Below are 115,343 nucleotides of genomic sequence, written 5' to 3' on the forward strand. Positions count from 1 at the left end.
GGCTGCGTCGCCCCAGGCGAAGGTCTGTCCGACCCGGTGCGTGGCGGCGCCGGCGGCAACCAGCGCCTCCTCACCGATGCCGATCCGGGCGAGCAGCGCCAGCCCGCGTTGATCGACGGCGGGCAGCCGGTCGGCCAGCGCGGCGGGATCGGCGGGCGGCGCGATCAGAGACACCGCGGTGCGCGGCAGCGCGCGGCGAAACGCGATCGCCGCGCATAGGCCGGTGATCCCGCCGCCGACCACGACGATCCGGTCCAGACCCGCGCGTCGGTTCATGCTGCGCTGGCCAGATATGCCTTGTGATCGGGCATGGCCGCGGTCGCGGCGGCGATGCCGGTGCGCAGCCCCGCCAGCGCGCGATCGAGCGCCGCCGCCTCGGGCAGGTCGGCGCGCGGGTCCCAGCCGGTCGGAACGATGCCCTGGCCCAGGTAGACCGCGATCCAGCTGGGTTCGAGGAACAGCCCGTGGCTGTAGCGCGACACCTGTCCGGTCTGTCGCCACAGGGCGATCTTCTCGGCCAGCGTATCCGGGATCGTCATCGTCCGCACATGATCCCAGAACGGCGAATTGTCACGCGTCGTCGCATGATAGTGGAGGATCAGGAAGTCGCGGATGCGATCGTATTCGGCGTCGACCGTCGCGTTGAAACCGTCGCGGTCGGCGTCGGTGGCCTGCCGGTCGGGGAAATGCTCGATCAACTGCGTAATCGCCATCTGCGCCAGATAGATGCTGGTCGATTCGAGCGGTTCGAGGAAACCGGAAGCGAGGCCCACCGACACGACGTTGCCGACCCAGCTGCGCCGTCGCCGGCCCGCCGCGAAGCGGAGCAGCCGCGGTTCGGCGAGCGGCGGCGATTCGAGCGCGCCGACCAGCGCATCGGCGGCGGCGTCGTCCGACAGGTGCGCGCTGGAATAGACATAGCCGTTGCCGACCCGGTGGGTGAGGGGGATGCGCCAGCGCCAGCCGGCCGGCATGGCGGTGGCGCGCGTGAACGGTTCGATCGGACCCGGCGGCGAGGCGCAGGGTGCGGCGACGGCACGGTCGCACGGCAGCCAGTGGGACCAATCCTCCCAGGCCTCGTCCATCGTCCGGCCGATCAGCAGCGCGCGAAAGCCGGAGCAGTCGACGAACAGGTCGCCCTCGATCCGTGTCCCGTCGGCGAGCAGGACGGCGACCACGTCGCCGCTCCGGGCGTCGCGCTCGACGTCGACCACCATGCCCTCGGTCCGCATGGCCCCGCGCGCCTCGGCATGGGCGCGCATGAAGGGCGCGAAGCGGGTCGCGTCGAACTGGTAGGCATAGCCGAATCCGTCGCCGAGTTCGTCGGAGCCGGGGTTGGGCCGGGCGAAGCGCCGCGCCTCGGCGGCGGCGACGCCCATCGAATAGTCACCGATCGGCGCCGCCTCGCCCGCGGCGTGACGGCGCAGCCAGTAATGGTGGAATCCGACTCCGGCGAGTGACTGGCCGTACGTACCGAAGGGGTGAATGTAGCGGTCGCCGATCGCGCCGAAGTCGCGAAACTCGATGCCCAGTTTGAAGGTCGCATGGGTCTGCGCCATGAACGACGCCTCGTCGATGCCCAGCCGCGTGATGAACGCGCGCAGATGGGGCAGCGTCGCCTCGCCGACACCGACGATCCCGATTTCGGCGCTCTCGATCAGATGGATGCTGGCCGCGCGCGGGATGAGCGAGGCCAGCGACGCGGCGGTCATCCAGCCCGCCGTGCCGCCGCCGACCACGACGACCCTCGTCTTTCGCTCTGCGAGCACGGGCCTCTCCCCATTTAGGTTCGGCATGCCGACCTGTATCCGCGTCGGCCATACCTGTTGCTCAAATGCATACTGCCCCGATTATTTATATCAAGTTTCGATAATTCACTTGAAGCCGCTGTCATGCCTGTAATAACGACGCTCGTGCGGTGTGATCCACAACGGACGCGCCGTTGCCACCAGATCTTCCGGCCGGAACCGGAAGGCGGTTTGGGATGGGGACTGGAAGGGGAAACATGACCGTTCGTGCAAACAGGGTAACGGGCCGCGCCGCCCGGCGGCTCCGGCTGTCCGATCTCAGCATCGGCGTCTCCGTGCTGGCGGTGCTGTGCGCCGCCGCGCCGGCGTCGGCGCAGGACGGCGCCACGCCGACCAAGGGCGTCGCCGAGGGCTCGCAGGGCACCACGTCGGGCACGCCCGCCGTCGACGCCGGCACCGCGCCGACCGCGAACGATCAGGCCGCGGCCACGACCGGTACGTCCGGTGCGTCGCAGGACGCAGCGACGACGCCGCCTGACACCGGCCGCGACGAAATCGTCGTCACCGGCGTGCGCCAGAGCCTGGCGACCGCACAGAATATCAAGAAGAACAGCGACACCGTCGTCGACGCGATCACGGCGCAGGACATCGGCGCGCTGCCCGACCGTTCGGTCAACGAGGCGCTGCAGCGCGTGCCCGGCGTGGCGATCAGCCGCTTTGCCGCGCCCAATGATTCGCAGCACTTCTCGGTCGAGGGTTCGGGCGTGGTCATCCGCGGCCTCAGCTACGTGCGCGGCGAGTTCAACGGCCGCGACACCTTCGCCGTGTCCGGCGGTCGCGAGATCGGCTTCAACGACGTGCCCAGCGAGCTGATCGGCTCGGTCGAGGTGTTCAAGAACCTGACGGCCGACCTGATCGAGGGCGGCATTTCCGGCACGGTCAACATCAACACCCGCAAGCCGTTCGATCAGGACCAGCGCCTGGTCTATCTGTCAGGCAGCATGAACTGGGGCGACCTGGAGCAGCGCGGCGCGCCGTCGGTCGTCGGCCTCTACAGCCAGCAGTGGGACACCGCGGGCGGCAGCCGCTTCGGCATCCTCGCCAGCGCCAGCTATTCGCAGCAGTACAGCCGCTCGGACTCGGTCTTCCTCGCCTCGATGCTGCCGCGCTACAATGACGACCGCAACGGCAACGGCGTGCAGGACGCGGGCGAGGGGCGCACGATCAATGCGGGCACCAGCTATGCCTCGCCGCTGTTCGACACCTATCCGGTGCCCAATGGTGCCGGTCCGGTCTATACGCCGGTCGGCGGCGGTTCGCGCACGCAGAGCTTCGATCGCAAGCGCGTCGGCGTTTCGGCCGCGGCGCAGTTCGAGAATGCCGCAAAGACCTTCCTGCTGACCGCGCAATATCTGCGTACCGAAGGCACGCAGGACTGGCTCGAAAAGACGATCGAGCCGAACGTCTATTACGGCGACGTCACCACCACCTTCCCGCGCGCCGGCACGACCAACACCTATGATGCCAACGGCGTCTTCACCAGCGGATCGATCGTCAAGCGCACGGGCGCGGTGTTCGGCAACGGTCCGAACGGCGTTTACGGCCAGCTGAACCAGTTTGCGCCCAACGGCATCTTCACGACCTTCTCGAACCGTCGTTTCTATCAGAAGGCGACGACGCAGGACTTCTCGCTCAACGCGAAGATCGAGCCGGTCGCCAACCTCCACATCAATCTCGACGGTCAATATGTGAAGTCGAAGTCGGAAGGGCGCGACGACATCGTCGACATGGCGACCTATTCGGGCGTCGACATCGATCTGCGTGGCAAGACGCCGCAGATCACGCTGCGTCCGGACGGCCGCAACACCGCCGAATATTTCGGCAACAAGGCGTCGACCTATTTCCGCGACGCCTTCAACAACGTCCAGGATAACGACGGCGACGAATACGCTTTCCGCGGCGACGTCCAGTACGACGTCAGCGAGGACAGCTTCCTGCGCAAGGTGCGTGTCGGCGGACGTTATGCCAAGCGCGACCAGACGGTCCGCACCAACGATTACAACAACTGGGGCGCGGTGTCGGACACCTGGACCGGTGGCGGCCCCGTCGGCTTCAACGCGTTGCCGGCGGATCAGGCGTCGCTGTTCGCGTATAGCGACTTCTATCGCAACCAGGCGGTGCAGCCACCGAGCACCTATTACATCCCCGACAACATCATGCGCGATCACGACGCGCTGACCGCGCTGCTGCGCACCGTCACCAAGGCAGGCGGCGGCAATTACACGCCGCTCGAGGATCGCGGTGTGCTGCCCTCCTATCGCAACACCGAAACGACGTGGAGCGCCTATGCGCGCGCCGATTTCGGCGTCGAGGATTTCGGCAACGGCATGAGCCTGTCGGGCAATATCGGCGTCCGTTACGTCCGCACCAAGGACGAATCCTTCGGCCAGCTGACCTTCCCGTCGGTGAACAGCGTGTTCACGCCGGACACGCAGAACCCGCCGCGCTACACCAACCTCGCGACCTTCTGCGCCTTTCGCATCGCCAATCCGTCCGGCGGCACCATCCCGGTGCTTTGCACGCTGACCCCGGCGCAGCAGGCGGCGATTTCGGCGTTCTCGAACTTCGTACCGGGCGGGACTGCCGGCACTCGCGCCGACGTCGCGACGCAGAAGTTCGGCAACTGGCTGCCGAGCCTGAACGTGAAGCTGCAGGCGACCGACAAGCTGCTGTTCCGTTTCGCGGCATCGAAGGCGATCTCGCGGCCGAACTTCGGCGATCTCCGCAACTTCATCGGCGTGAACCCCTCGGGTTCGGCCACTGCAGGCAATTACACCTTCGAGGCATCGGCGCGTAACCCGTATCTGCGTCCGATCGAGGCGAAGCAGTTCGATCTGACCGCGGAATGGTATTTCGCCAAGGTGGGGTCGCTGACCGGTGCGGTCTTCTACAAGGACCTGACCAACATCATCATCGATAACTACGGTTATCAGCAGAACTTCACCAACAACGGCCAGACGTTCAACGTCACCGTCAACGGTCCGGCAAACGCACCGGGGCATGGCAAGGTCAAGGGTGCGGAACTGAGCTATCAGCAGACCTACGACTTCCTGCCGGGCATTCTGTCGGGTCTGGGAACGCAGGCGACGTTCACCTTCGTTCAGCCGAGCAAGATCCCGAACGGCGTGCCCGCCAACGCGGCAGGCGACGGTTCGCGTCCGCCGCTCGATGTCGGCGGGATCTACTCCAACCTGCCGCTCGCCGGCCTGTCGAAGTACAATTTCAACGTCGCCGCCTTCTACGACAGGGGCGGGATCTACACGCGCTTCGCCTATAGCTGGCGTTCGAAGTTCCTGCTGACCAACCGCGACTGCTGCTTCCCGTTCCTGCCGGTCTACGCCCTGTCGGCGGGGCAGCTCGACGGATCGGTGTTCCTGACGGTCAACAAGAACTTCAAGATCGGCATCGAGGCGCAGAACCTGCTCGATACCACCACGAAGACGGTGTTCCTGCTCGATTCGAAGGGGCTCACCGCGCCGCGCTCCTTCTTCAAGAGCGACCGCCAGTTCTCGATCACGACGCGTCTGACGTTCTGATCCCTGCGTGTCCTCCCCTGAAGGGTGGGTGGCCGTGTCGGGCCGCCCACCCTTCTTTGTATCGGCAATGCGGTGCATCCGGGCTAGGGTGCGCCATGCCATCGACCGCACGGAATTCGTCATGAACAGCGCCATCGCCACCGCGGCGCGCGTCGAGGAATGGCACGACGTCACGCCGGAGCGGTTCGCGGCGGAGGTCGTGCCCGCCTATCGCCCGGTGGTGCTGCGCGGCCTCGTCCGCCACTGGCCCGCGGTCGCGGCGGGGCTGGAGGGGGCCGCCGCGATGGCGGCCTATATCCGTCGTTTCGACGGGGGCCGGCCGGCCAATGTCATGGTCGCCGCGCCGGAGGAGCGCGGGCGGTTCTTCTACACCCCCGACCTGTCGGGGTTCAATTTCACCCGGGCGCAGATCATGCTGCCGATCCTGCTCGACCAGCTCGTTGCGCAGGCCGGCGATCCCGCGCCGCCCGCGCTCTATGCCGGCGCGGCGACCGCGCCCGACACCTTCCCCGGCTGGGTCGAGGCAAACCCGCTGCCGCTGGCCACGCCCGACGCCGTGCCGCGGCTGTGGATCGGCAACGCCAGCCGCGTGGCGACGCATTACGACGTGTCGAGCAACATCGCTGCGGTGGTCGCGGGGCGGCGACGCTTCGTGCTGTTCCCGCCCGATCAGGGGCCGAACCTGTACGTCGGGCCGCTCGATCACACGATCGCCGGCCAGCCGACCAGCATGGTCGATCTCGAGGCGCCGGACCTGACGCGCTATCCCCGCTTCGCCACCGCACAGGCGGCGATGCAGGTCGCCGAGCTGGAGCCGGGCGATGCGATCTTCGTGCCGTCGCTGTGGTGGCACGACGTGACCGCGCGCGGGCCGCTCAACCTGCTGGTCAATTATTGGTGGGGGCAGCAGGCGGCGGCGTCGCCGTTCGCCGCGCTGATCCATGCGCTGCTCGCGGTGCGCGACCTACCGCCGGGCGAGCGCGAGGCGGTGCGCGGCTGGTTCGACCATTATGTGTTCGGCCCGGATGCGGCGTCCGCGGCCGGTCACCTGCCGCCGGCGGTGCGGGGCGTGCTCGATACGCCCTCGCCGGGGCGCAGCGAGCGCATCCGCAACTACCTCATGCGGGCGCTCGGGCGCGCCTGACCGCGCGTCGCGTCGAGGAAGGCGGTGACCCAGACCAGCGGCGCGTTCCAGTTGATCGCGACCTCGTTCATCGTGAAGGCGCGCCAGTCGTCGCGCCAGCACGTCTGCCCGACGCACCGTCCCTTCAGCACGGGATCGTCGACGCCGGCGCTGCTGTTCGGTCCGCCGACGATGACGCCCGGCGGCGGCGCGGGATAGCGCGGATCGGCGGCATGCGCCCAGAACCGGTGATGCGGTTGGTGTACCGTCCGCGCCCCGAAGCCGGTGACATAGGATCGGTCGAGCGCGTTGCGGCCGAACACATAATCGGCGACGTCGACGACCGCATCGCGGAACGCCGGCCTGCGCGTGATCTGCCACGCCGCACCGAGCAGCATCGCGCGGTTGAGCAGCGTCGCGTTGGACCCCCACTCGAAACGGGACCCCGCATATGGCAATCGATAGCCGCTGCGCTGTCGTTCCGAAAGCAGGCGGTCGGCGGCGACGACGATCCGGGCCCGGGCACGCGCGGCAATGGGCGCGGCGCGGGGATCGTCCAGCATGGCGAGCGTCATGACCCCGGGCAGCGCGGTATCGCCCCAGCCGAAATCGACGCCGTTGCCGCGCAGGAAGGATGAGGCGGCGACGGTTTCGCCGAGCGACGGGTCGCCGGTCGTCGCGAACAGCGCGGCCGCCGCCCAGAAGCGTTCGTCCGCCGACTGCGCATCGCCATAGCCGCCGCTGCCGGTGAAATCGGAACTGGCGCGCAGATCGGGCACGCGCCGGGCTGCCGCCCAACCCCGCTGCGCCGCGGCGAGGGCGCGCGCGGCGAAGGCGGGATCGCGATGACGCCAGATGCGCGCCGCCTGGGCCGCGATCGCGACCATGTTGAGCGTCGCCGCGGTCGAGGGGGGATACAGGAAGCGCCGCATCCGATCGTCGGCGGGCGCGGTCGGGATGCCGGTCCACGCGACGTCGGCGACCTTGGTATGCACCAGCCCGCCGGCATCGATCGTACGGAAGTCGCCGGCCGGCCGGCCGGTGTCGGTGCGGAAGGCGACGGTCAGGCGCTGCCCGTCGGGCACCTGCATCGCCAGCAGGAACTCCACCTCGACCCGCGCCTCCGCCAGCAGCGTGTTGATCCCCGCGCCGGGGGCGACCCCTGGCACCCGTGCGTCCTCAAGCGTGGCGGCGCTTGCCCGGGATGCCAGCCGCTCGCCGATATCGAGCAGCGTCCATGTCGCGATACCGCCGTTGACGACATATTTGCCGTGGTCGCCCGCATCGTACCAGCCGCCGGTGACATCGAGGCGATAGTCGCACCCCGGCCAGCGGACGCCGCGCGGGTCGTGCCCGGCAAAGCAGGTCGCGACGTCGCGAGGATGACCGGCGGGACGCGCCAGATCGGGGCGGGAGACGAAGCGGGCCTCGATCGGCTGGCCGCTGCGCTGTTGATAGAAGAAGTTCAACGCCGCCGACGCGGCGGCGGCGAAGGGGCGGTCGGCGATGGCAAAGGGCGCGCTGCGCCGGGTGCCGATCGTCAGCCGATAGTCCGTGCCGCGGCGATGCACGCCGTCGAACGTGATCTGCTGCACCGTCTTGCCCGACGAGGGATCGAGACCGGCGGGAACGGTGTCGCCGCTGGCGACGACCGCGCCGGTGGCATCGATCAGCGTCCAGCGTTGCGGGGCGTCGTCGGCGGCAACGACGATCGCGTGCTTCGGACCGTCGGTTTCATAGCCGATCTGGTCGACCAAGATGCTGCTGGCCGGCGGTTCGTCGCCGGCCGCGACGAGCGCGGCGGCAGCGGCCATCGCCAGCCCGGCCCTGACGATCACCGTCGTCCGCTCTGGATCAGGATCGAATCGGAGGGAAGGACGTGATCGAGGAACGGCAGGATCGCGGCGCCGATCGCCGGGGCGTCCCGCGCCATCACCGCGGGCATGATCGCCGCGCGCGACGGCTGCGGCACCGCTTCCAGCGCCTCGCTTAACCCCGCCGCCAGTCGCTCGATCAACGCCATCGGCAGGCGTCCGCCGATCAGGATGGCATCGGGATCGAGCAGACAGTTGATGGCGACCAGCGGCGCGAAGAGCGAGCGGACGGCATCGGCGATCCACGCATCGATCACCGCTGCGAATGCCGGCGCCGGGCCGGCCAGTTCGTCGATGCCGGGGCGCGCGAACCCCGCCGCCTCGATCCGGGCGAGCAGCGCCGACAACGACACCGTATCCTGGATCGTCGCGCCCGGCGGGCCGGTCAGGTCGGGCATCAGGCCGATCTCGCCGCTGCGACCGTTGGCGCCGCGGTGATAGGAGCGGTCGATCACCGGTCCGCCGCCCAGACCGGCGCTGATGAGCAGATAGAAGAAGCTCGGATTGTCGAACGCCGTGCCATATTCCGCCTCTCCCAGCGCGGCGGCGGCGGCGTCGTTGTCGCAATGGATCGGCCACGGCAGCACCGACAGCATGTCGGTCAGGTCGACCTGGCTCCAGCGATCGTACGTCGCCGGACGGTTGGGCAGGGCGATGCGGCCGAGGTCGTCGGGGATCGCGACGCCGACGCCCAGCACCCGCGCCCGGTCGATCCCGCCCTCCGCGATCAACGGATCGATCGCCTCGACCACGAAGGCGACGACGTCGTCCGGCAGGGCATAGGCGACCTCGCGGGTGATGCGGCTGCGGACCTGGCCGGCGAGGTCGAGCGTCACCAGCGTCAGGTGATCGCGATCGATGTTCAGCCCGATGCCGAATGCGCCGTCGGGGTTGATCTGCAACCGCAGCGCGGGCTGGCCCCGCCCGCCCTGGATGCGGCCGGCGTTGCGGACCAGGTCCATCTCGATCAGCCGCCCGGTGATGTTCGCGATCGTCGGCGCGGTCAGCCCCGTCTGGTGGGCGATCGCGACCCGCGTCGTGTCGCCGCCCAGCCGGATCGCCTGGAGCACGGTGCGCAGGTTGTAATCGCCGGCGCGTTCCAGGTTGGTGCCCGACAGACTGCGCGACAGCCGGGCGTCCCGGCTTTCCGTCGTGGAAGGATCGATCCGTCGGCCGGACTTGCTGCCGAAAGTGATCTTCATCCGTCCTCCTCTTTTACGGGGCGACCCTAGCCCGCGTCGGTTGGATCGTCACCGGCCGAAGTGGAGAAATATTTCAATTTTCCTTAGTAAAGCCGGCTGACGGTATGCCGATCGCCACGGCGATCGGCTCTCATCAGGGCGAGGTGCGCAGGTCGCAGATCGCGCGGCGCAGACCCGCCTTCGCGACCGGGCCGTCCTGATCGAACGCCATATAGGCGCGGCCCTGCCGGTCGTAGGCGGGCCAGGTGACGAGGCCCGGCCCGTTCGGCGTCCCGAAGCGGACGAAATTGGTCCAATAGGCCTGGAGCGGCGGCTGCCCCGGCTGCGGCTCGTTGAACAGATACCCGACCTCGCTGGCGTGGCTCACGCTGCCGCCGGGCGGCGCATAGTCGAACTGATATTGCCACACCTTGCCGCCCAGCGCCGTCAGCGCGTTCGACACCGCGACCGTCGGGCAGCGGAACGTCAGGTCGTTGGCGAGTTGCATCGTCACGTCGCCCAGTCGCGGATCGGACACGGGCGTGCCGCCGGGCTGCAGGCCGTAGAGGCGAAGCGCGCGCTCGGCATTGGCACCGAATTCGCGGCGCAGTGTCGGCACCGCGGCGTCGGCGCCGCCGTGCAGCGTCAGCTCTTTGGCGTTGATGCCGATCACCAGCGGTGCCGGGTTGATCCGGCCGCTGGCCAGCAGACGCGCCGGCGTGTCGGTCAGGACGCGGCCGTCGACGATCGCCTGCAGCCAGATGAAGCCGTCGTCGTCCAGGCCGGGGACGGGCGCGTCCCTGTCGGCCGCCAGCACCTGCCGCCACGACAGCGCCCGCAGCTGCGCCGTCGTCGCGTCGCCCGACAGGCCGGCGCGACCGGCGATCAGCGTGCCCAGCCGCTCGTTCGTCGCCAGGCTGCGCGGCGGGGTGCCGAAGCCCGCCGTGCCACTCTCCGCGATCGCCTGCGCGAACAGCCCGCGCGAGCCTGGCAGGAGCATGTGCAGCCCGACGTCCATCGCGCCGGCCGACTCGCCGGCGATGGTGACGCGGGCGGGATCGCCGCCGAAGCGGGCGATGTTGCGCTTCACCCATTCGAGCGCCGCCTGCTGGTCCATCAGCCCGTAATTGCCGCTGTGCCCGCCCTGTTCGCGGCTGAGCGCGGGGTGCGAGAGGAAGCCGAGCGCGCCCAGCCGGTACTGGACGCTGACGACCACCAGCCCCTTGTCGGCGATCCGCGATTCCACCGTGCCGCCGCCACCGCCGGCGCGGTTGCTGCCGCCGTGGATCCAGAACAGCACGGGCAGCTTCGCCGTCGGGCGCAGATCGGGCGTGCGCACGTCGAGGAACAGGCAGTCCTCGTCGCTGGCATCCGCCGACGTCGCGTTCCAGCCGAACGACACCTGCGGGCAGGTGGCATGGTCGGCGACCGTCGCGCGCGGCGTCGTCCAGGGGCGGGGCCGCTGCGGCGGTTGCCAGCGCCGGGCGCCGACGGGCGGCGCTGCGAAGGGGATGCCGCGGAACACGCCGCCGGTGCCGGCTGCCTCGCCGCGGACCGGGCCGTCGGCGGTGCGCACGACCGGGCCGGCGGACGCGGCGGCGGTGGCAAGGGCGAGGGCGAACAGCGCGATCACTGCGCGATTCCCCGCGGGGCCGGCTTTGCCATCGCCGTGCGGATCGCCGTCTCCGCCACCGGCGCCATCACCGCATAGCCGGCCGCGTTGGGATGAACGCCGTCATAGGTCCAGGCGGCCTTCAGCGCCTGGCCGTCGTGCAGCGCGCTCCAGTAATCGGCATAGGTCGCGCCGGTGCGGGCGGCATAGCCCTTCATCCAGGCGTTGAGCGCGGCGATCTTCGTCGCGGTGTCGAGTCCCGGCCGCCAGGGGAAGTGATCGGCCGGCGGGATCGAGGCGAGGATCACGCGGATGCCGTGCGCCCGCGCCAGTTCGGCCATCGTCGTCAGGTTCGCCTCGGTCTGCTCCGGCGTCATCGGGCCGGTGTTGCCGGCGATGTCGTTGGTGCCGGCCATGATCTGGACGACCTTGGGGTGCAGGTCGATCACGTCCTGCCGGAAACGCAGCAGCATCTGCGGCGTGGTCTGGCCGCCGATCCCGCGGCCGTAGCGTCCCGGCGTGAAGAAGCCGGGCATCATGTCGAACCAGCCCTGGGTGATCGAATCGCCGATGAAGACGACCTGCACCGGCCCGGACACCTTGGCGTTGGCTTCCTGATAGCGGCCGAGCCACGGCCAGTCCTGATGCAGGCGCACCTCCGCCTCGCGTTCCCACTGCGCCTTTTGTTCGGCGGTCGGCTGGGTCTGGGCGAGCCCGACGGTGGAGAGCGAGGTGAGGATCAGGGCGAGCAGGCGCTTCATCGACTTGGGGCTCCGGTTAGCGGACGGGGGAGAGGATGGCCGCGGCCCCGCCGGCCGCGTGCAACGTCAGGGTGAGCGTGTCGGCCGCGGCGACGGTGCGGCTGGCGGTGACGAGATCGGTCGGCGCGGCGCCGTCGCCCCACGTCCGGGCGGCGTATCGGCCCTTGCCGAGGAAGGCGAGCGGGACGGTGACGCTGCGCGCCGCGTCGGTCATCGCGCCGACGTACCAGACGTCGCCCCTGCGCCGCGCGAGCACGATCGATTCGCCGATATTGCCGGCGATGAAGCGGGTTTCGTCCCAGCTTGCCGGCACCTCGGCCAGGAAATCGAGCCCCGGCTGGCCGCGATAGGCGTCGGGCGTATCGGCGACCGATTGCAGCGGGCTCTCGAACACCACGTATTTGGCGAGTTCCGCCGCCCGCGTCGTCTGCGTCTGCGGCCCGGTCGCGGCGATGGCGAAGCCGTCCGGGGTGCGGTTGCGATAGCCGCCGGGCGTATAGTCCATCGGCCCCGCCAGCATCCGCGTATAGGCGAGGGTGATGTTGTGCCGGGCGGTGATCCGCCGCGTCCACTTGTTGTATTCGGCGCCGAGCACGCCCTCCTGCGTCAGGACGTGCGGCCATGTGCGCGTCATGCCCCAGGGGTGGGTCGCGCCGTGCAGGTCGAGCAGCAGGTGGTGGCGCGCCGTCGCTTCGGCGAGGCGGTGGTAGAAGGCGATCATGTCCTGATCGTCGCGGTTCATGAAGTCGACCTTGATGCCCTTGGCGCCGACGCGCGCGACGGCGGACAGGATCGTGTCCATGTCGCGATCGAGCAAGGCCCAGTGGATCCACAGGATCAGCCCGACGCCGCGCGCGCGGCCATAGGCGACGAGGCCGGGCAGGTCGATGCCGGGCACCGGCTGCGTCGGGTCGGCGCCGGGATACAGCGTGCCGCCGCCGCCGCTGTTCACGTACCAGCCCTCGTCGACCATCATATAGGGCAGCTTGAGCGATGCGGCGAAATCGATGAATGCCCGCTCCGTCGCGGCGTTCGATCCGGCCTTCGTCACGCCGGCGAGCAGCGGTCCCGACCACCAGTCCCATGCGGTCTTGCCGGGCTTCACCCAGGCGAAATCGCCGCGCGGCGCGGGGTTGAGGCTGGTCAGCAGCGTATTCTCGATCAGCGCCCCGGCGGTGGGCGCGACCATGACGACGCGCCACGGCGAGACGACCCCGTTGCCGACGTCGAGCGTCAGCGCGACCGGGGGATCGTCCGGGCGGCGGGTCAGCTTCGCCGCGACGCCGGTGGCCCCGGTTTCGGTGCCGGTCAGGTACATCGCCGGCCACCGCTCGACCGCCGCTTCCGCGATCGCGATCGTCGGCCCGTCCGCGCCCGTCTGGCAGACCAGCGGCAGTTCGTAGAGATTGTGCGGCCGGATCAGCGAGGCGCGGACCGGATCGAATTCGCCCTCATGACTGCTGCCGAAGCTGCCGAGGTTCAGGCCGGTGCAGGCATAGTCGGCGGGAAAGGCGAACTGCGTCAGCTCGTCGACGAGGCGCAGCGTCGTCAGGCCGGGCTGTCGCGGGATCGCGTAGCGCAGCGCGATGCCGGTGTCGTAGGCGCGGATGACGAGGTCGAGGCGGCGGCGCTTGCCGTCCTTCTCCGTCATATGGACCACGATCTGATTGTAGCGCTCGTCCACCGCCGCGGTCTTGCCGGCGACGAGTGCGTAGCGGTCGCGGCCGCCGGTCGCCTGCGTCGAGGTCGTGCGCAGGCCGTCCGCCAATCTGGCGTAGCGCTCGAATTGCAGTCCGAGCGGTGACGGCCCGATCACCGGCTTCCCCGCGACGGCGAGCCTGTAGGTCGGCTGGTCGTCGGCGTTGGTGTCCAGCGTCACGATCAGCCGGCCGTCGGGCGACGCGACGCTCTGCGCTGCGGCGGGGGTGGCGGCGAGGGCCGCGACGGCGAGCAGCAGCCGCGTCATCGCAGCACCGCGGAGGCGGGGGCGACGTTCCAGCCACGGATGGCGATCTGCGCGTCGCGCGCGGCGGCGGCAGGGTAGCGGATCGTCACCGTCCGCGTGGCGCCGGGCAGCAGCGACACGTAATTGTCGCTGAAATAGGCGGGCAGCACCTGGCTGCCGTCGGCGTTCACGACGGTCAGCTTGGTTTCGATCGCCGGCGTCGCCGTCCTGTTCGCCAGATCCACGCGCACTTCGGTTTCGTCGCCCGCAGGCGTGGCGGTCGCCTGCGCCGTCAGCGCGACGGAGGCGAGCGTCGTGAGGCTGCGGTAGGCGGTGTCGTCCTTGCCTTGCCAGTAGACGTTGTTCGACAGTTCGGCGCCGTTCGCGTCCGTCGCCTTCAGGTCGACCAGCACCATGCCGTTGGCGGTGAGGCCCGGCAGGTCGAGCGCGAAGGCGTCGTTGGCCGCTTCCGCCTTCGCGGTGATCGTCGTCCGGCGCTCGGCCAGCGTCTTGCCGGCGAGATCGACCACCTTCGCCGTGACCGTCGCGCCGGGAATGGCGGCGAGCCGGTTGTTGACGAGCACCACCTTGCCGTCGGGCAGGTTCATCTGGACGTGGACGGGCTCCGACGCCTTCTTGACGCCATAGAAGCTGGCGTGGGTGTCATAGTCGGACGAGAAGATCTGCCACGCCGACGACGGCCAGGCCGGCTGCGTCATCCACAGCATGCGCCCGGAATTGACCGTCCACAGGCCGGCGTTCATCCCCTCGAAGATGGCGCGGTAACTTTCATACTGCATCATCTGCGCCTTGCGCTCGAAGTCGGGCAGGCTGGTGCCCTTGCCGAAGCGCGCGTCGAGCGCCTGTATGTACGACGTCACCGCGCCGTTCCCGGTCTGGTGCCAGTCGTGATAGGCCCAGGCGTCGCTGATCGGCCATTGGTCGGCGGCGGGGATCGCACGCTGCCACGCCTCCAGCGTCGGCAGCGACGGCGTGCCGCTCTCCACCGAAAAGCCGCGCGCGTGCTCGGTGAAATATTCGACCGGCGGGCGCCAGTTGTAGGGCCCCGAATTCTGCAGGTTCACGCGATTGGACGATCCCATGTACAGCCGGGTGCCGTCCTCCTTCGCGATCAGATCCTCCAGCCGCTCGTTGAGCAGCGGCTGGGGCACGCCCTCGTTGCGGCCGAACCACACGACGATCGACGGGTGGTTGCGATAGCGCTTCACGACGTCGGTGGCATTGGTCATGAACAGCGCCGGGTCCTGTGCCTCGATATTATAGTCCTGCGTCGATTCCCAGAAATCGCTCAGCACCATCAGCCCGTATTCGTCGGCCAGATCGAAGAAGGTGTCGCTGGTATCCTGGCCCACCCAGTTGCGGATGATGTTGAGGTGCGCGTCGCGGTGCAGGCGGAACATCGGTTCCAGCCGGGCGCGATCGATGCGCTTCATGAAATCGTCCATGCCGATGTTGCCGCCGCGCGCGGCGATCTTCACCCCGTTGACGCGGATGACGAGGTGCGGGGACAGGCCGGGATCGTCCTTCACCGGCGTGACCGCCGGGCTCTTCTCGGCACCGGGCACCAGGCTCGCCGCCCAGCCGTTCGCGACCTGGCGGATGCCGTCGTGGCTGCCGTCGACGATCCGCTGGCCCAGCGACCGCGCCTTGCTGAGGTCGATGGCGACGCGCTGCAGCACGCCGGCGCGGTCCATCAGCGAAATGTCGTAGGTCACCTGACGCATGCCGAAGCGCAGCCGCCGGGTGTCGCTCGGCCGGCCGTCGACGCTGGCGGTCAGCGTCAGATCGTGGAGTGCCGGGTCGCCATAGCCGTTGGGCCACCAGAGCTTCGGGTTGCGCACCGACAGCGCGGGAAAGTCGGCGGGGGCCATCACCACCGTCGCGGTTTCGCCGGGGGCGAGCCGCACCTGCTTCTCGACGGCGACGTCGTCGAACGCCGCCCGTACCCTCGCCGTCACCGGCTGCGCCGAGGTGTTGGCGACGGGCACCGCGATCTCGACATCCGCAACCAACCTGTTCGCCCTCGGCAACGTCGTAACAACCCGCGCATCGCCCAGCTCCGCCGCGCCGGTCGCGACGAGGCGAACGCCCTGCCACAGCCCGGTGTTGCGGTCGCGGACCGAGGGGATCCAGTCCCAGCCCTCGGTCGCCACGAAGGTGGGGCCGTCGAGCATCTGCATTCCGCCGTTCTCGCCGACGCCGGCGGTCAGCGATTCCTCATGTGCCAGCCCGGGATGGGGCGGTGGCGACACCCTGACCGCGACGGCGTTGCGCCCCGCGGCGAGCGTGACCGGGAAGCGCCCGCGCACGAACGCGCCCTTCATGCCGCCGACGGGCGCGCCATTCACCCACACCTCGGCGGCATAGTTCACGCCGTCGAACACCAGCGTCTGCCGCTTGCCGGCGGCCTCCGCCGGCACGTCGAATTCGGTGCGATACCAATAGTCCTGCCGCGCGAGGCTTTCGGGGATCACCGTATTGTTCAGGCCATAGGCGGGATCGGGATAGACGCCGCGATCGACCAGCGTCGTCAGCACGGTGCCGGGCACCGTCGCGGCATACCAGCTGCCGGCATCGAAGCCCGCGCGGCTGATCGCGGCGCCAGCCGCGGTCACCCCGGGCGCTTCCGCCAGGCGCCAGCCGTCGATCGTCCAGCTGCCGTCCGGCTGGCGCAACGGGCCGCGCACCACGGGCAGCGGCTTGGCGACGGGCGCGGGGATCGGGGCCTTGGACCGGGGGCGGGTCGATGCGTCCTGCGGCGCGACCTGGCCGTACATCTGGCGGACCTGTACCGGCCAGTGCGGGCTGCCCTGGATGAAGGCGACCAGCGTCGGATCGGGAGCCTTCTGCGCCCGCCGGCGGATGTCGTCCGCGGTCAGCGCCGTCGCCTCGAGCTGGAAACCGGCGACCCGACCCGCGAACACCGGCGCGTTGCCGGCCCGCGGGGCCAGCGTCGCCACCGGTGCGACCGCGGCGCTGGCCAGCGTCCGGGTCGCGACCGGACGTCCGTCGACGAACAGGCGAACCGTGCGCCCGTCGGCGGTCGCCGCGATATGGTGCCATCCACCGGCCGTCAGCCGCTGCGAACCCGCGATCGATCCGGCCTCGGTGACGAGCGCGGGTTTGCCGTCGGTCAGCGCGAGAAAGCGGTTTGCCGCGTCGTCGCCGAAGCCGGCGATGCGCGCCGTGCCGCGCGGCAAGTCGCGCGGTTCCACCCATGCCGACAGGGTCCAGCGCGGCGTCGTTATCGGTACCGCGGTATCGCCACCGAACGCCTGGCGGATCGCGGTGCCGCCTGCGGGCAGTTCGGCGTCGAGGGGGCCGAGTACCTGCGCGCCCGCCGCCGCCGACAGGCACGCCAGTATCACCGGCATCACCACCACGCCGCGTTTCGCCATCATCGCCATCCCCCCAGCCGACCCCTTTCCGTGGAGGTCATGTCGGATCGGAACGAAGCACAGTTAAACTAAAAAGCCAAATTGAAATAGGTATTGTTGCCGGCGGCGACTCATGGCACCCGGAGCGTCACGCGGCGCAGCGCATCTCTGGCGTAACGCGATCGGCGAGGAGGGGTAGATGGCTTTCACGTTTCACACCGCATGCGCGGCGGTAGCCTTGATGACGACCGCGGCATCGGCCGACGCGCAACAGGCCCAGCCACCCGCTTCGATCGCGCATCCCGATCAATGGCCGGTGCTGCCGATGGCGTTGAAGCTGGACCCGAAGGTCGAGGCGCGGGTCGCCGCGATCCTTTCCAGGATGTCGATCGAGGACAAGGTCGGCCAGTTGATCCAGGTCGACATCGCCAGCATCAGCCCCGGCGACCTCGAGACGTACAAGTTCGGCTCGATCCTCAACGGCGGCAATTCGGCACCCAACAACGACGAATTCGCACCCGCATCCGAATGGCTGAAGCTGTTCGACGCCTTCTATGACGCATCGGTCAAGCGGTCGGACGGACGCCCGGTGGTACCGGTGATCTGGGGCACGGACGCCGTCCACGGCGCCAACAACATCGTCGGTTCGACGCTGTTTCCGCACAACATCGGTCTCGGCGCGATGCGCGATCCCGCGCTCATTCGCAAGATCGGCGCGGCGACCGCGCTGGAAACCGCGGCGACCGGCATCGACTGGAGCTTCGCGCCGACCGTCGCGGTGGTGCAGGACGATCGCTGGGGCCGCACGTACGAAAGCTATTCGGAAGACCCCGCGATCGTCGCCAGCTATGCCGGCCAGATGGTCGAGGGCATACAGGGCACGATCGGCCGGGACTTCATGAAGCCGGGCCGCGTCATCTCGTCGGTCAAGCACTTCCTGGGCGACGGCGGCACGGGCGGGCATGACCAGGGCGACACGCGCGTGCCGGAACGCGTGCTGCGTGACGTCCATGCTGCCGGCTACATGACCGCATTGCCCGCCGGTGCGCTGACGGTGATGCCCAGCTTCTCGAGCTGGAACGGCGAGAAGATGACGGGCAACAAGAGTTTGCTGACCGGCGTGCTGAAGGATCGCTGGGGTTTTCAGGGGTTCACCATCGGCGACTGGAACGCGCACGGCCAGGTACCCGGCTGCACCAACGAGGATTGCGCCGCGGCGATCAACGCCGGGCTCGACATGTTCATGTATTCGGGACCGAAGTGGAAGGACCTGTACGCCAACACCCTGCGCGAGGCGAAGGCCGGCACGATCCCGGCGGCGCGGCTCGACGATGCCGTCCGCCGCATCCTGCGGGTGAAGGTGCTGGCCGGCACGTTTGAGGCGGGGCGTCCCTCGTCGCGGCCGATGTCGGGTAGGTTCGACCTGCTCGGCGCGCCCGGGCACCGCGCGATCGCGCGTCAGGCGGTGCGCGAATCGCTGGTCCTGCTCAAGAACAACGGCGGCATCCTGCCGGTGCGGCCCGGTGCCTCCATCCTCGTCGCCGGTCGCGGCGCCGACGACATCGGCCAGCAATCGGGCGGATGGTCGATTACCTGGCAGGGCACCGGCGTGTCGAACAGGAATTTCCCCAACGGCCAGTCGATCTGGTCGGGGATCGAGCAGGCGGCGCGGGCCGCCGGCGGCACCGCCCGCCTGTCGGTCGATGGCGGCTTCACGAAGAAGCCCGACGTCGCGATCGTCGTGTTCGGCGAGACGCCCTATGCCGAATTCACCGGCGACCGGCCGACGCTGGAATATAGCCCCGACGACAAGAGCGACCTGGCACTTTTGCGCAAGCTGAAGGCGGCGGGCGTGCCGACCGTCGCGGTCTTCCTGTCGGGCCGGCCGCTGTGGGTGAACCCCGAACTGAACGCCGCCGACGCCTTCGTCGCGGCGTTCCTGCCGGGCACGGAGGGCGGCGGCGTCGCCGACGTGATGATCGCGGGCAAGGGCGGCCGCCCGGTCGCGGATTTCCACGGCAAGCTGTCGTTCAGCTGGCCGAAGCGGGTCGACCAGTTCGTGCTCAACGCGCGCGATCCCGGCTACGACCCGCTGTTCCCGCTGGGCTATGGCCTGACCTATGCCGATCGCACCAGCGTCGGCCGCCTCGACGAAACGAAGCCGGCGGTGGCGGCGGGTGACCAGAATGCGCTGTTCGTGCGCGGCCGGATCGCCGGCGGTGCGCGGATCTCGCCCGATGGAGGCGCCACCGTCACGCGGACCGACCGCAGCGGGCAGGAAGACAGCCTGCGCATCGCGGTGAAGGGCGAGGGTGCGGTGGCGATCGAACAGGCGATGCCGATCGACATCACCCGCGAATCCAACGGTCAACTCAGCCTGATCGTCGACTATCGCGTCACCGCGGCGCCCACCGGCCAGGTCGCGCTGGGCGTGGCCGACGGGGCGAAGCTCGCGACGGTGCCGCTGACCGGCGCGATGAAGACCGGCGACTGGATGACGGCCGCCGTCCCGCTGCGCTGTTTCGCCGATCAGGGCGTGTCGATGGCCACGGTGACGCGGCCGTTCGTCCTGACGAGCAGCGGCACGCTCGGGGTGGACATCTCGGGCATCCGCATCGGCACCGCGCCCGCCGGCCCGGTCAGCTGCGGGGTACGCTGACCGGCGCGACCGGTCAGCGCATCGGGATCGTCAACGCCGCGCCGCGATAGGTGACGCGCGTCGCCGGCTCGTCGGCGAAGTCGAGCGGCTTGGGCATCGCGGGGGCATGGAAGCGGACCGAGATGGTACGCGTCGCCGTCATGCCGGGAAAGCTGCCCTGGCGTGTGCCGATCGTCAGGGCCCCGGCCTTCTCGTCCCAGCGGATCGGGATGCGGGCATATTGCCCCTTGGCATAGCCGGGCGAGACGCCGTCGTCCTCGTAGAGCGAAAAGCTGCCGTCGCGGCCGGTGAAGACGTGGAGGACGAGCGGCCCGTCCGGCTGCTGGCGCGCATATTGCACGGCCGGGCCGGTCGGCAGGATCGCGCCCGCCCGCGCGAACAGCGGCATGCGTTCGTACGGCGCCTCGGCGACGATCGTCCGGCCACCGCGGTGAAACGTGCCGGTCGCGACATCGTACCAGTCGGCACCCGCAGGCAGATAGACCTGGCGTGCGCGCGCCTTGAACACGGTGACGGGGGCGACCAGCAGATCGCGGCCGAACAGATATTCGTCGTCGATCCCCCATGTCCGGCGATCGGCGGCGTAATCCATCACCAGCCCACGCATGATGCTGCCTTCCCGGTGATAGGTGTCGGCGGCCACGGTGTAGATATAGGGCATCAGGCGATAGCGCAGCCGGTCGTACCAGATCATCGAGCGCATCATCGCCGGATCGTCCGCCCCCAGTTCGTAGATCTCGCGCTTGGGCTTCTCGCCATGGCTGCGGAACAGCGGGCTGAGCGCGCCGAACTGGAACCAGCGCAGGTTCAGCTCGCGCCATTCGGACTGGGCTGCAGGCTCGGCGTTGGTGTAGCGGTCCTCGACCGCGAAGCCGCCGATATCGTGCGTCCAGTTGGGGACGCCCGACATCGACAGGTTGACCCCCGCCGAGATCTGGTCGCGCAGGTCGTCCCACCGCGCGGCGACGTCGCCCGACCAGAGCGCCGCGCTGGCCCGCTGGATTCCGCCGAATCCCGACCGCGTCAGGATGAACGGGCGCCTGGCAGGCGTCGCCGTGCGCAGCCCTTCGGCGAACCCCTGCGCGTGGACCAGCGGAAAGCTGTTGAAGAAGGCGCCGCCCGGACCGAGCGCATTGGGGCCCATCGTCACCTTGCGTTCGTCGATCGACAGGTTGGAGTGAATGTCGGGCTCGGTCGCGTCCATCCACCACGCATCGATGCCCAGGGTGACCAGCCGGTCGCGCACCTGACGGAAATAGATCCTGCGCGCCTCGGGCGCATAGGGATCGTAATCGGTATTGAGGTAGCCCGGACCGACCCAGTCCTTGTTCCCCATGGTAAGGTTGCCCTGGTACAGGAAGCCCTTGGCAGCCAGCTCGCGCGCATTGTCGGTGTTCGGATAGAATTTCGGCCAGACCGAGATCATCAGCTGCGCGTTCAGCGTGTGGACCTCGTCCACCATCGCCTGCGGATCGGGAAAGCGCGCCGCGTCGAACCGGTGGCTGCCCCATTGATCCTGCGGCCAGTAGAACCAGTCCTCGACGATGTTGTCGAGCGGGATGCCCCGCCTGCGATATTCGCGCACGACGCCCAGCAACTGGTCCTGCGTCTCGTAGCGCTGGCGGCTCTGCCAGAAGCCATAGGCCCATTGCGGCATGATCGGCGCCTTGCCGGTCAGCCCGCGATAGCCGGCGACGACATCGTCCATCGATCGGCCAGCGACATAATAATAATCGATCGCCTTGCCCGCCTCCGACGAGAGCCAGAGCGAATGCCGGTCGGCGGGTGGCAGCGGGTCGTTGTGGAGGAACGCCATGTAGCCGGCGTTGGGTTCCCATTCGATACGGATGTCGACCGGTCGTCCCGCGACCATCGGCAGGTCGATGTTGTGATACCAGGGGTTCCAGTTCTGCCGCCAGCGATCGAGGACCAGCTTGCCGTCGGCATAGACCTTGAAATAGCTCGATCCGTAGACCCGGAACTTGTGTAGCCCCGTTTGGGTCGGGGCCAGCGTGCCGGTCCAGACCACGCGCTGCTTGCCGAGCACCTTGCCCGCGGTGTTCTGGCCGCTGTCCGCAGACGCGACCGTCGGCGCCTTCGCCTCCTTCGGCCAGCGCGCCAGGTCGCGGATATACTGATAGGCGATCGTCGCTTCCTGCCGGCTGACCGCCAGTCGGTCGCCGAGATAATAGTCCGCCTTCCATCCCGGCCTGCCGCCGCTCGTCACCGCCAGGTCGGTGCCGACCGGCGTCGGCGCCTTGGGATCGCCGAAGCGGGTGATCGAATTGTTGTCCCACAGAACGCCATAGTTGCGCGTCGACACGACGAAGGGGATCGCGATATCCATATTGTGCTGGGCGAGTTCGACGTCCTCGCCATTGTAGTTCATCTGCCGGTTCTGATGCTGGCCGAGGCCGTAGAAGCCTTCGTCGGTGCCGCGGTTGAACTGCTGGCCGACGGCGAGATAGCCGCGTTCGGCGACACTGGGCGCCATGGTGCCGCGCGCAGCCTCGTCCAGGGTCACCTTGCCCGATGGATCGAGGAAGCGGACGTGGCCATCGGCCAGGCGGATCTCTGCCGTCGCGCGCGGCAGCCGCAGCATCACCGTCTGGCCGCGCCGGACGATCGCCGGGTCGCCGTGCGGCCGGTCGACGACCATCAGGCTATCGGGCAGCGCCGGTGCTCCGGCCATCGTGGCGGTCACCCGGAACACGGCATCCCCATAGGCAACGACGCTCACCGTCGGGCCGCGATCGGGCACGACGACCACGCCGGAGTCCACGTGGCGCACGCTCGATGCCGACGCGGCGCTGGCGAGAGAGGCAAGCGCACCGACGCCGACGCCTGCGAGAAGACGGTTCATCGCTGATCCTATCGATAGCTGCCCAGCGTCACGCGCAGCAGCACGGGCCGGGTCAGGTTGAGGCCGTAATCGGTCTGGTCGCCGTTCCAGACCCGCGTCGACGTCCACCCGCCGGCGGCGTCGAAGCCGCCCTCCTCGACGCGGATCAGTTGCGCTGCTTCGCCCTTGCCGGGCCTGGCGAGGTCGAACGACACCCGCACGTCGGTGCCGACGACCAGAAACTGGTCGGGCGAGAGCAGCGCGACGGCGGTGCCGCCGACCGGCTGATCCTTCAGCGGGTTGGGATCGGCCTTCAGCCAGGGCGCGTCTTTTACCCCGAACTGCCACAGGCCGTATTGCGCCGTCACCTTCCACCGGCCGAGCGTGGCGCTGCGGTCGCTGCCGTCCGCGGGCTTGGCGCTGCCCCAGGTCTGCCGGTCGAAGGCGATCCGCGCCCAGGCGCGCGCGTTGGGCGCCATGGCGGCATAGGCGTCGCCGAACGCAGCGATGGTCGGCGCGTCGACGACCTTCGCGCCCAGCGGATAGTTGACGTAGTCGGTATCGTCGAAGCCGAACGGGGCGAAGCCGATGCCGCCGCGCCCCAGCACCGGCCACAGGAAGCGCGCATATTCGGCGGCGTTACCGGTTTCGGGCACCATCAGCGCATTGTCGGGGCGGGCGTAATGGTCGAGATAGGCCTCATAGGCACGCGCATCGCGATTGTAGATGTCGGGTGCAACGAGATCGAGGTGGGGGGCGGCGGCCTTCCAGACGTCGATCACCTGCCAGTTGGGCCCGCCGCTCGCGCCGCCGCCCTCCCCGGGGGCGGCGAAGGCATCGCCGAGAGCGGCGTTGGCATACATCGGCACGTCGAGCACCGCTTGGCCTGCGGCGGCGATTTCGTCGACGTAGCGGCCGACATACCAGCTGTTGAACGCGGCCTCGGCCAGCTTGCCGAACGCCGCCGTCCAGCTGCCGCGCCGGCCGGTCCGCGTCGCCAGCGCCGCCGGTATCTCCTGCCGGAACAATGCCTGTGCCGCGGGCGACAGGTCGCGGTTCTGGTCGTAGACGCCGGTCTCGTTCTCGACCTGCACCATAATCACGCGGTGGTCCGGATCGGCCTGCCGCAGGTGGCGCATCAGCGCGACGAAGGCGGCCTTGTCCGCCTCCAGCGTGGTGCGTGCGTGCGGGGTCAGCGCGTAATGCGCGGTGCCTTCGGCCTTCCGCATCCGTGGGAAGCGGGCGCCGTCGGTCTTGACCCACGCCGGAACATAGCCGGCGCTGGTGTTCTTCCAGGTGCCGAACCACAGCAGGACCAGACGGACGTCATGGTCCCGCGCGCCGCGAAGGAGGGCGTCCACATAGGAAAAGTCGAACCGCCCCTCGACCGGTTCGATCTGCTCCCATGCAACGGGGATCTCCAGCGTGTTCGCGTGGAGCCGCGCCACCATCGGCCACACCTTGGGCAGCATCGCTGGATAGTTGCTGCTGTTGTTCGCCTGGACGCCCAGCATCAGGAAGGGGGCGCCATCGACCATCAGTACGTGCCGCCCGTCGCGGGAGACGATCGTCGGCGGCGGGGAGGGCGACGCGGCGGTTGCGGCCGGTCCGGAAAGCGCGGCGGCCAAGGCGATCAATATCAATGCCGTCCCCATTCCCTAGTCAGACAAAAGACATGCTATGCCGGTTAACGGTTCGCGCTACCAGTGTCAGCGTGGCCGATCGTCGAGAGGTTGTGGCATGGGGTGGTCGAAAAACATGCAGGCCCTGATCGCGGGCGTTGCGGCGCTTGCGATTTGGCCGACAGCGAGCGTCGCACAGGGGACGCGCTGGCCCGGGGGCGCCCGGGCGGCGATCGTCCTGACCTATGACGATGCCCTGCCGTCGCAGCTCGATCGCGTCGTTCCGGCGCTGCGTCGCGCGCGGTTGAGGGGCACCTTCTTCCTTGCCGCGGTTCGCGAAGCCGATGTCGAGCGGTGGCGCGCGGCGGCGCGCGACGGCAACGAACTCGCCAACCACACCATCTTCCATCCCTGCGCCGCGGCCACCTATCCCAGCGACCCGCGCTACACCCTCGATCGCTACACGCCCGCCTCGCTGCTGCGTGAGATCGCACAGCAGAACGTGCTGCTGCGTGCGCTCGACGGCAAGGTCCGACACGGCTTCGCCACGCCCTGCGGGCAGACGATCGCGGGCGGCGCGGACTATCTGGAGCCGCTGCGCCAATCCGGGCTGGTCACCTATGTGCGCGGCGTGTCGTCCGGACCGGCCGACCTCGCCGCCGACGTCGCGACGGTCGACCCGATGCACGTTCCCTCGCAGGGCTTCGCCGAAGGCACGACGCTGGCGCAGCTGATCGCGCTGGCCGAACGGGCGGAAGCGGGTGGCGGCTGGGCCGTGTATCTGTTCCACGGCGTCGGCGGCGAGCAGCTGCGGGTTTCACCCGAGGTGCATCAGGCCTTCCTCGACTGGCTGGCGATGCACCGGTCGCGATTGTGGGTAACGACGCTGCAGGAGGCGCTCGACTGGGCGAAGGCGCATCCGGGCGGACGCGCCGCGCCGCGCCCGACATCGCGCGCCAGCCGGTAGCACTAGGTTCGGTCTATACTTCCGCTGTTGCGTGGCACCTCCGTGTTCGAAATGCCTCGTCGCAAGTGCTGTCCGGGTTTCTTCAGTCTAGGAAACCAGCCGGCGATTAAAAATCGGGCCTCGCAACTCTCCTCTTCCCTAAGAATTGTTCGTATTAAATTTCCTCATAATTTCATGATATCATCAAAATGATAACTTTCGTTTGCGGCATCATAGAATGATTGCGTTCTCCTGATCGCGGTTACTCCACATTGATATCCCCGTGGTTCTGATGGGGGGTGTTGATGTTTCATGCGACGCGACTGGGCAGGCTGTCTCGCTGCATCGTGATGCCGGTCCTGCTCGGCTCGGCCGGCAGCGTTCTGACGGCCGGTGCGGCTCTGGCTGCCGACCGGGCTGGCGATACCGCGGCGAAAACGGCCGGCAAGGATGCTGCGGCCGCCACGCCTGCGGACGACGAGGGCCAGCACGTCGAGGCGATCACCGTCACCGCGCGTCATCGCAGCGAGAACCTGCAGCGCGTGCCGATCGCGGTCACGGCGGTGACGGCGCGCGATCTTGCCGCCTCCGGCAATTTCAGCATCCGGCAGATCCAGCAACAGGTCCCCAGCCTGTCGATCCTCGGCTTCAACCCGCGCAACATCACGATCCAGATCCGCGGCCTCGGCACGACCGCGGGGACGGTCAACAGCGGGATCGAGCCGGGCGTCGGCGTCTATGTCAACGGCGTGTACAACGCGCGGCCGTCGATCGCGGTGTTCGATACGTTCGACGTCGCCAGCGTCAACGTGTTGCGCGGGCCGCAGGGGACGCTGTTCGGCAAGAACACGGTCGCCGGCGTGATCGAGGTAAACACGAGTCCGGCCTCCTATACGCCCGAGGCAAGCGGCGAGATCACCTACGGCAATTACGATTTCAGCCAGATCAAGATCGCGGTGTCCGCGCCGATCGACGACACCGGCTTTGCCGTGCGCCTCGCCGGGATCAAGTCCGATCGCGACGGCACGATCTACAACACCCGGTTCAAGGCGCCGTGGCAGGATTACCACAATCAGGCCGTCCGCGGCGAGATCGCCTATCGCAGCCCGGCCGAATCGTTCCACGCCCGGCTGATCGCCGACCTGAACAAGCAGCATCAATATCAGGGATTTCAGCTGATCCGTGGCGTTCTGCCGCGGCTGCGGGCGGATGGCAGCGTCGGCGTCGCGCGCGACTTCTACGCGCGTGCCGCCGACGCCGGATACACGCCGTTGCCGATCGATCCGGCCGCCCGCCGCACCGATCTCGACACGCCCTTCACGGTCGACATGAAGACCGGCGGGGCGTCGCTGCAACTCGACCAGACGGTCGCCGGCCATACGCTGACCTCGATCACCGGCTGGCGCTTCTGGGACTGGACGCCGTCGCTCGACGGCGATCGTCTGGGGGCTGCGATCAATACCGCGAGCAACCTGCCGACCTATCAGCGCCAGTTCAGCGAAGAGTTGCGGATCGCCTCGCCGAGCGGGCAGGCGCTCGAATATACCGCCGGCCTCTATTATTTCTGGCAGCGCAACCGCGAGATCCCGTACAACGCCTTCGGTCCCGACGCCGCCAAATATCTGCTGGGGGCCGCCTATCCCGCCGAGGCGCTGAACGGCGTCGGCCAGCGCGGCCTCTATCTGGCGACGACGCGGAGCTATTCGGGCTTCGTCAACGCGACCTGGCACGCGACCGCGCGGCTCGATATCAACGCGGGCGCGCGCTACACCTATGAAAAGCGCGTGGGCTATTACAACGCCTATCAGGTCGATGCGATACCGATCACCGACCCGGTGTTCGCCGCGCTGACCGCCGCCCAGCGGACCGCGATCGTCAACCAGCGCAACAGCAGCTTCCCGCTGTCCAACACCTATGACGCCGCGGCCGAGGGGGGGAAGGTGTCGGGGACGATCAACGCGCTGTACAAGGTGACGCGCGACGTCAACGTCTATGCGGGCTACTCGCGGGGATTCAAGTCGGCGGGCATCAACCTGGCCGCGCCCGTCCAGCTCGCCGACAGTCCCGCACCGCAGACCTTCGAGCCGGAAATCGTCGACGCCTTCGAAATCGGGCTGAAGACCGATCTGTTCGACAACCGGCTGACGTTCAATGCCGCGCTGTTCCTGTCGAACGACAAGGATTATCAGGCGAACCAGAGCATTATCGCCACGATCAACGGCGCCAGCGTGCTGCGCAGCTTCATCACCAACGTCGGCACGGTACGGACCCAGGGCGTCGAGGTCGATGTCCGCGCCACCCCGATCGACGGACTGCGGATCACCGCGGCGGCGACCTATAACGACGCGTATTTCCGCTCCTACGTCAATGCGGCGTGCCCGTATCGCGATCGCACCGCCGCCAATGCCGGCGTCTGCGACCTGAGCGGCAGGCCGGTCAGCGGCGTGTCGAGGTTCGTCTACAACGCCTCGGCGGAATATGGCTTCGCGACGGGCAAGGCCTGGGGGTTCGACACCGAAACCTATTTCGGTGGCGACTACAGCCATCGCAGCAGCGCCTATGGCGCGCTCAACGACGACCCCTACAGCCTGATTCCCGCTTACGGGCTGGTCAATGCCTATATCGGCATCCGCGATGCCAATGGCGTGTGGGACCTGAAGCTGTGGGGCCGCAACCTCGCCGACACGCTCTATTACACCAACGCCTCGGTCGATCAGGCGACGACCTATTCCTATGCCGGGGCGGTCGGCGATCCGCGCTTCTACGGCGCCACCCTGCGGCTCCAGTTCTGACCGGCGTCGCTTTCGAGGGCAATCCGATGACGGGTCCTGCGACCATCCTTCGATCCGACGTGCTGGTGATCGGCGGCGGCATGGCGGCCTGCGCGATTTCTGGCGGCTCGGCCCGCTGCTGGGCGAGGGCGCCGAGATCGCCGCGCGGCGCTATGCGGAGCGCATCGCGCAAGCCGGATAGCGCCGCGGTCGCCGGCAACGGACCGGGCCGGACGTCAGATCGCCCGGAATGCCTCGTCGATCGACCGGGGACGTCGGATCAGGCCGGCGCGGCGTAACGTGTCGAGCACGATCTGCTGGTCCGCCACGACCCGTGCATCGATCGGCACCGGCAGCCGCCGGTTCTTGTCGACCATGATCCGCGCGATGGCCGGCGGCAGTCCGGTTTCGGCGGCAAGCACGCGCGCGTAAGCGTCCGGATGGGCCGCAGCCCAGCGCAGGGCGTCGCCCTCGCGCCGCAGGAAGTCGACCAGCAGCGCGCGATTGGTGGCGATTGCGGTGTCGTTGGCGACATCGAAACCGTAGCCGACCGTCAGGTCGCGGCCATCGGCGATCACCCGTCCGCCCTCCTGAATCGCCGTCGTCAGATAGGGGACCCAGACCGCCCAGGCATCGACCGCCCCGGAGGAGAAGGCCGCCTTCGCATCCCCCGGAGAGAGAAAGACGAACCGCACGGAATCGGGCGGCAGTCCGGCGGTCTCGATCGCGCGCAGGGCAAGGTAATGACCGATCGACCCGCGGGTGGTCGCCACCTGCTTGCCGCGCAGGTCGGTCATGGTCCGCGCCGGGGAGGCGCCGGGAACGACGACGCCGATCGCCTCTCGCGGGCGCGGTTCGGCGCGCTGTGCCGACACCGCCCTGACCGGGCTGCCGCTCTGATAGGCGAACTGGAACGGCGCATCGCCAGCGAGCCCGACGTCGACCGCGCCGCTGCCGACCGCCTCCAGCAGATTCTGCGCCGCCGGAAATTCGGACCATTCGACATCATAGTCCGCCCCGTCCAGCGCGCCGGACGAGAGCATCAGTGCCTTGGTCCCGCCCTTCTGGCTGGCGACCTTCAGGATCGCGCGCCCGTCCCGCCCGCATGCCGCGAGCCCGGCCGACGCGGCGAGCAGGACCAGCGCGCGCCGGCGGGAGATCGACGTTCCGGTCATGCGACCTCGGGTAACGTGCGGGCGTCGCGCTGCGCGACGAGGTCGCGGACGAGCGGGATCAGGTCGCGACCATAAGCGATCGCGTCGCCGAGCGGCTCGAACCCCCGGATCAGGAAATGATCCACCCCCAGGTCGTAATAGTCGAGCAGCGCGTCGGCCACCTGTTCGGGCGTGCCGACCAGCCCGGTCGAATTGCCCGCCGCGCCGCCGAGCGCCGCGACGCCGGTCCACAGCCGCTTGTCGACGCGATAGCCCTGCGTCGCGGTCTGCAGCAGCCGCTGCGATCCGGCGTTCACCGGCGCATGGTCGCTGGTCTTCAGCCCCGCCGACGTGCGCAGGTCGCGGACCCGCTCGACGATCTCGTCCGCGCGCTTCCAGGCGGCCTCCTCGGTATCGGCGATCACCGGCCGCAGCGACAGCGAGAAGCCCGGGCGCCGGCCGTGCCGTGCGGCGGCGGCGCGGACCCGCGACACCACCTCGCGCACCTCCGCCAGCGCCTCGCCCCACAGCGCATAGACGTCCGCATGCTTGCCCGACACCTCGATCGCGATGTCGGACGACCCGCCGAAGAACACGGGCAGGTTGGTCGGCTTCACCGATGCCAGCCCCTGTTCCACCCGGTAGAAGCGGCCGTGGTGATCGAACGGCTGCTCCGCCGTCCATTCCCGGCGCAGGATGGTCAGATATTCGTCGGTGCGCTGGTAGCGTTCGTCCTTGGTGGTGAAGTCGCCGTCGCGCGCCATCTCGCTGTCGGCGCCGCCGGTGATGATATGCACCGCGACCCGGCCGCCCGACAGCGCATCGAGCGTGGCGAACTGGCGCGCGGCCAGCGTCGGCTGGGTGAAGCCGGGGCGGTGCGCGACCAGGAAGCCCAATCGGGTCGTGATCGCCGCGGCATGTGCCGCCACGATCTGGCTTTCGGGCGAGGTCGATCCGAACGGGATCAGCACCCGGTCGAAGCCGCCCGCCTCCTGCGCTTTGGCCGCCGCCTCGACATATTCGAGGTCGAGCGCGCGACCGCGCACCGCCTCGTGGATCTCGCTCTGGTCGTTGAAGCCGATATAGCCGATGAACTGGACGCCCATGATGGTCGCTCCCTTGCGTGGTTCAGATGACGAAAAACCCGTGGCTGCCGTCGCGCGCGAGCTGGGCGACGAGCCCGTATTCCCATTCCAGATAGGCGTTCATCGCCGCCGCCGGATTGTCGGTGCCCTCATAGGGGCGCTTGTAGCGGCCCTCGCGCGATCGCGGTGCAGGGCCGGGCGCGCCGGCGCCGGGTGCGAACAGGTCGACGCCGTCGAGGACATAGACCTCCCATCCCATCTGCGCGAGCCACGAGGCGGTCATCGCCGCGCGCACGCCGAGGTCGTCGGCCAGCACGATCCGCGCGCCGCGCACCGGCGCGAAATGGTCGGTCTCCTGTACCAATTGTCCCCCGGGGGCGTTGGCGAAGCCGGGGATATGCCGCCGCGCATAATCCTCGGGCGCGCCGACGTCGAAGCGGTACAGCGTCCGGGCGGACTCCCCCGCGAGCGCCGCCAGCCCCCTGGCATCGATCCATTTGACGCCGGCGTGATAGGCGACGTCGCGCGCCTTGCGCCGCGCCTCTCCGGCGATCGCGTCATCGATTTCGGGCGCACGGCGTTGCTGGCCGGTGTCCAGCGTCTGGCCGGCGAGCGTCCAGCCGATCGTGCCGTTGCGCAGCGCCGCCACCCGGTTGGGCAGGCCGGCGTTGACCAGCGACTGGGTGCCGATGATGCTGCGGGTCCGGCCGGCGCAATTGACGATCACCAGCGTATCGGGATCGGGCGCCACCGCACGCGCGCGCAGCACCAGTTCGGCGCCGGGGACGCTGGTGCCGGTCGGAATGCTCATCGTCGCATATTCGTCGAAGCGGCGCGCGTCGAGGATCGCGATGTCGGCCTTTTCCTCGATCAGCGCGTGGACGTCCTCGGCCGACAGCGACGGCGTATGCCGGCGATGTTCGACCAGTTCGCCGAACGCCTTGCTGTAGGAATTGACGTCCCGGAACAGCTCGAACCCCGCCGCGCGCCATCCCTGCAATCCGCCCTCGAGCCTGCGGACATCGGTATAGCCCAGCGCTCGAAAGGCGGCCTCGCCAGCGGCGACCAGGCCCTCGCCGTCGTCGTAGAGGACGATCGTCGTCGTCTTGCGCGGCAGGCGCGCACCGGCCTCGACGGCGATCCGGTCGACCGGCAGCTGTGCTGCGAACAGCGGATGATCCTGCGCGAAGACGTGCTCGCTGCGCAGGTCGACGATCGCGATTTCGGCGCGGGTCAGCAGCGCGTGGCGCACCGCCTGCGGGCTGATGCCGGTCATGCGGCCCGGCTTTCGGTCCAGATGTTCGGGAGCGCGGCATTGGCATAGCCCGAGACGAACGGCTTCGGCCGACCGGCGGCGTCGAACGTCGCGCGTTCGACCGCGCCGATATTGGCGCCATAGACGTGGATGCTGATCGAGACGCGATCGTCATGGGCATTGGCGACGCGGTGAATGTCGCCGATCCGGGGGCTGACCCGATCGACCCGACCGGCCGCGAGGATTTCGGGGGCGCCGATGTCGACCAGCGCCCCGTCCTGCCGCCGGAAGCTCTCGACCCGTTCCGCGCCGCGCAGCACGCCGACCAGTCCCCAGACGCGATGGTCGTGGATCGGCGTGGCCTGACCCGGCGCCCAGACGAAGCTCACCACCGAAAAGCGCGCGCGGCTGTCGCAATGGAGCAGATATTGCTGGTAGCGGGCCGGGTCCGGCACGGCATAGGCGTCCGGCAGCCAGTCGTCGCGGGCAACGAGCCGTTCGAGCAGCGCCGAGCCGGTCGCGAGGATCGCGGCCTCGTCGTCGGTCGACGCGAGCAGATCGCCGAAGCCGGTGACGAAGGCGCGCAATCCGGCGAGATCGGGCGACGCCTGTCCGATAGGGGCGGCGGTCATCGCGCCGGTCCGGTCGGGATCGCGACGACATCGGCATAGGAGCCCTCCGGCGCCTCGACCCCGAGATGGCGGAGCAGCCGTGAGCGGAGCGGCCGGATCGCGGCCGTGCGGCTGCCACGCTCGGCCGCGATCCGCTCCTCGGCGACGATGCGCCCCTTGTCGAGCACCAGCACCCGATCGGCCAGCGCCATCGCCTCGTCGACGTCGTGGGTGACCATCATCACCGCCGGCCGGTGCGCGCGCCACAGCGACAGCACGAGGCCGTGCATCTTCATCCGGGTCAGGGCATCGAGCGCGGCGAACGGCTCGTCGAGCAGCAGCAACTCGGGTTCGCGGACCAGCGCGCGGGCGAGGGCGGTACGCTGCGCCTCGCCACCCGACAGGGTCAGCGGCCAGGCATCGAGGCGGTGACCGAGCCCCACCTCGTGCAGCGCCGCTTCGGCCCGCGCGCGCATGTCGCCGCCGCGCAGGCCGAGCGCGACGTTGCGCCAGACCGGCTTCCACGGCATCAGCCGCGCATCCTGGAACACGACGGCGCGCGAACGCGGCACCACCACGTCCTGCCCGGCGACATCGTCGAGACCGGCGAGCGTGCGGAGCAACGTCGTCTTGCCGCTGCCGGACCGGCCGAGCAGCGCCACGAATTCCCCCTCGGCGATATCGAGGTCGAGCCCGTCGATGATCGTGTTGACCCCGAACCGCCGGGTAAATCCCCGCAGCCGCGCGGCAGACGGTGCGGTGTCTTCGGGCGGCACCGGGGGCGGGGCGAAAGCGACGTTCATACGATCGGCTCTCCGGAAGGCGCCCGCGCGGGATGGTTCGGCGAATGTCGGGGCGAGGTGTGAGCGCGCATTCGCGGGATTACAGCGCCTAAGTCCTACCGATGCAATGGAGTTTGGCAGTCGGACCTATTGGAGCCTCTCATATGTGGCCACGATCAGGGGATAAGCCATTGCTAAGCCGACAATATATCTCCTGTTTCTGGGGCGCCAAAAATCCTCTTTCAGCCGCTAAACCGAAAAGGATGAGGTTCAAACCCTATCCGCGCTATAGGATATTCGCGGGGGCGATGGACCATGACCTTTCGCGCAGGGCAGGACGAAACCGGGACGGTGCAGCACCGGTGCCGGGAGGCGAAAGGCATCCCGATCGGGGCGGTGTCGGCCTGTCCTGCTCCGCATCGAGCCCCCTGCCGAGCCATGCCTGCGCCGCGTCGTGCCGGGGTGGGTGATCTGATCCGAACCGTCCGTCTGCGGACCGGTTCTACGAACGGGTGAACATCAGGATGCCGATCAATCTTCCCACCACGCTGCTGCGGAGTTTCGTCGCGATCGTCGATACGGGATCGATGCTCAACGCGACCGAGCAGGTGTTCGTTACCCAGTCCGCGCTCAGCCTGCAGATCAAGCGGCTGGAGGATCTGGTCCAGCAGGTCCTGTTCTCGCGCGAGGGGCGGCGACTGGTGCTGACCCCCGCCGGCACCGTCCTGCTCGACTATTCGCGGCGTGTCCTGGCGCTGCACGACGAGGCGATCGTGGCGATCGGGGCCGGCAATTTCGCCGGCCCGGTCCGGGTCGGGATGGTGCAGGATTTTGCGGACACGCTGTTTTCGGGGCTGTTGCAGCGATTTGCCGAACTCCATCCGGATTCGCAGATCTATGCGCGGGTCGCGGGGACGGCGGAATTGCTGACGATGTTGCAACGCGGCCAGCTGGACATCGTCATCGGCTTCGCCGGCGCCGACGATCCCGCCGCGGTCCGGATCGCGCCGATGAAATGGTATGGCAGCCCTGCGCTGGCGGAGGGCGCGATCCTGCCGCTGGCCGTGCTCGAACAGCCGTGCCGGTTCCGCGAGGCGGCGATCGCGAGCCTCGATGCCGCCGGGCGTCCGTGGCGGATCGCGATCGAGACGCCGAACCTCAGCACCTTGCGGGCGGCGGTCGAGGCCGGGCTGGGCGTCACCTGCCGCACGCATCTGTTCATCGGCGATGGCGCGAGCCTGAGCGCGGACACGCTGCCGGCGCTGCCGCAGGTCGCGTGCATCGTCGGCAAGGCGAACGACCTCGGCATGGCCAATGCCCGCCTCGCCGAACTCGCCACGCAGGTGGTGCGCGACCTCTGACGGGGCCGCGCGCGCACCGGCGCGGTCAATGCCCCAGGATCGTTGGCCGCCAGACGAGCGCCCTGGTTTCGATCCGCCGCACCAGCGCGTCGCCCGCAAGCCCCAGCAGCGCGTAGACGATCACGCAGACGACGATCACGTCGGTCTGCATGAAGTCGCGCGCGCGGTTGATGAGCGCGCCGAGCCCGGCGGTCGCGTTGATCTGCTCGGCGACCACCAGCACCAGCACCGCCACGCCCAGCGCATAGCGCAGGCCGACCAGCAGCGCGGGCAGGGCGGCGGGCAGCACGACATGCGTGACGATCTCGCCGCGGCTCAGGCCCAGCGTGCGCGCCGCCTCGATCAGCCGCACGTCGACGCCGCGGATGCCGTTGAACAGGTTGAGATACACCGGGAACAGCGTCGCCAGCGCGATCAGCAAGATCTTGGGCTGCTCGCCGATCCCGAACCAGATGATGAACAGCGGCGTCAACGCCAATGTCGGGATCGTCCGTTTGATCTGGACCAGCGGATCGATCGCCGCCTCGGCCGCGCGCGACAGGCCGGCCGCGAGCGCCAGCGCCACGCCCAGGATCAGGCCGATCGCCAGACCGGCCAGCGCCCGGCCCAGCGACACCAGCAGATTGTACGGCAGTTCCCCGCTGACGATCATGCCCGCCATCGTCTCTGCCACGCTGCTCGGCGCGGCGAGGACGTTTGGCGGGATCAGGCCAAGCCGCGACCCCGCCTCCCACAGCAGCAGCCCCGCGATCGGCGACGCCCAGCGCTGGCGGGTGAAGGCGAAGCGCCGTCTGGGGGCGGCGGATGCGGGAATCGCCGCGGCGGACGGTAATGTGGCCAAGGATACCTCCATCAGGCTGCGGATTCGAACGGCAGGCGCGACATCAGCGCACCGCCGGTTCGCTGCCGCGGTTGAAGATCGGGTCGTAGCCGCCGCGGATGTCGGGCACCGCGGCGATCACGCCGGCGCGCCTGTATCGCTCGAATATCCGCACCTGTTCGGCGACCAGCCGGTCGTCGATCGGCACGGTCGATCCGAGGTTGCTGGTGATCGCGAACAGCGCGACCCGGAACGGCAGGCCCGTTTCCCTGGCAAGCACCGCGGCATAGTCGCGCGGATGCTGTTGCGCCCATGTCTTGGCGCGCGACAGGCGCTGCACGAAATCGGCCAGGATCGCGCGCTTGGCGGTGAGTGCGCCGTCGTTCGCGGCGAAGAAGCCGACGTCCTTGGACAGACCGGTTCCGTCGGCCAGCACCCGGTCGCCGTCCTCGAGCAGGGCGATGCCGACGCAGCTGCCCCAGGTCGACCAGGCGTCGATCGCGCCGGTGCCGAGCGCCGCCTTGGACTCGCCATTGGCGAGATAGACCCATTCGACGTCGGACGCCTTGAGCCCCGCCTGTTCCAGCAGGCGCAGCACGAGATTCTGCCCCGCCGAACCGCGGATCGTCGCGACCTTCTTGCCCTTGAGGTCCGCCACCGTGCGCAGCGGCGAATCGCGGCGTACGATCACCGCCGACGCCCGGCCGGCCCCGTCCGCCGCGCGATAGGCATAGACCGCCCTGATGTGCGCGCCGCTGGCATAGGCGAAGGCGAACGGCGCGCTGCCGACGCCGCCGACATCCACCGCGCCGGCGGACAGGGCCTCCAGCAGCGGCGCCGCCGCCGGAAACAGGGCCCAGTCGATCCGATAGGGCAGGTTGTCGAGCTCGCCGGCGGCCGCGAGCAGCGCCTGCGCCCCGCCGCGCTGGTCGCCGACCGTCAGCGTGTCGCCCGCCGCCGCCCGCGACGGCGATGCGTGACGAAGGAACAGGAGGCCGGTCGCGACGATCAGGATCACCACCACGACCGATGCCGCGACGGGCAACCGCGGGGACGTCCGGGAGGCACGCGGCTCGCTCATTCGAAATTCCCTGCTGCCGGAATGGTGCGTGTCGGGATAAAGCTACCCATGATCTTCGGACGCCCCTGCAAATCTATCGTGTCCGCAACGGAAGAAAAACTACGAACGCGCGCTCTACCTGCTCAATAGTGACGCGCAGCCATGGGCATATTGTATTCTGCCCGCGCCGTATGTTGAGCTTTTCCAATAGGAACGGCGACGGCGCCGACCCTCCGTGCGGAAAGGCGGCGCCTCGGCCGGTTCTACAGGTCGGCGTAGAGCGGTTCGTCGGCGATCAGGACGCGCTCGAGCAGTCGCGGGAAATCGCCATAGTTGCGCACCGCATAATGGACCGCCGCGCGATTGTCCCAGAAGGCGATCGACCCCGGCTTCCACGAGAAGCGGACCTGGAATTCGGGGCGCTTGTACTGGCGCAGGATCTCGTCGAGCAGCGCCTGGCTTTCGGCGAGTTCGACGCCCAGGATCTGCGGCTTCTGGGTGAAATTGGCCCAGAGGATCTTCTGCCCGGTTTCGCGGTGGGTGCGCACCAGCGGATGCGCGACGACCGGATAGTCGTGGCCGCCCGCGGTGAGCGCGGCACGGAAGTCATGCGTCGCGTGCAACCCGTCGAGCCGCTGTTTGAGCTCGTCCGACAGCCCTTCATAGGCCAGATGCGCGTCGACCCAGATCGTATCGCCGCCGACCTCCGGCAGCGTCACCGCGCGCAGGACCGCCCCCCAGGTCGGCACCAGCCGCCAGCTGGTGTCGGTATGATAGGCATCACCCGGCCGGACGTCGCGCGCGCGTTTCTTCTCGTATCTGGCGGCATCCTCCGCGGAGATCCGGTGGATCTGGGCGATGGTCGAATCGCGCGACGTGCTGGGGTGGGTGTACAGCGGCCCGAACTGCCGGGCGAAGGCGGCGTGCTGTTCGTCGGTCAGCGTCTGATCGCGGAAGAAGACGACCTTATATTGCAGGATCGCCGCCTTGATCGCGTCGCGTACGGCGGGCGACAGCGGCTGGCGAAGGTCGACGCCGCCGATCTCCGCACCGATCGTCGGCTGCAGGGGGCGAATGGCGATCTCGTTGTGATCCGCACGTTCCAGGATTGCGGCTGCAGCAGTTGACATGGCGATGCGTCTCCGTGGTTCTTCCAGTGGAATGACGACAATACCGTGCGATCGGGTTCGCGTATTATGAATATGGCCGGCATATCTATTGAATATTCAAACGTGTCCGTGGCGATCAGATATACTGATGGCTCCGTTCAATATTTATCATCGATATGGCTGTTTCATCCGGGCGGGCGATCCTTAAAGGCGTTGCCGTGAATGGGAGAAGAGACGATGGACCTTCATCTTGCTGGCAAACGTGCGATCGTGACCGGTGGCAGTCGCGGGATCGGTCGGGCGATCGCTCGGGCGCTGCTCGACGAGGGCGTACGCGTCGTGATCGCGGCGCGCGACGGTGCCGAGGTCGGGCGCACCGCCGTTGCGCTGGCCGGGGCGAGCGGTGGCGACGTGTACGGGCTTGGTGTCGATACCCGCGACGATGCGTCGGTCGATGCCTTCGTCGCCGCGGCGGTCGAGCGGCTCGGCGGGATCGACATCGTCGTCAACGCCGCCGCCCGCCCCGGTGCGATACCCGATGTTCCCGGCATCGCCGGCGTCGGCTCGGCCTATATTCTGGAGGAGATCGATACCAAGCTGGTCGGCTATCTGCGCGTCGCCCGCGCCGCCGCGCCGCATCTCGTCGCCAACGGCTGGGGCCGGATCATCAACATCAGTGGCCTCGCGGCGCGCACGACCGGCACGATCCCGGGGTCGGTGCGCAACGTCGCGGTCGCCGCGCTCACCAAGAGCCTCGCCGACGAACTCGGACCAAAGGGGATCAACGTCACCGTCGTTCATCCCGGCGCCACCCGCACCGAACGCACCGCCGCCATCGTCGCGGCCCGCGCGGCCGCGGATGGCCTGTCGATCGCGGCGGCGGAGACGGCGCTGTACGGCAATTCGCTGATCGGCCGTATCGTCGAGGCCGAGGAAGTGGCGGCGATCGTCGCCTTTCTGGCATCGCCCCGCAGCGTCGCGATCAACGGCGACGCGATCGCGGCGGGCGGCGGGCAGCCCCGGGCGATATATTATTGAGCGCCGGTCCCCGTTCCTCTCCGGGCATGCATGTGTCGTACGCCGTTGCGCACAAATAGAGGCGCGAATGTTCCGGTCATGCGATGGTGAATCCATGAATCCGCCGGCGACCGATCGCGAACAGCTTGTATATTATCAATAGGAGGGCGCGTCTTATTCATAATACCCCGGCGTAATCGTCTTGTAGGACAGTATTGTCCTGTCGGATCTGGCGATTCGGTTGCGGGGAATACATGCGGTCACGATCGGCATCGCGCGCTTCGCCGGTCCCGGCGCCCTCGATCCTCCGGACAGGATGCCATCGATCGTCACCAGACGACGGCCTGAACGGCAAAGATCTGCGAAACAGGGGGAAATCGTCCATGACCAGCGCATCTGCGACGTCGGGCGGGCGCCATGTCGCCCGCGTCATGCTTCATGCCGGCGCCGCCACGGCCCTGCTGGCCACGGTGGCGGTGCCGGCATCGGCGACCGGACGCGGCGCGGGGCAGGACGCCAGGACGCGGGCAACCGGGGAGGACGCCGATCCGGCGGGGGAGGGGCTGGGCGATATCGTCGTCACCGCCTCGCGCCGGACCGAGAGCATCCAGCGGACGCCGATCGCCGTCACCGCGATCGGCAGCGATGCGATCGACCAGCAAAAGATCGTCACCTTCCGCGACCTGTCGGGGCGCGTGCCGGGCCTGCTCGCTCCCAAACGGTCGACCGCCTATACGACCCAGACCTATTCGATCCGCGGCATCGGCGAGACGGACACCTATCCGGAGCCGTCGGTCGCGGTCTATGTCGACGACGTCTATCTCGCGCGTACCGTCGGGTCGCTCTACGACACGCCCGATCTCGAACGGGTCGAGGTGCTGCGCGGACCGCAGGGGACGCTCTACGGGCGCAATTCCAGCGCGGGCGCGATCCGCTTCATCACCCGGGAGCCGACCGCCGAGCGCCAGCTCTATGTCAGCGCGACCTATGGCAGCTACGACAATCGCGATCTCAAGGCGCGGATCGGCGGCGCCATCCTGTCGGACGACCGGCTCAACGGCTCCTTCTCGATCATCCGGCATACGCGCGATGGATGGCAGCATGACGTCCCGCTCGACATCGACGTCAACGACCTCGACCTGACGGTGCTGCGCACCAAGCTCAAGTCGCGCCTCGACGGGCGCCTGTCGGTGACGCTCGCCGCCGATGCGATGTTCGATCGCTCCAGCCAGAGCTATTACACCCCCGTCAACCAGCCCGACGGCCAGACCGGTACGGGGCGGCGGACCGATCCGGACCTGACCTGGGAACCGGTGCGGCCCTATAATTTCACCAACGCCTATGGCGGCTCGCTGACCGTCCGCTACGAGATCGACCGGCATCTGGTGCTGAAATCGGTCACTGCCTATCGCGGCATCGACGGACCGATCTATTACGGCAACTCCGGCGTCGCGGCGATCAAGTCGCCGAGCTACGCCGGGTTCCGCCAGTATCAAAAAACGCAGGAATTCAACCTCAACGGCGAATATGACCGGTTCAACTTCGTCGCCGGGCTATATTACTTCTCCGAATATTTCCACAATCATCGGCTCAGCCAGTCCGCGAGCGGCACCGTCGACAATGTCGGCACCGTCACGCATACCGACAACTGGCTGCGCACGACCAGCTATTCGGGGTTCGCGCAGGGCAATTACGCGGCGACCGATAAGCTGACCGTGACGCTGGGCGCGCGCTGGACGACCGATCGCCGCCGCTTCCGCAACATCGGCGAGCAGGGGACGCGCTGGGGACTGCATCAGCCGGAGGACTGGGGCTATGATCCCGACGCCTTCTTCCGGCTCTATCCCCGGGGCGTGTCCGCCGGCAGCACCTTCACCTCCTTCGACGTGACCGCCCGCCCGCGCAGCTTTTCCAGCTTCACGCCAAAGCTGGGGCTGAACTATCAGTGGACGCCCGACGTCTTCCAGTATGTGTCCTATGCCCGGGGCTTCAAGAGCGGCGGCTACGACCTGCGCACGAACACGGCGATCGGCAGCCAGACGCCGTATCTGCCGCAGATCCTGACGACCTACGAAGCCGGCCTCAAGACCCGTTTGTTCGCCGGTCGCCTGACCGCGAATGTCGCGATCTTCTACAACGACATCACCGATCTGCAGGTGCGCGCATCGAGCGCTGCGGCATTGGGACCAGTCACCAACCAACTCCTGAACGCCGGTAGCGCCACCTCCCAAGGCGCCGAACTGGAGGTCGGTGCCGCGCCCGTTCGCGGGTTGCAGGTATCGGCCAGCGCGGCGTATCTGCGCACGCGCTACGAGAGCTTCACGGCGACGCTGCCGGCGAACGTCCCCGGCCGGACGACGCTGCTGGGGCTGGACTTTCCGCTCTCGCCGCGATGGCAGGTCGGCGGGTCCGCCAGCTATCGCTTGCCGCTCGCCGGACCCGGCGCATGGCGGATCGGCGTCGACGTGCAATATGAATCGAAGCGCTATGGCGACATCTTCAATACCGAGCAGACCGCGACCCGGGCGCAGACCTTCGCCAACGGATCGATCGGCTATACCACCGAAGACCGGCAACTGACCGTCGGCGTGCGGGTCAACAACGTCTTCGACCTGCGACGCGCGCAGACGGCGACCTATGTGCCGGCCAATGCCGGCGTCTATCCGACCTATTACCGGGCGTACAACGAGCCGCGGATGGTGAACGTCTTCATCGACAAGAACTTCTGATTCCGGCGAGGGGCGGGCGCCGTCCGGCAGGCGGCCACCTCTCTAGATGGCGAAGCTCCGCCCGACGAACCAGAACATCCCCAGTCCGACGAGCAGGGACGCGCAGACATCGACCACGATCGGTCGCGGCAGGGTGAGGCTGTGGCGCTGCAACCCCCATATCGCGCCCGACAGTGCAAGGACGAGGCTCAACTGGCCGATCTCCACGCCCACATTGAAACCGACCAGCAGTTCGGCGAGGCGCGCCGGCGGAATCGGATCGCTAAGCAGGTCGGCGGCAAAGCCGAAGCCGTGGATCAGCCCGAACACCAACGTCACCATCAGCCGCAGGCGTCCGGCGTCGCGCACATGGCCTGAGATCATCAGGTAATTGGCCGAAAACAGCCCTGCGCCCAGCAGCAGTAGCGGCGGCAACAGTCCGACGCCCGCCAGCCGCAGCGCGAACATCGCCGCCAGCACGCCGCCGGTCCAGAGCGCCAGCAGCCCCGGCCGGCGGGTCGCGACGGCGATATTCTCGATCCCGATCAGCGCGATCGTCAGCGCCACCAGCGCATCGATGAACTCCGCATGCGGGCGGACGATGCCGGTCACCGCCAAGGCCAGCGTCAGGCTGTGGCCGAGCGTGAAACCGGTGACGACGAAGGCGAGATCGCGCAGCCGGCGCGAGATCAGCACCAGCCCCACCAGGAACGACATATGGTCGATGCCGGTGAAGATATGCGCGATCCCCATCCGCACGAAGGCGAGGAACCCTGCGCCCTCCAGCGCGCCGCCGCTGTCGATCGCGATGCTGCGGTGGTCGCGGTCGAACAGCTGTTCGGCGAAGCCCTCGGCGCCGGTCCGGATCTGGGCGATGGTCACATGCGTCGGCACCAGATCGAAAAAGGCGTCGCTATGGAGGACGATGCCTTCGGCAGACGGGCAGTGGAAGCTGAACGCGATGCGGCGGTAACCGGCCGCGGCGACCGTCGCGCGGGGCGGCGCGGCCGTCCGGCAGGGACGATCGCCCGCGGTCGCTTTCTCGTTGGCGGCCAGATAGCGGATGAGCGCGGCGTCGCTCGGGCGGGATGCGCTCGGGACGATGCGCTGCGCCTCGCCGTCGCTCATCGCGAAGCTGAGATGGACGCTGCGGCCGTCGATGCGCCAGGCGCCATGCGATTCGCTGCGCGTGTGGGCGTCCGCGCCGGCGCCGGCGATGAGCGCCGTCAGCATCGCCAGCACGATCGCGAGGCGCGTCATTCGAGGTCCGGCGCGATGCGGATATCCGCACGCTGGCGCAGAAAGCGGCCGTTGTTCCGCTCGAGCCCGGCGACCTTGTCCCGCACGACGTCGCTAAGCACGCGATCGCGGACGTCGCCGAACCGGACCGGGGCGGGGGGCCGATTGTGGCGTACGATCAGGATATGGGTCCGGCCGCCGCTGGCGACCGGCGGCGAGATGGCGCCATCGGCCAGTCGGACGGCCTGCGCGAACAGCGCGGGGCCGAGGTGCAGCCGGGCGGCGAAATAATATTCCTCGCCGTCGTTCATCACACCCGAACGGGTCAGCGACTGGCGTTGCGGCGCCGCGCCGGCACGCAATGCCGCAACGATCGCCGGCGCCCGCGCGTCCTGGCCGACCGGGACCAGCCAGTCGGCCAGTTCGATCGTCCCCTCGCCGGCATAAGCGTCCCGATGCGCGGCGAAATAGGCGCGCAACTCGCCATCGGTCGCGCCGGCGGTGGTCGCCTCGATCGCGGTCTGTCCCTCGGTGGCGGCCACCAGCGCCGCGCGCACGTCGATATCGTCGTTGGCGAGGCCGAGTTCGATGCCGCGCTGCACGTACAGTTCCTCGCGGATCATGTCGTCGATCACCTGCCGGCGTTGCGCCGGCGTCGCATGCGCAAGGTCGGTGTCGTGCAGCGCGCGCAGCTGCTGGATGACGTCGGTACGCAGGATCGGCACCTGGTTGACGATCGCGGCGTCTTCGGCGGGAAGGCCGGCGGTGCGTGTGCCCTGCGCGGTGAACAGGCCGTAGCCGGCGACGGCCAGCCCCAATACCGCCCCGATGGCGCACAGCGCCAGCGACCGGCGCGCGTCGGCGCCCGCTAGGTTCCACGCGCCGCTGGCGACGGCATCGTCGGGTATCGGGTCGGCGGTCATGGTGTCTCCGGCGGCGGCGCGGACAGCGATGCGACATAGGCCGAGACGGCCCGGATGGCGGCGGCGTCGAGCGCCTTGGCGAATGCGGGCGAGGTGCCGCCCCGTCCATAGGCGATCGAGCGGCGGATCGCGGGTGCGGTCCCGCCATACAGCCAGACCGGATCGGCGAGATCGGGCGCACCGACCGCGGGATCGCCCCGGGCGTCGACGCCGTGACAATCCCAGCAGCCTCCCGATCCGCCGTAGATGCGCCTGCCGCGCGCCGCGGCGGCATCGTCGGTGCTGCGGCGGGCCAGGCCGAGCAGGAATTGCGTGACGTCCTTCGTTCCCTGCGGGGTAAGCGGAGGGATCGGTTCAGCGGCATAGGGGCGGGCGCTGGCATAAGCGGGCATGGCGGCGAGGTTCCAGCCCTTCCGGTCGCCCGAGCGAATGCCGTGGCGGACGATCGATTCGATCTCCGCGACGCGCCCCTCGCCGTAGAGGTGTTCGCCGTCGCGCAGGGAGGGGATGCCCCGCGCCGCATCGGCCTCTCCGGCAATGCCGTGGCAGCGCGCGCAATGGCGGGCGAAGACGCTGCGGCCGAGCGGCAGCGCGACGGCTGCCAGCGCGGGGTCCGCCAGCACCGTGTCCGGATCGGCCCGCACCATCGCTGCGCGCGCCGTCGGCGGCAGGACGTGGCGGACGAGCAATACGGCGAGGAGGAGCAGGGTGGCGGCCGCCAGCCAGCGTGCCGACCTGCTGCGCGGAAGAAGATTCGCCATGTGCGCTAGGACGGTATGGTCCGGACCGGCGCTCCACGATCACCCCGGCGGCGCCGGGCGCGACAGGCCGGCGCGGCCTTCGCGGCCGGCCGGGAAGTGGCGTCCCGGAAGCGCAGGTTCGTCGCTGCGAGCATGGCAATGGACCCTGGAAGATGTCGTCACGGCAGTGCCGCGCGATCGGATCATTGGCCAACGAGCATTGCTGATATCCGGTCCAGTATTACTCATCGATCGGGGCGGCCGGATCTGGCGCCGGATCTGGCGGCGTGGCGATCAGATCAGCAGGACTTCTTCGACCTATGACATGTTCCAAAGACACAGGAGGCGATCGAGCCTGTATCGGTCGGTGGAATATTACCGATTGGGGGCGGTACGATGATGACGGCATCGCTGGTCGACTTTACGCATTGGCTGGGCGGCACATGGCTCGCCGCAACGGTGGCCGGTCACTTCTGGATCGTGCCGGCGCTGCAGGTCGTCCACATCCTCAGCGTGGCGGTGGTGCTTTCGGGCGTGCTGCTCATCAACCTGCGCGTCGTGGGCATCGTCGAGCGCAGCCAGCCGATCGCAGCGGTGCTCGATCGCTTCCTGCTGCCGACCGGGATCGCGATACTGGTGCTGGCGATCACCGGTGCGCTGTTGATCGCGGGTGAGCCGACGCGCGCCGTCTTCCGCACCATCTTCTGGGTCAAGATGGCGCTCATCCTTGCGGCCGGACTGCTGACCTGGTCGCACCGGTCCGCCCTGTCCGCGACGGATTTCGGCGTTCCCCGGGTGCGCGTCACGCGCAAGGCCATCGCGCTCGTGGCGCTGCTGCTGTGGCTCGGCGTGATCGTGGCGGGGCGCTGGATCGCCTATGTCGAAGCCTGGCCCGGCGCCCCGGCCTGATCCCTCTCACCTTTCACCGGGACGACCATCATGAACCTTGAGGATTTCGCGGACTGGCTGTCGCAGACGCCGCTGTCGATCGCGCTGACCGATTCCGAAACCGCCTTTCCCGCGATCGAATCGCTGCACGTGATCGCGATCACGCTCGTCGTCGGATCGATCGCCATCGTCGACCTGCGGCTGCTGGGGCTGGCCGCGCGGCGGCGGGACGCGTCGGAACTGATCGCGTCGATCCTGCCGATCACCTGGTCCGCCTTCGCACTCGGGGTGGTGACCGGCATCCTCCTCTTTGCGGCCAATCCGATCGGCTACAGCGCCAACGCCTATTTCCTCGGCAAGCTGATCCTTCTGGCGCTCGCCGGAGCGAACATGATCGCGTTCCACCTCTTCGCGCACCGCCATCTGGCGAAGGAGGGCGCGCTCGCTCCCAAATTGTCGGGCGGCGCATCGCTGACCTTGTGGGTGGCGATCGTGACATTCGGACGACTGATCGGATTTACGCTATGACGATAGACCGCGCTGCCGGGGGATATGTTTGGGGATATCCATCATTAGTGGCTCCGTAGATACAAAAGTCCGGGGGCAACCAGATGGATATTGGCAATTATTCCGAAAATATCGATGCTTGCGATATCGCCTGCCTGCCCACCCAGACCTGTGTCGATGGCCAGTTTGGCTGTACGACCGCCGGCAACGGCATGCCGGTCTACCAATTGCAACGATCCGCGTAGGCTATGGGTGACGGTCGCGTTCAAACGCTGGCCGGGCGAACGGGCGACTTTGGGTGCCGGCTCCGGCTTTCATCGGGTGCGCTATTGCTCCCCTTTTTTCTCGATATCGATCAGCCGCGCCTGCAGCACCTGACCGGTTTCGACCAGCGTCGCCTTGCGGAAACCACCCCCGCGTTGCCCGTCACGCAAGGGATTGATCTCGACCAGCACCTTGTCGCCCGGCTTGAGCGATTTGCGGGTCCAGCCAAGGCGCGTGAGATTGCCGGGGCTGGTCAGTTCCACCGCCCAGAGCTCCGGCGCGCCACCGGTGCCGCCGTCGGCCAGCACGAACAGCGAGACGTGCGGGTTCACCCAGCGAAACTCGCGCACCGTGCCCCTGAGCGTCCGCGCCTTCGACGGATCGAACATCGCGAAGCTGTGGTGCGCCTCGGCCGGCGGGCTGGTCGCCACGCCCAGCATGGTGAGCGCGGCGGCGGCGAGAACGAGGCGCGTCATAGCCGTTTCCCTCATTTTTCGTTCGGAGCGGGCAGGATATTGCCGTCCTGCTGATAGGCCGGCGCGAAGATCGCATTGCCCCGGGCGTCGGTCGCATCGCGGAAATCGCCCTGACGGCAGACCCCCTCGACGATCTCGTGGCTGCGCTGGCGTTTGCGGTGGTAGAGGCGGGTGGTCTTCCACGGGCGGGTTAGGACCCGGGGGGCGTCGATCTCCAGATCGAAGGCCAGCGTATCGGGATCGACCAGATGGATGCGCTCCTTGACGCGCATGTCGCCGTTGTTGGGAATGCCGACCGCCTCGCTGACCGCCAGATAGACCTGCGGCAGGATGCCTTTGGTGTCCACGACGAGCGTGCTGCCGTCCCAATGGCCGACCGAATAGCCGTGAAAGCTCGGATCGGGATCGGCGGGCATCGCCCGGCCATCGGTGTGGATGCGCCGCAGCCGATTGCCGTCGGATTCGCCGAGGATCGTCACCCGCCCCGGGCTGAACAGGATTTCGAGGGCATTGTGGGTGATGAGGATGAAGGTCGGCGTGCCGTGCGGCAGGCAGTCGATCAGCAGGCCCTTCGGCCGCCCGGCGGCCTCTTCTGCGGTCCAATGGTCGACCTGACGCTGGATATCCGGTTTCCACGGCGTCGGATTGGTCCGGATCTGCGCGTTCTGGTCGACGATGTCGGGGGACCAGGTGCCGCTCCAGTCGGGAAGCCGCGCGATCGCCTGCCAGTCGGCGGCGGTCGGCGCGGGATCGACCCGGTCGGACGCCCGCTGCGCGATCGCAGGGCAGGCGATCGCCAGCGCGAGCAGCGGGAGCAGACGGGAGGCGGGGCGCATGGGCATCCTCATTTCGGCGGCTGGGTGCCGGGGATGGTGCCGATGCCGAGCACCTTGCCGGTGGCGACGATCCTGGCCTTCTTGAACTGGCCGGCCCGGCGGCCGTCGCGCATCGGATTGATGTCGACGACGACCTTGTCGCCCGGTTTCAGCACGGTCCGCGACCAGCCCATCTTGCTGAGATTGCCCGGGCTGGTCGGCAGCTCGAGCGACCACAGCCCGGCGTCATAGCCCCCCACCGGACCCGCCTGCACCCACAGGATCGCATGCGGAGCGGTCCATTGCAGCGTCTTGACGGTCGCCTGGAAGGTCATCGGCCTGCCCGGATCGAACATCGCGAAACTGTGGTGCGCGGCAAGTGGCATCGCCGGTACGGCGAGCACCAGCGCCACGGCGAGGAGCCGCCGGAACCGGGGAGGCATGGGGGAGGGTTTCGTGGCGGACGTCATTTGGAACGGGCCTGATCGGGCGGCAGTCGGGCGCCGCCGTCGTCTTTCGGGACGGGGAGGTAGATCGCGTTGCCATGGGCATCGAGGTCGTCGAGGAAGTCGCCCTGACGGCAGGAGGATTCTACGAAATCGAACGTGCGCTCGCGGTGGCGGGTGAAGAGCCGCCGGGCATGCCAGGGGCGGGTCAGCACCCTTGGCGCGTGGACGACGATATCGACCTGGAGCGTGTCCGGCCCGGCCAATGCGATCCGTTCCTCGACGTGCATGTCGCCGTCGTTCGGCAGGCCGACGCCCTGGCTCATCGGAATGAACACCTGGGGAAGGAAGCCGATCGTATCGACGACGAGCGTATCCTTGTCCCAATGGCCGATCGAATCGCCGCTGAAGGTCGGATCGGGGTCGGCCGGATGCGGGCGTCCGTCGGTCCAGATCCGGCGCAGGCGGTTGCCGTCGAACTCGCCCAGTACGGTCACGCGGCCCGGCGTCACCAGAAACTCGACCGAATTGAGCGTTTGCGTCACCGAACTGGGCAGCCCTTCCGGCAGGCAGTTCACATAGATGTTCTGCGGTCTGCCCTGCTTTTCCAGCGCTTCGAGCGCCGCGATCTGCGCGGCCTGCCCGGGCTTCCACGGCGGCGCGGTCGTGCTGCCCGGCCCGAACCGGTCCATCGGCCCCGGCGACCAGACGCCGGACAGGTCGGGCAGCGTGGCGATCCGCGCCCAGTCCGCGGCGGTGGGCGCGCGGTTGACGGGGCCGCGATCGTCGTCGGCCCGGGCCGATCCGGTGACGGCAAGTCCGGCCGCGCATAAGGCGATCCAGTGACGGGAAAGGCGCATGGGTTGGTTCGGCCTCCTGCAATGCGATGGGCCCGACAGGCGACGCGACCGTCGGTCCGAGGGACCAGACCGGCGGCCGGCGTCGGCGTCAGGCGGCAGCCTTCACCTTCAGCGCCGTGATCGCATCGAGGATCTGCGGCGCCTCGGTGCGCACGAGCCAGTCCGGGCTGACGTCGACGAAGCGCACGATGCGGTCGGTATCGACGATCACCACGGCCGGTTGCGGAAACTCTGCGGTGCCGGTGCCCGTGAGTTCCCCGATCCACCCCGGCGTCGGCTGGCCGGCGGGCACGTCGCCGCGTGCGAAGGTGATGCCGAAGCGGCGGCCGAGCGCATTGTCCCGGTCCGAGGCGACCGGAAAGCCCAGTCCGTGGCGCGACCGGATGCCGTCCAGCCCCTGTTCGGGGAGGTGTGGGCTGATCGCGACCAGCGCGATGCCGGCGGCGGCGAGCGCGGGCCAGAGCTGGCGGTTATAATAGGGCAGCGCGAGATTGCACGCCGGGCATCCTGCCCAGCGGAAGAAGATCAGCACCGCCGGCCCGCGCGCGACCAGTTCGTCGAGCGTCACTGTCCCCCCCTGCGAGGTCGCCAGTTCGAAGGGCGCGACGGTGTCGCCGACCGTCACCACCGTCGCCGGGTCGAATGCCGCGACCAGCGCCCGACGTTGATCGACGTTCTTCGCGAGCTTGTCCGGTTCCCATGTGCGGACACGTTCCGCGTGCAGCGCCTCGAACTGCGGAGTCAGGCTTTCGGATACGGTATCGGTCATGACATTCTCCAGCGTGTCAGGGCGGTCGGAACCGGGTCAGCGCAGCGGGAAGCCGAGTCTGCCCAGCACGGTGCGCAGGCGGTCGCGGCCATGCAGCGCCGCGCCGTCGGCAAAGCGGGCGAGTACCGCCGCCTTCCATCCGGTGACGGGCAGCCCCTGCTGCTGCTGGAACATGCGGCTGACCGTATCGTAATCGGCAATCGCGTTGGCCTCGGCATCGGCCCGATACTGGTTGCGATGCAGGATCGCGGCCTGCGCGGGGCGAGGCTTGATCGACGCCGGGCGTTCGGGATCCGGCCAGCCGACGACGAGCCCGAACACCACCGCCGCGCGGGGCGGCAGGCCGACCACCGCCGCCACGTCGTCGGGGCGGTTGCGCAGCGCGCCGATATAGACCGTCCCCAGCCCGAGCGATTCGGCGGCGACGACCGCGTTCTGCGCGGCCAGCGCGGCGTCGAGCGCGGCGGTGACGAAGCTGTCGAGATAGTCCAGCCCCGCGGTCGTCGCGCCCTCGCGCACGCCGAGGGCATGGGGGCGGGCCAGATCGGCCACCCACAGCAGCAACAGCGGGGCCTCCTCGACATGGCGCTGATGGTTTGCGAGCACCGCAAGCTCCGCCTTCGTCGCCGGATCGGTGACCGCGACGACGCTCCACAGATGGAGGTTCGACGAGCTGGGGGCGGACTGCGCCGCGGCGACCAGCGTCTCGATCGTCCGCTCCTCCAGCGCGCGGGGAAGATAGGCGCGCACCGAGCGATGCGCGAGCAGTCCCGCGATCACGTCGTTCCACACGATCGCCGCCGGACGCGGCTGCGTTGCATAGCGCTGTTCCAGCGCCGTCAAATGTTTGGGATCGTCGAGTGCCATGCCGCGCTCCTTGCTGGACGGAACGGGGAGTACCGGTGAGGAAAAGGGGCGACAAACGAGATTGGCAACGGTCTACATCACGATGTCTTATAGGTGCGGCCTATGACCGTTGCTTATCATCCGGTCAGCCGAACTCGTTTGTCGGCGAATGCGCGCGCCCTATCCTGCCTGGCATTGCCATCGTCCGGCCACCGCGCGGACAGGAGACAAGCGATGACCAAGGCCCGCAAGCAAATGCATCTGGGCGCCATCCTCAGTGGCGTCGGCACGACGCAGAACGGCTGGCTCGACCCCGGTCTGCCCGGCGACGCGAGCGTCGATATCGACTGGTATATCGACAATGCGCGCAAGGCGGAGGCGGCGAGGTTCGATCTCGTCTTCATCGTCGATTCGCCGTTCATCACGCCCGATACGGCGCCGCATTTCCTCAACCGTCTGGAGCCGCTGACGCTGCTGTCCGCGGTGGCGGTCGCCACGTCGCGCATCGGCCTGGCGGGCACGCTGACGGCATCCTATTGGGAGCCGTTCAACGTCGCGCGGCAGTTTGCCTCGCTCGACCTCATCAGCAAGGGGCGTGCGGGCTGGAACGTGGTGACCACCGGGCTGGAAGGCGCGGCGCGGAACTACGGGCGCGACACGCATTTCGATCACGCGCTGCGCTATCGCCGCGCCGGCGAGTTCCTCGAGGTCGTCAAGGGACTGTGGGACAGCTACGAGGACGATGCCTTCCCGCGTGACAAGGCGGCGGGGGTGTTCCTCGACAAGGCGAAGCTGCACCGGCTGGACCATAAGGGCGAATTCTTCTCGGTTGCGGGGCCGCTCAACATCCAGCGTTCGCGACAGGGTCAGCCGGTCATCTTCCAGGCGGGTGAATCTGCCGAGGGGCGCGCCTTCGGTGCGGCGATCGCGGAAGGCATCTACAGCAATGCCGAGAGCTTCGAGCAGGCGCGCGAATTCTATGCGGACGTCAAGGGCCGGGCGGCGGCACTGGGCCGCGATCCCGATCACATCGTCATCCTGCCCGGCCTGGTGCCGATCATCGCCGACAGCGACGAGGAGGCGCAGAACGGCAAGCTCGATCTCGACAAGGCGCTGGTGCAGCTGGGGCGTCCGTTCAACTATCACGACTTCCGGCAATATGATCTCGATGCACCGTTCCCCGACGTCAGCGGGCTGACGCTCAACAGCTACAAGGGGCATGCCGAGCGCATCGTCCGGACCGCGCGGCAGGAAGGGCTGACGCTGCGGCAGACCGCCTGGCATTTTGCCGCGCGGGCCAATCCGTTCGTCGGCACCGCCGCGACCGTCGCCGACGAGATCGAACGCTGGTTCCTCGGCGGCGCGTCCGACGGGTTTAACCTCCGCGTCACCAGCCCCACCGATTTCGCCCGGTTCATCGACCAGGTCGTCCCGATCCTGCAGGCCCGCAACCTGTTCCGGCGGGACTATGCGCACGACACGCTGCGCGGCCATCTCGGCCTGCCCTTTCCCGAGAACCGCCATGCCCTGGCGCGGGAACAGCTGGCGGTGGCGGCGGAATGAACGCCGGCCCCGTGCGTCGGGATCGCGTGTCACGGCACCTCGAACAACGGATATGCTCCCATGACTGACCAACGTAAAATCGCGCTCGGCTTCATCCTTCACGGCGTCGGCCGGACGTGGAACGACTGGCGCCATCCCGATCGCGACGTGAACGCCAGCACCAGCTTTGCCTTCTACAAGGAACAGGCCCAGCTGGCCGAGCGGGGAAAATTCGATTTCCTCTTCGTCGCGGACAGCCTGTCGATCACCGAGAAATCGAGTCCCCACTATCTGAACCGCGTCGAGCCGATCACCATCCTGTCCGCGCTTTCGGCCGTCACCAGCCGGATCGGCCTGGTGGCGACGCTGACTGTGAGCTACTCCGAACCGTTCAACGTGGCGCGACAGTTCGCCTCGCTCGACCATATCAGCGGCGGTCGCGCAGGCTGGAACGTGGTCACCTCCTGGCTAGGCGACACGGCCGCCAATTTCAGCCGCGCCGAACATCCGGCGCACGATCTCCGCTACCGGATCGCCGCCGAATATGTCGACGTCGTACAGGGGCTTTGGGATAGCTGGGAGGAGGGCGCCCATGTCGGCGACAAGGACAGCGGCGTCTTCGTCGATCCGTCGCGCCTGCACCGGCTCGACCATCAGGGCGAATTCTTTCAGGTGCGCGGGCCGCTCAACATCAAGCGCACGCCGCAGGGCCAGCCGGTGATCTTTCAGGCGGGGGCGTCGAACGATGGCCGCAACTTTGCCGCGAGCCGCGCCGAGGCGATCTTCACCCATGCGCCGACGTTCGACGATGGCCAGGCCTATTATCGCGACGTCAAGGAAAGGGCGCGCGGATTCGGGCGCGACCCCGGGGACCTCAAGATCCTGCCGGGCATCTCCCCGATTATCGGCGATACGGATGCGGATGCCGAGGCGCGCTATCAGGAACTGGTCGCTCTGGAATCGCTGGAAACCGGGTTCGGCTTTCTGTCGCGCACGTTTAACGATCACGATTTCCGGCAGTATGATCTGGACGCACCGTTTCCCGATGTCGCGCATATCGGCCTCGACAGCCAGCAAAGCGGCACCTTGCGGATCCTGGCCGACGTGCGTGCGGGGAACCTGACGTTGCGGCAGGTCGTGCAGCGGCTCGCGACCCCGCGCGGCGCGTTCGTCGGCAGCGCCGAGACGGTGGCGAACGCCTTGCAGACCTGGTTCGAACACGAAGCGGCCGACGGTTTCGTGGTCATGGAACCGCTGCCGGGACAACTCGCGCTGTTCGTCGAACGGGTGGTGCCGATCCTGCAGGCGCGCGGCCTGTTCCGCGACGATTACGAGGGGACGACCTTCCGGGATCACCTCGGTCTCGGCGTACCGGCAAACCGGTACACGATCGCCCGCGACGCGCAGCGGGCGGCCTGACCTTTCTGCGACCGGCGGCGCTCGGCGCTGCCGGTAGCGGCGGCGGCGCGCTTACCCGTCGTGATCCGGCCCGAGCGTCCTGGCCAGTGCGGCGATCGTCCGACTGCGCGGCAGGACGTCACGGTTGACATGCGCGGCATAGACGAGGCCGATGTCGCGGGTGAAGTCGAAGCCGTCCAGCCGGACCCGGGCGATGCCCGGGTCCCGAAAGCTGTCGGGCATCACGGTGAGGCCGAGACCGGCGCGCACATAGCCGAGCGCCTTGTCGTCGCTGGTCGTGCGGGCGGGGAAGAAGGGCCGGATCCCCTGCGCGGTAAAGAAGCGGCTCGTTTCGGGCAGCAGTTCGCAGTGGCGGCGCACGATCATGGGATCGTTGGCGAGTTCCTCGATCCGCACGCTCTCGCGGGCGGCGAGCGGGTGGGAGGCGCCGAGAGCGAGCGAATATCCCTCGGTCAGAAGGTGGTGCCCCCCGCCGGCGGCGTCCCCGTCGCGCAGGATGGTCAGCGCCACGTCGATGCGACCCCGGGCAAGCCGGCTGCGCAGATCCTGCTCCTTGCCCTCGACGATCTCGATCCGGTCGCTACCGGAAGCGGCGCGCTGGACCGCCAGAAACGCCTCGATCCAGCGGCGCGGCGTCGTCGCCAGCACGCCCAGACGGACCGTGCTGAGCGATACCGATCCCACCACCTCGCGCTCCGCCGTCGCGAACCCGGTTTCGATCATCCTGGCGTGCGACACCAGCCGGCTGCCGGCCTCGGTCAGTTCCACGCGGCGGTTCGTGCGGTTGAACAGGGTCTTGCCGAGCGACGCCTCGAGCTTCGCGATGCCGACCGACAGGGTGGGCTGGGAGACGTTGCAGGCGGTCGCCGCGCGCGAGAAGTTGCCGCTGTCCACCACGGCCAGAAAATAGCGCAGATGATAGCGGTCGATCATAGACGATCTCTATGCCGTTCATCCGCTTATTTCAATTTTGCACCGGTCGCACGCTGATCTACGATCGCGTCAACGATAAGCGGAGAGAGATATGGCGGACCTGAATTTTGGTCTGGGCGAGATGGCGGATACCATCCGCGAATCCACGCGTCGGTTCGCGCTGGATCGGATCGCGCCGATCGCCGCCCGCGTTGACGCCGACGACCGCTTCCCGCGCGAACTCTGGCCGGAGATGGGCGCGCTCGGCCTGCACGGCATCACGGTGGAGGAGGCGGACGGCGGCCTCGGGCTCGGCTATCTCGAGCATCTGGTCGCGGTCGAGGAGGTCAGCCGCTGCTCGGCCTCGGTCGGGCTCAGCTATGGCGCGCATTCCAACCTGTGCGTCAACCAGATCCGGCGATGGGCATCGCCCGAACAGAAGGCCAGATACCTGCCCCGGCTGATCTCCGGCGAGCATGTCGGCAGCCTCGCGATGTCGGAAGCGGGCGCGGGCTCGGACGTCGTCTCGATGAAGCTGCGCGCGGACAGGGTCGATGGCGGCTATCGCCTCAACGGCACCAAATTCTGGATCACCAACGCGGCGTATGCCGACACGCTGGTGGTCTATGCCAAGACGATCCCCGATGGCGGGTCGAAGGGGATCACCGCCTTCCTGATCGAAAAGGACATGCCCGGTTTCTCGATCGGGCAGACGATCGACAAGGTCGGCATGCGCGGGTCGCCGACCGCGGAGCTGGTCTTCGACGATTGCTTCGTTGCCGACGAACAGGTCATGGGGCCGCTGAACGGCGGCGTGAGGGTGCTGATGTCGGGGCTCGACTATGAGCGGGTCGTGCTGTCGGGCATCCAGCTCGGTATCATGCAGGCGTGCCTCGACGTGGTTCTGCCCTATGTGCGGGAACGCCGGCAGTTCGGCCGCCCGATCGGCGACTTCCAGCTGATGCAGGCGAAGGTGGCCGACATGTACGTCGCGCTCAATGCATCGCGGGCCTATGTCTATGCGGTGGCGAGGGCCTGCGATGCCGGACAGACCACCCGTTTCGACGCCGCGGGCTGCATCCTGCTCGCGTCCGAGAATGCGGTGAGGGTCGCGGGCGAGGCGATCCAGGCGCTGGGTGGCGCGGGCTATACGAAGGATTGGCCGGTCGAACGCTATTGGCGCGACGCCAAGCTGCTCGATATCGGCGCCGGCACCAACGAGGTACGGCGCATGCTGATCGGCCGCGAGCTGATCGCCCACGACGCACCCCGCGCGCAGTAGGCCGGCATGACCACGCTACGCTCGCTGGCCGACACCGGGTCGGAGGCCTTCGCCGCCAACGCCGCGCACAATCGTGCGCTGGTCGAGACGCTGCGCGTCATGATCGCCCGGACCGCGCTCGGCGGTTCGGAGCAGCATCGCGCCCGCCATGTCGCGCGCGGCAAGCTGCTGCCACGCGACCGGGTCGACCGGCTGCTCGATCCGGGCTCGCCGTTCCTCGAGGTCGGGGCGCTGGCCGCGAACGGCATGTATGACGATGGCGCGCCGGGCGCGGGGATGATCTGCGGCATCGGGCGCGTTTCGGGCCGCGAGTGCATGATCGTCGCCAACGACCCGACGGTGAAGGGCGGCGCCTATTTCCCGATGACGGTGAAGAAGCATCTGCGCGCGCAGGAAATCGCGCAAGCGAACCGGCTACCGTGCATCTATCTGGTCGACAGCGGTGGCGCCAACCTGCCGCATCAGGCGGAGGTGTTTCCGGATCGCGATCACTTCGGCCGCATCTTCTTCAACCAGGCGCAGATGTCGGCGGAGGGCATTCCGCAGATCGCCTGCGTGATGGGCAGCTGCACTGCGGGTGGCGCCTATGTCCCCGCTATGTCGGACGAAAGCGTGATCGTGCGCGATCAGGGCACCATCTTCCTCGCCGGTCCGCCGCTGGTGAAGGCGGCGACGGGCGAGGTCATCTCGGCCGAGGAACTGGGCGGGGCCGAGACGCACGGGCGCCGGTCGGGCGTGGTCGATCACGTTGCGGAGAATGACGCGCATGCGCTGCTGATCGTCCGCGACATCGTCGCGACGCTCAATCGGCCGAAGGCGGTCGATATCGAGATCGCGACGCTGCGCCCGCCCACGCTCGACCCGCAGGAGCTGTACGGCATCGTGCCGCAGGACGTGCGCGCGCCATACGATGTCTGCGAAGTGATCGGACGTATCGTCGATGGCTCCGAGTTTCACGAATTCAAGGCGCTCTACGGTACGACCCTGGTCTGCGGCTTCGCGCGCATCTGGGGCATGCCGGTCGCGATCCTCGCCAACAATGGCGTGCTGTTCTCGGAATCCGCGTTGAAAGGCGCGCATTTCATCGAGCTGGCGTGCCAGCGGCGGGTGCCGCTGCTGTTCCTCCAGAACATCTCGGGCTTCATGGTCGGCGGCAAGTACGAGGCGGAGGGGATCGCCAAGCACGGCGCCAAGCTGGTGACCGCGGTCGCCACCGCGTCAGTGCCCAAGATCACGGTGCTGATCGGCGGCAGCTTCGGCGCGGGCAATTACGGCATGTGCGGCCGCGCCTATTCGCCGCGCTTCCTGTTCACCTGGCCCAACGCGCGGATCAGCGTCATGGGCGGCGAGCAGGCGGCGAGCGTGCTCGCGACCGTGCACCGCGACGCCGAGACGTGGACGCCGGAGCAGGCGGAGGCGTTCAAGGCGCCGGTCCGCCGGAAATACGAGGACGAGGGCAATCCCTATTACGCGACCGCCCGCCTGTGGGACGACGGCATCATCGATCCCGCGCAGACCCGCGACGTGCTGGGCCTCGCCTTTTCTGCCACGCTGAACGCGCCCATTCCCGAGCGCGCGCAGTTCGGCCTGTTCCGGATGTGACGGCGATGATCGAGAGCCTCCTCATTGCCAACCGCGGCGAGATCGCCCGCCGCATCATCCGCACGGCGAAGGCGCTCGGCGTCCGCACCATCGCGGTCCATTCCGACGTCGACGCGGACATGCCCTTCGTGCGCGAGGCCGACGCCGCCGTCTGCATCGGCACGGCGCCCGCCGGCGACAGCTATCTGCGGCAGGACCGGTTGCTCGCCGCCGCGCGCGATACCGGCGCGGCGGCGATCCACCCCGGCTACGGCTTCCTGTCGGAGAATGCCGAATTCGCCGAAGCGGTGATCGCCGCCGGCCTCGTCTGGGTCGGTGCGCCGCCCGCCAGCATCCGCGCGATGGGGCTGAAGGACGCCGCCAAGGAACGGATGATCGCGGCGGGCGTGCCGGTGACGCCCGGCTATCTCGGCGCGGACCAGAGCCCCGGGCGGCTGCGCGCGGAAGCGGATGCGATCGGCTATCCCGTCCTCATCAAGGCGGTGGCGGGCGGCGGCGGCAAGGGCATGCGCAAGGTCGATGCCGCCGGCGACTTCGCCGAGATGCTCGAGAGTTGCCGGCGTGAGGCCGCCGCCTCGTTCGGCAACACGCAGGTGCTGATCGAAAAGTATATCCTCTCGCCCCGCCACATCGAGGTGCAGGTGTTCGGCGACACGCACGGGCAGGTCGTCCACCTGTTCGAGCGCGACTGTTCGCTGCAGCGCCGCCACCAGAAGGTGATCGAGGAGGCACCCGCGCCCGGCATGGACGAGGGCACGCGTGCGGCGGTCTGTGATGCGGCCGTGCGCGCGGCGAAAGCGGTCGATTACGTCGGCGCCGGCACGATCGAATTCATCGCCGATGGATCGGAGGGCCTGCGTGCCGATCGGATCTGGTTCATGGAGATGAACACCCGGCTTCAGGTCGAGCATCCGGTGACCGAGGCGATCACCGGGCAGGATTTGGTCGAATGGCAGCTGCGCGTCGCCTCGGGCGAGCCGCTGCCGAAGCGTCAGGACGCATTGTCGATCACCGGCTGGGCGATGGAAGCACGCGTGTACGCCGAGAATCCGGGCAACGGCTTCCTGCCGTCGACCGGTCCGCTCGACCGGCTGCGCTTCCCGCCCGGCGTACGGATCGACAGCGGCGTCGAGGAGGGCGGGGCGGTCACGCCCTATTACGATCCGATGATCGCCAAGCTGATCGTCCACGGCGCGACGCGGCGCGATGCAGCGGCGAGGCTCGCGGCGGCGGCGCGGGGCACGCAGGTGTGGCCCGTGCGGACCAACGCCGCCTTTCTTGCAAAGGCGGCGGCGCATCCCGACTTCGTGGCGGGCCGGGTGGATACCGGTTTCATCGAACGCCATGCCGATCGGTTGATCCCGCCGGCGGAGCCGTCGCCCGCCGTGCTCGCTGCGGCGGCCATGGCGATCCTGCCGCCGCCGAGTGCCGATCCATGGGGCGGCCTGCGCGGGTTCCGCAGCAACGCCGCGCCCTCGCTGGCGGTCGAGGTGGAGGTCGCGGGCAAGCCCTATCTAATCACCCCCGGCGTCGAAGCCGCCGCCTCCACCGCCGACGGCGTCCTCTTTCTGGATGGCGAGGCGTGGCCGTTCGGCCCCCGTCGCGCCGATCACGTCGGCGGGGCGGGCGAGGGCGATGGCGCGGTGCTGTCGCCGATGCCGGGCCGCGTCATCGCCGTGTTGGTCGATGCCGGGCAGACCGTGGCAAGGGGCGAGCGGATGCTCGTCCTCGAGGCGATGAAGATGGAACAGGCGCTGCTGGCACCGTTCGACGGAATCGTCGCCGAGCTGCGGGTCGCGGAGGGCGCGCAGGTGCCCGAAGGCACGTTGCTGGTCCGCATCGACAAGGGGGAGGGGTGATGGCGGGACGCTTCTTCGACGCATGGACGGTCGGCGATCGGATCGTCCACGACATCCGGCGGACCGTGACCGAGACGGACAATCTGCTGTTCACGACGATGACGCACAATCCGCAGCCGCTGCACCTCGACGCCGAGGCGGCGAAGGCGAGCGAATTCGGCCGGATCATCGTCAACGGCACCTTCACCTTCGCGCTGATGGTCGGCCTGTCGGTCGGCGATACGACGCTGGGGACGCTGGTCGCTAATCTCGGCTATGACGAATTGGTCATGCCCAAGCCCGTCTTCCTCGGCGATACGCTGCGCGCCGAGACGGAGGTCGACGCGCTGAAGGACAGCAGATCGCGGCCGGATGCCGGCATCGTCACCTTCGCGCACCGGATGCTGAACCAGCGCGACGAGATCGTCTGCCGGTGCCTGCGCACCGCCTTGCTTAAGAGGTCGGGGGGATAGGGGCGCACGCTCGCGCCCGCGGACTTCACCTGCGGACATATCGTCGGACGCGCTTCGGACCGCTGCGGCGACCCGAATGTCAGGCAGTTGTGGCGCGCCGGCAACGGTGTGACCGCAAGGCCTGTATTGCTATTGTTTTGGTATCATCTCTGTGACAGCATCCGGCGGCCTGCGTCGGGGGATGGGGCAAGACCGGAATGTCGGTATCGCGCCGCGCGTGTCGTGACGGGGCGAACCGACCGGAAAGACGGCAGATCATGCCACGCCGATCCCTCCGACGCTTCAGGCGGGCTGAGGGGAGTAAGAGAATGCTGTTCAGGGGATTGTTGACCACCAGTTGCAGCGTGGCGGCGTTGTTCGCCTTGCCTGCCGCCGCGCAGACGTCCGCAGCTGCGGACACCGATGCGCAGGCGCAGGACGCACCCGCCGTCGCCGGCGATCCGGTCGCCGCGGCGAGGCTGTCCGCCTCCGCCGATCGGGCCGGCGGTACCGAAGGTGGCGACATCGTCGTGACCGGCACGCGCATCGTGCGCCCCAACAACCGGTCGGCGGCGCCGATCGTCACCACGACCTCCGCCGACATCGCCGCGCAGGGCGCGACGACGATCGAGGAGGTGCTCAACCGGCTGCCGCAGGTGCAGGTCAATTCGGAGCAGAACTTCAGCGATTCCGAAGGGCGCCAGCGCATCAAGCTGCGCAGCCTGGGATATGAGCGGACGCTGACCCTGATCGACGGCCTGCGCGTCGGCCTCGCCAACACCGTCGACGTCGGCATCATCCCCAACGCGCTGGTCGACCGGATCGACGTGCTGACCGGCGGCGCGTCGTCGGTCTATGGCTCCGATGCGGTGTCGGGCGTCGTCAACTTCGTCCTCAAGAAGAATTTCGAGGGCATCCGTCTGGATGGCAATTACAGCCTGTACAACCACGACAACGGCCGGAGCGCGGTCACCGACGCCGCCACGCGCGCCGGTTTCAACGCCGCGAACGGCCTGACCAACGATGGCGGACGCAGCGAGATCAGCCTCGCCGCGGGCGTCAACCTGTTCGACAATCGCGTCAATTTCACCAGCTTCATCAACTACCGGCATTCCGACCTGGTCCGGCTGGTCGACCGCTCGAATTCGGTGTGCGAGGTGGTGCAGCCCACCAACCAGTCGCCCCTCGCATGTTCGCGCGCCAGCTATACCCCGGCAGGGACGATCATACCGCAAGCGGGGGCGCGGGCTGGCCAGGTCCTCGTCAACAACCCGGCCGGCAACGGCACCTTCATCCCGATCAACAGCGGGCCGGCGGGCACCTCCGCCAATCCGTATGACGACTTCGCCTATCAGCGGCCGTTCGACCGGGTCAATGTCGGCGGCTTCCTCACCGCCGAGATCAGCGACGATATCGAGCTGTACAGCAACGCTCTGTTCTATCGGGACAAGTCGTACAATACGCTGCTCAACCGCGTCTATTCCTATACGGCATTCGGCAGCGACCCGTACCGGGTGAACTGCGACAATCCGTTCCTGTCGGCGTCGCAGGCGCAGACCCTGTGCGGCGCCAATGCGGGACGGGCGGGTCAGTTCGCTCCGCTTGACGTCCGGTATCGCTTCGACGGCTTGCCGCTGGTGCAGCAGCGCTTCACCAACGAGGGCTATCGCATCGTGACCGGGCTGCGCGGGCGCGGGTTCAACGACGTCTGGTCCTACGATGTCGCGGGCATGATCTCGCGGGCGCGGCTCGACACGATCGACGTGCCGTTCGCGCAATATGACAACGTTAACCGCTCGCTGGATGTGGTCAACGTCAATGGCACGCCGACCTGCCGCTCGGTGGTCAACGGCACCGATCCGCGGTGCGTGCCATTCAACGCGTTCACGCCCTTCAATCAGGACATCGCGCTGAACCGGTACCTCTACGGCTCGGCGTCGGGCGGGATCAGCACGCGCATTCCGCGCCTGCTCCAGTTCGTCGGCACGGTCAGCGGCGATCTCGGCAAGTACGGGATCGTCTCGCCCCTCGCGCAGCAGGGCGTCGCGATCGCGCTCGGCGCCGAATATCGCGACGAGATGGAACGCACCGACGTCAACGACATCTACATCCAGAACAACGGCGGCCAGAACCAGCGGTTCACGCAGAACATTCTGGAGGCCAATGCCGAGCTGCAGGTGCCGTTGGTGGAGGACCACTCCTGGACCAAATTGCTGCAGGTCAACACCGGCTATCGCGTGTCCAAGTACAACCGCCTGAACGGCAAGTTCGATACTTGGAAGGTCGAGGGGATCTGGTCCCCGATCGCGGACATCACGCTGCGCGGCTCGTACAACAAGTCGCAGGCGGCACCCGGCGTCGGAGCGGCGGCCGGCGCCGCCAACATCTTCTGGAACCAGGGCTTCTACGCCGATCCCTGCGCGCCGCAGATCAATTCGGCCAATCCGGGCGGCGCTCGCCTGGCACCGTCGGCGTCGCTCCAGCAATGCCGCAACACCGGTCTGCCGGACAATCTGTACGGCAGCGCATCGCTGATCTGTCCCGACGACCGGTGCACGGTGCGGGAGGGCGGGTTCAACCTCACGCCCGAAAGCGCCTATACCAAGACGTTCGGCGTCGTGCTGCGGCCGCGCTTCCTGCCGGGGCTGACGGTCTCGGTCGATCGCTACCTCATCGATCTGCGCGACCAGCTCGAATTCCTCAATCCGAACGACTGGCTCAACGGCTGCCTCACCACCGGCAACGATTATTTCTGCCGCGGCATCATCCGCAATCCGGGGACGGGCACGCTGTCCAGTTCGCCGGCGTCCAGCCCGGCGACCGGATGGGTCTCGCGCGGGTCAACCAACGGGTACAAATCGCAGTCGCATGGCTGGGATTTCCAGGGCCAGTATAATGTCGGGCTCGGTTCCGTCGGCAAGCTCGACGTCGGCTTCAACGGCACGCTGACGACGCGTGTCGGTTCGCAGGGGGCACCGACCATCACGCCGCGCGACTGCACCGGCTATTTCGGCAACCAGTGCGGCGAGAGCCTGCCCCGCTGGGCGCATCAGATGCGCACGACCTGGATCCTGCCGGAGCGGTGGGCCAGCGTCTCGCTGAACTGGCGCCATCGCGCGGGCATGCCGCTCGACGTCTACGCGCCGGCCGACACGGGCATTCCCGCGCAGCCGGACAGCGCCCGTCGCGATCAATATCCGGGCATCAAGGCCTATGACTGGTTCGATCTCGCCGTGACGTTCGACATCAACAAGCAGATGACGTTCCGGCTCGCCGCGAACAACATCTTCGATCGCGATCCCCCGATCGTCCCGGACAGCCGCGCCCGCATCGGGCTGCTGCGCGGCAACACGATCATGGGCTACGACCTCCTCGGTCGCCAGATCGTGGCGGGCGTGTCGCTCCGCATGTGACGCATGGCAGGGTTGCTCCCCGGGATACCCGTCCTGGCGGAGCGACCCTGCGCTTCTCTTCCGATTTCCCGCTGCACCGACACGGCGTCGGTCGCGTCGGCGTGACAGCGGCGGAGGATCTCCCGCAAGGATGGCGTACGCCGCACGACGCCGCTAACGGCGACACCATGTCGTCCGACCCGCTGCATATCCTCGTCGTCCTGCATGATTTCGCGCTCGGCGGTACGGAGCGGGTGGCGGTTCGCCTCGCCAGCGCCTGGGCGGAGGCGGGCGCGCATGTCACGATCTTTGCCGGATCGGATGCGGGGCCGTTGCGGTCGCTGGCGAATGCCGCGGTCGGGATTGCGGTGGCGCAGCCGCCGATACCGCGGCGGCGGGGCTCGCGCGCGCGGCTGGGGCGGGCGGCGCGCAGCTTTGCCGGGGGCGGCCGGTTCGATGCCGTCTTCGTGCCCGGCAATTACCATTGGCCGGTCGCCGCGGCATTCGGCGGGTCGGGCATCGCGGTCGTCGCGCAGGTGAGCGCCGCGCTCGACAAGCCGCAGCGCGGGCGGCTGCGGCAATGGGGATTCGACCGGCGAATGCGATGGCTGTTGCGCGATGTCGCCGCCGTCGCGACGCTGTCCGACGGTGCGCGGCGGCAGTCGGATCGCATCCTGCGCCGGCCGGTCGCGACGACGATCGCGCTGCCGGCGCTGGGCGATGCCGTTGCTCCGCCGGCGCCGGTCCCCGACGATGGCACGCCGATCGTCATGGCGGCGGGGCGCCTCGTGCCTGAGAAGGGCTTCGCCCGGCTGATCGCGGCCTTTGCCGCGCTGCCGGGACGCGATGCGCGGCTGGTGATCGTCGGCGACGGACCAGAGGCGCGGGCATTGCGGGATCTCGCGGGGCGCGAAGGCGTGGCGGACCGCGTGACCTTTCCGGGCTATGTCGCCGATATCCGCCCGTGGCTGGACGAGGCGCGGCTATTCGTGCTGCCGTCCGATTTCGAGGGGTTTCCGGCGGTACTGGTCGAGGCGCTGGCCGCCGGCCGCCCGGTCGTCGCCACCGATTGCACGCCCGCGACGCAGCTGTTGCGGGACACGCCCAGCGCCGGCGCCGTCGTGCCGATCGGCGCGGTCGACGCCCTGACGCAGGCGATCGCCGCGATGCTCGACCGCGCGCCGCCCGATCCGCGGGCGCTGGCGGCATCGGTCGCGCAGCACCGCATCGGGCCGGTGGCGCGCGCCTATCTCGACCTGTTCGCTACGGTGCGGCGATGACGGTGCGGGGCGTGCGCATCGCCTATGTCATCAACTCGGTCGAGGGGGGCGGGGCGGCCTCGCCGGTACCGGCGGTGCTCGGCGTGCTGCGCGATGGCGGCGCCGAGGTCGCGGTCTTCGCGCTGACCCCGCGCGACCGGCGCGGCGAGGCGGCGATGCGCGCGGCGGGGCTGGCGTTGCACGTGCGCGACGGTGGCGAGCGCGACCACGTCGCCGCGCTGCGCTGGCTCGACGACGCATTGCGCGCCTGGGCGCCGACGCACCTGTGGACGTCGCTGACGCGCGCGACCTTGCTCGGCCAACTGATCGGCTGGCGGCGCGGCTGGCCGGTCGTCAGCTGGCAGCATGCGGCATTCCTGAAGCCCGCCAACCGCATGCTGCTGCGGCTGATGCAGCGCGCGTCGCGCTTGTGGATCGGCGACAGTGCGGCGGTGACCCGGCTGACCGCGGAGCGCCTGCGCGTGCCGGCGGAGCGGCTGGTACAATGGTCGATCTTCCGCGCCGATCCCGCCGCGCGGCAGGCGGCGGCGTGGCGGCCGGGCGAGACGCTGCGGATCGGCACGCTCGGCCGGCTGCACCCGGTCAAGGGCTATGACGTGCTGATCGAGGCGCTCGCGCAGGTGACGACGGCGACCCCCTTCGAGGTCGCGATCGCCGGCGATGGCGCGGAGCGGGCGACGCTGGAGTCGCTGGCGGCGGCGCGGTCGGTCACCGGCGTCCGCTTCATCGGTTACGCCGCGGATCCGGCCGCATTCCTCGCCACCTGCCACCTCTACGTCCAGCCGTCGCGATCGGAAGGGCTGTGCGTCGGCGCGCATGAGGCGATGCAGGCGGGATTGCCCGTCGTCGCATCGCGCGTCGGCGAGCTGGCGGAGAGCGTCGTCGATGGCGTGACCGGCCGGCTGGTGCCGCCGGGCGATGCCGCGGCATTGGCGCGTGCGCTGACGGCGTGCCTCGCCGAGCCAGCAGCGCTGGCGGCCATGGGGCAGGCCGGGCGAACGCGCGTGCTCGAACGCTTCGGCCCGGACCGGTTCGCAGCGACAGGGCTCGCTATCCTCGACCGGCTCGCGGCGTTCGGACCCGGCGCGCGAGCTTCCTGACCTCGCGGATCGCCTCGATCGACAGGCCGTGCGGCGACAATTCGGTGCGCTTCATGTCGACCAGCGTCACCGGCCCGGCGGCGGCCAGCGTGTGCAGCCCCTCGACGTACGGCGCCGCGCCCGCCGGCGCGAGCAGCGCGGGGCCGGCGGTGGCGGCGAACCGGTCGGGGGTCAGCGTCGTCATCGTCAGCGGCCGGATCGCGCCGCCATAGGTCCGGCTGCAATCCTGCACCGGCAGCACGATCCGCCCGTCCACGACGATCGGCAGGCCACCCGGCCGCGCGCTGGCGACATCGACCCGCACCGGATTGCCGGGATGCGGCGTCCACGGTCCCGCCAGCCGGTCGGCGAAGGCGACGTGGAGCGCGCTCATCTTGTCGGGCTCGCGGCTCGCCGAGGTGTAGAACAGCCACCAGCGCCCGTCGTGGAACACCGGCGTCGCATCGACCGCGACATGGTCGAGCGCGATGACGTGCGCCGCCTCCCACCGGCGCGGAAAGTCGGTCGCGCGATACAGCGTCAGCCGGCCGGACCGATGCGCCTCGGGCAGCATCCAGGTCTCGCCCTCCGCCTCGAACACCAACGGGTAGGACAGGTGCCAGGGTTCGGCCAGCACCGGATGGCGTTCGATCAGGCGCAGCGCGGCATCGTAGACCAGCACCTCGATCGCGCCGACGCGGACGCGATAGTCATAGGTCTCGACGAACACGTACAGGCGATCCCCGCGCCACAGCCCGAACGGATCGGCGAGGAAGCGGAAGCTGCCCATCGGCGGCAGCCAGTGCAGCGGCAGCCCCTCGATCGATCCGCGGGCGACGATCTCCTTTGCCGTCGCCTGCACGATCGCCGGGCGCCAGATGTCCTTGCGTAAAGCCACGGTCGTGCATCAATCCCAAAACGGCCGCCCGGAGCGGGGTCGGCGACGATCGCTCCTGTCGCGCCCGTTCAGGCGACGCGCAATCCCTCATCGGCACGCGGCGCGGCGACCGGCCGGTGCAGCGGCGCGTTCGCCCCCGTATCGCCCAGCACGCTCATCACCGCGCGCGCGGCGCGGGTCGCGGAGCGTTCGTGGGTCAGTTCGAAGCTGCGCTGGAACAGGGCGCGCTGCACCGGGCGATAGCTCGCATGGCGCGCCACCGCGCGGTCGAGCGCGTCGCCGAGCCCGTCGGTGGTCGTCACCACCTCGCCCGCCTGCCAGTGCGCATAATTGGGATCGCCCGCCCAGGCGGTGGCATGCGCGTCGAGGAACAGGCAGGGCCGCGGCCGATGGAGGAATTCATAGACCTGGCTGCTGACGTCGCCGAGGTAGATGTCGGCGGCGGCGGTATAGGTCATGTCGGTCGACGCCGCGCTGCCGAGGTCGATGTGAATGTTGGGCGCGTCGCGCCACGCCTGCGCGATCGTGCCGGCGCGATCGATCCGGAACCGGTCGATGGTCACGACGAAGCGCCGGTGGAACAGCATGACGTGCGGCGCGAAAATCAGATTGTAGCGGTCGTCGCGCAGGAAATGGTCGAGCACGGCGCGCCCCTGCGCATACCAGGACGACAGATGCGGCGAGGGGTGGGGGTTGTAGAGCACGGTCGGCTTGCCGTTCGCCTGGAACGGCAGCCGCGGCGCGGGATCGGGCATCAGGTCGAACTTCGGATAGCCGATCAGGCTCATCCGCTCGGGCGCGACGCCGGCGTCGTAGATCAGCCGCTGGCGGATCTTGCTGCCCGACACCAGCACATGGTCGAACATCGCGCTGTGCCGGTTGAAGCCGATCGCGCGGTCGCCGGCGCCGTGCCGGGTGTGGATGATCTTGAGATCGTCGAGCCCGTAGCGCGTCTTGAGCAGCAGCGAGGTCTTCTCCGCCACCACCAGCGCGTCGAGCGAGCGGAAGAAATCGAGATTGTCGCGATAGATGCCGATCTTCGTGACCGGCAGGCCCCATTCCAGCGTCGCGGCAAGCGCCTTCGTCGTCGGACGGCGCAGCCGCAACTGCACCAGCGGCACGGTGACGCAGAGCCGCGCACACAGCCGCTCGACCTCGGCGGTGAGCCGGTCGTTGGTGGTGGCGACGACGATCTCGGCCTGCGGATAGTCCTGCGCCATGGCGAGCGCGGTCGGCAGGGCGTGCGCGACCTGATGGACCTGGTCGTGATTGAACAAGAAACCGATCTTCATGCCGGTGAGACGCCCACGCCGCCCGCGACCCTCATTAAATTTTTTGTCATCTGGCGCGGCGGAGGGAACTTTCCGGTCGTCGCCGTAACGCGGCTGTCTTATTGGCTGCGCGATGCGTCCTTCTCTCCGCAGGCTTGCCGATCGGCCCGATGCCCCGTCGCCCCCGAAGACCGGGGTATGGCTGGTGCTCGCCAATCTCGGCCATCTGCTCGGCGGCAAGGCGGCGGCGGGGGTGATGAGCCTCGTCTACCTCGTGCTGGTGACGCACCGGCTGGGGGCGGCCGATTACGGCGTGCTGGTGCTGGTCAACGCCTATGCGGTGCTGATCGGCAGCCTCCTGGCCTTTTCCGGCTTCCACGGCGTGGTCCGCTATGGCGGGATCGCGCTGGAGAGCGGCGATCCTGTGGGCTTCGCGCGGATCGTCCGCTTCATGGCGGTCGTCGAACTCGGCTGCGGCGCGGTCGCGATCCTGATCGCGGCGATCGTCGCGCCGCTGGTCGGCCCGCGCCTCGGCTGGTCGGCGGACACGATCCGGATCGCGACGGTCTACAGCCTCGCGGTGATCGCCACCGTCCGTGCCACCCCGCAGGGACTGTTGCAGATCGCCGGGCGGTTCGACCTGATCGGCCTGCATCAGGCGGTGTCGCCGCTGATCCGCCTGATCGGCGCGCTCGGCGTGTGGGTCGCGGGTGGCGGCCTGATCGGCTTCCTGACCGTGTGGCTGGTCGCGGCGGTGGCGGAGGGGCTGGCGATGTGGGGCTTCGGCCTCGTCGCCTGGCGGCGGCTGGCGCAGGGCGAGCGGCTGCGCGGGCCGTGGCGCGGTGCGGCGCGCCAGACCGAGGGGTTCACCCGCTTCATCCTCATCACCAATGTCGACATCACGGTGCGCGAACTCGCGCCCAATCTGGCGCCGCTGACCGTCGGCTGGCTGCTCGGCCCCGCCGCCGCCGGGCTGCTCGCGCTGACCCAGCGCGCGACCGCCTTGCTCGCGCAGCCGACGGTGCTGCTGAGCCAGGCGAGCTATGCCGTGCTCGCCGGGCAGGTCGCCCGCGGCGAGCTGGCGGCGTTGCGCCATACGGTGTGGCGCAGCGCCGGCCTCGCGCTGGCGGTGGCGGTGCCGATCATGCTGGTGCTGGCGCTGCTCGGCGACCGGCTGCTGATCGCGTTCGGCGGCAGCAGCTTCGGCGGGGGGACGATGCTGCTCGTGCTGGTCGCGGCGGCGCGGACCGCGGGCCTCGCCAGCGCGCCGCTAGCGGCGGGGCTGACCGCGCTCGGGCTGCCCGGGCGGTCGATGGCGGTCGGGCTGGTGACCAGCCTTGCGCTCTATCCCTTGTTGCCGGTGCTGCTGTGGGTCGGCGGGACCGATGGTGCCGGCTGGCATGCGCTGCTCCAGAACCTGATCGCGATCCTCGCGCTGGCGGCGATGTTCCTCCGTGACGCCCGCGCGCCGGCGGCGGCGGTCGCGGTGTGAACGGCGCCGGGCACGAAAGCGGGCTGCGCGCGGTGTTCCTCGCCGAACGGCCGGCGTTCCTGCGCATGCTGGTTGCGCGGCTGCGCAACGTCGACGAGGCGGAGGAGGTGCTGCAGGACCTGTGGTTGCGGCTCGACACCGCCGCCGGCGGCCCGATCGCGGATCCGGCCGCCTATCTGTACCGGATGGCCAATAACATGGCGATCGACCGCCGCCGCCGTGCGGCGCGGCGGCTGGACCGGGACGGAGCCTGGTCGCACAGCCGGCCCGGCGCCGCCGAGCACCCCGATGCCGAACGGATGATGATCGCGCGCGACCGGCTGGCGCAGGTCGAGGCGATCCTCGCGCGGCTGCCCGAACGCGTCGCCACCGCCTTTCGCCTGTACCGGTTCGAGGAGCTGCCGCAGAAGGCGATCGCGGAGCGGATGAACATCTCGGTCAGCGGCGTCGAGAAGCTGCTGTACCGCGCCTATGCGAAAATCCACCTGCGGCGGGACCCGGCGGGTGAGGATGACGGTCGGGCAGCGCGTCTTACCCGTGAGGAGGACCGCTGCGATGGCCGTTGAACGCGAGGACGAGGCGCATGCCGCTGCGATCGCATGGCATTTGCGGCTGCCGACGGCGACGGCGGTCGAGTGGCAGGCGTTCACCGACTGGCTGGAGGCGGACGACGACAATACGCGCGCCTATGACGCGCTGACGCTGGCGGATGCCGAACTCGACGCCGCGATCGTGCCGCCGGACTGGACGCCGGTCGCCCCCGCGCCTGCGCCGCAACCGAGCCGCTGGCGCAGCCGTTGGGCCTATACGGGGGCGGGCGGGCTGATCGCGGCTGGGATCGCCACGGCGGTGGTCATTCCGCAGCTGACCACGCCGGCGGCGGGCCGGATCGTCGAGACGCGCGCGGGCGAACGGCGTGCATTGACGCTGGCGGACGGCAGCCGGGTCGAGATGAACGGCGGCACCCGGCTGGCGATCGCCGATGCCGACGAACGGTCGGTGGTGCTCGAGCGCGGCGAGGCGGTGTTCGACGTCGTGCACGACGAGGCGCGTCCGTTCGTCGTCCGCTCGGGCGAGATGCGGATGCAGGATGTCGGCACCGTCTTCGACGTGGCGCGGGTCGGGCCGCATCTCAGCGTGCAGGTCGCCGAGGGCGCGGTGCTGTTCCAGCCGCAGGAGGCACGCATCATGCTGACCGCGGGTGCGGCGCTGTCGCATGTCGACGGCGGATCGGCGCGGATGGCGGGCGTGGCGATCGAGGATGTCGGCGGCTGGCGGCGACAGCGGCTGGTGTTCCGCGAGACGCCGGTGCGGCTGGTGGCGGCGGCGCTGGAGCGCAGCACCGGCGTCGCGGTGACGGTGATGCCGGCTCTGCAGGACGTGCCGTTCACCGGATCGATCCGCATCGCCGGCCCGGCGGAGCGGATGATGCCGCGCGTCGCCGCGCTGATCGGCGCGCGCGCGGTCCGTCACGGCGGGCGCTGGACGCTGGCGCAGCGGGAGACGCGCGTTCCCTAGCCGTCCGGTCATGGCGATCCTCGTGGCGGCATCGGCGCTCGGCGTGCCGGTGGCGGTGGCGGCGCGTGCCCCGGAGCGCCATGCGGTGAACGTGCCGGCGGGGCCGCTCGACCGCGCGATCGGCGCGTTGGCAGGGCAGACCGAGAGCGACATCGGCAGCGCCGAATCCGATCTGCGGCACATCGTCGTGCCGGGCGTTCGCGGGCGGATGACGGCGGCGGCGGCGCTCGACCGGCTGTTGCGCGGCACGCCGTTCACCGCACAGGATCTGGGGGCTGGCGTCTATCGGGTGATCCGTCGGCCGCGCGCGCGCGTCGTCAGGATCGCACCGCCGCCGGCACCGGCACCGGCACCGCCACCCGTCGACGCTGCCGAACCGCCGGCCGAGATCGTCGTCACCGCCTCGAAGCGGACGGTGTCGCTGCTGCGCTTTCCCGGCGCGATCACCGTGCTGCGCTCGGGCAACGACCTGCGGCTGGGTGACCAAGCCGGCGACACGATGGACCGCGCGCTGGCGGCGACGCCGATCCTGCAGGGGACGGCGCTGGGCGCGGGCCGCAACAAGCTGTTCATCCGCGGCGTCGCCGACAGCAGCTTCACGGGCCCCACGCAGGCGACGACCAACGTCTATTTCGGCGAGGTGCCGGTCGCCTATAACGGCCCCGACCCCGGGCTGAGCCTGTACGACATGGACCGGGTCGAGGTGCTCGAAGGACCGCAGGGCGCACTCTACGGCGCCGGCGCGATCGGGGGTATCATCCGGCTGGTGCCGCATCCGGTCGATCTCGATCGCGTCGCCGCGGCGATGTCCGGCGGGATCAGTGCGACGCGCGGCGGCGCGGCGGGCGGCGATATCGCGGGGATGGTCAACCTGCCGCTGGCGGACGGCGTCGCCGGGCTGCGCGCGGTCGCCTACCGGACGCGCGACGGCGGCTATATCGCCGACGTGCGCCGCGGCCTGCGCGACGTCAACTCCGTGACCGTTTCGGGCGGGCGCGCCGGGCTGCGCCTGGCGGTCGGGCCGGCATGGACGGTGGATGCCGGTATCGTGCTGCAATCGGTCGCCTCGGCGGACCTCCAATATGCCGAACGCGGTGCGCCGCCGCTGGCGCGCGCCTCGCTGCTCGCCCAGCCGTTCGACCAGCGCTATCTGCTCGGGCGGCTGGTCGTCGCCCGATCGTGGGCCGACGGATTGCGCCTCGTGTCGGCGACCGGCGTCGTCCATCGCGATGCGGAGGGCCGCTTCGATGCGACCCGGCGCGCCCGGCCGACGCAGCCGATCGCCTATGACACGACCGAGCGCAGCCGGCTGCTGTCGCACGAGACGCGCCTGTCGCGGACGCGCGACGACGGTGTCGGCTGGCTGGTCGGCGTGTCGCTGATCGAGGCGCGCGATGTATACGAGCGGACCTATGGCCCGCCCGACCGGCTGCGCGACATCGTCGGCGTCAACAACCGCACGATCGATGCGGCGGTGTTCGGGGAGGCGGGGCTGGCGCCGACGCCGCGGCTGACGGTCACGCTCGGCGGGCGGCTGACGCACCAGCGCACCGATGGCGAACCGATCGCCGGCCCGCGCGCCAACGCCTTCATCCGCGGGCGCAGCGTCACGCGGATCGACCCGACCGTCGCCGCCTCCTGGGCGTTGCGGCCCGACCTTGCCGCTTATGCGCGGGTCCAGTCGGGGTTCCGCACCGGCGGCATCACCGTCGCCCCCGGCGTCGGCCGCGTCGCCGACCTGCGCCCCGACACGATCCGCGTCGCCGAAATCGGCATCCGCACGGAGCGGCGCGGGCCGACCGGCGTCGCCGGCTCGGCCGGCGTCTCGATCGCCGACTGGCGCCATGTCCAGGCCGACCTCGTCGACCGCAGCGGCTTTCCTTTCACCACCAACCTCGGCAACGGCCGCATCCACGGGCTGGAGGCGATGGTGAACTGGATCCCCGTGCCGGGGCTGCGCGGCGATCTGGCGATGTTCCTCAACGACGCGCGGGCCGTGGAGTCCGATGCGGCGATCGGCCGCGTCGTGCGCGTGCGGCTGCCCAACACGCCGCCCTTCGCGATGGCGGCGAGCGTCGCCTATACCCGGCCGATCGCCGGCGACCGCAGCCTCGGCCTCGACCTGGGCTGGCATTATGTCGGGCAGTCGACGGTGGGCACGCAGGCGCCGTTCGACGTCGCGCAGGGCGGCTATGGCACCACGCGGCTGGGCGGGGAGTGGCGGGACGGCCGGGTCCGCCTGACCGTATCGATCGACAATCTGTTCGACGTCACCGGCGATCGCTTCGCCGGCGGCAATCCCTTCGCCCAGGCGATGCGCGACGAATATACCCCGCTGCGGCCGCGGACGATCCGCGTCGGCGGCACGATGCACTGGTAGCCGCGCACGATCTGGACAAGGCGGCGGCGATTGCGCACACCGCGGCCGTGCAGCGTGCGATGTCAACCGAAGAGCGCCTGCCGGTATCGCTCATGCTGCTCTACGGGCTCGCCGCGGCGGGCGGGGTGATCGGCTACGTGCCGCTGCTGACCCTGCTGCTGCCGATCCGGCTCGAGGGGTTCTCGGATGCCGTCCGCTATGGCGTGCTCGCCGCCTGCGGGGTTGCGGGGGCGGTCGCGGCGGGGCTGGCCAACATCGGCTTCGGCTGGCTCGGCGACCGGTCGGTCGCGCGGGGCAGGGGGCGGCGCGGCTGGCTGCTGGCGGGCGCGGTCGCGACGGTCCTGTCCTTCGGGATCTTCCTGACGGTGCGCGACGCGGCGGCGATCGTCGTCGCGATCGTGCTGTTCCAGATCGCGATCAACGCGATGCTGGCGCAAGTCGGTGCGCTGATCGCCGAGGAGATCCCGGCCGCGCAAAAGGGCACGGCCGCGGCGCTGCTGACGCTCGGCGCACCCTTTGCGGCAGGCGCATCGGCGATCGTCGTTGCCGCCGCGGCGACGGAAGGGTGGCGGCTCGCGATCGTCGCGACGCTGATGACGGCCTGCATCGTGCCGCTGCTGCTCGCCGGTACGCGCCGCATCGCGCCGGTCGCGGCGCCGGCGACGGCGCGCGTCGCGATGCGCCGCGATCTCGCGCTCGCCTGGGCGGCACGCCTGCTGATGCAGATCGCGGGCAGCGGCGTCGGCCTCTACCTCTTCTTCTATTTCGAGGGACTGTCCGGCGGGCAGGGCGACATGGCGGCCGCGGTCGCCCGCCTGCTCTTCGTCGCGACGCTCGTGCCCGTCCCCATCGCGCTCGTGCTCGGCCGCTGGTCCGACCGGATCGGGCGGCGCAAGCCGTTCCTCGCCGGCACCGCCTTGCTGGCGACATTGGGCCTTGCGGGGATGGTGATCGCGCCATCGTGGACGACGGGCGCGATCGCCTATGTCGCCTTCGCCAGCGGCGTCGCCGCCTTCGTCGCGCTCAACACCGGCCATGCCATGCTGCTGCTGCCCGATGGCGCGAAGCGGGGGCGGGACCTCGGCCTGCTCAATCTCGCCAACACGATTCCGCAGATCGTCGCGCCCGTTCTCGCCTGGGGGGCGGGGCCGGCGAACGGATTCGGGACCGCGCTGGCGATCATGGCGGTGGTCACGCTGCTGGCGGGTGGGCTGCCGCTGCTGGTCGGCGACGACGACCGCTGAGCCGCGCGATCGGGATCAGGGCAGCGAAGGCGGCATGCAGGTGGACCGGACGATCAGCTCGTAGGGCAGTTCGCGGCAGGTGTCGTCCGCGGCGGCGCGCGCCGGGTTCCGGCGGTCGATGAGCAGGTCGATCGCGGCGGCACCCATTTCGAAATTGGGCTGGCGGATCGTCGTCAGCTGCGGCCATGCCATGCGCGCGATCTCGACATCGTCGAAGCCGACGATCGAGACGGACCGCGGCACCGCGATCTGGTTGCGCATCGCCGCGACCAGCACGCCGAGCGCCATCTCGTCGTTGCTCGCGAACACCGCGGTCGGATGCGGATCGGCCCCGAACAGCACGTCGGCCGCCTCCAGCCCCGACCGGAACTTGAAATCGCCCTGGATCACCCGCCGCGAATCGGGGGTGAGGCCGGCGGCGGTCATCGCGTCCTGAAACCCGAGCCAGCGCCGCTCGGTCGCGCTATGCTGCGGATTGCCGAGGACGAAGGCGATGTCGCGATGGCCGAGCGACAGCAGATGCTCGGTCATCGTCCGCGCCGCGGCGCGATCGTCCATCCGCACCTGCGGTGTCCGGTCGAGCGCCGCGCCGGGGGCGATGCGGACGACCGGCACGTCATGCTGTTCGAACGTCTCGATCAGGTCGATGCGGTCGCAGATCGGCGAGGTCAGGATCGCGCCGTCCAGCCGCAGCCCCTGCACCGTATCCTCCAGCAGCCGCCGCCAGTCCGACCGGTCGAAGCTGACCGGCTCGATGACCAGATGGCGCCCGAGCGCCCGCGCCCGCTCCAGCGCGCCGCGCTGGATGCTGGCGGCATAGCCGGAGGCGGGATCGTCGAAGAACAGCCCGATCAGGAACGAGCGCGAACTCGACAGCCCGCGGGCGAAGGCGTTCGGCCGATAGTTCATCTCGGCGACGACGCGCGTCACCGCCTCGCGGATCTCCGCGCGGACATGCGCCTCGCCGTTGATGACGCGCGACACCGTCTTCGGCGAAACCCCCGCACGACGCGCGACGTCCGTGATCGTGATCGCCTTCAATCGCCCCGCCCCATCGAAAGCCGCCCCACCGAAAACCGTCCCATCGAAAGCCTGCACGTCCACGGCACGCCCGTCGACGGCCCCCGATGTCTCTCGACCGATAATCGGACGGCGTCCAGCCCCCGGCCGGGCCGGCCGGGCCCCGGCGACGGTCCTCGCCGACGACCCGGCATACGCACCCCCTCGCGACTCCTGTTGACATCGATGTCGGATATTCCGATCATCGCGTCAAGCAAGGCGAAAGGGGAGGATATGCAGGACAGCCGGGCTCCGGCGGCATGCCATCGGCATGGCCGCGCCCTGTTCGTCACCGGCACCGTCCCCGCCGCCGCGCCGTCCCGGCCGCGCCCCCGGCGCGCCGGCCGTCCCGCAGGAGTCCCGATCATGTCGTTCAAGCTTGTCCTCGCCCTTGCGTTGCTCGGTGGCGTCGCCCCTGCTGCTCTGTCGGCCCGCGAACCCGCCCGCGCGTCCGCCCGTCCCGGCGCGGCATGGCGCGACACGCGTTTGCCCGCCGCGGATCGGGCGGGCGCGCTGGTCGCGGCGATGACCCGCGCGGAAAAGCTCCGCTACGTCCACGGCCTGTTCCCGCCGATGACGAAGGAACGCCATGCCGACATGATCCCCTCGGCGGGCTATGTGCCGGGCGTGCCGCGGCTCGGCATCCCGACGCTGCGCGAGAGCGATGCGAGCCTCGGCGTCGCCAACCAGGTCGAGCAGCGCAAGGGCGACACCGCCACCGCACTGCCCGCCAGCCTCGCCACCGCGGCGAGCTTCGATCCCGCCATCGCCTTCGCCGGCGGTGCGATGATCGGTGCGGAGGCGCGCGCCAAGACGTTCAACGTGCTGCTCGCCGGCGGCGTCAACCTGACGCGCGATGCGTGGAACGGCCGCAACTTCGAATATCTCGGCGAGGACCCCTTGCTCGCCGGGCTGATGGCGGCCGAATCGATCCGCGGCGTGCAGAGCAACCATATCGTCTCGACGGTGAAGCATTACGTGCTGAATGCGCAGGAAACCGGCCGCAACATCCTCGACGCGCAGATCGACGAAAAGGCGCTGCGGGAGAGCGATCTGCTCGCCTTCCGCATCGCCATCGACGGCGGCCGGCCGGGATCGGTGATGTGCTCGTACAACCGAATCGGCGGCGACTGGGCGTGCGAGAACCGCTTCCTGCTCACCGACGTGCTGCGCGGCGAATGGGACTATCCCGGCTTCGTGATGAGCGACTGGGGCGGCGTCCATTCGACCGAGAAGGCGGCGCTCGCCGGGCTCGATCAGGAATCGGGGCAGGAACTCGACAAGGCAATCTATTTCGGCCAGCCGCTCGCCGATGCGGTCGCCGCCGGACGCGTCCCTGCGGCGCGGCTCGACACGATGGTCGAGCGCATCCTGACCGGCGTCATCGCCAGCGGGCTGTACGATCGTCCGACCCCGGCCCGCGCGCAACCGATCGACTATGCCGCGCATGCCGACGTCGCGCAGCGCGCGGCCGAGGCCGGCATCGTCCTGCTGAAGAACGACCGCGACGTGCTGCCTCTGGCGCGCACCGCCCGGCGCATCGTGCTGATCGGCGGCCATGCCGACGTCGGTGTCCTGTCGGGCGGCGGGTCGAGCCAGGTGCGCTCGGTCGGCGGCGTGCCGATCGAGATCCCGCTGACCGAGGGCGCCGCCGCCTCGTTCGCGCGGCTGACCTATCACAATTCCTCGCCGCTCCGTGCGATCCGCGCGCTCGCCCCCAACGCCGACGTCCGCTTCGTCGACGGCCGCGATCCCGCCGCCGCGGCGGCCGCAGCGCGGGATGCCGACGTCGCGATCGTTTTCGCCACGCAATGGCAGACCGAGGCGCAGGACGCGCCCTCGCTATCGCTGCCGGACGGGCAGGATGCGCTGATCGCCGCGGTGGCGAAGGCCAATCCGAAGAGCGTCGTGGTGCTCGAGACGGGCGGTCCCGTGCTGATGCCCTGGGTCGGCGACGTCGCCGGGATCGTCCAGGCCTGGTATCCGGGGCAGCGCGGCGGCGAGGCGATCACGCGCGTGCTGTTCGGTGCGATCGAGGCGTCCGGGCGACTGCCGCTCAGCTTCCCGCGCAGCATCGCGCAACTGCCGCGGCCGCGGCCGGTGCTGCCGCCCGGCATGACCGCCCTGTCCGATGCCGCGAGCAACGCCGGCAGCGGCGATGCCGCGCCATTGCCCTATCCGGTCGCCTATCGGGAGGGCGCCGACGTCGGCTATCGCTGGTATGCCGCCCGCGGCGAACGCGCGCTGTTCCCGTTCGGCTACGGGCTCAGCTACACGCGCTTCCGCTTCGCCGACGTCCGCTTCACCGGTGGCGCGCATCCCGGCGCCAGCGTCGCGGTGACCAATATCGGCGCGCGCGCCGGCGTCGCGGTGCCGCAGCTCTATGCGAAGGGACCGGACGGTACGCCGCTGCGCCTCGCCGGCTTCCGCCGGGTGACGCTGGCGCCGGGGCAGACGACGCGCATCGCGCTCGCCGCCGATCCGCGCATCCTCGCCCGCTGGACCGCGGGGCGGGGCTGGGCGGTGGCGCCCGGCCGCTACCGGCTGGCGGTGGCGACCGACGCGACGCGCGAGGTGGCGGGCGGCGACGTGACGGTGGCGGGGGTCGTCGTCGCACCGCGCTGACGCGTTTCGACTTGGCACCGCGATAAGCGTTGACATCGATGTCGGTTTCGATACGAAGCACAACGGTAAGGTAATATGCCACAACCAAGGCAGCCGCCGCGAAGAACGGCTGCCGGGTTACAAGGGGATGGATGATGAAGGGGATGAAGCTGTCGGCCGCGCTCGTGCGCTCGACGTCGGTGCTCGGCCTAGTCGCCGGGCTTGCGATCGCCACGGGCGCCGGCGCGCAGACGACGCCCGCCGATCCGCAGCAGGGGACGCCGCAGGCGGACACGACCAGCCAGGCGGCGACACCCGGTGCGGCGAGCCCGACCAACGCCGTGCCCGACAATGGCCCCGACGAGATCGTCGTCACCGGCGTGCGCGCCTCGCTGGAACGCTCGATCGCGATCAAGCGTGAATCCTTCGGCGTCGTCGATGCGATCAGCGCAGAGGATATCGGCAAATTCGCCAACACCAACCTCGCCGAATCGCTGCAGCGCATCACCGGCGTGTCGATCGACCGCCGCAACGGCGAGGGCTCGACCGTCACCGTCCGCGGCTTCGGCGCGCAATATAACCTCGTGACGCTCAACGGCCGCCAGCTCGCGACCTCGAACATCGTCGCGGTCGGCGGCGATCAGGGCGGCGACGGCGCCGGCGGCTTTGGTCGCTCGTTCGATTTCTCCAACCTCGCCTCCGAAGGCGTCAAGACGCTCGAAACCTACAAGACCGGCCGCGCGGCGATCCCCTCGGGCGGGATCGGCGCGACGATCAACGTCGTCAGCCGCCGCCCGCTCGATGCGCGCGAAAGCGGCCTGCTCGGCTCGATCGGCGTCAAGGGCAGCTACGACAACAGCGCCTCCGACTGTTTCGACTGCGGCGCGCGCGTGACGCCGGAGGTGTCGGGCACCGCCAGCTGGAGCGATCCTAGCCAGCGCTTCGGCGTGTCGCTGTTCGGCAGCTACCAGAAGCGCAACTTCAGCTTTTCCAGCGTCGCCCCGGACAATTGGAACATCCGGTCGCTGACCGATTTCCTGAACCCCGCCAACGGCTTCATCAACGCGGCGACGAAGATCAACAACCGCCCGACCAACGGCAACGTGCTCGTCTCCGTCCCCAACGATTCGCGCTACCATTTCTCGGAGGCGAGCCGCGAGCGGATCAACGGGCAGGGTATCCTGCAATTCCGCCCGACCGACACGCTGACCTTCACCGCCGATGGCCTGTACGCGCAATTGCGCCAGTCGGAACGGCGTTCGACCCAGTCCAACTGGTTCAACCGCCCGTTCGGCGAAGTGACGTTCGACGACGCCAGCAACGGCATCGCCACCACCTCCTTCCTCGCCGAAACGATCAACGGCGTGAAGGACGAGGCGTTCGAACAGGCCTATCGCGCGCAGAAAAACAAGCTGTACGATTTCGGCGGCAACATCGAATGGAAGCCGAGCGACCGCTTCACGCTGGCGGTCGACGGCCATATCGGCCGCGCCGACAGCGCACCGGACAATCCCAACGGACAGACCTCGACCACCGTCGCGTTCAACGCGCCCGTCGTCGCCGCCCATTCGCTCACCCTGGGGAAGAACGGCTTCCCGCAGCAGACGCTGACGATCAACGACCGCTCGCCGAGCGTGACGCCGAGCGGGCAGGCCTTCATCAAGGGCAACGGCAATGGCGTGATCGACCTCGGCGACCTGTCGAGCGCGGTGCAGCGCCAGTTCGCCTCCAACCAGACGCAGCGGATCAAGGAGCTGCGCGCCGATGCCGGCTGGGAGTTCAACGACGAACTGCGCGTCGACGCCGGCGGCAACTACCGCACCACCAAGACGCGCCAGACGCAGTATAACACGCGGCAGGTGCTCGGCGACTGGGGCAATTCGCTGCCGCCCGACGTCGCGCGGCTGGCCCCGGGGCAGGTGTTCCAGTTCTGCAACGTCTGCAAGTTCGAGCATAACGATGCGAAGGCCGATGCCAACACTTTGGTGGCGTTCCGGACCGCCGACGCGACCAAGCTCTACAACACGCTCTACGATTATTACATCGGCGTCACCAACGACGGCGTGAACCACGCCAACAACATCGACGCCAACGACGACAACCGGGTCAAGGAAGACATCTGGTCGGGCTATCTGCAGGGGTCGTGGAGCGGCAAGCTGTTCGACCACAATGCGCAGCTCGTCGGCGGCGTCCGTTACGAGAATACGAAGGTGCGGGCGGTGTCGCTGCAGCCGGTGCCGACCGCGATCGTCTGGACCGCGGACAACGACTTCTTCGTCGCCAACACGACCGAACGGCAGACGCTGACCTCGAACGGCAAATACAGCAACTGGCTGCCCTCGGTCGACGCGAAGTTCGAGGTGTTCGACAATTTCTTCGCCCGCGCCTCGTACAGCAAGACGATCTCGCGTGCCGGCTATGGCGACCTGTTCGCCTCGACCGGGGTCAGCGGCCCGGGCCGTCCGACCGCGATCGGCGGCATCGCCACCGGCTTTGCGCACAACACCGATCTCGATCCGCTGTCGTCGCGCAACATCGACGTCTCGCTGGAATGGTATCCCCGCAAGGACATCTTCCTGTCCGCCGGCTTCTTCGACAAGAAGGTGAACAACTTCATCGGTAACACCGTCATCAACCGCAACCTCTTCGGCCTGCGCGACCCGACCTCGGGGACGGCGGGAACGCGGTCGGGCGTCGCCCGGCAGCAGCTGACCGGCACGTTTGGGGCGGACATCACGGATGTGAACCTGTTCACCTATACCGCGCTGCTGCAGCAGAACAGCGGCAACGTCGCGGCGACCAACGCGCAGTTCGCGGCCAATTACAACATCCAGAACCGCGCACTCAACCAGGGCTTCGTCGACCAGATCCTTGGGCAGTACGACATCACCGCCAATGCGCAGGACCCGTTGTTCAACTTCGCGGTGAACACGCCGATCAACAACCGCGACGCGCATATCTACGGCTTCGAATTCGCCGGCCAGTATTTCCTCGGCAACACCGGCTTCGGCGTCGCCGCGAGCTATACCCTGGTCCGCGGCAACATCGGCATCGACGTCGCCGCCGATCCGACCGTCAACACCTTCGCGCTGGTCGGCCTGTCGGACACCGCCAATGCCACGCTGATCTACGACAAGAGCGGGATTTCCGCCCGCCTGTCGTACAATTGGCGCGACAAGTTCCTCAGCGGCATCAACCGCGGCGGCGATCGCAACCCGGTCTTCACCGCACCCTATGGCCAGCTCGATCTGTCGGTCAGCTTCGACCTGACGCCGCGCTTCGCGCTCGGCTTCGAGGCGATCAACCTGACCGAGGAGGGCGTGCGCTCCTACGGCCGCGACGAAAGCAACATCTGGTATCTGTCGGAAGGCTCCGCCCGCTACCTCGTTGCCGCCCGCTACCGGTTCTGACGGTACGAAGAAGGTCGCTCACACGGGCGGCCTTCTTCGGCTAAGAGGGTGTCATGGCTGCGGTTCTGCTCAACAACGTCGATCATCGCGACCTGCGCGTCGCGGTGGGGCATCATGCGCGCTACGGCGACGCGATCAACCAGACGCGCGTGTTTCCGGCCGAATACGAGGAATTGCAGCGCGACTATGCGATCCTGCTGCGCCGCGACGAGCGGGGCGACCTGTTCGCCACGGTCCAGCTCGGCCTCGATCCCGACGAGAACCTGTTCCTCGACGACGAACGATGGGACGCGCGCTACGTCCCCGCGACCTGCGCGCGCGGGCCGTTCTCGATCGGCGTCGACGAGCAGGGCGAGCCGATGATCCACGTCGAGCCCGACCATGTCCGGATCGTCGCGGACGGCGAACCGGTGTTCCTGCCGCTCGGCGGCAATGCGCCGCTGCTCGACCATGTCTCCGCGATGCTCCAGCGCATCTATCTCGGTCTCCAGACCGAACGCGCGATGTTTGACGCCTTCGACGGCGCCGGCTTGCTGGAGCCCGCCACGCTGCGACTCGATCTGGGCGAGGGGCGGTGCTACAACATTCCCGATCGCTTCACGATCGACGCGGGGCGGCTCGCGGCGCTGGAGGGCGCGGCACTGGAGCGGCTGCACCGGCACGATTACCTGCGGCCGGCGCTGTGGATCGCCTCGTCGCTCGGCAATCTGCGCCACCTGATCGACCGCAAGCTGCGGAGCGAGGCCCGTGGCTGAGCCATTGCGCGTCTCGCGCCCCGTCCGCGAGATCCACGGGGCGACCGTCTTCGATCCGGCGGCGCTGGTCGCCGCCGGCGAGCCGGTGATCCTGCGCGGACTGGCCGCCGACTGGCCGCTGGTCCGCGCCGGGCGTCGTTCGGCGCAGGACGCCGCGGACTATCTGCGCGGGTTCGACGTCGGCCGGCCGGTCACCGCCTATGTCGGCGATCCCGCGATCCGCGGCCGGTTCCACTATGACGCGACCGTCACGGCGATGAACTTCACCGCCGACCGCTCCACGCTCGGCGCCTTCCTTGATCGCCTCCTCGGCCATCGCGGCGACGATCGTGCGCCGGCATTGTATCTCGGCTCGACCGATCTCGACACCTGTTTGCCCGGCTTCCGGCAGGACAACGACCTGCAACCGGACACCGGCCTGTTCGATGCCTATCCCCCGGTCGCGAGCATCTGGATTGGCAACCGCACGATCGCCGCCGCGCATCACGACATGTCGAACAACGCGGCGGTCTGCGCGATCGGGCGGCGGCGCTTCACCCTGTTCCCGCCCGATCAGGTCGCCAACCTCTATCCCGGCCCGCTCGCGCCGACGCCCGGCGGGCAGGTGGTGAGCATGGTCGATTTCGCCGCGCCCGATCTCGCCGCCTATCCGCGCTTCGCCGATGCGGTCGCGGCCGGATCGGTGGCGGAGCTGGAGGCGGGCGACGTCCTCGTCTATCCGGCGCTCTGGTGGCACCATGTCGAGGCGCGCGACGATTTCAACGTGCTGGTGAATTACTGGTGGAACGCGGCACCGGCGTTCCTCGACACGCCGATGGACACGCTGCTGCACGCCTTGCTCAGCCTGCGCGACCGTCCCGACCACGAAAAGCGCGGCTGGCGGGCGATGTTCGACCATTATGTGTTCGGCAATGCCGAAGCGGTCGCGGCGCATCTGCCCGCCGCCGCCCGTGGGCCGCTGGCGCCGCTCGACGAGGCCGGCGCCCGCCAGCTGCGCGCCTATCTGCTCCACCGGCTGAACCGATGACCGTCGCAAGCGACACCGGCGGTCCGCCGCCCACTCGCGTCGTCGTCGCCGGCGGCGGCACCGCCGGCTGGATCGCCGCCGCGGCGTTGACCCGCCAGCTCGGGCCGCTGGTCGCGGTGACGTTGGTCGAATCGGATGAGATCGGCACCGTCGGCGTCGGCGAATCGACGATCCCGACCGCGCGCAGCTTCCACGCTTTTCTCGGGATCGACGAGGCGGCGTTCATGCGCGCGACGCAGGCGACCTTCAAGCTCGGCATCTCGTTCGAGAACTGGCGGCAGGTCGGCGATCGCTATTTCCACCCGTTCGGCAGCGTGGGGCGGTCGGTGATGATCGCCGATTTCCAGCATTTCTGGCTGGAGGCGCGAGCGCGCGGCTTCGGCGGCGACTATGGCAGCTATTCGCTGGAGCAGCAGGCGGCCGACGCCGGCCTGTTCGGCCAGGACGCCGAACGGTCGCTGGCCTACGCCTATCACCTCGACGCCACGGCGTATGCCCGCTTCCTGCGCCAGGCGGCCGAGCCGTGGGGCGTGACCCGCGTCGAGGGGCGGATCGAGCGGGTCGAGTGCGACGGCGACAGCGGCGATATCGCGGCATTGGTCCTCGCCTCGGGACAGCGGATCGCGGGCGACCTGTTCATCGACTGTACCGGCTTCCGCGCGCTGCTGATCGAGGGGGCGCTGGAGACGGGCTTAGACGACTGGTCGCACTGGCTCGCCACCGACCGGGCGCTCGCGGTGCAGACCGAAGCGGTCGTCCCGCCGGTCCCCTACACGCGCGCGATCGCGCATCGCGCCGGCTGGCGCTGGCAGATTCCGCTGCAGACCCGCATCGGCAACGGCCTCGTCTATGCCAGCCGGCATATGAGCGACGACGAGGCGCATGCGACGCTCGCCGCGGGCCCCGAAAGCCGTCCGTTGTTCGAACCGCGCCCGCTCCGCTTTACCGCGGGGATGCGCCGGCAGAGCTGGAACCGCAACTGCGTCGCGCTGGGCCTTGCCGCGGGATTCATCGAGCCGCTCGAATCGACCAGCATCCACCTCGTCATGAATGCGGTGACGCGCCTACTGCAGCTGTTCCCGTTCCGCGGCGGCGACCATCGCGCGCTGGCCGGACGCTTCAACGCGCAATCCCGCCACGAATGGGAGCATATCCGCGACTTCATCATCCTGCACTATCACGCCACTGAGCGCGAGGATTCGCCCTTCTGGAAGGACTGCGCGGACCTCGCGATCCCGGACAGCCTCGCCGAACGCATCGCGCTGTTCGCGGCCAGCGCCGGCGCGTGGCAGGGGCAGGACGACCTGTTCCGGATCGATTCCTGGGTATCGGTGATGCTGGGGCAGGGGATCGCCCCGCGCGACCATCACCGCATCGCTAGTGTCATCGGGACGCCGGCCCTGCAAACGTCGTTCGACGACCTGCGCGGCGGCATCGCCCGGACACTGCAGACCTTGCCGCGGCATCACGACCTCCTCAAGCGATATTGCCGGGCATAGAGGCTTCCCCGCGACGGGAATTGCCAGCGACCATCGGCAGTTGCGCCGAACCGCGTTATAGTGGATCACGATTCCGAAATATGGGAACTGCGTGGCAGGCATCGCTGCCGGATCGACAGGATTCCCGGGAGGATGACCATGCGCTTCCACTGGCTGGCGGCCACCGCCGCGACCGCCATCGCCCTCGCCGTACCGGCCGCGGCGCATGATGCGTCCACCGTCGTGGCGTCGGCGCGCGCCAGCTTCAACCTCAACCCGGAATGGCGGATGACGACTGGGGACGTGGCGGGCGCGGCGCAACCCGCTTTCGACGATCGCAGCTGGGGCGAGGTGACGCTGCCCAACGCCTTCAACGAGAAGGAGGCGTTCGCCCGCGACATCAAGGACCTGTCGACTGGCATCACCTGGTATCGCAAGCGCATCACGCTGCCCGCAGGCGCAGAGGCGGGTAAGGCGTTCCTTGAGTTCGAAGGCGTCCGTCAGGCGGCCGAGGTCTGGGTCAACGGCCGGTCCGTCGTCCTGTCGGAACGCGGCGCGATGGCGTTCGGCGCCGACATCTCGCGTGCGATCACGCCGGGCGAGAATGTCATCGCGGTGCGCGTCGACAACGACTGGCGCTACAAGGAGCGCGCCACGGGCAGCGGCTTCCAGTGGAACGACCGCAATTTCAACGTCAATTATGGCGGCATCACCCGCAACGTGAAGCTGCACCTGACTCCGCGCACCTATCAGACGCTGCCGCTGTTCTCCGACCTCGGCACCACCGGGCAATATATCTGGGCCGACGCCTTCGATCTCGCCGCCCGGTCCGCGACGATCCATGCCGAAACCCAGGTCCGCAACGAGCAGGTCAAACCGCGCAACCTGTCCTATCGAGTAGAGGTGCGCGACCGCGACGGCCGGGTCGTCGGCCGGCTGGACGGCGGCACGGTCACGCTGGCGCCGGGCGAGACGCGCACGCTCGCCGCCGCGGGCCGCATCGGCGACCTGCATTTCTGGAGCTGGGGCTATGGCTATCTCTATCGCGTGACGACCAGTCTGGTCGAGCGGGGCAGGGTGATCGATGCGGTCGACACGCGCACCGGCTTCCGCGCGACGCAATTCGGCGACGGCATGATCCGGCTCAACGGCCGCGTCATGCAGGTCCATGGCTATGCGCAGCGCACCTCGAACGAATGGCCCGCGGTCGGTGTGTCGATCCCGCCGTGGATCAGCGACTTCTCCAACGCGCTGATGGTGGAGAGCGGCGGCAACATGGTGCGCTGGATGCACATCACGCCGTCGAAGCAGGACATCGAATCCGCCGACCGCGTCGGCCTGCCGCAGGCGATGCCCGCGGGCGATGCCGAGCATGACGTCGAGGGCCGGCGCTGGGACCAGCGCAAGGAGCAGATGCGCGACGCGATCGTCTACAACCGCAACAACCCGTCGATCCTGTTCTACGAAAGCGGCAACGAGAGCATCAGCGAAGGCCATATGGCCGAGATGAAGGCGATCCGCGACCTCTACGATCCGCACGGCGGCCGCGCGATCGGGTCGCGCGAGATGCTCGACAGCCGCATTGCTGAATATGGCGGCGAGATGCTCTACATCAACAAGAGCGCGCATATCCCGATGTGGGCGATGGAATACAGCCGCGACGAGGCCGCGCGTGCGTATCAGGACGACCAGACCCCGCCATTCCACAAAGACGCGCCCGATTACAATCGGAACCAGGACAGCCAGGCGCGCGAGGACGTGCGCCGCTGGTGGGACTATTACCGCATCCGCCCCGGCACCGGGCGGCGGGTGAGTTCGGGCGGCGTCAACATCATCTGGTCGGACAGCAACACGCATTATCGCGGCGACAACAACTATCGCCGCTCGGGCGAGGTCGATGCGATGCGCCTGCCCAAGGAAAGCTTTTACGCGCACCGGACGATGTGGACCGGCTGGGTCGATGCGGAGACACCGGCGACCCATATCATCGGCCACTGGAATTACGCCCCCGGAACGACGAAGGACGTCAGCGTCGTCTCGAATGGCGAACGGGTCGAGCTGTTCCTCAACGGCCGCTCGCTGGGGCAGGGGACGCGATCGAGCGGCTTCCTGTTCAGCTGGCCGGGCGTGCGCTGGCAGCCCGGATCGCTGCGCGCGGTCGCCATCGGCGCGAACGGCCGCCGCTCCGAACATGCCGTGGAAACCGCCGGCGCGCCGGCCGCGCTGCGGCTGGTACCGCATACCGGGCCGCGCGGGTTCGTGATGGATGGCGCCGACCTGGCGTTGGTCGATGTTGAGATCGTCGATGCGAAGGGACGGCGGGTGCCGACCGCCAACGACATGGTTGCCTTCAGGCTCGACGGCCCTGCGACATGGCGCGGCGGCATCGCGCAGGGGGACAGTTCCGGTAAGCTGCGTGCCGCCGTGGCGGTGCAGGCGGAGGCGATCCCCGGCACGACGCCGACCGCCGGCACCGCGCGGGGCGAGGACAATTACATCCTCTCGCAGCGGCTGCCGGTCGAGGCCGGGGTCAACCGCGTGCTGCTGCGCGCGGGCAAGGCGCCGGGACCGGTGCGGGTTACCGCCACCGTTGCGGGCTTGAAGCCGATGACGTTGACCATTCCGACCGTCGCCGCGCCGCCGGTGCGGGGCGGCCTGTCGCGCGTCTTCGCCGATGCCGCGCAGCCGGGTCTGCTCGGCCGCGGACCGACGCCGCCGGGGCCGTCCTATCGCGTCACCCGCGCGACCCATCTGCCGGTTCAGGTCGTCGCCGGCGCCAATCAGGCGGACGGCGCGAAGACGATCGACGACAACGAACTGACCCGCTGGGCGAGCGACGGCACGCCCGGCAACGCTTGGATCGAATATCGCTTCGCCACGCCGGTGACGCTCGACGCGGTCGAGCTGAAGCTCGTCGGCTGGCGCTCGCGCGCCTATCCGATCCGGATCACGCTCGATGGCAAGGAGGTATGGCAGGGGGAGACGGAGCGCCAGCTCGGCTATGCCGCCGTCGGCTTCCCCGCCGCCACGGGCAGCGTCCTGCGGATCACGCAGGTCGCGCCGACGCAGGATCGCGACGCGTTCGGCAAGATCGTCGAGGTCGGCAACGCGAAGCAGGCAGGCGACACCGGCGCCGATGCGGTGCCCGCCGGCTGGCGCCTCGCGATCGTCGAGGCGGACTTCCACGGCCCCGTCCCCGTGGCGAGGCCGTGAGGGCCGCGGCCGTCGCCGCGGTCGCGCTTGCGCTGCCGCTGTCGGTCGCGGCCTCGTCCCCCGGGACCGGGCCGTACGACGTCTATGTGCTGGCGGGGCAGTCGAACATGTCCGGCCGGGGCGCGCTGGCGGAGCTGACCGCGGCGGAGCGCGTCGGCGATCCTCGCATTCGCCTCTATGGCAACGACGGGCGCTGGCGGGTCGCACTCGATCCGCTCGACGATGCCGCCGGCCAGGTCGATCCCGTCTCCGCCGACCGGCAGGCGGCGGTCGGCCCCGGCCTGCCCTTCGCCCGCGCGATGCTGCGCAGCCGGGGCCGCCCGATCGTGCTCGTGCCGTGCGCCAAGGGCGGCAGCGCGATCACCGAATGGACGCCGGCGCCGGCAAGCGGCACCCTCTACGGCGGCTGCATCCGGCGCATCCGGGAGGCGGGTGGCCACCTCGCCGGCCTGCTCTGGTATCAGGGGGAAAGCGACGCGCGGACGTCGGTCGGGGCGGCGTGGGGCGAACGGTTCGCGACCTTGGTCGCCGCCTTCCGCAGCGATCTGGGCACCCCGACGTTGCCGGTCGCCTTCGTCCAGCTCGCCGACACGCCGGTGGCGGACGGCGCGCGCTATCCGAACTGGGCGGTGGTGCAGGCGCAGCAGGCGCAGGTGGCGCTGCCATGCGTCGCGATGGTCCCGGCGGCGCGGCTGGCGCGCAATCCCGACGAGCTCCATCTCGCCACCGCTGCGCAACGCACGCTCGGCCGGCGGCTGGCGCGGGCGATGACCCGGCTGATCCGCCGCGGCTGCTGAGCGCGCACCGCCATCAAGCCAAGAGGCGCATCGATCGAGCGCGGCTTTGGTTTGGACGCTGCAACGGCGCCATCCTACGACAGACTCCAAGACCAGCGATGCATCGTCGGCGAGAGAATGACAGGAGAGCCACAGTGACTGACATGAGCCCGACCGATATGGCACGCCACCTTGGCGGGGGGCTGCTGTCGTTCCCGGTCACGCATTTCGACGAGGACGGCCAGTTCCTCGAGGCGCCCTATCGCGAACATTGCGCCTGGATGCTGCAGCATGAGCTGACCGGCCTGTTCGCCGCCGGCGGCACCGGCGAATTCTTCTCGCTGACTCCGGCGGAGGTCGCGACGGTGGTCGCCGCCGCGGTGGCCGAAGCGGGCGGCAAACTGCCGGTCATCTCCGGCTGCGGCTATGGCACCGCGATCGCCACCGGTATCGCCCGCGACGCCGAACAGGCGGGGGCGGACGGCCTGCTGCTGCTGCCGCCTTATCTTGTCGGTGCCAAGCAGGAGGGGCTGGAACGCCATATCGAAGCGGTGTGCCGCGCCACCGGCCTCGGCGTCATCGTCTACAACCGCGACAATGCGGTGGTGAACGACGAAACGCTGGCCCGGCTCTGCGATCGCAACCCCAACCTTGTCGGCTTCAAGGACGGCGTCGGCGACATCGAGCTGATGACCCGCATCTATGCGCGGATGGGCGACCGGCTGACCTATATCGGCGGTCTGCCGACCGCGGAGACGTTCGCGACGCCCTATCTGACGATGGGCGTCACCACCTATTCCTCGGCGATCTTCAACTTCATGCCGGAATGGGCGCTCGCCTTCTACAAGGCGGTGCGCGCCGGCGACCAGCTGGAGGTGATGCAGCAGCTGCGCGACTTCGTGCTGCCGTACATCACGCTGCGCAACCAGGGCCGCGGCTATGCGGTGTCGATCGTCAAGGCGGGCATGCGCATCGTCGGGCGCGACGCGGGTCCGGTCCGCTCGCCGCTGACCGACCTGTCCGAGGCCGAGCACGAAAGCCTGCGCGTCCTGATCGAGCGGGTCAGCCCGAGGGCCCTCGCCGCCGCCGCCTGAGCCGGTTAGGCTGGGCCATGTTCGAACTCAGCCAGCTCCGCTGCTTCGTCGCCGCCGCCGAGGAACTCCACTTCGGCCGCGCGGCGCAGCGGCTCAACATGACGCAATCGCCGCTCAGCCGGCAGATCCAGCTGCTCGAGCGCATCCTCGACGTCACCCTGCTCGAACGCACCAGCCGCAACGTCGCGCTGACCCCGGCGGGGCGCGTGTTCCTGATCGAGGCGCGGCGGATCGTCCGTCTGGCGGAAAGCGCGCAGCTGTCCGCGCGGCGCGTGGCGAAGGGCGATGCTGGCAAGGTCGCGATCGGCTTCACCGCGGTGTCGGGCTACAATCTCGTGCCGCAGATCGTCGCGCAGGCGCGCGCGGCGCTGCCCAACATCGACCTCGAACTGCGCGAGATGGTGACGACCGATCAGGTCGATGCGTTGCTCACCGGGCTGATCGACATCGGCTTCGTCCGGCCGCCGCTCGCCCGGCAGGAATTCGACACCGCTCTGGTGCTGCACGAACCTCTGGTGGTGGCGCTGCCCGCCGGCGATCCGCGTCAGGCGAAATCGGTGCTGGAGCCAGCGGATTTCGACGGACAGCCGCTCATCATGTACGCGCGGCAAGGCGCGGGCTATTTCCATGACATGCTGATCCGGCTGTTCGACGAGGCCGGGGTCAACCCGCATTACGTCCAGCACGTGACGCAGATCCATTCGATGCTCGGCCTCGTCCACGCCGGGCTGGCGGCGGCGATCGTGCCGGAATCGGCATCGGGGCTGCACCTGATGGACGTCCAGTATCGCCGCTTCGCGACCGAGCCGGAGCGGCCAGTCGAGCTGTTCATGGCGTGGCGGCGCGACAACCATAACCCGGCGCTCGCACCGATGCGGCGGCTGTGTGCGGAGACGGCGGGATGACGATCGATCGGCGTGCGGTTCTGGCCGGGATGGCGGTGCTGCCCGCGGCGGCGGGCGCGCGCGGCGCCGATCCGGTCGCGACGACGCGCTACGGCCGGGTGCGGGGGCTGCGCGAGGACGGCGTGCTGGTGTTCCGCGGCATCCGCTACGGCGCCGACACCGCGCCCCGCCGCTTTCGCCGCGCCGAGCCGCCGCAGCCATGGACCGGCTTGGCGGATGCGACCCGCTACGGGCCTGCTTCGCCGCAGACCAGGGCGGAGGAGCCGACGTCGGAGGATTGCCTGTTCCTTAACGTCTGGACGCCTGCGCTCGATGCCGGGCGGCGGCCGGTGATGGTCTATCTGCACGGCGGCGCGCATGCGCACGGGTCCGGTTCCGATCCGCTCTACGACGGCAAGCGGCTGGTGCGGCGCGGCGACGTGGTGGTGGTGACGCTCAACCACCGGCTGGCGGGGCTCGGCTACGCCTATCTCGCGCAGGCGGGCGGGCCGGCGGAGAGCGGCAACGTCGGCAGCCTCGACATCATCCTCGCGCTGCAATGGGTGCGCGACACGATCGCGGCATTCGGCGGCGATCCGGGACGGGTGATGATCTTCGGCCAGTCCGGCGGCGGCGCCAAGGTGGTGACGCTGATGGCGATGCCGGAGGCGCGCGCCCTGTTCCACGCCGCCGCGACGATGAGCGGCCAGCACGTCACCGCCGCCGGCCCCAACCACGCGACGGCGCGGGCAAAAGCATGGATGGCGAAGGCCGGCGCGCGCGATGCGGCGGAGCTGGCGACGCTGCCCGTCGAGCAGCTGGTCGCGGCGATGGCGATGACCGATCCGCTGGAGGGGAAGGGGGAGATCAGCTTCACCTCGACGCTCGACCACAGCATCCTGCGACGCCACCCCTTCTACCCCGACGCCCCACGCGAGGCGGCGCACATCCCGCTCGTCATCGGCAACACGCATGACGAAACCGGCCTGTGGATCGAGGCGATGCTGAAGCGCGGCGACACGACATGGGCGAACCTGCCTGAGCGGTTGCTGTCGCAGATGACGCGCGACGTCGGCGTCGACCACGTCATCGCGCGCTATCGCCAATTGTATCCGCAGCGGACGCCGGGGCAGATCCTGCTGGCCGCATCGACCGCGGGGCGGTCATGGCCCGGGCATCTGATCCAGGTGGAAGAGCGCGCGAAAATCCATGCGCCGACGTGGATGTACCAGCTCGACTTTCCCGCGCCGGAGGCGGGCGGGGTGCTCGGCGCCTTCCATTCGCTCGACATCGGGCTGGTGTTCGACAACACCGCGGTGCCGAACGCACGGACCGGCAACGATGCCGGGGCGCAGCGGCTCGCCGGGCAGATGGCGGATGCGTTCATCCGGCTCGCACGCACTGGCGATCCTAATGGCGCGGGCCTGCCGGCATGGCCGCAGTACGATCTCGCGCGGCGGCGGACGATGATCTTCGACCGGCAGGTGCGCGTGGAGGACGATCCGCGCCGCGAAGAACGGCTGCTGTTCGCGGTGGCGCCCTATATCAAGCCGGGCGGCTGACACGTCCGTCATTGCGAGCGTAGCGAAGCGATCCAGAGCGTCTTGGTTCGGCTCTGGATTGCTTCGCTGCGCTCGCAATGACGAGGGAGAACTGCCTAGCGATCCCAGGGAAAGGCCAGCGTCGGCCGGTTGGCGTAGCGCGTCATCGCCAGCGTCAGCCGCGCGCCGCATCCCGACTCCAGCCGCACGGTAAATTCCCGGCCGCCGACATCCCGCGCGACGCCGTCCACCGTCACCGCATCGATCCGATGCTCGGCATAGCTCCCACCCTGCACCGTCACCGTCCGCGCGACGCGACCGGTGTTGACCAGCGTCACCTCGGTCGACCGGTCGCCGAGCGCATGGACCAGCGCCGCGACATCCTCCGGCACACCCGCGCGCCGTCGCTCCGCGTCGAAATAGCGCAGCCGGCAGTGGAGCGGCACGCCTCCCTGCGGCGGGCTGGTCGGCGACCATGGCGGGCGGGCGATGTGCATGCCGCCGGTCATCGTCTGGATGAGCGCGGTCGCGCTCGCCGGATTGATGTCGATCGTCCAGTCGGCCAGCCGTTCCATCCGCGTCGTGCGATCCGCCTGCCGCTTCGCCACCCGCGCGGCCACACGCGCGAGGTCGGCGGCCAGCGCCTGCTCGGCATAGCCCGCGTTGCGGCCGTGGAGGAAGGCGATCCACGGATGGTCGCCCGCTGCCGCCAGATCGGCGGGGTCCTGCGTTGCATACCAGATCTCGAACCCGCCCGTGCGGTACGGGCCGGGCTTCCACCCGTACCAGCCGTCGGCGCCATACATGGTCGGCGCCGCCATCGCGCCGTCGATCCGCTTCGACGCGGCATTGATCCGCGCCGATTGCCGCCGCCAGAGGTGGATATACTCCCGGTCGCCGGTCAGCAGCAGGCCGTTGTAGAAAGCGGTGATCGATCGCGGCACGCGGTTGCGGTTCTCGCGCTTGCCGGTCTGCGGCACCCTGGGCGAGAAGCCCCAGCCATAGACGCCACTCCACCAGTTCTTGCCGACCTTGCCGTCGAGGCCGACATGGCTCGGCACGATATCGCCATTGGCCCGTGCCCGCTCCATCCATGCGTCGAGATAGTCGAGCGCCCAGCCGCGGAACCGCTCGCCCGCACCCAGCGCATAGGCGTTGAGGCCCAGCGTGGTCGCCTGCAGGTTCAGCGGATTGTCGCCGACCACGTCGCCATATTCGTCGTAATGGCTGAGGGTCTGCGCGTAATTCTGCTCGCCATGCTCCATGTGGAACGCGCTGGTGTCGAACGGATCGCCGGTCCAGTCGAGCGGCGTCGCCTGTCGCAGCATCGGCCCGCGGCTGCCGTTCAGGACGCTGCGGATCACCCGTGCGTGCGGATCGTAGTTGGTTACGGACTGGTCCCGGCCGGTGTAGAAATCGGCATAGCGGCGGGTGCGCGCGATCAGCTTTGCATCACGCGGCGCGCTCAGCCCCATGACGTTGAAGCTCGTCAGCCCCTCGCTGTTGTGCTGCCAGTCCATCTGCACCGGAAACTCGCGATAATACATGCCGGCTCGCGCGATCGGCACCTCGACCGTGCGCGCTGCGGTATATTGCCGCAGGTGCCCCTCCCAGAAGCGCTGCGCCAGCGTCAGCAGGCGGTCCGGCGCGCCCAGCGCATGCAGCGTCACCCAGTCGTTGGTCGCCTCCGCCGCATCGTCCGGCCCGTCGTTCGCGCCCCAGCGTTCGAACACCTGCAAGGCGTCGCCCGGCCCGACATATTTCGCGAAGAACGCCTCGCACGCCGCGGCATTGGCGGCGAGCAGCTGGCGTTGCAGCAGCGCCCAGCGCGGCGCGGCCATCGGCGTGGCGATCCGCAGCGGCGGCGCCTTCCCCCGGGCCGCGGCGGGCAGCAAAGTCAGCGCTGCCCCGGCGGTCAGCAGCGCGCGGCGATCGAGCGTCATGCCGGCAGCTCCAGCCGGCGGATCGGCCCGACGATGACGAGGAAGGCAAAGATCGTCAGCAGGCAATGCGCGCCGACGAACACCAGCGCCCAGTCGAACGACCCGGTCGCGCCGACGATGAAGCCGACGACGATCGGCGTGACGATCCCGGCGATGTTGCCGAACATGTTGAACACGCCGCCCGACAGGCCGGCGAGCTGCTTCGGCGCGACGTCCGCCATCACCGCCCAGCCGAGCGAGGCGACGCCCTTGCCGAAGAAGGCGACCGCCATCAGCACGATGACCAGCCATTCCGCCTCCACCCAGACGCAGGCGATGATCGCGGTGGCGAGCAGCATGCCCGCGACCAATGGCCCCTTGCGGGCGAGGTCGATGTTGCCGGTCCGCTTCAGGATCGCATCCGATGCGAACCCGCCGACGAGGCCGCCGACGAAGCCGCACATCGCCGGCGCGGCGGCGGCGAACCCCGCCTCCATGATGTTGAGGCCGCGTTCCTTGACCAGATAGATCGGGAACCAGGTCACGAAGAAATAGGTCAGCACGTTGATGCAATATTGGCCGAGATAGATGCCCAGCATCATCCGGTTGGCGAGCAGCCGCCGCACGTTGGGCCAGGTGAAGCTGCGCGTCGTCGTCTTCGCCTCTTCCATCCGGATCAGCCCGCCGCCGGCCTCGATATGGTCGAGTTCGGCCTGGTTGATCGAGGGATGCCGCACGGGCGAGTGGATGTAGCGCACGAACGCGAGCGCGGCGAGGATGCCGAGCAGCCCCATCGCCCAGAACACCGATCGCCAGCCGAAGCTGTGCGCCAGCCAGCCCATCAGCGGTGCGAAGGCGACCAGCGAGAAATATTGCGCGCTGTTGAAGATCGCCGAGGCGGTGCCGCGCTCCGGCCCGGGAAACCATGCCGCGACCAGCCGGGCGTTGCCGGGGAAGGACGGCGCCTCGGCAAGGCCGACGAGGAAGCGCAGCACGAACAGCGTCGCCACCGCGGAGATGATCGGAAACCAGCCGACGAAGCCCTGCATCGCGGTCATCAGCGACCACAATGCGATCGCGCCGGCATAGATGCGCTTGGTGCCGAACCGGTCGAGCAGCGCGCCGCCGGGGATCTGCGCGAGCACATAGGCCCAGGCGAAGGCGGAGAGGATGAAGCCGGTCTGCACCGGCGACAGGCCCAGTTCGCCCGACGCCTGCGTGCCGGCGATCGAGAAGGTCGCGCGGTCGGCATAGTTGATCGAGGTGATGAGGAAGATCAGCGCGATGATCCGGTAGCGCACCCGCGTCGGGCGTTGCCCGGTCGCGGGGCTGGCGTCGGCCTTGATGGCGGCGGCGGTCATCGGGCACTCTCCTGTGCGGTGCATGCTCCCGTCTTGTCGCGGGTCGGGCCGACGCTAGCGAGGGCGGGGGGCAGGGTCCAAGTCGAAAAGCGGGATGATCGAGCCAGTTCGTGGCTGGATGTCCGCCCACCGGCCCCGTTCCCCCGTCAGTTCCGCGCAGGCGGGAATCCAGACTGGCTGGTGGTCGGGGTCTATCCGATGGCAGCGTTTCCGGATCCCCGCCTGCACGCGGATGACGAAGGGGGTAAGGCGATGGTCCGCCACCCATGCACGACCCGCAACGATCCATGCCGTTTTCAGGTTGGCTTTGCGCGTGCCCGCGGCGCTACCCCAGCCTGACAGAACCGACCCCGGATACGGCAAGGTCGGACATATTAGTGAGGGGATCGATGATGGGCATGTCCGGCATCCGTGGACTGAAGATCGCGCTGGGGCTGACCACGGCGGCGATCGGCCTCTCCGTGGCACCCGCCTTCGCGCAGAAGGCGCCCGAGACGAATGCGGAAAAGGCCGCCCGCGCGCCGGGCAACCAGCAGGACACCGACGCACCGCCGGCCTCGCCCGCGGTCGCGCCCGTGGCCCAGGTCGCCGACGCGCCGCAGCTCGACGACGGCGCGCAGGACATCGTCGTCACCGGTTTCCGCGAGAGCCTGAGCAGCGCGATCAACATCAAGCGCAACCAGACCGCGACCGTCGACGTCATCAAGGCGGAGGACATCGCCGAATTCCCCGACCTCAACCTCGCCGAATCGCTGCAGCGCATTCCCGGCGTCGCGATCAGCCGGGTGAACGGCGAGGGCCGCAACATCTCGGTCCGCGGCCTCGGCCCCGATTACACCCGCGTCCGCATCAACGGCATGGAGGCGATCGGCACCACCGGCGGCACCGACAATTCGGGCGGCGTCAACCGCGGCCGCGGCTTCGACTTCAACATCTTCTCCTCCGACCTGTTCAACAGCCTCGCCGTCCGCAAGACCGCGACGGCGGACGTCGAGGAAGGCTCGCTCGGCGCGACCGTCGACCTCCAGACCTCGCGCCCGTTCGACTACAAAAAGCCGACCGCGGTGATCTCCGCGCAGGCGAGCTACAACGACCTGCGGCGCAAGGCGACGCCGCGCTTCTCGGGCCTCGTCACCACCTCGACGCCCGACGGCCGGTTCGGCGTGCTGATGTCGGTCGCGTACGAGGAGCGCAAGCTGCGCGAGGAGGGCGCCAATATCACGCGCTGGACCTATGGCGGGTTCAACGGCGGCTTCAACGCCGCCTCGACGCTGGCGGGCTATACGCTCGGCCAGATCAACTACGGATCGACGGCGGCGCAGACCGATTACGCCGGGCAGGCGCTGTTCCATCCGCGCATCCCCGGCCTCGTCACCTATGAGATCGACCAGAAGCGGCTCGGTGCGGCGGGATCGGTGCAGTTCCAGCCGACCGATGCGACGCTGATCTCGCTCGACGGCCTCTATTCGCGCCTCGACGGCAGCCGCGCCGAATCGCAGATCCAGGCGATCAGCTTCAGCCGTTCGGGCACTGGCAAGCCGCAGACGATCATCCGGTCGGGCGTGGTCGATGCGAACCGCAACATCATCAGCGGCACGTTCGACAATGTCGATGTCCGCTCGCAGAGCCGCTACGATATCCTGCGCACCGATTTCTACCAGGGCACCGCCAACCTCGAACAGAAGTTCGGCGATGCGGTGAAGTTCGTCGGCACCGTCGGCTATGCCAAGTCCGAATTCACCAACCCGACGCAGACCACGGTGACGATCGACGCGGTCAATTCGAACAACTTCTACTACGACTTCTCCACCCGCTTCCCGACGATCCGCCCCGGGTTCGACGTCACCAGCGCGGCGAGCTACACCTTCACCAACGGCAACAGCGAGGTCCGCGTCCGGCCGCAGACGGTCGACAACAGCTTCAAGACCGCCAAGGGCTATCTGGAATGGACCGCCAGCCCGGTCATCAAGCTGAAGGCGGGCCTCGACTGGCGGGAGTTCCAATATTCCTCGACCGAAGGCCGCCGCAACGCGGGCGAGACGGTGGTGCAGACGCTGACCCCGGCGCAGCTCGCCGCCGCGACGACGCTGCACACCGATTTCGGCCGCGGCATCGACCTGCCCAGCGGCACGCCGACGTCGTGGCTGGTGCCGGACATCAACAAGTTCGCCGAGCTGTACGGCATCTACACCAACCCGCTCTACGCGGTCGGGCGGCTCGACAATGCGACCGCGCGCGGATCGTACATCACGGTGCGCGAGCGCGACACCGGCGCCTGGGGCATGACCGAATTCAACCTCGCCGATGCGGGGGTGCCGCTGCGCGGCGATGCCGGCCTGCGCTACGTCCACACCAACCAGCTCTCGACCGGCTATGCGGGGCAGGGGACGTCGGTGAACCTCGTCACCGCCGAGCGCAGCTACAATCGCTGGCTGCCGTCCGCCAACCTCGTCTTCGACATCACCGACACGCTGCTGATCCGCGCCGGTGCGGCGAAAACGCTGGCGCGTGCCGGCATCGCCTCGCTGACGCCGGGCGGCAACCTCAACATCTCGGGCAGCAACCGCGGCTTCAGCTCGGGCAATCCGGATCTGAAGCCGACCGAATCGACCAATATCGACGCCAGCCTCGAATGGTATCCGACCAAGGGCGCGGTCTATGCGATCTCGGGCTTCCAGAAGGATATCGGTACCTTCGTCCAGTCGCTCAGCGTCAACGTGCCGTTCGCCGACCTCGGCCTGCCGGCATCGCTGCTGACCGGCAGCGCGGCGTCCCCGAACGACATCTTCACGGTGACGCAGCCGGTCAATTCGAGCGGCGGCAAGCTGCGCGGGTTCGAGGTGAACGTGCAGCAGCCGCTCACCTTCCTGCCGGGCTTCCTGCGCGATTTCGGCGTGCTGGCGAACTATACGTTCGTGAAGTCGGACATCAAATATCTGCTGTCGGCGACCAGCACCGCGACCGTGACGCAGCCGCTGGTCGGCCTGTCGCGTCACGCCGCCAATGCGACGGTCTATTACGAGACCAAGCGCTTCTCGATCCGCGGCTCGATCGCCTATCGCGACAAATATCTGACCGCGGTGCCGGGCACCGAGGGCAACAGCTACAACGGCACCAATTCGACCACCAACGTCGATGCGCAGGTCAGCTACAACATCACCGACGCGCTGAAGCTCAGCCTCGAGATGATCAACCTCACCGACCAGTTCAACGACCAGTATGTCGATGCCAGCAACCGCCTGAACGTCCTCACGCACAGCGGCCGGCAGTTCATCTTCGGCGCGCGCTACGCTTTCTGACGAGCGCGCGGGGCGCGGTCAGTCCTGACGGACGCCGCGTCCCGCGACGGTTTCATACGCCGACAGTTCGTCGCCGATCGCGACCTTCGCCGCCAGATCGTCGGCGCGCGCCTGATCCTTCGCCGCTGCCTTCGCATCGTCGGGATGGCCGTCCGGATCGGCGGCGCCGACATTGGGGCTGGCGGGGACGTAGAGGATGCGGTCGTCGGTCTTCGGGTCGGGCATGATGGTATCTCCTTCTCGGCCAACCAACGCGTCGGCAACGCGCCGGTGCCGCGGCGCGGGGGAGTCCGTCCGACCTACGGCTCGGCACGGCGCCATCGCCGCCCCGATCAGCAGCAGCGCGGGGTCGCGATCGCCGATCGTCCGCACCAGGAACGACAAGGCATCCAGCCTTCCGTGGATCAGGCGCTCGTCGGGCAGCGAGACGTTGACCGCGACCAGCACCGGCGTGTCGGGCGACAGGCCGGCGTCCATCAGGTTGCGCGCGACCTCCGCCGCGGCGGCGCGGCCCATATAGACGCCGAGCGTTGATCCGGTCCGCGCCAGCATCGGCCAGTCGAGATCGAGCGGTTCGCCAGCGCGGGCATGCGCGGTGACGAGGGTCAGCGAGCGGGCCTGACCGCGCAGCGTCAGCGACAGCGTGGCGGAGGCCGCGGCGGCGCTGGCGGCGGTGATGCCGGGGCAGATGCGGACGGGGATGCCGTGCGCCGCGCAGGCCGCGATCTCCTCGGTCGACCGGCCGAAGACGGACGGGTCGCCGCCCTTCAGCCGGACGACGCGCTGCCCCGCCAGCGCCGCGGCGACGATCATGTCGTCGATCGTCCCCTGGTCCTTCGAATGGCGGCCGGAGCGTTTGCCGACGCTGATCCGCGCGATCCCGGCGGGGATCAGGTCGAGCACGCCGGGGCCGACCAGCGCGTCGTGGAAGACGATGTCGGCGGCGGCGATCAGCCGTTCGGCCTTGCGGGTCAGCAGCTCCGGGTCGCCGGGGCCGGCGCCGACCAGCCAGACGGTGCCGGGGGCGATGATGTCATGCGGCATGGCTGGAGCCTTCCTGGAGCAGCTTGGCGAGGGCGGGGCGGCAGGACCCGCAATTGGTCCCGGCCTTCAGCGCGGTGCCGATCGCGGCGACATCGGTCGGGCGCTGGTCGGCGATGCAGGTCAGGATGGTCTTGAGCCCGACGTCGAAACAGGCGCAGACGATCGGCCCGCGGTCGACCTGCACGCCCGGCGCGCGGCCGGCGAGCAACGTCGGGGCGGCCTGCGGCTCGGCGAGTTGCGCGACCAGCCAGTCGCGCGGCGGCAGCGTCCCGTCGCGGGTGACGAACAGTGCGGCGGCGAGGCGACCGTCGCGCAGGATCGCGATGCGGCGGGTGCCGCGCGCGGCGTCGATCGTCTCCAGCCGCTCGCCCGCGGGCAGCAGCGCGTCGAGCGCGGCGGGGTCGCCGTCGCCGGCAAGGTCCCAGGCGGTGCCGCACGGCACCGCGACGCGCGTCGCCCACAGGCAGTCGGGGCGGGCGGCAAGTTCGCCTGCGACGATGACGAACCCGCGCCACGCGCTTGCGACCGGGGCGATGCGCGCCGGCGTCGCCTTGAAACCGGGCTGCCCCGAGATCGGGTCGGCGAGCGGGCGCGGCAGCAGGCCGGTGCGCCCGCCGGTGGCATTGCGATCGGTCCAGTGGATCGGGGCGAACAGCTCGCCGACGCGCTGGCTGGTCGCGACGCGCACCCGGAACAGGCTGTCGCCCTGCGGCGTGGCGACCCGGGCGAGGCCGCCGTCGGTCAGCGCCAGCGCGGCGGCATCGTCGGGGTGAACCTCGACCAGAGGCTCCTCGCGATGGCGCGCGAGCTTCGGCGACAGGCCGGTGCGGGTCATGCTGTGCCACTGGTCGCGATAGCGCCCGGTGTTGAGCGTCATCGGCCAGTCGGCAAGCGGTGGGGCGAGCGGTTTCTGCGCAACCGGCACCAGCCGCGCGCGCCCGTCCGGCGTCGGGAAGCGCCCGTCGGCGAACGGCGTGCCGCCCCAGCGAAACGGTGCCATCGCGTCATAGGCGGCATTGCCCAGCGCGGCATGGCCGGGGAGGGCGAACAGGCGTTCGCCGTGATTCTCATAGGCCGACAGGCGGCAATGCTCGCGCCAGATCTCCGCGGGGCGATCATAGGCGAAGGCGGTCTTCCACCCCATCCGCCGCGCGACCTGCGTGACGATCCACCAGTCGGGCTTCGCCTCGCCGGGCAGCGGCAGGAAGGCGCGCTGGCGGCTGATCGTGCGGTCGGAATTGGTGACGGTGCCGTCCTTCTCGCCCCAAGCGGCGGCGGGCAGGCGGACATGGGCGTGGACGCTGGTATCGGTCTGCGCGATCACGTCGCTGACCACGACGAACGGACAGGCGGCAAGCGCCTCGCGCACCCGGCCGGCATCTGGCATCGACACGGCGGGGTTGGTCGCCATCACCCACAGCGCCTTGATCCGACCGTGGCCGAGCTCGCGGAACAGGTCGACCGCCTTCAGCCCGGGTTTGGCGGCCACGTCCGGCGCGGCCCAGAAGCGGGCGACGCGGGCGACGTTGTCGGGCGCGAAGTCCATATGCGCGGCCAGCGTCGAAGCGAGGCCCCCGACCTCGCGGCCGCCCATCGCATTGGGCTGGCCGGTGATCGAGAAGGGCGCCGCGCCGGGCTTGCCGATGCGTCCCGTCGCGAGGTGCAGGTTGACGATCGCATTGACCTGATCCGTCCCGGCGAGCGACTGGTTCACGCCCTGGCTGAACAGCGTCACGGTGCGCGGGGTGGCGGCGAACAGGTCGAAGAAGCGCCTGAGGTCGTCCGGCGGCACGTCGCAGGCGCGCGCGGTCGACCACAGGTCGCTGCCCTCTCCGAACGCATCCCAGAAGCGGTCCGGCACGGCGACGTGGCGCGCCAGATAGGCATCGTCGACCACGCCCGCCGCGCGGCACCAGGCGAGCAGCCCGTGCATCAAAGCGACGTCGCTGCCGGGGCGGATGGCGAGGTGCAGGTCGGCCTCGTCCGCCGTCTCGGTGCGGCGCGGATCGATGACCACCAGCTTCGTACCGCGGGCGGCGCGCGCGGCCTGGATGCGCTGATAGACGATCGGGTGGCACCAGGCGGTGTTGCTGCCGACCAGCACGATCAGGTCGGCGGCGTCGAGGTCGTCGTAGCTGGCCGGGACGATATCCTCGCCGAAGGCACGGGTGTGCCCCGCGACCGCGCTCGACATGCACAGGCGCGAATTGGTGTCGATGTTGGCGGAGCCGATGAAGCCCTTCATGAGCTTGTTGGCGACGTAATAATCCTCGGTGAGCAGCTGGCCGGACACGTAGAAGGCGACGCTGTTGGGGCCATGCCTGGCGATCGTGTCGCGGAACTTGCGGGCGACGAGGTCCAGCGCCTTGTCCCAAGACGCGCGGCGCTGGCCGATCATGGGGGTGAGCAGGCGACCGTCGAGGCCGATCGTCTCGCCGAGGTGCGTGCCCTTGGAACAGAGCCGGCCGGCGTTGGCGGGGTGGTCCGGGTCGCCGGCGATGGTGGCGGTGCGCTCGCCGGTCGGGGTGGCGAGGACGCCGCAGCCGACGCCGCAATAGGCGCAGGTGGTGCGGACCGCGCTCAAAGCCCTTCCCCTTCAGGGGAGGGGTTGGGGGTGGGGCGGTGTCTCACCGAGAGCATCGCTCGCGGACAGGCCCCACCCCAACCCCTCCCCTGAAGGGGAGGGGCTTTTACGCCGCGCCTCACGCCGCCGCCTTCAGCACGCTGGTGCGGCAGATCAGCACGCGCCCCGCCGATACCTTCACCGGCACGACGGGCGTGCAGCCCTTGTCCTCGCCCAGCGCCTCGCCCGTCGTCAGCGATATCCGCCAGTTGTGCAGCGGACAGGCGACCGCCCCGCCGTGCACGATGCCCTGCGACAGCCGCCCGTGCTTGTGCGGACAGCGGTCGAGCAGCGCAAAGACCTTGCCGTCGCCGGTGCGGAACACCGCGATGTCGTCGCCGCCGGTGACCTGTACCGTGCGGCTGCCTCGGACGGGAATCTCGTCGACCCAGCCGATGTCGAGCCATTCGCCGATCATGCCATTTCCCTCCATGATTCGACTGGCGCGCTGTCCAGAGGTGTGAAGACCGCCATCGGCGCATGCTGTTCGCGCGCGTCGCCAGCGGCGCGGGCGGCCCAGGGGTCGTCCTGCATGAAGGTCTGCGAATAACGGAAGCGCGCGGCCAGCGCGTCGCGGCCCTCCGCGTCGTCGGCGATCCGTTGGCGGATATAGTCGACGCCGATCCGCTCGATCCACGGCGCGGTGCGCTCCAGATAGCGCGCTTCCTCGCGGTACAATTGGATGAAGGCGGCGCAATAGTGCATCGCCTCCTCCTCGGTGGCGACCTTGCACAGGAAGTCGGTGGCGCGGACCTTGATCCCGCCATTGCCGCCGACGTGCAGTTCGTAGCCGCTGTCGACGCAGACCACGCCGAAGTCCTTGATCGTCGCCTCGGCGCAGTTGCGCGGGCAGCCGCTGACCGCGATCTTGAACTTGTGCGGCATCCAGCTGCCCCAGGTCATCCGCTCGACCTTGACGCCGAGGCCGGTCGAATCCTGCGTGCCGAAGCGGCACCATTCGGATCCGACGCAGGTCTTCACCGTGCGCAGCGACTTGCCATAGGCATGGCCGCTGACCATCCCGGCGGCGTTGAGATCCGCCCAGACCGCGGGCAGATCCTCCTTTTTGATCCCGAAGATGTCGAGCCGCTGGCCGCCGGTCACCTTCACCATCGGCGCGTCGAATTTCTCGACGACGTCGGCGATCGCGCGCAATTCCTTGGGGGACGTCAGGCCGCCCCACATCCGCGGCACGACCGAATAGGTGCCGTCCTTCTGGATGTTGGCGTGGAGGCGCTCGTTGACGAAGCGGCTCTGCTGATCGTCCTTGTACTCGCCTGGCAGCGCGCAGAGCAGATAGTAATTGAGCGCCGGCCGGCACGACGAACAGCCGTCGGGCGTGCTCCACGTCAGCTTCTGCATCACCTCCGGGATCGATCGCATGCCCTGCGCGACGATCTCGCGCCGGACGTCGTCGTGGCCGAAGCTGGTGCATTTGCACATCGTCCGGACGGTGCGCTCGCCCGAATAATCGTCGCCCAGCGTCACCGCGAGCAGCGTCTCGACCAGTCCGGTGCAGGACCCGCACGAGGCGGACGCCTTGCAGGTCGCGCGCACCGCATCCAGCGTCGCGTTGCCGGCGCCGATGCAGGCGACGACCTTGCCCTTGGTGACGCCGTTGCAGCCGCAGATCTCCGCATCGTCGGAGAGCGCCGCAACGGCCGCTTTAGGGTCCGCCTGCCCCCCTCCCGAGGCGAAGGCCTGGCCGAAGATCAGCATGTCGCGGATCGCGGAGACGTCCTCCGCGCGCTTGAGCAGGTCGAAATACCAGCCGCCGTCCGCGGTATCGCCGTACAGCACCGCACCGACGACGCGGTCGCCCTTGACGACGACGCGCTTGTAGACGCCGCGGCTGGCGTCGCGCAGCACGATGTCCTCCGCCCCGTCGCCGCCCGAGAAATCGCCCGCCGAGAAGACGTCGAGCCCGGCGACCTTCAGCTTGGTCGAGGTGACCGAGCCGCGATAGCCGGTGTGGCGTTCGGTCAGCCCGTCGGCGAGCGCGCGGCACATGTCCCACAGCGGCGCGACCAGCCCATAGACGTTGCCGTCATGCTCGACGCATTCGCCGACCGCGAGGATCGACGGATCGGAGGTGACCATATGATCGTCGACCTGGATCCCGCGACCGACCGCGAGCCCCGCGTCGCGCGCCAGCGCTACCGACGGGCGGATGCCGACCGCCATCACGACGAGGCTCGCGGGGATGACGGTGCCGTCCTTCAGCGCGACGCCCTCGACCTGCGTGTCGCCGAGAATCGCGGCGGTATGCGCCTCGGTCAGGATCGTCTGCCCGCGCGCCTCCAGCGCCGACTTGAGCAGCCATCCCGCCGCCTCGTCCAGCTGCCGCTCCATCAGCGTCGGCATCAGGTGGATGACGGTGACCTTCATGCCACGCAGGCTCAGGCCGTGCGCCGCCTCGAGGCCGAGCAGCCCGCCGCCGATCACCACCGCATCGCCGCCGCGTCCCGCCGCGGCGAGCATATGGTCGACGTCCGCCATGTCGCGGAAGCTGATGACGCCGGGCAGGTCCTTGCCCGGCACCGGGATGATGAACGGATCGGACCCGGTCGCGATCAGCAGTTTGTCGTAGGACACGCTGCGTCCCGATCGCGCCGTCACCGTCTTCGCCGCGCGGTCGATTCCCTGCACCGGATCGCCGGCGATCAGCTCGATCGCGTTCGCGGCATACCAGGCGGCGTCGTTGATGACGATCTCGTCGAACGTCTTCTCGCCCGCCAGCACCGGCGACAGCATGATCCGGTTGTAGTTCACGTGCGGTTCGGCGCCGAAGATCGTCACGCGATAGCGGTGGGGATCGCGGGCGATCAGTTCCTCGACGGCGCGGCAACCGGCCATGCCGTTGCCCACCACGACCAGATGTTCACGCGTGTCTGTCATATCGTCCAGTCCAGTTGGAGCCAGAGTTTGCGGGTGTTCGTGGCGAAGCGGTCCGCGTCGTAATCGGCGTAGCGGACGCTGGCGGTGGTGCGGCCGAGCTTCGCCTGCGCGAGCAGGTCGATCTCGTTGCCGTAATGGCGGACCAGCCGGTCGCTCTCGAACCGGTGGTAGACCGCCTGCAGCGACACGTTGCGCAAGCTGCCGACCTGTTTCCAGCCCCAGCCGGCGCTGGCGTAGAGGTCGCGGATGCCGTCGGCCGGGGTGGTGGTGAACTTGTCCGCCCAGCCCTGGAACTTGAAGATCGCCGACAGCGGCGTCTGGAAGCTGGTCAGCGCCGTGCCCCGGTCCGCGCCGAGCACCTCGTAGCCCGCACCCAGCTTCGGCCCGGCCCCGGAGCCGGCCCCGGGTCCGGCAAAGTCCAGGCCGACGTCCGCCAGCCAGTAATCGGCCTTATAGTCGTTGGGGTTGCGGTGGTAATCCGACTGGCGGGCGTGGCTCGCCTGCCAGCTCAGCGTCGTCCTGCCGAGCTTGCGCGATCCCGCCAGCCGCACGCCATAGCTCTGGCTCGACAGGCGAAACCCCTGCACCGGCGCCTCGTCCTGGTCGACCAGATAGGCGAAGCCGGTCAGCGTGCCGACCGGCGAAGCCCAGCCCAGCGTCGCGAAGATATTGTCGCCGCCCACCGCCTGCGGCCGCGCGCCGGCCCCGTCGATGCCCCAGATCGTCCGCAGGCTCCAGGCATAGGTGACGTCGGCCTTGATCCCCTTCACCGGCACGACCTCGGCGCGGACCGCATCGAAGGTCTGGCCGTTGTTGCGGATCGCCGCCGCGCCGACGAAGCGCTCGTCGTCGAGCTGGATGCGCTGGCGCCCGGCGGTGAGCGTCAGCGGCGCGGTGCGATATTGCAGCTGCGCGCGGTACAGGGCGATGCTCTGCGGATCGTTGATCGACGGGCGCTGCGCCGCGGAACCGTGCAGGCCGTCGTAATAGTCGCCGACGATGGCGAGGTTGCCCTGTGCCTCGGCGAGCGCCGACCATGGTCCTTCGCTCACCTGCACGCCGGCGCGGATGCGCGCGGTCACCGCGTCGGACCGGTCGGGCAGGCCGTCCTGCGCGACATGTTCGTGGCGCAGGCGGGCGTCGATCAGCGGCGTGATCGTCTGCGCCGTGGCGGGAACCGTGCCGGCGAGCGAGAGGAGGGGGAGAGCGAAGGAATAGCGCATATCAGATCCGGACCGTATCGGCGGCGCCCCAGCGCGCACGCCATCCGCGCTTCACTAGGGTCAGACCGGTCAAGGCGACCAGAGCGAGGGCGGCGAAGATCAGGAAGCCCGACGAAAAGCTGCCGGTCAGCTGCTTGGCGATGCCGAGCGAGGAGGCGAGGTAGAACCCGCCGATGCCGCCGGCGAAGCCGACCAGCCCGGTCATCACGCCGATCTCCGCAGCGAAGCGCTGCGGCACCAGCTGGAACACCGCGCCGTTGCCGGTGCCGAGCGCCAGCATGGCGAGGACGAACAGCGCCAGCGCCGCCTCGACGCTGCCCGCGATGCTGACCCCGGCGAGTGCCAGCGCGGCGACGACGAACACCGCGGTCAGCGCCTTGACCCCGCCGACCGCATCCGCCAGCGCACCGCCCATCGGCCGCACCAGCGATCCGGCGAAGACGCAGGCGGCGGTGCAATAGCCGGCCTGGATCGTGGTCAGCCCGAACCGGTCGGTGAAATAGATCGGCAGGCTGGCGGCGAGCCCGACGAAGCCGCCGAAGGTCACCGCGTAGAAGCCCATCAGCGACCAGGCGTCGCCAGACTTCAGCGGCGTCAGATATTGCGAGAGGCTCTTGGGCGCGGGGGCATCCGGCGCATCCTTCGCCATCAGCATATAGGCGACGAACACGAGGGTCAGCGGGATGCAGGCGAGGCCGAGCACCGCGTTCCAGCCGAACAGCTTGGCGAGTGCGGGCGCGAACAAGGCGGCGAGCACGGTGCCGGAATTGCCCATGCCGGCAAGCCCCATCGCCTTGCCCTGATGCTGCGGCGGATACCAGCGGCTGGCGAGCGGCAGCGCGATCGCGAAGCTGGCGCCGGCGAAGCCCAGCACGACGCCCAGCGCGAGCGTGCCGGCGAAGCTGTTCACCCCCAGCGTCCAGGCGGAGAACAGCCCGGCGATGACGATGATCTGGCTGATCGCGCCCGCCTTCTTGGGACCGATCCGGTCGACGAGCAGCCCGTTGACGACGCGCAGGATCGCCCCCGCCAGCGTCGGCGTCGCGACCATCAGCCCCTTTTCGGCCGGGGTGAGCGCCAGCGTCCGTGCGATGTCCGGCGCGAGCGGGCCGAGCAGCACCCACACCATGAAGGCGAGGTCGAAATACAGGAATGCCGCGATCAGCGTCGGCGTGTGGCCGCTCGCCCAGAAACCGGTCTTGTCGCTCGTTCGATCGTCTTGCCAGAGTGCCGTGGCCATATGCCGTCCCCCATCTGCGCTGGACAAAGAAAAAGCCGCCAGGACGTCGACCATCGCTGGTTGCATCCTGGCGGCTTCGTTGCCGTATAGGGGAGGGCGGTCGCCGACCCCTTGCCGTCGATCCCGCCCCCCGTTGGACAGTCCCGACGTCTATTTCGTGTCCGGCTTCATCGCCCGACGATGCGAAAAATGCCTGATTCGTACCGGCAGCGCAAGGGTATTTCGCGCGTGCAGCAAAAAGTGGTTCAGGCGCAGCATCCTAGCTCTTTTTGGTCATCCGGGGGAATTGTCGGGGAGGGCGGAGGAAGGAGCGGAGGCTATCCCGCCAACCCGTTCAGATAGGCCGGTATCTTGTCGGGATCGAAGGCGCGCCCGTCGAAGAAGCGGTCGCTGCCGAGGATCAGCCGCCCCTGCGTCGCGCCGACGCCGGTCGCCGAATCGATCGATCCTTCCATTTTCGAACTCGCCCCCGGCAGTGTCGCCGACGATCCGGCGAGCGCCGCGCGATAGAGATCGGGCCGGAACACGCCCTCCGCCGCCTTCGCTTCCTCGGGGGAAAAGGGCGTGCCGTCCCAGCGCGTCATCTGCGAATAGAGCCACGCCGCCTGGCTGCGCCACGGGAAGTTCGCCGCCTCGCGATACTGGAACATGAAATCGGGGATGTGCAGCGCCTCGGCATCCTGCGCCAGCCGCACCCGGTCGGTGATCGCGCGCAGCACCGTCGCGGCGGGGGCGGCGCAATATTCCGGTCGCGACAGGATCGCGGCACTGTCCTCCGCGGTATCGGGCGCGAGGAAATGCGCGGCGGCGCGGTGCAAGGCGCGCAGCAGCGCCGCAACCTCGTCGCCGCGCTCCGCCATCGTGTCGTTGCGCAGCGCCAGCACCTTCTCGACCCCGCGCCGCCAGATCTGCGCGGTGACCAAAGCAATGCGGCCGACGCCGCGATCGACCGCGATGCTGTTCCACGGTTCGCCGACGCAGATGCCGTCGACCTCGCCCGCCGCGAGCGCGTCCGCGGCGAAGGGCGGGCTGGTGACGACGATCTCGATATCGCGATCGGGCTGGATGCCGACCGCGGCCAGCCAGTAGCGCAGCATGTAATTGTGACTGGAATAGCGATGGACGACGCCGAAGCGCAGCGGCGTTCCCGCCGCGGCCCGCGCCGTCGCCACCGCGCGCAGCCGCGCGCCGAGCGCCACCGGATCGGCGAGCCCGTCGCCCAGCTCCACCGCCTGAGCCAGCGCGGTCGACAGCGTCACCGCATTGCCGTTCAGCCCGAGCACGAACGGCACGCTCAGCGGCACCGCCGGCCGGCCGCGGCCGAGCGTGGTCGCGATCGCCAGCGGGGCGATCAGATGCGCGGCATCGGTATGGCCGTAGAGCAGCCGGTCGCGCACCGTCGCCCAGGTCATGTCGCGGACCAGCTCGATGCCGACGCCTTCGGCCGCGGCAAAGCCCTGTTCGTGCGCCAGGATCGGCAGCGCGGCGTCGACCAGCGGCAGGAAGCCGATGCGGAACATCACAAATCTCCCATCAGCGCGTCGCTGGTGACGATCGCCTCGGCGATCTCGGCGATGCGCCGGTTCGATTGCATCGCGTGGCTGCGCAGCAGCGCATAGGCGGCGGGCTCGTCCAGCCCGCGCCGTTTCATCAGGATCGCCTTGGCCCGGTCGACCGCCTGCCGGTCGGCGAGCGCGTTCTTCGCCTCGGCCAGTTCGTTCTGGAGCCGCGCGAACGCCTGAAAGCGGCGCACCGCGAGGTCGAGCACCGGCTTGATCCGCTGCTTGGCGAGCCCGTCGACGATATAGGCGGACACGCCCGCATCGACCGCGGCGGCGGTGGATTCGGCATCGCTCTGGTCGACGAACATCGCGATCGGGCGGGCGAGCGCGCGGCTCATCGCGAAGAAATCCTCCAGCACGTCGCGACTGGGATTTTCGAGGTTGACCAGCACCACCTCGGGCCGTGCCGCCTCCAGCTGCGCGAGCAGCGGCCCGGCGGGATCGATCAGCGCGAGGTCGCCGAGCCCCGCCTCGCGCAGCCCTTCGGAGATGATCGCGGCACGCGTCGTGCTGGTGTCGATGATCGCGATCCGCATCGCGCCACTATGCTGCCCTGCGGCATAAAGCCAAGCGCGACGTGCGGCGGCGGGCGACATCCGCGGTTCATCGGCGCGCTCTATGGCCGGACAGGCCGGTTGCTTTCGCCGGGCACCTCCGGGACAAGGACGCGCATGAACACTTCCGGTGCGACGATGATGACGGTGACGCCCCAGCGACGCGCCGGGCGGCCGAGCCGCGAAGAGGCGCGCGCGATCGAGACGCTGATCCTCGATCGCACCATCGACGCGCTGCGCGACGCCCGTTACGCGACGCTGTCGATCGATGCGCTGGCGCAGGACATCGGCGTCACCAAACAGACGATCTATCGCCGCTTTCCCAGCAAGGACGCGCTGATCGACGCGGCGGTCCAGCACCGGATGGACGAACTCTACGCCTTCGCCCGCGATACCGCCGACGGTGCCGACGACCCGATCGCGGCGCTGCGCGCCTTCACCCGGCATATGTTCACCCTGCTGCTCAAACCCGAGAATATCGGATTGAACATCTTCATCACCCACGCGTCGCTCACCGACGCCGGCTTCGCGCTGCGGCAGCGGCACTGGCATGCGATGCTGATGGCGCCGATCACCGGCGCGATCGCGACGGCGCAGCAACAGGGGCTGCTCGCCGTGGGCGATCCAGGCTGCATGGCGCACATGCTGTTCGACCTGCTCTCCGGACCCGTCAACCGGTCGCGCATCGTGCTCGACCCGCAGGCCGCGCTCGACGGATTGTGCGAGGAGGGCGCGTTCGATTACCGGTTCCGCGCCTTCCTGACGCTGTACGGCGTGCCCTGCTAAGCGTTAGTGGTCGCCGGGTCCCGGTACGTCTTTAGCAACCAGTTCCAGCCGCTGCGGCACGGTGCCGAGGTCGACGCCCTCGCTCCGCATCCGGCGCAATAGCTCCAGCAGTACGTCGCTCTTCGCGGCTCCGGTGTTGCGGGGGCTGGAGACGTGACCATAGCAATTGAACAGGATGCGCCCGTCGGCGATGCCGTCGAGCTGGACGAGCGGCGCGGGCGCGTCGAGGATCGCGGGTTCGTTGGCGAACGTCTCCAGCACCAGCGCCTTCACCCGGTCGGCATTAGTGGCGATCGGCACGGAAAACTGGATCTGGATGCGGCCCAGCGGGCCGGCAAGCGTCTTGTTGAGCACCGATTTGGTGATGAGCTCCGAATTCGGCACGATCAGCGTCGAATGGTCGCCCAGCTCGATCTCGGTCGATCGCACGCTGATCCGCTTGACGTCGCCCTCGTCGGTGCCGACGCGGATGAGGTCGCCGATCTTGATCGGCCGTTCGGCGAGCAGGATCAGGCCGGACACGAAATTCTGCGTGATCGCCTGCAGGCCGAAGCCGATGCCGACCGACAAGGCCGACAGCAGCAGTGCGATCCGTTCCATGCCGATGCCGAGCGACGCCAGCGCCCATACCACCGCCAGCGCGATGGCGAGGTAGCGCGCCACCAGCCGGATCGAATTGCGCACCGATCCGTCGAGGTCGGTGCTCGGCAGATAGCGCTGGTCGAGCCAGCCGGTGAACTGCCGGACGAGGAACAGGCCGAGGGCGAGCACCGCGACGAAGCGCAGGATGGTGCCCGGCGAGATCGAGACGCCACCGACCTCGACACCGCGGGCGAGGCCGCCGACCCGGTCGAGGAACGACCCGAAGCCCGCGCCGAACGGATAGAGCAGCAGCCCGAGCGCGATGACGACGATCGCCAGTCGCAGCATCGCCGACAGCAATACGCCGAACTGGTCGATCGCGCTCGGGCCGACGCCCATGCCGTGGCGCAGCGTCTGCCCGATCCGGCTGTCGCGCTGGAACAGGCTGGTCGCGACATCGTCGACCACGACCATCAGCAGATAGGTGCAGACCGCCAGCAGCGTCGCCCAGACGACGAACTGCGCGACGGTGATGGCGAGGCCGACATAGCCGATCAGCAGCGCCAAGCCGGCTCCCGCGACGACCAGCCACAAGGTCAGCGTAATCGCGCCGACACCGGCGCTGGTGGCGGCCTCCCGCTCGCTTTCGCCGTCCGCGGCCTCGGCGGCGCGCAGCCGCCCGACGATCAGCAGCGTCCCGCCGATCAGCAGCAGGTGGACGACGACTTCGGCGACTTCCAGTCCCAGCAAAGCGGTCGGGCTGGCGCCGATTGCGCTGTTGAAGGCGCCGAGCAGGATGACGACGAAGGTGAGGGCGGCGAACGCCCAGCCGACCGGCCGCAGCGCGGTCGCTGCGGCATCGGACAGGGGCACGACCCGCCATGACGGCTGGCTCGCCATCAGGAAGGCGGCGGCGACCGCGGCGGTGAAGCCGGCGAACCCGGCCGCGCCGACGAAGGCGTCGGCCAGCCCGCTCCACGACGGGGCGATCAGCGCCGACCAGCGCAGCCCCTGGACGAACAGAAAGGCGGCGGCGGTCGGCATCGCCGTGCCGATCAGCACCCGCCACAGCGCATTGGCCGATCGCCGCACCCGATGGCCCGGCGCGTCCGCGATCAGATACCGCTGCCCCATGCGCCGCAGCAGCTGCCGGACCGGCAGCAGCAGCGCGATCGCCAGCAACGCGCCGAGCAGCGCGCCCCAGGGCAGACCGCCGCGCAGGCCCGTCTCGACCTGCGTCCATTCGCGGCCCATGAAGGTCGTGATCCGGCGCGCATCGCGGGGCAGGGCGGCGAACAGCTCGCTCCAGAACCGCGGCGCGAGCGGGGAGGCGGAGCGGACCGCGATCCGTTCGCCGATCTCCGCAGCGTCGGTCTGATCGATCTCGGTGACCAGCTGCCCGGCCTCGACCGCGATCAGCTGGCCGCGCTTGACCTTCGAATCGAGTGAGTTGCGCGCGAGCGCCAGCGCGCGGCGTTCGTTGCGGATGTCGGCCGCCTCGACCACGCCGGCGACGGGCGGTCCGAGTCCCGCGATCCGGGCATCGACGAGCGCCAGTTGTCCGCGCAGCTGGTCCGCCGCCTCGCGCGCGTCGCCCTGCGCGGACAGCGCCTCGTCGCGCAGCTTGCCGCGGGCGGCGCGGTCGGTGCGCGTGTCGAGTGCGCGGTCGACCGCGTTCAGCGCGGTTTCGGCGGTGGTCAGTTGACCGGTGGCGGCATCGATCGGCGAGGGCTGCGCCGTCGCGGGCACCGCCAGCGCGAGCAGCAGCAGGACCCAGAGCCGCGCCACCGTCGCCATCGCCCGTCTGCCCACGCTCAGCCTCTTTCGTCCATGCCGCTCATGCGAAGCGCCTTGGTCGAAGATGCGGCGAAAGTCACGGCCGGCGCGCTGGCCGTGACTGTCACCGCCAGCCGGCGTCCATCCAGTAATTGTGCGCGGTGCACATGCGCGCATCGTCGGCGGCGAGGAACAGCACCAATGCGGCGACATCGGCCGGTTCGATCCGGCCGTCGAGGCATTGCGCCGCGACGATCTCCGCCTCGCCCTCCGGCGTGTACCATTTCTCCTGTCGCGGCGTCTTCACATTGCCCGGGATCACCGCGTTGACGCGGATATTGTCGCGGCCGAGGTCGCGCGCGAGGCTGCGCGTCAGCCCTTCGATCGCCGCCTTGGCAGTCTGGTAGAGGATCAGGTCCTCGAGCCCGAGATGCCAGCTGATCGACCCGAAATTGACGATCGACCCGCCACCTGCGGCCTTCATCGCCGGGATCACCGCCTGCGCGGCGAAGAACTGGTGGCGCAGGTTGACGTTCATCCGCTCGTCCCAATAGGCCGGGGTGACATCGGCGATGGCGTGGCGATCGTCGTTGGCGGCATTGTTGACGAGCACGTCGACGCCGCCCAGCGCCGCCTGCAGGTCGGCGAACGTGGTGGCGAGCGCCGCGATATCGGTGAGGTCGAGCCGCCGGAAGAGCGGCACATGGTCGACGTCCGACAGGCGTTCGATCAGCGCGCGGCTGTCCGCTTCGGCGATATCGACGAAGCCGACCTTCGCGCCCTGCCGGGCGAAGGCCTCGACCAGTCCGGCACCGATCCCCGATCCGCCGCCGGTGACGATGACGCGCTTGCCGCGCAACGAAGGGTAGTGCGCGCGCCAGCCATCGGCGGCGGTCGTGTCGGTCACGTTCGTCTCCATCGTCGTCATGCCCGGAGCAATCCGCGGCCGGCGAGGTTGCGGATCAATGCCGAGAGGCCGAAGCGCCATGCGGGCGCATCCTTCGAGGTCGTCACGATATTGACCAGTCGGCCCAGCTTCGGCGTCGCGATCGCGACGGTGTCGCCGACCTTGTGCGTGAAGCCCTGTCCGACGACGTCGCGATCCTGCGTCGGGGCGAACAGCGTGCCGAGGAACAGCACGAAGCCATCGGGATATTGATGCTCGCTCAGCGCCTGCCGCACGAGCTCTTCGGGATCGCGGCTGATCTGGTCCATCGCGCTGGCGCCGTCGAGCGTATAGCCGTCGGTGCCCTCGATCCGCAGCGTGATCTCGGCCCGCCGCACGTCGTCGATCGTGAAGCCGTCGTCGAACAGGCGGACGAACGCGCCGAGCGAACAGGATGCGTTATTGTCCTTCGCCTTGCCGAGCAGCAGCGCCGAGCGGCCCTCGAAATCGCGCAGGTTGACGTCGTTGCCCAATGTCGCCCCGATCGCGCGGCCGGCGGGGTCGACGAGCAGCACGACTTCGGGCTCGGGATTGTTCCACGTCGAATCGGAGCGGATGCCGACGTCCGCGCCCCAGCCGACCGTCGCCAGCACCGGTGCCTTGGTAAAGATCTCGGCGTCGGGGCCGATCGCGACCTCCAGATATTGCGACCACAAGGCTTCGTCGATCAGCGCCTGTTTCAGCGCGGCCGCTTCGGGCGATCCCGGCTTTACGGCGCGCATGCTGCCGCCGATCCGCCCCTCAAGCCGCGCCCGCACCGCGGCTGCCGCACCGGCGTCGCCGCGTGCGCGTTCCTCGATGACGCGCTCCATCGCCGATACGGCGAAGGTGACGCCGGCCGCCTTGACGCATTGCAGGTCGATCGGGCTGAGCAACCGCGTCTCGCCATCGACGCTCAGGCCGATCGCATCCAGCGCGCCGATCGCTTCGCCCGCTGCAGGATCGAACGCCGCTTCAGCCACCAGCTCGGCGACCGTCGGCGCGACGCGGCTCATGTCATGGGCGATGCCGCCGACGATCAGGACCGGGCAGGGGCCCTCGCCGCGATCGATGCGGCCGATCCACCGCCCCGCGCGCCAGTCGCTGCCGAGCGCGTCGGCGGGATCGAAGGGTATCGGCATGGTCAGTATCTCCATGGAAGGGGCGGATCAGCGATGGCCGGCATGCGCCGTGAGCGGGCGCCCCGGTGTGGCGTCGGCCCCGGCGTCCTCCGGCAGGCGATCGTCATGCGGCCTGTCATCCCCTGCTACGCCAGAACCTGCGTCCTGTTAGCGATACCATTGATCCCGGCGACGATCGCTGTCAATGTGACCGCCGATCGTGTATCGAGCATGCCAGGGCAACGTGGATCGCCACGGGTTGCCAATTGCCGGGTGCGCTGTTAGGGGCGGCGTTCACACGGCGCGGACCTATTGTCTGCGGCCGCTTTAGCTATTGACCGGAGTGATTGGGTTTTATGCAGATCGTCGTCCGCGACAACAATGTCGACCAGGCTCTTCGCGCGCTCAAGAAGAAGCTGCAGCGCGAGGGCGTGTATCGCGAGATGAAGCTGCGCCGTCACTATGAGAAGCCGTCGGAAAAGCGCGCGCGCGAGCGTGCCGCCGCGGTGCGTCGTGCCCGCAAGCTCGAGCGCAAGCGCGCCGAGCGCGATGGTGCGCGTTAAGTTCTTCTGATCGTTGCGAGGGTCGCGCCTGTATCAGGGCGGCCATCGCGACGTTTCGACACAACCAACCGGTGACGGTCGGCCCGGCACCACAACTCCAGGTGCCCCGATGTCGACCGTCACTGCCGTCCCGCTGCAGCCCGTCAAACGCAGCTATCTCGTCTATCTCTGGGTTGGCATCGTGCTCGCCTGCGTCGCAGCCTTTCTCCTGGCGCGGCAGGGGGACGATTTCCTGACCCGCAATGCGCGCGCCAGCGGCGTGATGACGACGCCTTCGGGCCTTCAGTACAAGGTGCTGCAGCCCGGCCAGCCCGGGGCGGCCAAGCCGACCGATACGGACGTCGCGCTCGTCAATTACGAGGGCAAGCTGCTCGACGGCACCACCTTCGACAAGTCGCAGCAGCCGACGCCGATGCCGGTCGCGGGGGTCGTTCCCGGCTTTTCCGAAGCGCTGAAGCTGATGCCCAAGGGCGCGAAGTATCGCGTCTGGATCAAGCCGTCGCTCGGCTACGGGGCCGAGACGAAGGGGCCGATCCCGGGCAATTCCACCTTGGTGTTCGATGTCGAGCTGATCGACTTCCTGCCTGAATCGGTCGTTCGCCAGATGCA

At 69.0% G+C, this 115,343-nt stretch carries 81 protein-coding genes and 1 pseudogene (2 of these 82 cut by a window edge); 38 read left to right on the forward strand and 44 right to left on the reverse strand.

Annotated features, from left to right (window positions below; translation table 11 throughout):
• Together B2515_RS12900 and B2515_RS12905 are read right to left on the reverse strand one after the other, a co-directional pair.
• Window positions 1-276, reverse strand: partial view of a tryptophan 7-halogenase gene (locus B2515_RS12900; protein WP_293876909.1) — the start only. The gene continues 1,176 nt to the left of window position 1, outside the view; the window shows 276 of its 1,452 coding nt (coding positions 1-276); the start codon lies at window positions 274-276; its stop codon lies beyond the left edge, outside the window.
• Entirely contained in the window at window positions 273-1,769 is a 1,497-nt protein-coding gene (locus B2515_RS12905; RefSeq protein WP_293876911.1) for a tryptophan halogenase family protein, read from the reverse strand. The genes B2515_RS12900 and B2515_RS12905 overlap by 4 nt, the downstream gene beginning before the upstream one ends.
• Before the next feature lie 236 nt (window positions 1,770-2,005).
• On the opposite strand from B2515_RS12905, the gene B2515_RS12910 reads away from it, so the two are divergent.
• Window positions 2,006-5,344, forward strand: coding sequence for a TonB-dependent receptor (locus B2515_RS12910; RefSeq protein ID WP_293876913.1), 3,339 nt, complete (start codon window positions 2,006-2,008; stop codon window positions 5,342-5,344).
• A gap of 121 nt (window positions 5,345-5,465) precedes the next feature.
• Window positions 5,466-6,488 carry a cupin-like domain-containing protein gene (locus B2515_RS12915; protein WP_293876915.1) on the forward strand — a complete coding sequence of 341 codons (1,023 nt, stop codon included), beginning with the start codon at window positions 5,466-5,468 and terminating at the stop codon, window positions 6,486-6,488.
• Here B2515_RS12915 and B2515_RS12920 read toward each other — a convergent pair.
• The 6 genes from B2515_RS12920 to B2515_RS12945 all read right to left on the reverse strand — a co-directional run bounded on the left by B2515_RS12920 (window position 6,458) and on the right by B2515_RS12945 (window position 17,262).
• Window positions 6,458-8,305, reverse strand: a complete 1,848-nt coding sequence (locus B2515_RS12920) for a glycoside hydrolase family 9 protein (RefSeq protein WP_293876917.1) — start codon at window positions 8,303-8,305, stop codon at window positions 6,458-6,460. The two genes, B2515_RS12915 and B2515_RS12920, sit on opposite strands and share 31 nt — an antisense overlap.
• Window positions 8,302-9,543, reverse strand: a complete 1,242-nt coding sequence (locus B2515_RS12925; RefSeq protein ID WP_293876919.1) for an ROK family protein — start codon at window positions 9,541-9,543, stop codon at window positions 8,302-8,304. The genes B2515_RS12920 and B2515_RS12925 overlap by 4 nt, the downstream gene beginning before the upstream one ends.
• 133 nt (window positions 9,544-9,676) lie before the next feature.
• Window positions 9,677-11,155 carry a carboxylesterase/lipase family protein gene (locus B2515_RS12930; protein ID WP_293876921.1) on the reverse strand — a complete coding sequence of 493 codons (1,479 nt, stop codon included), beginning with the start codon at window positions 11,153-11,155 and terminating at the stop codon, window positions 9,677-9,679.
• Entirely contained in the window at window positions 11,152-11,895 is a 744-nt protein-coding gene (locus B2515_RS12935) for an SGNH/GDSL hydrolase family protein (RefSeq protein ID WP_293876923.1), read from the reverse strand. Before B2515_RS12935 ends, B2515_RS12930 begins: the two co-directional genes overlap by 4 nt.
• 16 nt (window positions 11,896-11,911) lie before the next feature.
• Window positions 11,912-13,861, reverse strand: a complete 1,950-nt coding sequence (locus B2515_RS12940; RefSeq protein ID WP_293876925.1) for a glycoside hydrolase family 97 protein — start codon at window positions 13,859-13,861, stop codon at window positions 11,912-11,914.
• On the reverse strand, window positions 13,858-17,262 hold the full coding sequence (locus B2515_RS12945; RefSeq protein WP_293876927.1) for a glycosyl hydrolase 2 galactose-binding domain-containing protein: 3,405 nt from the start codon (window positions 17,260-17,262) through the stop codon (window positions 13,858-13,860). The genes B2515_RS12940 and B2515_RS12945 overlap by 4 nt, the downstream gene beginning before the upstream one ends.
• A 175-nt stretch (window positions 17,263-17,437) precedes the next feature.
• On the opposite strand from B2515_RS12945, the gene B2515_RS12950 reads away from it, so the two are divergent.
• Window positions 17,438-19,897: a glycoside hydrolase family 3 protein gene (locus B2515_RS12950; protein WP_414711399.1), complete on the forward strand. Its 2,460-nt coding sequence runs from the start codon at window positions 17,438-17,440 to the stop codon at window positions 19,895-19,897.
• A 13-nt stretch (window positions 19,898-19,910) separates the two neighbouring features.
• On the opposite strand, the gene B2515_RS12955 is transcribed toward B2515_RS12950, so the two are convergent.
• Window positions 19,911-22,760, reverse strand: a complete 2,850-nt coding sequence (locus B2515_RS12955; protein ID WP_293876929.1) for a TIM-barrel domain-containing protein — start codon at window positions 22,758-22,760, stop codon at window positions 19,911-19,913.
• A gap of 8 nt (window positions 22,761-22,768) precedes the next feature.
• Entirely contained in the window at window positions 22,769-24,367 is a 1,599-nt protein-coding gene (locus B2515_RS12960; protein ID WP_293876931.1) for a DUF5597 domain-containing protein, read from the reverse strand.
• Between the two features lie 130 nt (window positions 24,368-24,497).
• Here B2515_RS12960 and B2515_RS12965 point away from each other — a divergent pair, with 130 nt between their 5' ends.
• Complete coding sequence (locus B2515_RS12965) at window positions 24,498-25,328, forward strand: polysaccharide deacetylase family protein (RefSeq protein ID WP_293876933.1); 831 nt, start codon at window positions 24,498-24,500, stop codon at window positions 25,326-25,328.
• Window positions 25,329-25,657: 329 nt separating this feature from the next.
• Window positions 25,658-28,099, forward strand: a complete 2,442-nt coding sequence (locus tag B2515_RS12970) for a TonB-dependent receptor (RefSeq protein ID WP_293877602.1) — start codon at window positions 25,658-25,660, stop codon at window positions 28,097-28,099.
• A gap of 215 nt (window positions 28,100-28,314) precedes the next feature.
• On the opposite strand, the gene B2515_RS12975 is transcribed toward B2515_RS12970, so the two are convergent.
• The 5 genes from B2515_RS12975 to B2515_RS12995 are packed head-to-tail and all read right to left on the reverse strand — an operon-like array spanning window position 28,315 to window position 32,986.
• On the reverse strand, window positions 28,315-29,253 hold the full coding sequence (locus tag B2515_RS12975; protein ID WP_293876935.1) for an ABC transporter substrate-binding protein: 939 nt from the start codon (window positions 29,251-29,253) through the stop codon (window positions 28,315-28,317).
• Entirely contained in the window at window positions 29,250-30,338 is a 1,089-nt protein-coding gene (locus tag B2515_RS12980; protein WP_293876937.1) for an LLM class flavin-dependent oxidoreductase, read from the reverse strand. Before B2515_RS12980 ends, B2515_RS12975 begins: the two co-directional genes overlap by 4 nt.
• Before the next feature lie 22 nt (window positions 30,339-30,360).
• Window positions 30,361-31,593 (reverse strand): rhodanese-like domain-containing protein, encoded by a 1,233-nt coding sequence (locus tag B2515_RS12985; RefSeq protein ID WP_293876939.1) that lies wholly within the window; start codon window positions 31,591-31,593, stop codon window positions 30,361-30,363.
• On the reverse strand, window positions 31,590-32,204 hold the full coding sequence (locus tag B2515_RS12990; protein ID WP_293876941.1) for a cysteine dioxygenase: 615 nt from the start codon (window positions 32,202-32,204) through the stop codon (window positions 31,590-31,592). Before B2515_RS12990 ends, B2515_RS12985 begins: the two co-directional genes overlap by 4 nt.
• On the reverse strand, window positions 32,201-32,986 hold the full coding sequence (locus B2515_RS12995) for an ABC transporter ATP-binding protein (protein WP_293876943.1): 786 nt from the start codon (window positions 32,984-32,986) through the stop codon (window positions 32,201-32,203). Before B2515_RS12995 ends, B2515_RS12990 begins: the two co-directional genes overlap by 4 nt.
• A gap of 503 nt (window positions 32,987-33,489) precedes the next feature.
• On the opposite strand from B2515_RS12995, the gene B2515_RS13000 reads away from it, so the two are divergent.
• Window positions 33,490-34,326 carry a LysR substrate-binding domain-containing protein gene (locus tag B2515_RS13000; RefSeq protein ID WP_293876945.1) on the forward strand — a complete coding sequence of 279 codons (837 nt, stop codon included), beginning with the start codon at window positions 33,490-33,492 and terminating at the stop codon, window positions 34,324-34,326.
• Window positions 34,327-34,351: 25 nt separating this feature from the next.
• On the opposite strand, the gene B2515_RS13005 is transcribed toward B2515_RS13000, so the two are convergent.
• The 3 genes from B2515_RS13005 to B2515_RS13015 all read right to left on the reverse strand — a co-directional run bounded on the left by B2515_RS13005 (window position 34,352) and on the right by B2515_RS13015 (window position 37,336).
• Window positions 34,352-35,077, reverse strand: a complete 726-nt coding sequence (locus B2515_RS13005) for an ABC transporter permease (RefSeq protein ID WP_293877604.1) — start codon at window positions 35,075-35,077, stop codon at window positions 34,352-34,354.
• 133 nt (window positions 35,078-35,210) lie between these two features.
• Window positions 35,211-36,227 (reverse strand): ABC transporter substrate-binding protein, encoded by a 1,017-nt coding sequence (locus tag B2515_RS13010; RefSeq protein WP_293876947.1) that lies wholly within the window; start codon window positions 36,225-36,227, stop codon window positions 35,211-35,213.
• Between the two features lie 242 nt (window positions 36,228-36,469).
• Complete coding sequence (locus B2515_RS13015; RefSeq protein ID WP_293876949.1) at window positions 36,470-37,336, reverse strand: TauD/TfdA dioxygenase family protein; 867 nt, start codon at window positions 37,334-37,336, stop codon at window positions 36,470-36,472.
• A 216-nt stretch (window positions 37,337-37,552) separates the two neighbouring features.
• Between B2515_RS13015 and B2515_RS13020 the strand changes: the two genes are divergently transcribed.
• Entirely contained in the window at window positions 37,553-38,353 is an 801-nt protein-coding gene (locus B2515_RS13020; RefSeq protein ID WP_293876951.1) for an SDR family NAD(P)-dependent oxidoreductase, read from the forward strand.
• Window positions 38,354-38,715: 362 nt separating this feature from the next.
• Window positions 38,716-41,061 carry a TonB-dependent receptor gene (locus B2515_RS13025; RefSeq protein ID WP_293876953.1) on the forward strand — a complete coding sequence of 782 codons (2,346 nt, stop codon included), beginning with the start codon at window positions 38,716-38,718 and terminating at the stop codon, window positions 41,059-41,061.
• A 42-nt stretch (window positions 41,062-41,103) separates the two neighbouring features.
• On the opposite strand, the gene B2515_RS13030 is transcribed toward B2515_RS13025, so the two are convergent.
• From B2515_RS13030 to B2515_RS13040, 3 genes are read right to left on the reverse strand one after another with little or no spacing between them, the layout of a single operon-like run.
• A complete protein-coding gene (locus tag B2515_RS13030; RefSeq protein WP_293876955.1) occupies window positions 41,104-42,300 on the reverse strand; it encodes a HupE/UreJ family protein in 1,197 nt (398 codons plus the stop codon).
• Window positions 42,297-43,202: a peptidylprolyl isomerase gene (locus B2515_RS13035; protein ID WP_293876957.1), complete on the reverse strand. Its 906-nt coding sequence runs from the start codon at window positions 43,200-43,202 to the stop codon at window positions 42,297-42,299. Before B2515_RS13035 ends, B2515_RS13030 begins: the two co-directional genes overlap by 4 nt.
• Complete coding sequence (locus B2515_RS13040; protein ID WP_293876959.1) at window positions 43,199-43,963, reverse strand: c-type cytochrome; 765 nt, start codon at window positions 43,961-43,963, stop codon at window positions 43,199-43,201. Before B2515_RS13040 ends, B2515_RS13035 begins: the two co-directional genes overlap by 4 nt.
• Window positions 43,964-44,338: 375 nt before the next feature.
• Here B2515_RS13040 and B2515_RS13045 point away from each other — a divergent pair, with 375 nt between their 5' ends.
• Together B2515_RS13045 and B2515_RS13050 are read left to right on the forward strand one after the other, a co-directional pair.
• Window positions 44,339-44,851 carry a DUF6644 family protein gene (locus tag B2515_RS13045; RefSeq protein ID WP_293876961.1) on the forward strand — a complete coding sequence of 171 codons (513 nt, stop codon included), beginning with the start codon at window positions 44,339-44,341 and terminating at the stop codon, window positions 44,849-44,851.
• 30 nt (window positions 44,852-44,881) lie between these two features.
• Window positions 44,882-45,358: a DUF6644 family protein gene (locus B2515_RS13050; RefSeq protein ID WP_293876963.1), complete on the forward strand. Its 477-nt coding sequence runs from the start codon at window positions 44,882-44,884 to the stop codon at window positions 45,356-45,358.
• Between the two features lie 305 nt (window positions 45,359-45,663).
• Here B2515_RS13050 and B2515_RS13055 read toward each other — a convergent pair whose 3' ends face one another.
• From B2515_RS13055 to B2515_RS13080, 6 genes are all read right to left on the reverse strand, one after another.
• The gene (locus B2515_RS13055; RefSeq protein ID WP_293876965.1) at window positions 45,664-46,077 is read right to left on the reverse strand and encodes a DUF6152 family protein; all 414 of its coding nucleotides are present in this window, start codon (window positions 46,075-46,077) and stop codon (window positions 45,664-45,666) included.
• Between the two features lie 11 nt (window positions 46,078-46,088).
• Entirely contained in the window at window positions 46,089-46,913 is an 825-nt protein-coding gene (locus B2515_RS13060; protein WP_293876967.1) for a hypothetical protein, read from the reverse strand.
• A gap of 8 nt (window positions 46,914-46,921) precedes the next feature.
• Window positions 46,922-47,335 carry a DUF6152 family protein gene (locus B2515_RS13065; protein ID WP_293876969.1) on the reverse strand — a complete coding sequence of 138 codons (414 nt, stop codon included), beginning with the start codon at window positions 47,333-47,335 and terminating at the stop codon, window positions 46,922-46,924.
• A gap of 23 nt (window positions 47,336-47,358) precedes the next feature.
• Window positions 47,359-48,198 carry a hypothetical protein gene (locus tag B2515_RS13070; protein WP_293876971.1) on the reverse strand — a complete coding sequence of 280 codons (840 nt, stop codon included), beginning with the start codon at window positions 48,196-48,198 and terminating at the stop codon, window positions 47,359-47,361.
• 88 nt (window positions 48,199-48,286) lie between these two features.
• Window positions 48,287-48,967: a peroxiredoxin-like family protein gene (locus tag B2515_RS13075; protein WP_293876973.1), complete on the reverse strand. Its 681-nt coding sequence runs from the start codon at window positions 48,965-48,967 to the stop codon at window positions 48,287-48,289.
• A gap of 36 nt (window positions 48,968-49,003) precedes the next feature.
• Window positions 49,004-49,834, reverse strand: a complete 831-nt coding sequence (locus tag B2515_RS13080) for a nitroreductase family protein (RefSeq protein WP_293876975.1) — start codon at window positions 49,832-49,834, stop codon at window positions 49,004-49,006.
• 213 nt (window positions 49,835-50,047) lie between these two features.
• On the opposite strand from B2515_RS13080, the gene B2515_RS13085 reads away from it, so the two are divergent.
• Both B2515_RS13085 and B2515_RS13090 read left to right on the forward strand, forming a co-directional pair.
• Window positions 50,048-51,376 carry an LLM class flavin-dependent oxidoreductase gene (locus B2515_RS13085; RefSeq protein ID WP_293876977.1) on the forward strand — a complete coding sequence of 443 codons (1,329 nt, stop codon included), beginning with the start codon at window positions 50,048-50,050 and terminating at the stop codon, window positions 51,374-51,376.
• Between the two features lie 60 nt (window positions 51,377-51,436).
• The gene (locus tag B2515_RS13090; protein ID WP_293876979.1) at window positions 51,437-52,774 is read left to right on the forward strand and encodes an LLM class flavin-dependent oxidoreductase; all 1,338 of its coding nucleotides are present in this window, start codon (window positions 51,437-51,439) and stop codon (window positions 52,772-52,774) included.
• A 51-nt stretch (window positions 52,775-52,825) separates the two neighbouring features.
• Here B2515_RS13090 and B2515_RS13095 read toward each other — a convergent pair whose 3' ends face one another.
• The gene (locus tag B2515_RS13095; protein ID WP_293876981.1) at window positions 52,826-53,707 is read right to left on the reverse strand and encodes a LysR family transcriptional regulator; all 882 of its coding nucleotides are present in this window, start codon (window positions 53,705-53,707) and stop codon (window positions 52,826-52,828) included.
• Between the two features lie 91 nt (window positions 53,708-53,798).
• Here B2515_RS13095 and B2515_RS13100 point away from each other — a divergent pair, with 91 nt between their 5' ends.
• The 7 genes from B2515_RS13100 to B2515_RS13130 all read left to right on the forward strand — a co-directional run bounded on the left by B2515_RS13100 (window position 53,799) and on the right by B2515_RS13130 (window position 64,632).
• Window positions 53,799-54,968, forward strand: a complete 1,170-nt coding sequence (locus B2515_RS13100; protein ID WP_293876983.1) for an isovaleryl-CoA dehydrogenase — start codon at window positions 53,799-53,801, stop codon at window positions 54,966-54,968.
• A 6-nt stretch (window positions 54,969-54,974) separates the two neighbouring features.
• A complete protein-coding gene (locus B2515_RS13105; RefSeq protein WP_293876985.1) occupies window positions 54,975-56,570 on the forward strand; it encodes a carboxyl transferase domain-containing protein in 1,596 nt (531 codons plus the stop codon).
• 5 nt (window positions 56,571-56,575) lie between these two features.
• Window positions 56,576-58,429, forward strand: coding sequence for an acetyl/propionyl/methylcrotonyl-CoA carboxylase subunit alpha (locus B2515_RS13110; protein WP_293876986.1), 1,854 nt, complete (start codon window positions 56,576-56,578; stop codon window positions 58,427-58,429).
• Entirely contained in the window at window positions 58,429-58,881 is a 453-nt protein-coding gene (locus B2515_RS13115) for a MaoC family dehydratase (RefSeq protein WP_293876988.1), read from the forward strand. Before B2515_RS13110 ends, B2515_RS13115 begins: the two co-directional genes overlap by 1 nt.
• A gap of 326 nt (window positions 58,882-59,207) precedes the next feature.
• Window positions 59,208-62,273 carry a TonB-dependent receptor plug domain-containing protein gene (locus B2515_RS13120; RefSeq protein ID WP_293876990.1) on the forward strand — a complete coding sequence of 1,022 codons (3,066 nt, stop codon included), beginning with the start codon at window positions 59,208-59,210 and terminating at the stop codon, window positions 62,271-62,273.
• Window positions 62,274-62,440: 167 nt separating this feature from the next.
• Window positions 62,441-63,532: a glycosyltransferase gene (locus tag B2515_RS13125; protein WP_293876991.1), complete on the forward strand. Its 1,092-nt coding sequence runs from the start codon at window positions 62,441-62,443 to the stop codon at window positions 63,530-63,532.
• Complete coding sequence (locus tag B2515_RS13130; RefSeq protein ID WP_293876992.1) at window positions 63,529-64,632, forward strand: glycosyltransferase family 4 protein; 1,104 nt, start codon at window positions 63,529-63,531, stop codon at window positions 64,630-64,632. Before B2515_RS13125 ends, B2515_RS13130 begins: the two co-directional genes overlap by 4 nt.
• On the opposite strand, the gene B2515_RS13135 is transcribed toward B2515_RS13130, so the two are convergent.
• Window positions 64,583-65,509, reverse strand: a complete 927-nt coding sequence (locus B2515_RS13135) for a glucosamine inositolphosphorylceramide transferase family protein (protein WP_293876993.1) — start codon at window positions 65,507-65,509, stop codon at window positions 64,583-64,585. The genes B2515_RS13130 and B2515_RS13135 overlap by 50 nt on opposite strands.
• A gap of 68 nt (window positions 65,510-65,577) precedes the next feature.
• Window positions 65,578-66,801, reverse strand: coding sequence for a hypothetical protein (locus B2515_RS13140; RefSeq protein WP_293876995.1), 1,224 nt, complete (start codon window positions 66,799-66,801; stop codon window positions 65,578-65,580).
• A 112-nt stretch (window positions 66,802-66,913) separates the two neighbouring features.
• Between B2515_RS13140 and B2515_RS13145 the strand changes: the two genes are divergently transcribed.
• From B2515_RS13145 to B2515_RS13165, 5 genes are read left to right on the forward strand one after another with little or no spacing between them, the layout of a single operon-like run.
• Window positions 66,914-68,272, forward strand: a complete 1,359-nt coding sequence (locus tag B2515_RS13145) for a lipopolysaccharide biosynthesis protein (protein WP_293876997.1) — start codon at window positions 66,914-66,916, stop codon at window positions 68,270-68,272.
• Window positions 68,269-68,838 (forward strand): RNA polymerase sigma factor, encoded by a 570-nt coding sequence (locus B2515_RS13150; protein WP_293876999.1) that lies wholly within the window; start codon window positions 68,269-68,271, stop codon window positions 68,836-68,838. The genes B2515_RS13145 and B2515_RS13150 overlap by 4 nt, the downstream gene beginning before the upstream one ends.
• Complete coding sequence (locus B2515_RS13155; protein ID WP_293877001.1) at window positions 68,828-69,790, forward strand: FecR family protein; 963 nt, start codon at window positions 68,828-68,830, stop codon at window positions 69,788-69,790. Before B2515_RS13150 ends, B2515_RS13155 begins: the two co-directional genes overlap by 11 nt.
• 10 nt (window positions 69,791-69,800) lie before the next feature.
• A complete protein-coding gene (locus B2515_RS13160; protein WP_293877003.1) occupies window positions 69,801-72,170 on the forward strand; it encodes a TonB-dependent receptor domain-containing protein in 2,370 nt (789 codons plus the stop codon).
• A gap of 59 nt (window positions 72,171-72,229) precedes the next feature.
• Window positions 72,230-73,414 (forward strand): MFS transporter, encoded by a 1,185-nt coding sequence (locus B2515_RS13165; RefSeq protein WP_293877005.1) that lies wholly within the window; start codon window positions 72,230-72,232, stop codon window positions 73,412-73,414.
• 15 nt (window positions 73,415-73,429) lie between these two features.
• On the opposite strand, the gene B2515_RS13170 is transcribed toward B2515_RS13165, so the two are convergent.
• The gene (locus tag B2515_RS13170) at window positions 73,430-74,455 is read right to left on the reverse strand and encodes a LacI family DNA-binding transcriptional regulator (RefSeq protein ID WP_293877007.1); all 1,026 of its coding nucleotides are present in this window, start codon (window positions 74,453-74,455) and stop codon (window positions 73,430-73,432) included.
• A gap of 384 nt (window positions 74,456-74,839) precedes the next feature.
• On the opposite strand from B2515_RS13170, the gene B2515_RS13175 reads away from it, so the two are divergent.
• From B2515_RS13175 to B2515_RS13220, 10 genes are all read left to right on the forward strand, one after another.
• Entirely contained in the window at window positions 74,840-77,098 is a 2,259-nt protein-coding gene (locus tag B2515_RS13175) for a beta-glucosidase family protein (RefSeq protein WP_293877009.1), read from the forward strand.
• A gap of 131 nt (window positions 77,099-77,229) precedes the next feature.
• Window positions 77,230-80,487: a TonB-dependent receptor gene (locus B2515_RS13180; RefSeq protein WP_414711400.1), complete on the forward strand. Its 3,258-nt coding sequence runs from the start codon at window positions 77,230-77,232 to the stop codon at window positions 80,485-80,487.
• Window positions 80,488-80,540: 53 nt separating this feature from the next.
• Window positions 80,541-81,242, forward strand: a complete 702-nt coding sequence (locus B2515_RS13185; protein WP_293877011.1) for a SapC family protein — start codon at window positions 80,541-80,543, stop codon at window positions 81,240-81,242.
• Window positions 81,243-81,246: 4 nt separating this feature from the next.
• The gene (locus B2515_RS13190; protein ID WP_293877607.1) at window positions 81,247-82,269 is read left to right on the forward strand and encodes a cupin-like domain-containing protein; all 1,023 of its coding nucleotides are present in this window, start codon (window positions 81,247-81,249) and stop codon (window positions 82,267-82,269) included.
• The gene (locus tag B2515_RS13195) at window positions 82,266-83,768 is read left to right on the forward strand and encodes a tryptophan halogenase family protein (RefSeq protein ID WP_293877013.1); all 1,503 of its coding nucleotides are present in this window, start codon (window positions 82,266-82,268) and stop codon (window positions 83,766-83,768) included. Before B2515_RS13190 ends, B2515_RS13195 begins: the two co-directional genes overlap by 4 nt.
• 132 nt (window positions 83,769-83,900) lie before the next feature.
• Window positions 83,901-86,960, forward strand: a complete 3,060-nt coding sequence (locus B2515_RS13200; protein ID WP_293877015.1) for a sugar-binding domain-containing protein — start codon at window positions 83,901-83,903, stop codon at window positions 86,958-86,960.
• Entirely contained in the window at window positions 86,957-87,757 is an 801-nt protein-coding gene (locus B2515_RS13205) for a sialate O-acetylesterase (protein ID WP_293877017.1), read from the forward strand. The genes B2515_RS13200 and B2515_RS13205 overlap by 4 nt, the downstream gene beginning before the upstream one ends.
• Window positions 87,758-87,900: 143 nt before the next feature.
• Window positions 87,901-88,830: a 5-dehydro-4-deoxyglucarate dehydratase gene (kdgD, locus tag B2515_RS13210; protein ID WP_293877019.1), complete on the forward strand. Its 930-nt coding sequence runs from the start codon at window positions 87,901-87,903 to the stop codon at window positions 88,828-88,830.
• Between the two features lie 17 nt (window positions 88,831-88,847).
• Window positions 88,848-89,735 carry a LysR substrate-binding domain-containing protein gene (locus B2515_RS13215; protein ID WP_293877021.1) on the forward strand — a complete coding sequence of 296 codons (888 nt, stop codon included), beginning with the start codon at window positions 88,848-88,850 and terminating at the stop codon, window positions 89,733-89,735.
• Entirely contained in the window at window positions 89,732-91,276 is a 1,545-nt protein-coding gene (locus B2515_RS13220) for a carboxylesterase/lipase family protein (protein ID WP_293877023.1), read from the forward strand. The genes B2515_RS13215 and B2515_RS13220 overlap by 4 nt, the downstream gene beginning before the upstream one ends.
• 95 nt (window positions 91,277-91,371) lie before the next feature.
• On the opposite strand, the gene B2515_RS13225 is transcribed toward B2515_RS13220, so the two are convergent.
• A complete protein-coding gene (locus tag B2515_RS13225) occupies window positions 91,372-93,198 on the reverse strand; it encodes a hypothetical protein (protein WP_293877025.1) in 1,827 nt (608 codons plus the stop codon).
• Window positions 93,195-94,538, reverse strand: a complete 1,344-nt coding sequence (locus tag B2515_RS13230; protein WP_293877027.1) for an MFS transporter — start codon at window positions 94,536-94,538, stop codon at window positions 93,195-93,197. Before B2515_RS13230 ends, B2515_RS13225 begins: the two co-directional genes overlap by 4 nt.
• A 389-nt stretch (window positions 94,539-94,927) precedes the next feature.
• Here B2515_RS13230 and B2515_RS13235 point away from each other — a divergent pair, with 389 nt between their 5' ends.
• Window positions 94,928-97,837 carry a TonB-dependent receptor gene (locus tag B2515_RS13235; protein ID WP_293877029.1) on the forward strand — a complete coding sequence of 970 codons (2,910 nt, stop codon included), beginning with the start codon at window positions 94,928-94,930 and terminating at the stop codon, window positions 97,835-97,837.
• A gap of 315 nt (window positions 97,838-98,152) precedes the next feature.
• Here B2515_RS13235 and cobA read toward each other — a convergent pair.
• The 8 genes and pseudogenes from cobA to B2515_RS13275 form a co-directional block, all read right to left on the reverse strand.
• Window positions 98,153-98,881, reverse strand: a pseudogene (gene cobA / locus B2515_RS13240) (uroporphyrinogen-III C-methyltransferase); the annotation flags it as partial.
• Window positions 98,871-101,465, reverse strand: a complete 2,595-nt coding sequence (locus B2515_RS13245) for a nitrate reductase (RefSeq protein WP_293877031.1) — start codon at window positions 101,463-101,465, stop codon at window positions 98,871-98,873. The gene B2515_RS13245 and the pseudogene cobA, both read right to left, overlap by 11 nt.
• 118 nt (window positions 101,466-101,583) lie before the next feature.
• On the reverse strand, window positions 101,584-101,922 hold the full coding sequence (gene nirD / locus B2515_RS13250; protein WP_204199344.1) for a nitrite reductase small subunit NirD: 339 nt from the start codon (window positions 101,920-101,922) through the stop codon (window positions 101,584-101,586).
• On the reverse strand, window positions 101,919-104,402 hold the full coding sequence (nirB, locus tag B2515_RS13255) for a nitrite reductase large subunit NirB (RefSeq protein ID WP_293877034.1): 2,484 nt from the start codon (window positions 104,400-104,402) through the stop codon (window positions 101,919-101,921). The genes nirD and nirB overlap by 4 nt, the downstream gene beginning before the upstream one ends.
• Window positions 104,399-105,625 (reverse strand): alginate export family protein, encoded by a 1,227-nt coding sequence (locus tag B2515_RS13260; protein ID WP_293877035.1) that lies wholly within the window; start codon window positions 105,623-105,625, stop codon window positions 104,399-104,401. The genes nirB and B2515_RS13260 overlap by 4 nt, the downstream gene beginning before the upstream one ends.
• A 1-nt stretch (window position 105,626) precedes the next feature.
• Complete coding sequence (locus B2515_RS13265) at window positions 105,627-106,865, reverse strand: nitrate/nitrite transporter (protein ID WP_293877036.1); 1,239 nt, start codon at window positions 106,863-106,865, stop codon at window positions 105,627-105,629.
• A 317-nt stretch (window positions 106,866-107,182) separates the two neighbouring features.
• Window positions 107,183-108,385 carry a CmpA/NrtA family ABC transporter substrate-binding protein gene (locus tag B2515_RS13270; protein ID WP_293877038.1) on the reverse strand — a complete coding sequence of 401 codons (1,203 nt, stop codon included), beginning with the start codon at window positions 108,383-108,385 and terminating at the stop codon, window positions 107,183-107,185.
• Window positions 108,385-108,963, reverse strand: a complete 579-nt coding sequence (locus tag B2515_RS13275) for an ANTAR domain-containing response regulator (protein ID WP_293877040.1) — start codon at window positions 108,961-108,963, stop codon at window positions 108,385-108,387. Before B2515_RS13275 ends, B2515_RS13270 begins: the two co-directional genes overlap by 1 nt.
• Window positions 108,964-109,098: 135 nt before the next feature.
• Here B2515_RS13275 and B2515_RS13280 point away from each other — a divergent pair, with 135 nt between their 5' ends.
• Entirely contained in the window at window positions 109,099-109,767 is a 669-nt protein-coding gene (locus tag B2515_RS13280; protein ID WP_293877042.1) for a TetR/AcrR family transcriptional regulator, read from the forward strand.
• A 3-nt stretch (window positions 109,768-109,770) separates the two neighbouring features.
• Here the strand turns inward: B2515_RS13280 and B2515_RS13285 are convergent, their stop codons facing one another.
• From B2515_RS13285 to B2515_RS13295, 3 genes are all read right to left on the reverse strand, one after another.
• Window positions 109,771-112,161 (reverse strand): DUF3772 domain-containing protein, encoded by a 2,391-nt coding sequence (locus tag B2515_RS13285; RefSeq protein WP_349676251.1) that lies wholly within the window; start codon window positions 112,159-112,161, stop codon window positions 109,771-109,773.
• Window positions 112,162-112,249: 88 nt separating this feature from the next.
• The gene (locus tag B2515_RS13290; RefSeq protein ID WP_293877611.1) at window positions 112,250-113,044 is read right to left on the reverse strand and encodes an SDR family NAD(P)-dependent oxidoreductase; all 795 of its coding nucleotides are present in this window, start codon (window positions 113,042-113,044) and stop codon (window positions 112,250-112,252) included.
• Between the two features lie 5 nt (window positions 113,045-113,049).
• On the reverse strand, window positions 113,050-114,192 hold the full coding sequence (locus B2515_RS13295) for a fumarylacetoacetate hydrolase family protein (protein ID WP_293877044.1): 1,143 nt from the start codon (window positions 114,190-114,192) through the stop codon (window positions 113,050-113,052).
• Between the two features lie 335 nt (window positions 114,193-114,527).
• Here B2515_RS13295 and rpsU point away from each other — a divergent pair, with 335 nt between their 5' ends.
• Complete coding sequence (rpsU, locus tag B2515_RS13300) at window positions 114,528-114,734, forward strand: 30S ribosomal protein S21 (RefSeq protein WP_017978269.1); 207 nt, start codon at window positions 114,528-114,530, stop codon at window positions 114,732-114,734.
• Window positions 114,735-114,843: 109 nt separating this feature from the next.
• Window positions 114,844-115,343: the 5' portion of an FKBP-type peptidyl-prolyl cis-trans isomerase gene (locus B2515_RS13305; protein ID WP_293877048.1), read on the forward strand. The gene runs 94 nt beyond the window's last position; 500 of the gene's 594 nt are visible here — the first part of the coding sequence; it begins with the start codon at window positions 114,844-114,846; its stop codon lies beyond the right edge, outside the window.

This window comes from Sphingomonas sp. UBA978 (assembly GCF_002292295.1).
Lineage (GTDB): Bacteria > Pseudomonadota > Alphaproteobacteria > Sphingomonadales > Sphingomonadaceae > Sphingomonas.

Excerpts from the sequence above, each read along its gene's own strand:
- B2515_RS13200 (WP_293877015.1), top strand. The coding sequence starts at position 83,901 with ATGACCATGCGCTTCCACTGGCTGGCGGCCACCGCCGCGACCGCCATC.
- B2515_RS13050 (WP_293876963.1), top strand. The coding sequence starts at position 44,882 with ATGAACCTTGAGGATTTCGCGGACTGGCTGTCGCAGACGCCGCTGTCG.
- B2515_RS13130 (WP_293876992.1), top strand. The coding sequence starts at position 63,529 with ATGACGGTGCGGGGCGTGCGCATCGCCTATGTCATCAACTCGGTCGAG.
- B2515_RS13265 (WP_293877036.1), bottom strand. The coding sequence starts at position 106,865 with ATGGCCACGGCACTCTGGCAAGACGATCGAACGAGCGACAAGACCGGT.
- B2515_RS12945 (WP_293876927.1), bottom strand. The coding sequence starts at position 17,262 with ATGATGGCGAAACGCGGCGTGGTGGTGATGCCGGTGATACTGGCGTGC.
- B2515_RS13270 (WP_293877038.1), bottom strand. The coding sequence starts at position 108,385 with ATGTTCCGCATCGGCTTCCTGCCGCTGGTCGACGCCGCGCTGCCGATC.
- B2515_RS13055 (WP_293876965.1), bottom strand. The coding sequence starts at position 46,077 with ATGACGCGCCTCGTTCTCGCCGCCGCCGCGCTCACCATGCTGGGCGTG.
- B2515_RS12925 (WP_293876919.1), bottom strand. The coding sequence starts at position 9,543 with ATGAAGATCACTTTCGGCAGCAAGTCCGGCCGACGGATCGATCCTTCC.
- B2515_RS13065 (WP_293876969.1), bottom strand. The coding sequence starts at position 47,335 with ATGCCTCCCCGGTTCCGGCGGCTCCTCGCCGTGGCGCTGGTGCTCGCC.
- B2515_RS12990 (WP_293876941.1), bottom strand. The coding sequence starts at position 32,204 with ATGACCGCCGCCCCTATCGGACAGGCGTCGCCCGATCTCGCCGGATTG.
- B2515_RS13030 (WP_293876955.1), bottom strand. The coding sequence starts at position 42,300 with ATGACGCGCCTCGCGATCGTGCTGGCGATGCTGACGGCGCTCATCGCC.
- nirD (WP_204199344.1), bottom strand. The coding sequence starts at position 101,922 with ATGATCGGCGAATGGCTCGACATCGGCTGGGTCGACGAGATTCCCGTC.
- B2515_RS13215 (WP_293877021.1), top strand. The coding sequence starts at position 88,848 with ATGTTCGAACTCAGCCAGCTCCGCTGCTTCGTCGCCGCCGCCGAGGAA.
- B2515_RS12980 (WP_293876937.1), bottom strand. The coding sequence starts at position 30,338 with ATGGGCGTCCAGTTCATCGGCTATATCGGCTTCAACGACCAGAGCGAG.
- B2515_RS12915 (WP_293876915.1), top strand. The coding sequence starts at position 5,466 with ATGAACAGCGCCATCGCCACCGCGGCGCGCGTCGAGGAATGGCACGAC.
- B2515_RS13180 (WP_414711400.1), top strand. The coding sequence starts at position 77,230 with ATGATGAAGGGGATGAAGCTGTCGGCCGCGCTCGTGCGCTCGACGTCG.
- nirB (WP_293877034.1), bottom strand. The coding sequence starts at position 104,402 with ATGACAGACACGCGTGAACATCTGGTCGTGGTGGGCAACGGCATGGCC.
- B2515_RS13060 (WP_293876967.1), bottom strand. The coding sequence starts at position 46,913 with ATGCGCCCCGCCTCCCGTCTGCTCCCGCTGCTCGCGCTGGCGATCGCC.
- B2515_RS13035 (WP_293876957.1), bottom strand. The coding sequence starts at position 43,202 with ATGACCGCCGACCCGATACCCGACGATGCCGTCGCCAGCGGCGCGTGG.
- B2515_RS13175 (WP_293877009.1), top strand. The coding sequence starts at position 74,840 with ATGTCGTTCAAGCTTGTCCTCGCCCTTGCGTTGCTCGGTGGCGTCGCC.
- B2515_RS13165 (WP_293877005.1), top strand. The coding sequence starts at position 72,230 with ATGTCAACCGAAGAGCGCCTGCCGGTATCGCTCATGCTGCTCTACGGG.
- B2515_RS13010 (WP_293876947.1), bottom strand. The coding sequence starts at position 36,227 with ATGAGCGAGCCGCGTGCCTCCCGGACGTCCCCGCGGTTGCCCGTCGCG.
- B2515_RS12935 (WP_293876923.1), bottom strand. The coding sequence starts at position 11,895 with ATGAAGCGCCTGCTCGCCCTGATCCTCACCTCGCTCTCCACCGTCGGG.
- B2515_RS13040 (WP_293876959.1), bottom strand. The coding sequence starts at position 43,963 with ATGGCGAATCTTCTTCCGCGCAGCAGGTCGGCACGCTGGCTGGCGGCC.
- B2515_RS12950 (WP_414711399.1), top strand. The coding sequence starts at position 17,438 with ATGGCTTTCACGTTTCACACCGCATGCGCGGCGGTAGCCTTGATGACG.
- B2515_RS13075 (WP_293876973.1), bottom strand. The coding sequence starts at position 48,967 with ATGACCGATACCGTATCCGAAAGCCTGACTCCGCAGTTCGAGGCGCTG.
- B2515_RS13085 (WP_293876977.1), top strand. The coding sequence starts at position 50,048 with ATGACCAAGGCCCGCAAGCAAATGCATCTGGGCGCCATCCTCAGTGGC.
- B2515_RS13020 (WP_293876951.1), top strand. The coding sequence starts at position 37,553 with ATGGACCTTCATCTTGCTGGCAAACGTGCGATCGTGACCGGTGGCAGT.
- B2515_RS13125 (WP_293876991.1), top strand. The coding sequence starts at position 62,441 with ATGTCGTCCGACCCGCTGCATATCCTCGTCGTCCTGCATGATTTCGCG.
- B2515_RS13260 (WP_293877035.1), bottom strand. The coding sequence starts at position 105,625 with ATGCGCTATTCCTTCGCTCTCCCCCTCCTCTCGCTCGCCGGCACGGTT.
- B2515_RS13045 (WP_293876961.1), top strand. The coding sequence starts at position 44,339 with ATGATGACGGCATCGCTGGTCGACTTTACGCATTGGCTGGGCGGCACA.
- B2515_RS13095 (WP_293876981.1), bottom strand. The coding sequence starts at position 53,707 with ATGATCGACCGCTATCATCTGCGCTATTTTCTGGCCGTGGTGGACAGC.
- B2515_RS13225 (WP_293877025.1), bottom strand. The coding sequence starts at position 93,198 with ATGACGCTCGATCGCCGCGCGCTGCTGACCGCCGGGGCAGCGCTGACT.
- B2515_RS13290 (WP_293877611.1), bottom strand. The coding sequence starts at position 113,044 with ATGGAGACGAACGTGACCGACACGACCGCCGCCGATGGCTGGCGCGCG.
- B2515_RS13235 (WP_293877029.1), top strand. The coding sequence starts at position 94,928 with ATGATGGGCATGTCCGGCATCCGTGGACTGAAGATCGCGCTGGGGCTG.
- B2515_RS12910 (WP_293876913.1), top strand. The coding sequence starts at position 2,006 with ATGACCGTTCGTGCAAACAGGGTAACGGGCCGCGCCGCCCGGCGGCTC.
- B2515_RS12995 (WP_293876943.1), bottom strand. The coding sequence starts at position 32,986 with ATGAACGTCGCTTTCGCCCCGCCCCCGGTGCCGCCCGAAGACACCGCA.
- B2515_RS13100 (WP_293876983.1), top strand. The coding sequence starts at position 53,799 with ATGGCGGACCTGAATTTTGGTCTGGGCGAGATGGCGGATACCATCCGC.
- B2515_RS13140 (WP_293876995.1), bottom strand. The coding sequence starts at position 66,801 with ATGAAGATCGGTTTCTTGTTCAATCACGACCAGGTCCATCAGGTCGCG.
- B2515_RS13090 (WP_293876979.1), top strand. The coding sequence starts at position 51,437 with ATGACTGACCAACGTAAAATCGCGCTCGGCTTCATCCTTCACGGCGTC.
- B2515_RS12955 (WP_293876929.1), bottom strand. The coding sequence starts at position 22,760 with ATGAACCGTCTTCTCGCAGGCGTCGGCGTCGGTGCGCTTGCCTCTCTC.
- B2515_RS12975 (WP_293876935.1), bottom strand. The coding sequence starts at position 29,253 with ATGACCGGAACGTCGATCTCCCGCCGGCGCGCGCTGGTCCTGCTCGCC.
- B2515_RS13160 (WP_293877003.1), top strand. The coding sequence starts at position 69,801 with ATGGCGATCCTCGTGGCGGCATCGGCGCTCGGCGTGCCGGTGGCGGTG.
- B2515_RS13025 (WP_293876953.1), top strand. The coding sequence starts at position 38,716 with ATGACCAGCGCATCTGCGACGTCGGGCGGGCGCCATGTCGCCCGCGTC.
- B2515_RS13275 (WP_293877040.1), bottom strand. The coding sequence starts at position 108,963 with ATGCGGATCGCGATCATCGACACCAGCACGACGCGTGCCGCGATCATC.
- kdgD (WP_293877019.1), top strand. The coding sequence starts at position 87,901 with ATGAGCCCGACCGATATGGCACGCCACCTTGGCGGGGGGCTGCTGTCG.
- B2515_RS13145 (WP_293876997.1), top strand. The coding sequence starts at position 66,914 with ATGCGTCCTTCTCTCCGCAGGCTTGCCGATCGGCCCGATGCCCCGTCG.
- B2515_RS13280 (WP_293877042.1), top strand. The coding sequence starts at position 109,099 with ATGAACACTTCCGGTGCGACGATGATGACGGTGACGCCCCAGCGACGC.
- B2515_RS13155 (WP_293877001.1), top strand. The coding sequence starts at position 68,828 with ATGGCCGTTGAACGCGAGGACGAGGCGCATGCCGCTGCGATCGCATGG.
- B2515_RS13115 (WP_293876988.1), top strand. The coding sequence starts at position 58,429 with ATGGCGGGACGCTTCTTCGACGCATGGACGGTCGGCGATCGGATCGTC.
- B2515_RS13080 (WP_293876975.1), bottom strand. The coding sequence starts at position 49,834 with ATGGCACTCGACGATCCCAAACATTTGACGGCGCTGGAACAGCGCTAT.
- B2515_RS12985 (WP_293876939.1), bottom strand. The coding sequence starts at position 31,593 with ATGACCGGCATCAGCCCGCAGGCGGTGCGCCACGCGCTGCTGACCCGC.
- B2515_RS12965 (WP_293876933.1), top strand. The coding sequence starts at position 24,498 with ATGCAGGCCCTGATCGCGGGCGTTGCGGCGCTTGCGATTTGGCCGACA.
- B2515_RS13015 (WP_293876949.1), bottom strand. The coding sequence starts at position 37,336 with ATGTCAACTGCTGCAGCCGCAATCCTGGAACGTGCGGATCACAACGAG.
- B2515_RS13230 (WP_293877027.1), bottom strand. The coding sequence starts at position 94,538 with ATGACCGCCGCCGCCATCAAGGCCGACGCCAGCCCCGCGACCGGGCAA.
- B2515_RS12970 (WP_293877602.1), top strand. The coding sequence starts at position 25,658 with ATGCCGGTCCTGCTCGGCTCGGCCGGCAGCGTTCTGACGGCCGGTGCG.
- B2515_RS13110 (WP_293876986.1), top strand. The coding sequence starts at position 56,576 with ATGATCGAGAGCCTCCTCATTGCCAACCGCGGCGAGATCGCCCGCCGC.
- rpsU (WP_017978269.1), top strand. The coding sequence starts at position 114,528 with ATGCAGATCGTCGTCCGCGACAACAATGTCGACCAGGCTCTTCGCGCG.
- B2515_RS13185 (WP_293877011.1), top strand. The coding sequence starts at position 80,541 with ATGGCTGCGGTTCTGCTCAACAACGTCGATCATCGCGACCTGCGCGTC.
- B2515_RS12940 (WP_293876925.1), bottom strand. The coding sequence starts at position 13,861 with ATGACGCGGCTGCTGCTCGCCGTCGCGGCCCTCGCCGCCACCCCCGCC.
- B2515_RS13195 (WP_293877013.1), top strand. The coding sequence starts at position 82,266 with ATGACCGTCGCAAGCGACACCGGCGGTCCGCCGCCCACTCGCGTCGTC.
- B2515_RS13295 (WP_293877044.1), bottom strand. The coding sequence starts at position 114,192 with ATGCCGATACCCTTCGATCCCGCCGACGCGCTCGGCAGCGACTGGCGC.
- B2515_RS13070 (WP_293876971.1), bottom strand. The coding sequence starts at position 48,198 with ATGCGCCTTTCCCGTCACTGGATCGCCTTATGCGCGGCCGGACTTGCC.
- B2515_RS13105 (WP_293876985.1), top strand. The coding sequence starts at position 54,975 with ATGACCACGCTACGCTCGCTGGCCGACACCGGGTCGGAGGCCTTCGCC.
- B2515_RS13000 (WP_293876945.1), top strand. The coding sequence starts at position 33,490 with ATGCCGATCAATCTTCCCACCACGCTGCTGCGGAGTTTCGTCGCGATC.
- B2515_RS13220 (WP_293877023.1), top strand. The coding sequence starts at position 89,732 with ATGACGATCGATCGGCGTGCGGTTCTGGCCGGGATGGCGGTGCTGCCC.